Raw genomic sequence first — 115,343 nt, 5'->3', positions numbered from 1 at the left:
GAGATGTGGACGCTGTCCGGTGGCGAGCGCCAGCGGGTCCGGCTCGCCGGTGCGCTGGCCGACGCGCGGCCGCTGCTCCTCGACGAGCCGCTCGGCTACCTCGACGACCGGGCGGTCGCGGAGGCGCTGGCCGCCCTGCGCACGGCGGCGACGACCCGGGCGGTGCTGGTGGTCTGCAAGACCGACGCGCGGGCGGCTGCGGCCGCCGACCTCGTCGTCACGATGGCCGAGGGCCACCTGCTCGTGCCCTGACGCGCCCCTCGCGGACGTAGGCCACGGACAGCCCGACGAGCCACGCGGCGTTGAGGAGCGCGGACGCGGTCGCCCCCTTCTGCGCCCAGCCGATGACGATGAGCAGTGCACCGACCTGGGCGGTGGCGAACACCCACGGCTCGCGCCGCCGCCACAGCCTCAGGAACCCGGGCAGGAAGAGCGTGAACGGCACGGCCAGCACGTAGCCGAGGCCGAGCGCCGCGCCGGACACGCTCACCGGTGGCCTCCGGCGAGGGCGGCCACGTGCCACCCTGCCGCCTTGCTGCACTGCACGCTCCCCGCGTGCAGCTCACACGCCGTGGTCCCAGACCGCGAGCGTGTGCAGTGCACGCGCTGGGCGTGCACTGCAGCAAGGCGCGCGGTGAGGCGTGCCTGACCTCGAGTCAGGCGGTGGACGGGGACGGTGCAGCGGGTCATGCGAGGCCGGGCGCGCGCTCGGCGACGAGGGCGTGCAGCTCCTTGACGCGCTGCGCCTCGGCGGCCGGCATCACCAGCGTGGCCGTCGGGGTGTGGACGACGACGAGGCCCTCGCAGCCGACGAGCGCGACGAGGTGGTCGGGGTCGGAGGAGGCCACGACGCAGTCGGTCGAGCCGTGCACGACGGCGAGCGGTGCGGAGACGGCGTTGCCGGCGTCGTCGCGGCCGACGGCGTCGCCGTAGGCGGGCCAGGAGCCGACGTCGAGCCAGCGCGCGTCGAGCGGCAGGGCCGCGACGGTGAAGTCCGGCGACGTCGAGGCCGGCTCCATGACGCCGTAGTCGACCGACAGCTTCGGGATCTCCTCCCACGCCGAGGAGTCGCCCGCGACGACGCGCGCGACCAGCGCGGCGGTCGAGGGCGCGAAGGCCTCGACCGCGGCGAGCAGCGCCGAGGCCTGCCAGACGAACATCCCGGAGTTCCACAGGGCACCCGCCGCGACGAGCTCCTCGGCACGGGCTGCGTCGGGCTTCTCGGCGAAGCGCGCCACGACGCGAGCCTCGCCCGACAGCGGCGCCCCGAGCTCGAGGTAGCCGAAGCCGGTCGCCGGGTGGTCGGGCACGACGCCGAAGGTCACCAGCGCGTCGCCCCGCGCCTCCGCGAGCTCGAAGGCCCGCGCGAGCGTCTCGGCGAAGGAGTCGACCGGCTCGATGAGGTGGTCGGCGGTGAGGACCGCGACGACCGCGTCGGGGTCGGAGGCGGCGATCGTCGCCATGCCCAGTGCGACCGCCGGCAGGGTGTCGCGACCGGAGGGCTCGATGACCAGCCGGTCGGGACGCAGCCCGTCGACGGCGGAGACCGCCCCGCGCAGCTGCTCGCCGGCACCGAGCCAGACCCGGTCGGCGTGCACGACGGACGTCGCGCGCGCGACCGCGACGTCGAGCAGCGACCGGCCCGCCAGCAGCGGGACCAGCTGCTTGGGCAGGCCCGCGGTCGAGAACGGCCACAGGCGGGTGCCGGAGCCGCCGGCGAGGATGAGGGCGTGGCGCACGGGGTCTCCCGGGGTCGTCAGTCGAGCAGGTCGGCGGAGCGGGTGGGCGCAGCGCCCTCGCCGACCGCGCGGACGCGCGTCGACACGAGGTAGCGGACGGCCAGGCCCACGGCGAGCAGAGCACGCAACGGGGCGAGCGCGATCCCGTCGTACTGCCGTGAGAGGTAGCGGTAGAGCGAGCGGTGGTGCTCGGCGACCATCGCACGGCCGGCGCGCGCGGTCGCGTGACCGCCTGTGTGGGTGATGACGGCGGACGGGACGTAGACGTTCTGCCAGCTCGACAGGGCAAGGCGGTGGCAGAGGTCCATGTCCTCGCAGTACATGAAGTACGACGGGTCGAAGCCGGCCACCGACTCGAAGGCCCGCCGGCGCAGCAGCATGCATGAGCCGGACAGCCAGCCGGTGGTGCCCTCGACCGGGCGGCCGACCTCGGCGCGGTAGGAGCGGGTCCAGGGGTTGCGGGGCCAGAACGGACCGAGCACGGCGTGGCCGATGCCGCGGCCGAGCGAGGGAAAGGCGCGCGCGGAGGGGTAGAGCGCGCCGTCCGGGGTGCGGATCGCGGGCCCGAGGCAGCCGGCGGCGGGCCAGCGCCCGGCGGCGTCGATCAGCGCGTCGAGCGCACCCGGTTCCCAGACGACGTCGGGGTTGGCGACCACCAGCCACTCGCCCTCGAAGCCCGACGCCCCGAGGTTGGCGGCCTTGCCGTAGCCGAGGTTGCCGCCGGTCGGCAGCAGCGTGACGTGACCACCGGCACAGGCCTCCGGGACGCCGTCGGTCGAGCCGTTGTCGGCGAGGACGACCTCATAGGGCAGCGAGGTCGCGGCGGCGAGGGAGTCCAGGAACGCGGGCAGCGCGTCGCCGGGCGAGTAGGTCACGACGACGACCCGGACGGGCCGGGTCGTCATGCCGGAAGGGACCTCATCCGGACACCGCGCGGGTGTAGCTCGCGAGGTGGGCCTCGGCGCTGTGGGCCCAGGTGAACTCGAGCGAGCGCGCGTGGCCGGCCTCGCCGAGCGCGGCCCGGCGGGGGGCGTCGTCGAGCAGCGCGGTGAGCCCGGCGGCGATCGCGGCGGGGTCGGGCTCGGTGTAGGCGACCGCGTCACCGCCGACCTCGGGCAGCGACAACCGAGGCGTCGTGAGGACCGGGGCGCCGCAGGCCATCGCCTCGAGCACCGGCAGGCCGAAGCCCTCACCGTGGGAGGGGTAGGCGACCACGAGCGCGCCGCCGAGGTAGCCGGGCAGGTCGGTGTAGCGCAGGTAGCCCGGGCGCAGCACCCGCAGGTGCGGCGGGACCTCGGCGATGGCGCCGTCGATGGTCTCGTCCCAGCCGGCGCCGCCGGCGAGCACCAGCGCGGGCGGGTCGGGCCGGTCCCTGACGGCCTGGACCCAGCCGCGGATCAGACCGGGGACGTTCTTGCGCGGCTCGAGCGTCGACAAGAAGGCGACGTAGGGCTGCGCGCCCTGCTCGGTGCGCAGGCCGAGGCGCGCCTGCACGCGGGCCTTCTCGGCGTCGCTCGGGACGTGGAAGGTCGTCTGGTCGACACCGTGGTAGGCGACGTCGATCTTCGTGGCGTCGGCGTCGAGCACCCGGATGATCTCGTCGCGGGTGGCCTTGGACGGCACGACGACGCGGGCCGAGCGGCGCAGCGCGGTGCGGGTCGCGGAGCGGAAGAACGTGCCCTTGACCGAGGTGTGCATCTCGGGCTCGGTGAAGAAGGTGGCGTCGTGGACGGTGACGACGACGGGCCGGCCGGCACGCAGCGGCATCGTGTAGTGCGGCGAGTGGACGACCTGGGCGTCGACCTGCTGCGCGACCAACGGCAGGCCGGTCTGCTCCCAGGCGAGGCGGGCGGGGCGGTGCGCGATCGCGGCCGGACCGGCGACGACGCGCGCCTCAGGCGCGAGCCGGCCGTAGCGCTCGGCGTCGGCGCGCTGGCAGGCGACCGCGACGGGGGCGCCCGCGGCGGCGAGCGCCTGCAGCAACCCGTCGACGTAGCGCCCGACACCACCCCTGTCCGCGGGGACGGCCGTCGCGTCGATGAGGACGCGCGGGTCCGTGCTGGACAGCGGAGGCTCCTTCCGAGGTGCGATCTGTGCTCGTCAGCCTACGCCCGCAGCGAGCGGTAGGCCTCGACCAGCAGCCGCGCCGCGCCGTCCCAGGTGAAGGCCGCGGCCCGCGCGGGTCCGGCGAGGCGCAGCCGCGAGCGGACCGCGTCGTCCTCGACCACCTCCCGCAGGGCCAGGGGCAGGCCCGCCACGTCGACGTGCACGGCCGCTCCCCCGGCGACCTCGACGAGCGACGGGGCCCGGCTCGCGACGACCGGGGTCCCGACCGCCATCGCCTCGAGCAGCGGCAGCCCGAAGCCCTCCGCGCGGCTCGGGACCACCAGCGCGGTCGCGCGCCGAAGGAGCACCGCGAGGTCGGCGTCGGGGACCCGGCCGAGGGAACGGACCCGACCGGGGGGGAGGCCGACCTGCGCGGCCAGCTCCTCCGGCGAGGCAAGGTCGCCCCAGCCCGGCTGGCCGACGCACAGCAGCGGGACGTCCGGGGCCGCGCGGTCGGCCAGCGCCCGGACCAGGTCGGCCAGCCCCTTGCGCGGCTCGAGCGTCGCGACGGTCAGCAGGAACCGCTCCGGCAGGTCCATCGCGGCGGCCCGCGCGTCCGCGTCGGGCGGCAGGTCGAGCTCTCCGCTCACGCCCTCGCCGACGACCAGCAGCCGGTCGGGGGCGATCCGCACGTGGTGGCGCAGCTCGGCGGCCACGGCGTGGGTCGGCACCACCACGAGGTCGGCGTCGCGGGCGGCCCGCTCGACGACCCGTCGGTGCCAGCGGACGCCGCGCGGCGTGAGGGTCGACGGGTGCGTCCACGGCACCGCGTCGTGGACGGTGACGACCAGCGGGGTCCTGCGTCGCGGTGGGGCGAGCGGCGTCGGTGCGTGCACGACGTCGCAGGGCACACCCGGTCCGGTCCCGCGCTCCCAGGCCGCGACCAGCGGCCGGCGGGGCAGCCGCAGCCGGTGCGGACCACCCACGCCGTCGACCTCGGCGGCGGTGGTGTCGCGGTGCGCTGCGACCCAGCCGTCGACCTCGACTGCCCCGGTGCGCGCGAGCGCCGCGCCGATCTCGCGGCTGTAGCGACCGGTCCCGCCGGGCACCGGCGCGAGCAGCTGCTCGAGCAGCAGCCCGACCCGCACTCAGCCGACCCGGTAGGGCAGGGAGACCTTCAGCGCGGTCCCGGCGAAGCCCTCCCACAGCACGCCGAACTGCTCGGTGCGCGAGCCCGCGCTCCGGCCGTTGCCGGCGAGCACGAAGGAGAACCGCGCGACCTGGCCGGGGCTGACGTAGGTGCCGCCCGGCCGGCTGAGGTTGGCCGTCACCGGCGAGGGCCGGGTCGCCGTCAGCCAGGACGAGTGCCGCGACGGGGAACCGCTCGTCAGGGCGGTCGAGCGCACGACGCCCTTGACCGGCCAGGCGGTGTTGCCGGTGTTCTTCACGTCGAACCACACCGTCGCGGTGCCGGTGCGCGGCACGGTGACCCCGGACCGCACGGCGACGAGGCTGCCGCTCACGACAGCCTTGACGACCTTCGCGGTGGCGGTGACGACCGGGCCGTAGCGGGCGGTCGCACCGACCGCCTGCAGCCGCAGGACGTGGTCGCCGACCGGCTTCTTGTACGCCGACAACGGCACCTTCCACTCACCGACCTCGCCGGGGTGGACGGTCGTCACGCCGGGCCGGGTGACGTTGCGCGCGAGGGCCGGTGGCCGCGACGGCGACGGCCACGCCGCGGTGGCGAGCGGGTAGGCCTTGTCACTGGCGGTGCCGAGCGACTCGCTGCCGACCTGCCAGGGCGAGCTGCCGAGGTTGCGCAGCCGGATGGTGAGGGTGGCGGTCCCGTTGGGCGCTGCAGGCACCGTGAAACTCGCAGGGGGCAGCGTGTCGGCGCTCGCGAGGCGCGAGACGGTCGGGTCGGTGCGGACCACGGTGAGGGTGGTCGGCGCCCCGTCGACCCAGTGCTTTCCCTCCCACAGCGGCTCGAAGGACTCACTCGTCACCCCGGCGGCGAGGCCGTTGCCGACGAGCGGCAGGTCGAAGCTCGCGGTCGCGTCGGGCGCGACGTCGGCGGTGCCGGCCATCCGGGCGGCCCGCTTGGGGCTCAGCCAGGTCGGTCCGGCGCTCGCGCTCGCGCGGTCACGGGCGGCGCTGGTGCCCAGCAGGAGCGGGGTCGTCGGCCCGGCCGGCCAGGTCAGGTTGCCGGTGTTGCGCACCGCGAGGCGCACCGTGGTGTCGCCGGTGCGAGGGACGACGACGGTGCGGCCGTCGGCGAAGACCGGCGACGGCGCGTCGGGGGCGGTGGAGGTGGCCGTGCTGCCGGGGGCGGCAGCCGGCGCTGCGGCCGGGGTCCCGGCCCACAACGCCGCGTCGACGGGGATCCGCCAGCTGACGGTCGCGCCAAACAGCGGGCCCGTCCCGATCCGCAGCCGGTAGGCGCGGCCGTGCGTGCCGGGGGCGACCCCGGCGGCGTCGAGCGCGACCCGGAACTCCGCCCGCTCACCCGGCGCGATGCTGGTCGCCGAGCCCGTGTAGGCGCCGGGCGTCGTGCTGCCACCGGCCAGCGGGTCTGCCTCGCCGGGGGGGCTTGCCACCGCGAGGTGCAGCCCGTCGGTCGACCAGGACGTCGTGCCGGTGTTCTCGATGACGGCCGTCACCGCGCCGGTCGACGGACCAGGAGCCTTGACCAGCCGCGGCGCGGCGGACTGGCTGACGACCTTCGAGCCACTGGCCGGCACGAACCGCCACCACGACGAGCGCAGGCCGTCACCGTTGGCCGGCCACGAGCGCGCGTTGTAGATGCCGGCGCCGGTGGTCTTCACGGTCGTCGCCGCGCCGTCCTTGGTGCCGCGCAGGACGACCTGCTTGACCCGCCCGCCCCATTCGCCGTTGCCGTCGCGCTCGGTCACCTCCATCGAGACCAGCGACCCCAGTGCGGGGTAGCGCCGCTCGACGTCGGAGACCCGCAGCTGCGCCTTCCACTCGTGCACGCTGTTAGCGACGAGGCCGTCGTAGTCGTCGCGCTGGGCGACGAGGTAGGGCTGGCCGCCGGTGGTGGACCAGCCGCCGTTGCTCGAGGAGTACTCCGAGAAGATGGGGGTGCCGTCGTACGTCCTGACGACGCCCTTGGTGGCGCGGACCGCCTCGGTCGTCGAGGCCGGCTCGAGCGAGGTCCGCGTGCCGCTCGCGGTGTAGCTCGCGCTGCCGCCGAAGACCTGGCACTGGGTGGTGTCGCAGATGTCGTAGCGGGCGCTGCTCGGGACCCGCGAGCGCTTGTTGGCGGAGTAGGACCGGGCCGCGATCGCCTGCGACTGCAGGGCTGCCGCGGCCCAGGAGGCGCTGGACTCGCGCGGGACGACGCCGAGCAGGTAGTCCTCGAGGCCGAGGGTGTCGATGGTCTGCAGCGAGGTGGTCCCGGTCTTCACGGCCTGCACGTGACCGCGATAGTCGCGGCTGGTGCCGCCGGGGAAGACGACCCGCACGAAGGTCGTGCCGGAGAAGCGCAGCGGGCCGGCGACCGCGGCCTTGCCATCGAGCGGCACACCGGTCCAGGTCGAGCCGTCCCAGCTCTGCAGCGCGAGACCGGCGGAGGTCGCGAGCGCGCGCCAGCGCTTCGGGGTCGTCGACAGCGCGAGCGACGCGCCGGTCGCGACGTCGGTGGCCTCCAGGCCGTCGCTGGGGACCACCTGGGTGTCGACGCCCTCGTCGGCCTGCAGCAGCACCCGGATCGCGGCGTCGGCGAGGACCGTCTTCGCGGTGCCCGGGTAGTAGAAGCCGGTGATCTGGTCGGCGGTCAGGCCCTTGCTGGCCGCCCCCTGCGCGCCCCACTGCGACATCCCGCGGCCGTGGCCCCAGCCGTGGCCCTGGACCTCGAAGACGTCACCGGCGGGGCGGGCGTAGGTCTCGGCGGCCACGGCGGGCGTCGGGGTCGCGACGAGCCCGCCGACGACGCCGGTGACGGCGGCCAGGACGGCGGTGAGCGTGCGGGCGGGGCTGCGCATGAGGGGTCGTCTCCGAGTCAGGACTTCGAGGCGGGCGTACCAGTCAGACGTCGGCAGCCTTCCCCGACTGCTTGACGGAGCCCACAGTAACCCCGCGGGGCGGTCTGCCGAGCCAACCGAGCAGCCCCCACAGCGCGTCGCCGAGCGCCATGAGCACCCGGCTGATGACCGCGACCGCGGTCGCCCGCGGCGTGTCGAGCACGGGCAGCAGTGCGAGCACGATCACCGCCTCGCGCACGCCCGCGCCGGCGGGCGCGAGGACGAAGAACGGCCCGGCGGCCCACGCCAGCGCGAACGCGCCGAGCGCCAGCAGCGGCAGCCGGTGGCCGGGCTCGGGGTCCTGCGGCTCGACGAGCAGCACCAGGTGCACGGCGTAGAGCGCCCACATCAGCAGCGCCCAGCCGCTCGCCGCCCCGATGCCGGCCCAGGTGAGCGGCCGCTCGAGCGGCTCGCGGCCGGTGCGGCGCAGCAGCCAGCCGAGCCCGCGGTTGAGCACGGGAGGTGTCAGGCAGACGAGGCCGACGGGCAGCGCCAGCAGCACGAAGCCGTAGTCGTCGAGGACGTCGGGGTTGCCCAGCGGCAGGCCCGCGACACCGCACAGCAGCCCGGTCGCGACGAGCACCAGCATGAACAGCAGCCAGGACGCAGCGACCCGCGCACGGGGGACGGCGTACGCCTTGCCGACCTGCATCTGCGCCGCCATCGCGAACACCGTGCCCGGGACGTACTTGCCGAGCTGGCCGACGAAGAACACGTGGCCGGCCTGCCGCTGGGTGAGCGGGCTGCCGAGGTCGGCGAGCAGCCGGCGCCAGACCTGCAGGCTCGCGGCGAGACCGGCGAGCACCGCCGCGAACGCGCCAGCGACGGCGAGCGGGTCGGTGCGGCGCAGGGCGGCGCTCGCATCCTCGCCCTGGCTGCGCAGCGTGAGGACGAGCGCGAGCACCGCGAGCAGGAGCACGACGGGCCCGACGAACCTGCGGACCCGGGTCACGGACGAGAGGGTACGGCGGCCCGGCGGGCTAACCTGCTGTGCCATGACGCAGGCACCGGAGACGCCAGGTGTGGTGATCGGCAACCACACGAAGAAGTACACCGCGAAGAACCCCGCTATCAAGTGGCTGACCGAGCGGTTCGTCACCCGGCTCGACGGCCTGGTCAGCGACATCGCCGCCGACAGCCGGCCCGCGACCAACCCGCTCGAGGTCGGTGCCGGCGAGGGCGTCATCAGCCAGAAGATGCACCAGCGCTTCGGCACCGCCGTCGGCCTCGACCTGCCCGACGCCGGGCTGCGCGAGGAGTGGCGGTCGCGGCCCGGTCCGCACTACCTGCACGGCGACGCGGAGAACCTCCCCTTTCTCGACGAGCAGTTCGACCTGGTCGTCTGCGTCGAGGTGCTCGAGCACCTGCGCGACCCGGCCGCCGGGCTGCGCGAGCTGGCCCGCGTGACGTCACGGCACATGCTGCTGTCGGTGCCGCGCGAGCCGCTGTTCCGCGGCTCCAACCTCGTCACCGGCCGCTACGTCAAGGACCTGGGCAACACCCCCGGCCACCTCAACCACTGGTCGAAGGGCTCCTTCCAGAGCTTCGTCTCCCAGGTCGCCGACGTCCGCGCGGTCGCCTCGCCGTACCCCTGGACCATCGTCTGGGCCACCAAGCGCTGAACCTCGCTACGATCACTGCTGTGCACCTCGTCGTCCAGGTCCCCTGTCTGAACGAGGAGGAGACCCTCCCGGCCGTCCTCTCGACGATCCCCACGGAGATCCCGGGGATCGACAAGATCACCGTCCTCGTCATCGACGACGGGTCGACGGACCGGACCGTCGAGGTCGCAAGGGCGCACGGCGTCACGCACTTCGTGCGGCACGCCCGCAACCGCGGGCTCGGCCGATCCTTCCACGACGGCGTGCAGCGCGCGCTCGAGCTCGGCGCGGACATCGTCGTGAACACCGACGGCGACAACCAGTACCCGCAGGAGCGGATCACCGACCTCGTGCAGCCGATCATCGCGGGCCGGGCCGACATCGTCATCGCCGACCGGCAGGTCGACCTGGTCGAGCACTTCAGCGGGCCGAAGAAGTTCCTGCAGAAGCTCGGCAGCCGCACCGTCAACAAGGCGGCCGGGACCGAGCTGCCGGACGCGGCCAGCGGCTTTCGCGCCTACTCCCGTGAGTCGCTGATGCTGCTGAACACGGTCACGCGCTTCAGCTACTGCATGGAGACGATCATCCAGGCCGGCAACAAGAAGCTGGCCATCGAGAGCGTCAAGGTCGTCACGAACCCCAAGACCCGCGAGTCGCGGCTGTTCAACAGCACCTACGAGCACGTGCTGAAGTCGGCCGGCGCGATCGTGCGGGCCTACATCATGTACAAGCCGTACGTGATCTTCAGCGCCTTCGCGGCGCTGTTCGGCGTGCTGGGCCTGCTGCCGTTCGTCCGCTACGCGGCGCTCAAGGCGGTGGGCGACGACGGCAACCACATCCAGTCGCTCCTCGTCGGCACCGTCCTGCTCGTCATGTCCTTCCTGTCGGTGATCGTCGGGATCATCGGCGACCTGCTGCGCACGAACCGCGCCCTCATCGAGGACCAGCTCGAGCACACGAAGAAGATGCGCTTCGGCATCTACGACCGGACCCCGGCCGAGCTGCCCGACTTGCCTGTCCTCGCACGCCGGCAGTCGGCCGCGGCCGACGCCACCCCCCGCCGTCGCAGCCGGGCCGACGCTGCCGTCACGACCGCTGCCGCGGTCGAGGCTGCGCCGGCCCCGCGGCGGCGTCGCTAGCCTTCCCGCGTGGTCGCCGACGCACTGAGGGAGTACGCCGGGGTCGTGCACGCCCTGCACCGTGGCGGTGAGACGTCGTGGCGCGCCTTCCTCGGCGGGGTCGTCCGCCACCGCGTCCTCGGCCGCCGCAACCTCTGGGTGGGCAGCCGCACCGTCGTCGAGGGTGGCGACCGGATGCGCATCGACGGTGCGCTGCGGGTCGGCCTCGGGTCCTTCGGCATCACCAGCGCGGACGACACCTCGGTGATCCGCGTCCGCGAGGGCGCCCGCCTCGAGGTCGACGGTGTGGTGTCGCTGCAGCGCGGCGTGCGCGTCGTCGTCGACGGCGGCCTCCTGCGCATCGGCCACGGCACCAACGTCAACGGCCTCGGCACCCGCATCCTCGTCGCGGAGCGGGTGACGATCGGTGCCGGCTGCACCTTCTCCTGGGACGTGCAGGTCCTCGACAACGACTTCCACGCCCTCACCACCGACGGCGTCGAGCAGCCCTCCGCCGCACCGGTCACGATCGGCGACCGGGTCTGGGTCGGCACCCGCGCGGTCATCCTCAAGGGCGTGACGATCGGCGATGGTGCGGTCGTGGCCGCGGGCGCCGTCGTCACCAAGGACGTGCCCGCCGGCGCCGTGGTCGCGGGCATCCCCGCGAAGGTCGTCGGCCGCGCCGACTCCTGGAGCTAGCGCAAGCCGCGGGGCCGCAGCGGCCGGGTCGGCGGGACCGGCTCGGGCCAGCGCACGTCGTACCACGCGGCCACTCCCCCGACGACCTCGTCGGGCCCCCGCACCAGCAGCCGCTCGAGCCAGGCCCGCGCCTCGTCGGCCCCCGGCTCGTCGACCGCGACGAGGAACGTCGTGACACCGGCGCGCTCCATCTCCATCGAGATCAGCTCGCGCAGCGGCCCGGAGACGAAGGTCGGGAGCGACCGCCCGTTGGCGGCGGCGGCGAAGGCGTCCTCGACGCGGGTCCGCCCGCCGACGAAGGTCCCGTGGCCGTCACCGAGCGGTGTGATCGCGTAGCCGCCGACCATCCGGAAGCGGAAGCCCGCCTCGGCCTGCCACAGCATCGGCGCGGTGCCGGGGAAGCGCGGCACCGGGTAGGTCACCGCGACCGCCCCCTCGGGCACCCGCTCGACTGCCGAGGAGCTGAAGTACGACGGGGTGCGGGTCGGCTCGAAGGAGTAGGGCCAGGCCGGCACGAGCGGCGCGACGACGGCGACCGCGACCGCACCGACGAGCACCCGGCGGCCGGCCGGGACCCGGTCGCCGGTCAACGCGGGTCGCGCCCGGTCGATCCCGACGGCCAGCAGCACCGCGACACACAGGACGACGTGGAGCGAGAAGCGGACTGCGGCAAGGTTGTGTAGCACCGGCAGGGCGGTCACGGCGCGGAACGGGAGCGTCACGTCGTACGACGTGCCTGCGACGTGCAACGACTCGCCGAGCGAGAGCACCCAGGCGACGAGCCCGAGGCAGCCGAAGAAGCGCACCTCGGGCCGGCGGCGCAGCGCGACCGCGATGACCACGACGAGCAGGAGCAGCGGCGCGCCGAGGTAGGAGCCGTTCTCGCTGACGTTGCCGCCCCATGTGATCGTCGCGTCGGTCCCGAGGGCCTGGTTGACGGTGGGCACGACCGTGCCGAGCAGGTCCGCGGCGGCGTAGGAGGTGTCCTGCACCGGCTCGGTGACGACCCGCTCGCCGCCGAACTGCTCCGCCAGCGGCCAGACCGTCAGCTGGAAGAGCACCGCTGCCGCGACGACCAGGCCGGTGAGCGCGCGCTCGACGTGGGCCCAGCCGACCCGTCGGCGCTGCTGGACCACGAGCACGACGAGGCCGGCGACGCACATCACGAAGGTCGACGCGAGCACCTCCTCGGTGATGAGCAGCTGGGCCGCGGTGACGACACCGAGCAGCACGCCGAGGACGAGCGGTCGGCGGCGGCGGCGGACCAGCAGCTCGTCAAGCACGACGAGGACGAGCGGTGGGAGCAGCACCAGCGAGAGGTTGAGGTGCCCGCGGCCCTGGGCCACGAGGTACGGCGAGAAGCCGTAGAGCAGGCCGGCGGCGAAGCGGGCCGGCCACCAGGGGGCCCACCGCCACACGGCCCACCACATCGCGGTCGCCGACAGCGCGAAGGCCAGCACCGACAGCAGGTTGTGCGCGGCGACCGGACCGAAGGCCGCCGTGACCGGCCACAGCAGCAGGCCGGGCAGCGGCAGCAGGGTGTTCCACATCAGGTTGACGCCCTCGGGGGCGACGAGGTGGTCGGTGAACAGCGGGCTGCGTCCCTGGCTGATCGCCCACGGCGTCCAGGCGAGGAACCAGTCGGTCTGCGGGGCGTCCTCGCAGCGGCAGTGCGTCTGGGAGGACAGGCCGCGGAAGGCACCGAGGTGGCCGAGGCAGGCCAGCAGCAGGTAGACCAGCGGCGCGCCGGCCCGTCGGAGAGCCGCGGTCACGTCCCGGCGACGCGCCAGATCGCGATCTCGACCGGGATCTCGCGCGGCTTCGCGGGCCGCGCGGTGTCGCTCTCGTCCCACATCGGCAGCGTCGTCACGATGTTGGTGACCGGCGCGACCTTGTTGCCGTCGAGACCGGTGGGCAGGTCGGTGCCGTCGGCGACGACGAAGACCGGCTGGCCGGCGAACTGCCGCGCGTAGAGGTCGACGATCTCCTGCCGTCGCGCGGGGTCGTCGGGCAACCGGATCGACAGCTCGCCCTCGGTGAGCCACACCGGCGTCGCGAACAGCTGGGTCGGGCGGTTGCAGCAGGGCTGGCCCTCCCAGAGGTAGACGCCGGTCGCGTCACCGGAGAGGTCCGCGATCTGCGCGGCGATCTCGAAGCTGCCCTTCCATTCGTCGTGGCTGCGCAGCGGCACCGACTGGGCCAGGAAGGCCGTGACGAGCGCCCCGGTCGCGAGCACCGCCGGGACCCGCAGCACCAGCCGGCCGCGGTACCGCCACACGAAGGCGAAGGCGATCGCGAGGGCGATGAGCATGAGCAGGCCCGGCATGACGGTCGGGACGTAGCGGCGGGTCCACCACAGCATGCGGGTGGAGTTCTTCGCGGTGTAGCCGTAGACCGCGAACAGCGCGATGGTCGGCAGCACGATCGCCCAGGCCGCCGCCCGCCAGCGGCGCAGCGCGACAACGGCGATGCCGAGGCCGAACAGCGCGAAGCCCGGCAGCGTGAAGAACCACGACAGCCGGCGCATGATCTGCTCGTCGTAGGACGGGATCAGCCGGCCGTTGTAGTCGAAGAAGTCGGGGCCGAAGATCCGGGAACGCAGGAAGCCCAGCGCGAGCAGGCCGGCGCAGACCGCGCAGGTGAGCAGCCCGAGCACGACCTGCGCGCGGCGGCGCTGCACCAGCGCGAGGACCCCACGGCCGAGCGGCCGGACCGCACCCAGGACGAGGCCCCCGAGCAGGCAGGCCGCCAGAGCCGCGGTGAACAGCTTCCAGGACGGCACGCTGTTGGCGTTGGAGTAGTAGAGCGCCCGGTCGTAGGCCTGCCACCACGCGTGCGGTGCGGTGAGCAGCAGCCCGCCGGCGAACCACGTCGCGCGCGAGTCCCAGCGACGGGTGGCGAGCAGCGCACCACCGAGCGCCGCGACCATGCCGACGAGCAGGATGCCGTCGGCGCGGTTGAGCCAGCCGATCCCGACGAAGAGGCCCGCGAGGCCGGCGGCCGGGCGCCACCTGGTCTGCAGCGAGACGACGATGCCGAGCAGGCTGCCGAGGTAGAGCGCCTCGGCGAGCACCTCGGTGGACGGGAAGCGCGCCTGCCAGACCTGCAGCATGTTGGTGGCGAGCAGCAACCCACCCGTCGCGGCGGCGACCAGACCGGCGGTCCGGCCCATCAGCTGGTCGCCCACCCGGCGCACGACGGCGACCAGGCAGAGCACCGCGAGGACCCCCATGAGGGGCACCGTGAAGCGCAGTGCATCGAGCCCACCGACCTCCAGCGAGGTCGCCAGCAGGGCCGGCCACAGGTGGTAGAACTGCGGCACGATCAGGCCGTCCTCCTGCGCCCCCCGGATCCAGACGCCGCCGAAGCGGGCGCCCGGGCTGGTCAGCTGGACGGGCAGCGGCGAGCCGTCGGGCAGCCGCGCGGACAGCGCCGGGTCGACGAAGGCGTGGTCGCCGGTGCGCTCGATCATGTGGGCGTGCGCGACGTAGCCGCCGGGGTCCTTCTCGGCGACGCCGTAGGAGAAGCCGGGGAAGGTCAGCGCGGCGGCGACCGCCGCACAGCCGAGCGCCACCGCGACGCCGGGCAGGTCGGCGCGAAAGCCCGGACGGGCGGCCCGGCGGGCCACCAGCACGACGAGGCCCAGCGCGACGAGAGTGACGACCAGCACGGCGAGCAGCGAGTGGCGGCCGCCGTGGGCGAGCGCGAGCGAGGCCCAGCCGAGCAGGCCCACCAGCAGCAGCGCCGCACCAGCGAGCAGGTCGAGCCCGGTGAGCGAGCCGGTGACGTCGGGCTCGCTCTCGGGACGGGCCGCGGCCCGGCGGCGCGGCGCGGGCGCCGGTGGGAGCGGGGCCGGTGCAGCACCGGGGACCGTGGACGTCACCCGTGCAGCCTACGTGTGAGAGCTGTGCCGACTGCGTGTGCAGCGCGGTCCGGCGGGTCCGCCACGTCTATGCTCCAGACGTCCAGACGACCGGTCCGAGCCCGAGGGAGGGTGTCGCCCGTGGCCCTCGCGGCGCCCACCCCCGCCAGCACCGGTGACGCCCGGGCCCGCGCCCAGGGCTCGGTGCGCTGGGAGCTGCTCGTCCAGCTCGTCCGCAAGGACCTCAAGGTCAAGTACCAGGGCTCGGCGGTCGGCTTCCTGTGGTCGCTGGCCAACCCGCTGCTGCTCATGGGCATCTACTACCTGATCTTCAGCGTGGTGCTGTCCAACGGCGTCCCCGGCTTCCCGATCTACCTGATGTGCGGGCTGCTGGCCTGGACGGCCTTCTCCTCCGCGGTCACCTCCGCGAGCGGCACCGTCGTCGGCAACGCCGGCCTGGTGAAGAAGGTGCGCTTCCCGCTGCAGGTGCTCCCGCTGTCGGCGGTGGGCTACGCGGTCGTCCACTTCGCGTTGCAGCTCGTCCTGCTGCTCGTCGTCACCGCCGTCGCGCGGCCCGACCTCAGCCCGGCGTTCCTGCTCATCGTCCCGGCGCTCGCGCTGCTGCTGCTGTTCGCGACCGGCCTGAGCTACCTCGTCGCCGCGCTCAACGTGCGCTACCGCGACACCGCCCACCTCATCGAGATCGCGATGCTCGTGTGGTTCTGGGCCAACCCGATCCTCTACACCTCGAGCCTCGTGCGTGACGAGCTCGACGAGTGGTTCTGGCTCTACTTCCTGAACCCGATGGCCACGGTCGTGACAACCTTCCAGCGGGCGATCTTCGTGCAGGACGACTACGTCAACACCGAGACCGGCCGCGCCGAGCACGCGCTGGCCGACCCGGGCTACGTCTTCTACCTGCAGAACCTGGCGATCGGCTTCGCCATCGCCGGTGCGCTGTTCGTCTTCGCCCGCCGGGTCTACAGCCGGATGCAGGCCGACTTCGCCGAGGAGCTCTAGGTGGGCGACGCGGTCATCCGGGCGAGCGGGGTATCCAAGCGCTTCGTCACCCACTCGCGCCGCGCCTCGTCGCTCAAGGAGCGGCTGGTGCGCCGCACCGGTGGCGCGACCGGCGAGTTCTGGGCGCTGCGCGACGTCGACGTGACCGTCGGCCGCGGCGAGACCGTCGGCCTCATCGGACCCAACGGCGCCGGCAAGTCCACCCTGCTCAAGGTGCTGTCGGGGATCCTGCGCCCCACCTCCGGCGAGGTCGAGGTGCAGGGCCGCATCGCGTCGCTGCTCGAGCTCGGGGCCGGCTTCAACGGCGACCTGTCCGGCCGCGACAACGTCTACCTCAACGCCGCGCTGCTCGGCCTGACCCGCCGCGAGGTCGACGGGCTGTTCGACCGGATCGTGGACTTCTCCGAGCAGGGCCCGCGCATCGACGACCCGGTGCGCCACTACTCCTCCGGGGAGTACGTCAAGCTCGCCTTCGCGATCGCCGTCCACGTCGACCCCGACGTGCTGCTCGTTGACGAGGTGCTGGCGGTCGGCGACGAGGCCTTCCAGCGCAAGTGCCTGGCCACGATCGCGGAGTTCCAGGAGGCCGGCAAGACGATCCTGCTGGTCACCCACTCCCTCGACCAGGTCGAGGCACTGTGCACCCGCGGGATCGTCGTGGACCACGGACGAGTGCAGTACGACGGGGACGCGGCCTTCGCGGTCGGCACCCTGCGCCGCATCCTCGGCACCGACCGGCCTGTCGGCGAGCCCGAGGGGCCGCGCGAGATGGGCGGCATCCTGGTCCGCGGCGCGACCGTGTCGGCCGAGCGCGGCGGCCCACCTGCGGCGGCGCTGACCGCCGGCCAGCCCTTCCACCTGCGGGTCGAGGTCGAGGTCGAGCCGCGCAGCGACGGCGCCTACTCCGGCGAGGTCCACGCCGTCGTCATGGGCGCCGGCGACATCCCCGTGTGGTCGATGCGCACCCCCGCCGGCCAGGGCGTGCCCGCCGTGCCGGGGCGCTACCTGGTGGACTTCGACGTGCCCGCGACGCCGGCGCTCAACGGCGCCTACCGCATCGCAGTGCAGGTCGACGAGACGACGACCGGCAACCCCGTGACCGCCCGCAGCTTCGACGAGGTGTTCTGGATGACCAGCGGAGCCCTGCCCGGGATCCTCACCGTGCCGGCGACGAGCACCGTCACCAGCACCGTGACGGGCACGGTGGCGTCGTCGTGACCCGGCTCGAGAGCGACTACTACGCCTACATGGGCTACGACCCGGACAACACCCGGGAGGGCCTGCGGCACTACCTGCCGTGGCTGGAGCAGTCCCCGGTGCTGGAGCTCGCGCCCGGCCGGGGGGAGATGCTCGGGCTGCTGCGCGAGGCGGGCGTCACCGCCTACGGCGTCGACATCGACGAGGGCATGGTCGAGCAGGGCTGCGCCGAGGGCTTCGACGTGCGGCTCGCCGACGCGGTCGCCGGCCTGCGCGAGGCGGGCGAGGCAACGCTCGGCGGGGTCTTCAGCGCCCACTTCGTCGAGCACCTGCAGCCCGAGGTCGTGGCCGAGGTGGTCCGCGAGTCCGCCCGTGCGCTCGCGCCCGGTGGCCACTTCGTCGCCGCGACCCCCAACGCCGCCTGCCTCGCCGTGATGGGCCACGACTTCTGGCGCGACCCGACCCACGTGCGCTTCTACGAGCAGCGGCTGCTCGCCTTCTACTGCGCCGAGGCGGGCCTCGAGGTCGTCGAGACCGGCGGCAACCCGCGCAACCGGCCGGGTGCCCCGCCGGAGACGCTCGCCCCGACGACCCACGTCGACGCCGACCTGCGCCCCGACCTCGCGGTCGCTCTGCAGCGCATCACCGACCCGAAGAGCAAGGGCAAGACCGACCCCGATTCTCCCTGGTACGCCATGGGCCACTTCGTCGGCGTCCTCATGGAGCGGCTGCAGGCGACCCAGGAGGAGCTCGGCGCGCTGCGGCTGTCCTACGCCCACCTGCTCGACCAGCTCTATCCCTCCAACGAGATCTACGTCGTCGCCCGCAAGCCCGCCCGTGGCTGACCCGCGCGCGACCGTCGTCGTCGTCAACTGGAACGGCGCCCGGTTGCTCCCCTCCTGCCTCGACGCCCTCGCGGCCCAGCAGACCACCACGCCCTTCCACACCTGGGTCGTCGACAACGCGAGCAGCGACGGCTCACTCGAGCTGCTCGCCCGCGACTACCCCTGGGTGCGGGTGCTGCGCAACGACGACAACCGCGGCTTCGCGGGCGGCAACAACACCGCGCTGCGCGAGGTGACGACACCGTTCGCGGTGCTGCTCAACAACGACGCGACCCCCGAGCCCGACTGGCTCGAGCGGCTGCTCGAGCCCTTCGACGCACCGGGCGGGGAGCGGCTCGCGGCAGTCACCAGCAAGGTGGTCTTCCAGCCCCGCTTCGTGCGGCTGCACCTCGAGACCCCCGGCTTCACCCCCGGCGGCGCCGACCCGCGCGAGCTCGGCCTGCGCTTCCGGTCGGTCGTCGTCGACGGCACCGACGTCACCGAGCGGGTGCTGTGGGAGTCGCTGACCTGGGGGCCGGAGGGCGTCGGCGACGGCCGCTTCCGCTGGTCGCGCCCGAGCGGCGACCTGCTGCTCCCGCTGCCCGAGGGCGCGAGCGGCCCCCACACCGTGACGGTCTCCTGGGCCGCCGAGACCGACAAGCCCGCCGCGCTGTCGTGGACCGGCGGAGCGGCGTCGCTGGCGGTCACGGCGACCGGCGGCGAGTCGACGTTCGTCCTGCCCGAGGGCACCCCGTCGGTCGACGTCGTCAACAACGCCGGCTCGATCGTGCTCACCGCCGGCTACGGCGCGGACCGCGGCTACCAGGAGGTCGACGAGGGGCAGTACGACGAGCCCGCCGACGTCTTCGCGATGTGCGGGTGCGCCGTCGCGTTCCGCACCGCGGCCGGCCGTGAGGTCGACTGGTTCGACGACGACTTCTTCCTCTACTACGAGGACACCGACCTGTCGTGGCGGCTGCGCGCCGCGGGCTGGTCGATCCGCTACGAGCCCACGGCCGTGGTCCGCCACGTCCACTCCGCGAGCGCGGTGGAGTGGTCGCCGGTCTTCACCTTCCACACCACCCGCAACCGGCTGCTCATGCTGGCCAAGGACGCCACCTGGCCGCGCGCCCGCCACGAGCTCGTGGCCTTCGTCGCCGACACCCTGGCGATGGTGCTGACCGCCGTGAAGGCCGTCCTGCGCGGCCGCCGCCCGGCGGTGCGCCCTCTGCGGATGCGGCTGCGCGTCCTGCTGTCGCTGCTGCGGCTCGCGCCCCGGATGCTGCGCAAGCGGCGCGCGCTCGGCCGCAGCGCGCAGGTGCCGCGCGCCGAGCTCGAGGGCTGGCTGGTGACCTCGCGATGACGAAGCGGGCCGCGGTCTACAACCGCTTCTGGCACAGCCAGGGCGGCGGTGAGCGCCACTCCGGGATGATCGCCTCGGTGCTGTCGCACGACGGCGTCGAGGTCGACCTCGTCGGCCACACCGACGTCGACAAGGACGAGCTCGCCGACCACCTCGGGCTCGACCTGTCGAAGGTCGGCCTGCGCATCGTGCCGGACCGCGGCGACCTCGCGACGGCCGCGCTGTCGGAGGACTACGACCTGTTCGTGAACGGCTCCTACATGAGCCGGCTCGCGCCCCGCAGCGCCAAGGCGGCGTACCTCTGCTACTTCCCCACCCCCTTCGACGCCGACCTCGAGCCGTGGCGGCGCTTCCTCACCCGGCGGGTCGGCCACCTCGTCAGCGCCCACGCCGGCGGCTTGGACTTCGGCACCGGGTGGTACCCCCCGGAGGGCGGCCGTCGTCGGACGTGGATCTGGGCCTCGGGCGACGCGATCCTCGTGCTGCCGCCGAGCGAGCGCGACCGCGTCCTGCGCCTGGAGCTCGGTGGCCCCGGCCTGCCTCGCCCGGTCGACCTGCGCGTCGAGGACGAGCATGGCGCGGTCTGGTTCGAGACTCGGGTCACCGCCGACTTCGTGCTCCACAAGGTGCCCGTGCCCGCCTCGGTGCGCGGCACCGAGCTGCACTTCCGGGCCGAGACCTTCACCCCCGGCGGCAGCGACCCGCGCGACCTCGGCGTCGCGGTGTCGCGGATGCGCTTCGACGGCGGCCACTACGGCCCCCGGCAGACCCTCGCCCACCGCTACCCGTGGCTGCTGCGCAACCCGCGCGACCTGTCCTTCCTCGGCTCCTACGACGCGGTGATGGCCAACAGCGACTTCACCCGCGGCTGGATCGACCAGCTGTGGCAGACCGACGCCGACGTGCTCTTCCCGCCGATCCAGGTGCAGCGGCTCGACCCGTCGCCGCAGCGAGAGAAGGCCGTCATCACCGTCGGGCGCTTCTTCGCGCCGGGCCTCGGCCACTCCAAGCGCCAGCTCGAGATGGTCGAGACCTTCGTGCGCGCCTCGCGTGCCGGGCAGCTGCCGGGCTGGACCTTCTACGTCCTGGGGGGCATGGAGGAGTCGCAGAGGGGCTACGTCGAGCAGGTCCGGGCAGCGGGCGCCGGTGCACCGGTCGAGGTCCTCACCAACGTCGCGCGCGGCGAGGTCGAGCGGCTGCTGACGACGTCGTCGGTCTTCTGGTCCGCCACCGGGCTCGGGGCCTCGGAGGACAAGGAGCCGTGGGCCAGCGAGCACTTCGGCATGACGACCGTCGAGGCGATGGCGGCCGGCTGCGTGCCGGTGGTCATCGACCGCGCGGGGCAGAAGGAGATCGTGCGCGAAGCCGTCGACGGCTACCGCTGGCAGACCACCGAGCAGCTCGTCGAGCGCACCGTCGCGGTCGCCTCCGACGAGGCGCTGCGGACCCGGCTCGCCACCTCGGCGATCGAGCGGGCCCAGGTCTTCAGCGAGAACGCCTTCGCCGACCGGTGGCACGCGATCGTCGCGAAGCACTCGCTGCTCGGATGACCGCGTCCCAGGCCGCGCCGTGAGGGTCGGGCTCGACGCGACGCCGCTGCTCGGTACCCGCACCGGCATCGGCCGCTACACCGCCGCCCTGCTCGACGCGCTGCGCGACGGCCCGGACGACCTGGTCGCGACCGCCTTCACCCTTCGAGGTCGGGGGGCGCTCGGCGACGTCGTCCCGCGCGGCGTCGCGGTCGCCGCCCGCCCGGCGCCGGCCCGCGCCCTGCAGGAGCTGTGGGCCCGGGCGGAGTGGCCGCCGGTCGAGCTGCTGGCGGGCCGGGTCGACGTCTTCCACGCGACCAACTTCGTGCTGCCTCCGCTGCGCCGCGCGCGTGGTGTCGTCACCGTGCACGACCTGGCCTACCTGCGCCTCACCGAGACGGTCTCGACCGCGAGCGCCCGCTACCGCGACCTCGTGCCGCGCTCGCTGCGCCGCGCCGGCGCGGTCATCACCCCGAGCGAGGCCGTCGCCGAGCAGGTCCGCGAGGCCTACTCGCCTACGGTCCCCGTCGTCGCAGTCCCGCACGGGGTGGCCGACGCGTGGCGCACGGCGCAGTCGGTCGACGCACCGCTGCGGCGCGCTCTCGGACTGCCGTCGGCGTACCTGCTCTTCGTGGGCACGCTGGAGCCACGCAAGGCCCTCGCGACCCTGCTCGCCGCGGTCCGGCAGCTGCCCGACGCGCCGCCGCTGGTGCTCGTCGGGCCGCCCGGCTGGGGCGCCGAGCTCGACGTGAGCGGGTGCGTGACAACCGGCTACCTCGACGAGGACGTGCTGCGACCGGTGGTCGCGGGCGCGTCCGCCCTGGTGCTGCCGAGCCGCGACGAGGGCTTCGGACTGCCGGTGCTCGAGGCGCTCGCCGCTGGGACGCCTGTCGTCGCGAGCGACCTGCCGGTGCTGCGCGAGGTCGGGGGCGACGTCGTGCGCTACGCCGATGTCGGCGACGCCGAGTCCTTCGCCGCCGCGATCACCGCGGCGCTGGCCGACCCGGGCGAGGCGCAGGCCCGGCGCGACCACGCCGCGCCCTTCACCTGGGCGCTGTCCGCCGAGCGCACGCGGGCGGTCTACGAGCAGGTGCTGTCGTGAGGCTGCGGGCGGTCGTCGTCAACTACAACGGCGGGGCGGAGGTGCTCGGCGGCCTGCGGGCGCTGCTCGCGAGCGACTGGCCCGGCGAGCTCGAGGTCGTCGTCGTCGACAACGGCTCGACCGACGGCAGCGTCGAGCGGATCGAGGCCGAGCTGCCCGCGGTGCGGGTGCACCGCTCCCCCGGCAACCTCGGCTACCCCGCGGTCAACCGGGTCGTCACCGACCTCGACGGCGTCGACCTCGTCGCGGTCGTCAACCCCGACGCGGTCGTCGCCCCCGACTGCCTGCGGCTGCTCGCCGACGCGCTCGCCATCGACCCCGGGCTCGGGGCGGCCTGCCCGCTGATCCTGCTCGACGGCGACTACCGCGAGGTGGCGGTCGGACTGGATGGCACGGCTCGGGCGTCGCTCGACCTGCTCGCCGTCGAGGGCGCCGACCGCTGGCACCTCACCGGGCCGCGGGTCCGGCGGCGCTGGCAGCGCGGCGTCGCCTGGACGATCGGTGACGGCAGCGTCCTGCGCAGCACCGCAACCGACGGCACCGTCGTGGCGCTGCGGCTGCGGGCGCACGAGCCCAGCCGGGTCACGCTGCGCTCCGGCGGGCACGAGGTCGCCGTCGACGTCGACCGCCGGGCGACCACCGTGTCGGTGCCGCTCGGCGGGCCGGCGGTGCCCGTGGTGCAGAACGCCGGGTCGGTCATCGGTGTGCACGGGCTGGGGCTCAACCGCGGCTACCACCAGCCCGACGGGCCGACCTTCGCCCAGCCGACAGACGTGCCCGCCTGGTGCGGCGCCGCGGTGCTGCTGCGTGCCGGCTACCTGCGCGACGCCGGGCTGTTCGACCCGCGGTGGTTCCTCTACTACGAAGACACCGACCTGTCGTGGCGCGGCCTGTTGCGCGGCTGGCGCTACGCCTACGTCCCGGAGGCGCGGGTCCGCCACGCGCACTCGACCACCATCGGCCACGGCTCCGCGCTCTACGACGTACAGCACGAGAGCAACCGGCTGCTCACCGTCGCCAAGTGCGCGCCCGCCGGCGCGGCCCGCGCCGCCTGGCTCGAGTCGGTGCGCCTCGTCGGGCGGCAGCTGCGCGGCGACGTCGTCGCTCGCCTCCGTGACCGGCGCGCCCCCGAGCCGGTCCTCACCACCCGACGGCTGCGGGCGCTGGCCCGCGCGCTGCGGCTGCTGCCCGCGGTCCTCGCCGACCGGCGCGCGGTCCGCGGTGGCGCGTCGGTCGTCGACGCCGACTTGCCGGTGCTGGGACGCTGGCACGACCCCGCCCCGGGACCCGACGACGTGGAGCAGCCCTGATGCAGATCGTGTTCCTCAGCGCGCGACCCGCCGTGCTCGCCGGGACGATGCGCTTCGTCCGGGCCCACCTGCGCTTCGTCGACGAGGTGCTCGTCGTCGCGCCGGAGCGGCTGCGCGCCGAGATGACCGCGCTCGGCGTGGAGGTCGTCACCGACGAGGAACTGCTCGCGGGCTCCGGGCCGCGCGACCACCAGACCCGCAACTTCACCCTGCGCGCCGCCCTCGCCGACTGCGACGCGGTCCGGCCGGTCTTCCTCTCCAGCGACGACGACAGCCGGCCGCTGGTCGACCTGCCCGAGTCGACGTGGGTCCGCGACGGCCGCTACCGCCGCTACTCCTTCGGCTGGCTCGACGACTGGGAGACCCGCGCGACCTCGTTCGACGCCGGGCAGCTCGCGATGCGCCAGGTCCTCGCCCTGCACGGCATGCCGCGCCGGGCCTATGCCTCCCACATGCCGCAGGTCGTCGACCGCGCGCTGCTGCGTGAGGCGATGGAGCTGCTCGCGCCCGCCGCTGCCCGCCACCCGCTGTGCGAGTGGACGTCGTACCTCAATGTCGCCGGTGCCCTGCACCCCGACCGCTTCGAGGACCCCGAGCCCTACCTCACCCTCGGATGGCCCGACGACCCCTCCACCTGGCAGGCGACGCTCGACCCGGCGATGCTCGCCTTCGAGAACTGCTTCCTCGAGCACTACGCACCGGGTCAGGTCTTCGAGGGGATGGACCCCGACGACACGTCGTACGACGCTGCCGTCGACAAGGTCGTGCGGTGGAGGCGCTACGAGCTCGAGGTGCTCGCCGGTGAGCGGGCGCCCGCCCTCGCGCCCGACCACCGACCGGGTGCCGTCGGTCAGGCTCTGCGCCAGGCCCGCAGCCGCACCGTGGGTGACCCCACCTTGCGCGACCGCGCGCAGCGAGCCGCCCTCGCCGCCGCCTTGCGCGCCCAGCGCCGCCCCTGACCACTTGCTCGACTGACCCCGCGCGGCGCCTCCACGGACAGCCGCGCACGTCCGCGACGGGCATGGCGCCCGACCACCGACGTGATCAACGCGCGGAACCGCTCAACCGCCGAGGCGGTGCCGTTCTTCGCTTTCTGGCGACGGGAAGCGAAGGTGCTGAGACGTCCACCGGTCAGCCGGTCGCGGGCCACCTGCTGGTGAGAGCCGGGGGCGCCCACGCCGGCCAGGTCGGGGCGCCGATCGGCAGGCCGCCCGCGAACATCGCGGCGGGTCGAGGTCCGTCCAGGTGGCTGCCGTCGTAGACGGTCGCGCTGGTCGCGAGCAGGATCGCGTCCGCGACGAGCGGCCACAGCCGCGCGGAGCGTTCCCGGATCTTGTCCTCGGGGACGTCGTGGCCGCCGGCGGCGACCCGCCGGGCGACCCTGGCGACGGACAGGTCGGGGGGCACGAGCAGCGCGTGGACGTGCACGTCGTAGCCGGCGGCGATCGCGGTGCGCACCAGGTCGAGCTTGCTCGGGTGGGAGAAGACGGTCTCGGCAATCAGCGGCATGCCCGCCGTGATGAGCGCGTTGCGCGTGTCGGCCGCGATGCGGGCCGCGTCGTAGGAGTGCGCCTCCGGCGCGTGGGGCCAGCGCTGGCGCGCGATCTCGTCGGCGTTCACGAACACCGACCACGGGATCGTCGGGCTCAGGGTGTAGCGGACGAAGGTGGACTTGCCGGCGCCGTTCGGGCCGACGACGAGGTCGAGCCGGGTCACCGAGCCGGTGCCGGCAGCGGGTTGCTGGTGCCGTCCGGGTGGTGCTCGATCAGGTTGCCGCCCTCGTCGAGCGCGACGGTCGTGATGCCTTCGGCGGCGAGCCGCGCCCCGTAGTCGGTGGCGTGCAGGCGCTCCTGGATCGCGGCGTCGATCTCCGCGTTGACGACGAGGCGTTCGTCCGCGCTCAGCTCGGTGAGCGCGAGCGTTCCGTCGAGCGCGGCTTCGACGCGTCGCCTGGCAGCCGTGTGATGCATGCTCACGGACCGGCCGACGCGGGCCCAGTGGTCGAGTTGCTGCTTGGCGGATCGGCTCTGCCGGGCGCCTTCGACGGCCGCGCTGTCGATCAGGTCGCCCGCGAACCGGGTGACCCGGTCGTTGCTCTGGCTCATCAGACCGCTCGCTCTCGTGACGAAGTGCAACGAGCGTAGCACTCTGCAACACACCGGCTGCACTCCCGGGGGTGGTGCAGCCGACCTACGCGCCCCAGCGGCGGTCGTAGCCGGTCGCCCACCCACCACCTCATGATCATCAGGCGGCTTGCACGGAAACCGCCGGAGTGTCTCGTGCAGATCACCTGTTGATCTTGCAGGGGAACGGGGCTCGCGGCACGACCCCCGCTCAGCGACCCAGGGAGTCGACCACCTCGTCGAGCCTCCGACCAAACGCCTCCACCGAGAAGTCCCGCGCCCGCGCAGCCGCCGACACCGACAGGCCGGCCAGCCGGACCGGGTCCGCGGTGAGGTCACGCGTGCGGGCCACCAGCTCCGCGACGTCGCGCACGTGGAATCCGTCGACGCCGTCGCGGACCGTTTCGACCAGGCCACCGGCAGCGAGCACCACCGGCACCGCGCCGGCCGACATCGCCTCCACGGTCGAGATCCCGAAGTGCTCGAGCCGATCGGGATCCCGCTCCGGGTCCTCGCCGAGCCCGGCCAGGTGCCAGTAGACCGAGGCCCGTGACGTGAGCTCCTCGAGCTCGGTGCCGCTCGCGTTGACGTGCAGCACCACGGGGTAGCCCGACGCAGCGGCCTCGACCGAGGCGAGGTAGCCGCGGCCGCCGTCGGAGCAGCCGCCGACAAGGTGCAGCTCCCAGTCGCGCAGGCCATCGTCGACGAGCGCGCGGAAGGCCGCGACCATCTCCAGCTGCTTCTTGGAGTGGCCCTGCCCGGTCGGGAAGAAGCGGCCGACGCTGAGCACGACCCGCTCCTTGGGCGCCGGTGACCGCAGGCTGACCGGCGGGAAGAGCACCGCACTGTCGGCGCCCCAGCGACGGCGCACCCACTCCTGCGTGAAGGCCGAGTTGGAGACCACCGCGTCATAGCTGTCGAGCCAGCGCATCGACGTCGACGGCGCCAGCGCCCGGCCGGGGAGCAGCGCCAGCGGTGACCGCCCGACCGACACCGCAGCCAGGGGTACGCCGAGAGTCCGCCGGTCGTCGCCCCCGACGACGTCGGCCGGCACGAAGGACCCCGACTCGAGCACCACCTCGGCCGCGACGCCCGGTGCGGGGCTCGCCACGCGGACACGCAGGGCCCGGCCGGTGGCCCGCTCGAGCAGTTGGCGCGGGCGGTCGAGCACCGTCGTGGCGACAACCGCCCCGTCGACGACGACGCGGACCTCGGCCGGGCCGGCGGCCGCGGGCCGTTGGAAGCCGAGCAGCAGGGTGAGGTCGACGGGGCGACCCGGGTCGGTCGTGACGAGCAGCGACGCCCGCCCGTCGGTCCAGGTGACCCGCCCGTCGGGCTGGTGGAAGCCGGTGCCCCACTCGACGACCGCGCCGTCGGCCCGGGCGGGCTCGGCGGAGCCGAAGGCGGTCGGGAAGTGCACGACGTAGAGGCTGCGGGCTGCGGCAGAGGCGTCGCGGCTGCGGTGGCTGACGTTGACGAAGAGGTCCACGTCGCGGCTCGCGTCGGTGACGGCCGCGGAGGCGTGCGGGACCTCGCGCACGGTGCAGCCCGACAGGTCGAGCGAGAGCCGCTCGGCGAGGGCGTCGCGGTCGAAGGGCTCGTGGGTGAGCAGCTCCACGGGGCCTCGCCGGGACAGGTGCTCGGCCACCGCCCCGCCGTACTTCTCGGCCCCACCGCCGGTGGTCCAGTAGCGGTTGTAGACGGCGGCCCGGCCGGCCCGGCCAGCGGGTCCGGTCATGCCACGACCCTAGCGGGACACCGGCCGCCAGCGGGACGTGCCCGTGCCGGTCACCCGCACGCTCGTCGTCCAAGGCAGCGCCACGCTGCCGTCGGCGCCGGTGCCGGTGAGGCGCAGCGCGTAGGTCCCCGGCAGCGCCGGGTAGCCGCCGTCGAAGGTGAGGTCCCACTGCGGCACGAGCGCCCCGTCGGCGGTGCCGGTCAGGGTGCGCACGACCTGCCCACCGCGCGAGACCTCGAGCCGCCAGTCGGTGCGGTTGACGGTGCGGGTCGCGAGGGTGACCGGCTGCGTCGAGCCCTGCACCCGCTCGGCGCCGTCGACCAGCGACGGCGACACGAAGCCCGCACCCAGGTACGCCGTGACCCCCCGCCTGATCTCGCCCATCCGGGCGTAGGTCGCGGCCCCGGGGCAGGCGGTCGTGCCGGCGTCGCGATGACCGCTCACGACCGCGAAGGAGTTGGTCGTCCCTGCGGCGAAGCGCGACGTGCCGCCTCCCGCCGAGGTGAGGGTGGTGGTGCCCGCCGGGTTGCGGTAGGCGAGCCCGAGCTTCCACGCGAGCGTCTTCTGCAGCGCCGCCATCGTGCTCGCGCCCGGCGACGACGAGTCGTAGCTGCCGAGCAGCGACACCGCGAAGCTCGCGCTGTTGTGGCCGCCGGTGTGGGTGCCCAGCACCCAGCGGTCGACCCCACCGGCCCGCCCCTCGTAGACCCGGCCGAACCGGTCGACGAGCAGGTTGTAGCCGATGTCGGACCACCCACGGCTCTTCACATGGAAGGCGTAGACCGAGCGCACCATCGCCGCGGCCTGCGCCTGCGAGTAGCCGTTGGCGGTCGCGGTGTGGTGCACGAAGCCGACCTTCGCCGGGCTGGTGTAGGTCGGCTCGCCGCGCCGGATCGACTCGTCGGCGCCCCACTGCGCGCGGGTGACGATCTCCGGCCGCGGCTGGGCCGCGCGGGCCACCGAGCGCGGCAGCGACACGGGGGCGTCAGCGGGCGAGGAGCCCGGGTCGACCAGCTCGATGCGCACGTCGCGCGGGCGGGCGCCGCGGCGCTGGTCGACCCGCACCTGCACGCCGTCCGACGGCCCGACCCACAGCGGCGCGGTGCCGTCGCGGACCGTCGCGGTGTCCTCCACTGAGCCGGGGTCGGGGGCGTGGTCGGCGTCGACCTCGAGCGACCGCCAGCCCGACCAGCGACCAGCGCTGCGCCAGCGCAGCTGCACGGCGACCCCGCGCACCCGCTCGTCGTGGCGCCACGTGACGCCGACGGTCGTGAAGTCCCGGGTCACGCGCGGAGCAGACAGCAGCAGCGGCCGGCGCGACAGCGGCCCGGGCAGCCGGCGCACCGACGTCGCGTCGACCGAGGTCAGCGCGAGCCGCGCCACCGAGGGCTCCACCGGCGTCGGCCGGGCGGCGGAGGCAGCCGTCACGGGCAGGCCCACCACGATCCCGGAGGCGAGCAGGGTCAGGCCGGTGAGGACGGCGGCAGAGCTGTGGCGGCGCACGGTGGGGCTCCTGGGGTCGGGGCAGGGTGGCTCACCGGCTCCCCCGGGCCGGTCGGTCCACTGTCACCTGTCTCGGCGCCCGACACGCCGCACTCCACCCCCGAGTCAGGCAAGACTCACCCTCGCAATGCGTCGCCCTCTACGCGAAACGCCTCGGCGAGGGCCTCGCGCCAGCCCGGCAGGGGCGGCAGCCCGGCCCCGTCCCACGCCCGAGGCGAGAGCACGGAGTACGCCGGCCGGGTGGCCGCCGTGACGAACGACGCCGAGTCCGTGGGCTGGACCCGCTCCGGGTCGGCGCCGAGCTCCTCGAAGACGGCGCGGGCGAAGCCGTTCCAGGTCGTCGAGCCGCGGTTGGTGCCGTGGTAGCTGCCGGCCGGCGCGTCCGAGCGGGCCAGCGCCAGCAGCGCGGCCGCGAGGTCACCCGCCCACGTCGGCGACCCGACCTGGTCGTCGATCACGGTGAGCGTCTCGCGCTCGCGCTCCAGCCGCGCCATCGTCTTGACGAAGTTGGGCCCGCCCCGGCCGTAGAGCCAGGCGGTCCGCACGACGTAGGACGCGTCGGGGAGCAGGTCGCGCACGGCGAGCTCGCCCGCCAGCTTGGTGCGGCCGTAGGCGTTGGTCGGGCCCTTCGGGTCGTCGACCTCGTAGGGCTGGTTGGCGTCACCGGGGAAGACGTAGTCGGTCGACAGCTGCACCATCCGGGCACCCACGGACGCGCACGCGGTGGCGAGCAGGGCGGGTGCGGCCGCGTTCACGGCGTACGCCGTCTCCTCGTCCTCCTCGGCCTTGTCGACGGCGGTGTAGGCAGCGGGGTTGAGGACGACGAGCCGGTGGTTCGGCGAGTCGGAGCGCACGACGCGGGCCCACTCCTCGACGGTGTCACGGACCGCGAAGGGGTCGGTGAGGTCGACCTCGGGCAGGTCGATGCCGCGGGCGAAGGGGATGTCGGCCTCGCGGTGCGCCCGCCGGACGAGCTCGCTGCCGAGCTGGCCCTTGCAGCCGGTGATGAGCAGCGCCAGCGTCACGCTGTCGCCCCCCCGGTGACCGTCTCGCCGGCGGCGGCGTACTTCGACTCGGTCGCGCCCTTGGCCGGCCGCCACCAGGCCTCGTGGTCGCGGTACCACTGGACCGTCTGGCGCAGGCCCTCGTCGAAGTCGGCGTAGGCCGGGGCCCAGCCGAGCTCGGTGCGCAGCCGGCTGGAGTCGATCGCGTAGCGGCGGTCGTGGCCGGGCCGGTCACTCACGTGGTCGTAGTCGGCCGGGTCGCGGTCGAAGGCGCGCAGGATCGCCGCGACCACCTCGCGGTTGGTCTTCTCGCCGTCGGCACCGATGAGGTAGGTCTCGCCGCTCGTGCCCTTGTCGACGATGGTCCAGACCGCGCTGTTGTGGTCGTCGACGTGGATCCAGTCGCGGACGTTGAGGCCGTCGCCGTAGAGCCGCGGCCGCTGGCCGTCGATGACGTTGGTGATCTGGCGCGGGATGAACTTCTCGACGTGCTGGTAGGGCCCGTAGTTGTTGCTGCAGTTGCTGATGGTCGCGGTGATGCCGAAGGAGCGGACCCACGCGCGCACCAGGAGGTCCGAGCCGGCCTTGGTCGCGGAGTACGGCGAGGACGGGTTGTAGGGCGTCGTCTCGCTGAAGCGCTCCGGGTCGTCGAGCTCGAGGTCGCCGTAGACCTCGTCGGTGCTGACGTGGTGCAGCCGCACGCCGTGGCGGCGCACCGCCTCGAGGATCGAGAAGGTGCCGACGACGTTGGTCTGCACGAACGGCGACGGGTCCGACAGCGAGTTGTCGTTGTGGCTCTCCGCCGCGAAGTGCACGACGAGGTCGGACTGCGCGACCAGCCGGTCGACCAGCGCGGTGTCGGCGATGTCGCCCACGACCAGCTCCACGTCGCCGCGGACCGGCTCGAGGCTCGACCCGTCACTGGCGTAGGTGAGCTTGTCGAGCACGGTCAGCTCGACGTCGGGTCGGTGCTGACGGGTCCAGTGGACGAAGTTCGCGCCGATGAAACCGGCGCCTCCGGTGACGAGGGTGCGCATGGGGACGGAGTCTCCCAGACGCACCCCGTCACAGGGTCGGGCGGTCAGCCGCAGGGCTTGAAGAACGTCTCGGCGGGCGTGTCGTCGATCAACGGCACCGTGGCCACACCGGCGATGACGCGGGAGTGGGCGCCGATACCGCTCCAGTCGAAGCCGAGCTTCTCCCCGGTGGTCTTGATGACGCCCTTGCTGACGGTCCAGGTGACCTTGCTGCCCTCGACCTTGACGGGGACGTCGACGACCCCGCCCGCGAGCGGGTCGGCGCCGTCGGCCGAGTACTGCACCTGGCCGAGCGCTCCAGTGGCGTCGTTGGTGAACGTGAGCCACCACGTGCCGACGTTGACCGGTGCGGTGCCGGTCACGCGGTAGATCGCGCTCTGGAACGGCGCGGCACCCAGCTCGAGGGTCGCTGTGAAGCCGGTGCAGTCGAAGACGCTGACGACCTTCTTCCCCTGCTTGACCTTGCGGGTCGTGCCCGTGTTGGTCAGCGTCACGGACACGATGTCCATCGACGCCATGGACGCCGGCGCGGTCGCCATGTTGTTGGGGCCGCCGTCGACCAAGCCCTGGCCGTTGACGCCGTTGGCGTCACCGGCGACATCGGTGAGGACGACGGGACCCTGGGCGGCCTGGGCCGGTACGAGGCCGACGGCCAGAGCGGCGACAGCCGCGAGGGCGAGAGCGGGACGGGTGAGCTTCATGAGATCTCCTGCGAGGACGGGACGGGTGGCTGGGTGCACCCGCGTGCTGGGTGAGGTGTTCGACGCGAGGGGCCGCGGTCCTGCCCCAGGCGCTACTTGCCGGGCTTCACGCAGGACGGAGCACCGGCCTTGTAGGTCGTGCCGCCCTCGTTGACGTCGGCGAAGACGTTGACGGCGACGAGGTTGCGCGACGCGGTGATCGTCCCGATCGACAGCAGCGTGCCGGGCTTCACGCCGGTCCCCTGGGCGCTGAAGGCGGACACGGGGGCGCTGATGCGGACCTCGTTCTTGGCCAGGTCGAAGACACCCGAGGCGTCACCCAGGGAGGTCGCGGTGTTCGCGGTCGGGTCGCGGAATCCCACGCTGAACGCCTGCGTGCCATTGGTGATGGTGGCGCTGAGGTAGAGCGTGTTCTCACCGTCGTTGAGGAACTGCAGCTCGTAGCCCTGGCCGACGCCCGTGGCGATCGTGGTGGCGAGCTTCTTCACGCGGATGACTGCGGTGATGCGCTTGGTGTCGCTCGCGAGGTCGGCGCTCACGATGTCGAGGGCGTCCTCCTGCGGGCCGTAGACGCCCGGCACCTCTTGGTTGCGCAGCAGGAAGGTGTCACCGGCGTCGTCGACGACGAGGTTGCACACCGGCTTGACCGGAGCGGGCTTCTTCGGTGCGGCCGAGGCAGCCGCCGCCCCCGTCACGAGGGCCGCAGAGGCCGCGAGCAGGACGAGCGGGCGGGAAGGAGGGCGCACAGTGGGCTCCGGGATCGGCGGTCTGGGTGACAGGTGGATTCACCGTCGAGCCGCGACTTCCTGCCGCAGCGAGGCAGGTGCCGGGTCGCGTCGCGTCGAAATCCCCGGGCACCCAGCCACCCGGACCGAACCTCGGGGACCGCTCACGACTCTTCGTCGACGAGCACCCGCAGGTGCGAACCCCGGTCCACCACGCAGCCAGGAGCAGCCCCGTGCGCAGCCGCCTCGTCCGTCCCGCCCTCGTCGCCGCCACCGTCGCCGCGACAGCCCTCGCACTGACCCCGGCGGGTGCCGCTCCCGCGGCACCCCAGGTCACCGACCCCGCCGGCGACGCCAACTTCACCCCCACGGTGGTCGAGGGCGGCGAGCCCACGCCGGTCGGCAACCAGGCCTACGCCGATGTCCTGTCGGTCACCTGGGAGCCCACGACGGTGACCAAGGTCGTGAAGAAGAAGAAGGTCACCACCGTCACGGGCTTCACCGTGAAGACCGTCCTGTCTGCGGCACCCACGCCGCCCGCGGGCACCAGCCTCGTCTACCGCATGCTCGGCCGCCCGGGCGGCGACGAGGCGGCCTTCCTCGGGCCGGTCTACTACACCGCCAAGAGCAGTGACCCCTCCATCCCGCAGTCGGCGCTGCGTGACAACCTCACCGGCGTCACCCGCCTCACCTCCATCGACATGCCGAAGATCGACGGGGCGACCATCACCTGGACCGTGCCGATGTCGGCCCTGCCCAAGGAGTTCAAGCCCGGCTCGACGCTGACTGGCCTGTTCTTCGAGGTCAACGAGATCGAGGACTTCCAGGGTGCTCAGATCCCTGCCGGGGTCCCGACGTTCGGTGGCGCCTACGGCCTCGGTACCGGGCAGGTCGACGACGGCACGTCCGAGGCGACCTTCAAGGTCGGCTGACGCACGTCTGACCTACACGGCCAGGAGTACGTCGGGAGCTCGTCCGGCGTACTCCTGGCTGCGTGGTCCAGGGGCCAGCAGGTCACCGTGTCGCGCGTCACGACAGGCGTGCAGCAGGTCTCACGACGGTAACCTCAAGGTGACAACGACAGGCTCCGCGGCAGGCCCGCGGCACCTGTGGAACCTCCCTGCGCCCGCGAGCGTCCTCGGGAGTGAGCCACACCGACGAGAGGGACGACGTGAGCGACGGCAGGGACTGGGACGACCCGGGCGCACGCCCTGGGCGCCGCCCCTTGCCGCCCGAGCTCGACCCGCGCGGCGGGGGGGCCCCTGACCGGGCGGCCGAACGCGCCACCGCGGCCTACCGCGGCGTGGCCCGCAGCTCGCTGCCCCCGCGCCCCGCCACCCAGCGTGTCGTGCCGCCGCCGTCGCGCCGCCCGCCGACCAAGCGGCGCTGGGCGCGCGTCCTGTCGTGGGTCGCGGTGTCGATGTCGGTGGTCATCCTCGGCACGTCGACCGCGCTCTACGTCCTGGTCAACAAGTACGACGCCAACATCGCGCGCATCGACGTCTTCGGCGGCAGCCGGGCCGAGGCGCCGGCCGCCGCGCCGCGTGACGCGCAGAACATCCTCATCGTGGGGTCGGACTCGCGCGGCGACACCGATGCGGGCGGGGAGTTCCAGGGCAGCGGCGACACCTTCGTGACCGGCCAGCGCTCCGACACCGTGATCCTCGCGCACCTCTACGGCAGCAGCGACAAGGCCCAACTGGTGTCGTTCCCGCGCGACTCCTACGTGAGCATCCCGGCCTTCACCGACCCGAAGTCCGGCAAGACCACCTCCGCGCGCAAGGGCAAGCTCAACTCCGCCTTCTCCACCGGCGGTCCGCCGCTGCTCATCGCGACGATCGAGAACCTCACCCAGATCCGCGTCGACCACTACATGCAGATCGACTTCCAGGGCTTCCAGTCCATGGTCGACAAGCTCGGTGGCGTCGAGGTCTGCCTGTCGAAGCCGGCGAAGGACAGGTTCTCCGGCATCGACCTGCCCGCCGGTCGCCACAAGATCGGCGGACGCACCGCGCTCGCCTTCGTGCGCCAGCGCCACGGCCTCGCCGGCGGTGACATCGACCGCATCACCCGCCAGCAGCAGTTCCTGGGCTCGATGGTCCGCAAGGTGCTCTCGGCCGGCACGCTGGCCAACCCGCTCAAGCTGACCGGCTTCCTCGACGTCGCGACCTCGAGCCTGCAGGTCGACAACGACCTGACGGTCGGCGACCTCAAGGACCTCGCGATCCGCTTCAAGAGCTTCAATGCCGGCGGCGTGAGCTTCGCGACGATCCCGATCACCGACATCGCCGCCTACCGCAACCGCGAGTCGGTCGTGCTCATCGACGATGACAAGGCCACCGCGCTGTTCGACGCGCTGCGCCGCGACGAGGCCCCCGACAGCCCCAAGCCCAAGCCGACCGCCACGGCCAGCGGCGACCCGCTCATCGTCAAGCCGGGCAGCATCCGGGTGAAGGTCTACAACGGTGCCGGCGTCGCCGGTCTGGGTCGCAAGGCCGCCGCCGACCTCACCGAGATCGGATTCCAGATGTCGGGGATCCCGGAGAACCGCGGCAGCGGCGCCACCGGCACCACCGTGCTGCACGGCCCCGACAAGGCCGACTCCGCGCGCACCCTCGCGGCTGCGCTGCCCGGCGCGGTCGTCCAGGAGGACCCGTCGCTCGGCAACGTCCTCGAGGTCGTCGTGGGCTCGGCCTACTCCGGCGCCAAGGCTGTCACCGTGACGGGTAGCGCCTCCCCCACCAAGGCGCCCACCGCGTCGGCGACCCCCAAGGTCGTCACGGCGCAGGACGACCCCTGCACGGCCTGAGCGCCTGGACCGGCGGTCTGGTCGGTGACCGCGACCCCGCCCTGCCGCTCCTGACGCTGCACACCGGTGCCGGCGGCGCCCACGGGCAGGCCCGCGTCGAGCTGTCCGGCGCCACCACCGCCAACTGGGTGGCCAAGACCGCCAACCTGCTCGTCGACAGCCTCGGGAGCCCCGAGCGGGTCGGGCTGCTGCTGCCGCTGCACTGGCAGCCGGTCTGCCTGCTGCTCGCCGGGGTCGCCACTGGCGCGACGGTCGTCGTGGCCCGCACCCCCGACGACCTCGCGGGTTGCCAAGCGGTCTTCACGACCGTCGAGCACGCCGAGGCCGCCCTCGACGCCGGCGCCGACGACGTCCTCGCCCTGTCCTGCCACCCACTGGGCGCCCGGCTGCCCGCGGTCCCGGCCCTCGTCAGCGACTACGCCGTCGAGGTCCCCGGCCACGGTGACCACTGGGGCGGCGGGCGCGCCCCCGGGTCCGTCGAGCGCGACGGGGCCCCGGTCGCAGTGCCCGCCGCCGACCTGGGGCCCGCGGACCGACTGCTCTGCGGCGTACCCCTCCGCGAGGTGGGCTGGGTGCTCGCCGCGCTGCGCGCCGGGGCCGCGGTCGTGCTCGCGCCCGACGCCACCACCCTGGACCTGCCGTCGCTGTGCGCCTCCGAGCGGGTCACCGCCACGGCCGGCGTCGACGTCGACGGGCTGCGCCGGCTGGACGTCCCCTCGTCCCCCTGAAGCCCCCGCTCGGACCTGCCGATCCCCCAGGTGGGTGCGTGAGAGCATTCGCCCGGAACGACCGAGACTGGAGCACCGCTGACCGTGTCCTTGCCCCGACCCCCGCGCGCCCTCGTCGCCGCGCTCGCGGGGTGCGTCGCGCTGCTCGTCTCCGGGTGCGCGACCGCCGTCGGCAGCACCGACCGTGACACCGCGAGCCGCGACGTCAGCCTGCGCGTCGACGGACGCGAGCGCAGCTACCTGCTGCAGCCGGCGCTCGACCTCGGCGACCGCAAGAAGGCGGCCCTGGTCGTCGTGCTCCACCAGGAGGGCGGCACCCCCGAGGGCGTCGCGGAGGAGACCGAGCTGCAGGAGCTGCGGCGCAGCGGCGCGACGCTGGCCTACCCCGCCGGCATCGACAACAGCTGGGACGCCGGGGCCTGCTGCGGGCTCCCGCGCCGGCAGGGCGTCGACGACCTGGAGTTCCTCGACGAGGTCATCCGCGACGCGGCCCGCCGCACCCCGGTCGACCTCGAGCGCACCGCGCTCGTCGGCTACTCCAGCGGCGGCATGCTGACCTACCGCTACGTCTGCGCGCGCAACGGCAAGCTCGCCGCCGCGGTCGTCGTCAGCGGGTCGCTCGAGAGCAGCTGCGACAACGAGCTCACCGTCCCCGACGTGCTCGCGCTGCACGGCAAGAAGGACGGCACGATCGGGCTCACCAAGCCGGTCTTCGTCAAGGCGCTGCAGATCTCCCCGCGACCTGCGGCGAGCAGCCTGCAGATCGTCACCCGGCAGGCCGGCTGCTCCGCGCGGCCGACCAAGCGGACCCCGGCGCTCGAGGTGAAGACCTGGGACTGCCGGGGCGGTGTCATCGAGGCGCGGCTGGTGCCCGACGCCGGTCACGGCTGGGGGGCGCTCGGCGCCTCCGCCCGCACCCGCGACTTCCTGCGCGACCAGCTGCTGGAGCGGTAGTGGCGACCGCGAGGCCTGTGCCGACGACACCGACGCGTGGACGCTCGCTGTTCGTGGTGCTGTCGGTCCTCGCGGTCCTCGCCGTCGTGCTGCCCCTCGCCCTCACCACCCGCGCCGACCGACCGGCCGAGGCATCACCGGCCGCGGCCGTGGCCCCGGTCGTCGTCACCGGGCCGTCCAGCAAGCCCACCGTCGGCGGACCGGGCACCCCCGCGGGCGACGGCCGCTTCGTGCGGGTCCGAGCCGGTGGGCTCGACCGCGACTACCTGCTGCTGCCCGCCCTGGGGCTGCCTGCGGGCACCCCCGCGCCGCTGCTCGTCGTGCTCCACCAGGACATCGGCAGCCCCCGCGCCGTCGCCGAGAACCTCGGCCTCGACGCATTGCGCCGCGAGGGCATCACGCTGGCCTACCCCGAGGGGATCGGCGGGTCGTGGGCCGCGGGCGCGTGCTGCGGGGTCGCCAAGGACCGCGACGTCGACGACGTGGCCTTCGTCGACGAGGTGCTGCGCGACGCCGGCCGGCGCACGCCGGTCGCCGCCGACCGGGCCGCCGTCCTCGGCTACTCCGGCGGCGGGATGCTGCTCTACAAGTTCCTGTGCCGGCCGCACGCGCCGATCGTGGCCGCCGTGGAGGTCAACGGCAGCCTCGAGTCACACTGCCCCGACGGGACTCGGCTGCCCGACCTGCTGTCGCTGCACGGTGCCCGTGACGGCAGCGTGGGCATGCACAAGCCGGTCTTCGTCACCCACCTCGGGATGGCGCCCCGGCCAGTCACCTCAACGCTGGCCACTGTCACGCAGAAGGCCGGCTGCGCCGTGCGCACCGCGAAGGCAGGGCAGAACGTCGACCTGGTGCGCTGGACCGGCTGCCGCGGCGGCTCGGCCGTGGAGGCCGTCATCGTCAAGGCAGCGGGCCACCGCTGGGAGGACGTCGGCGGGGCGACCCGCACCCGGCAGTTCCTGTTGTCCCGGCTGCGCCCGACCGCGCCCGCACCTGCCCCGAGCTCGTCCGCTCAGCGCTCGGCGGCGTAGAGCGCGACGGAGTCGGGGCCCTCCGGCTCGAGCAGGTCCATGAGCAGGGTGAGCGGGATGCCGGCGGCGAGCAGCGCCTCGGTGCGGTGCACCAGGTCGTCGACGTCGAGCCGGGGGCTCGGGAAGACGGTGTCGGGGAGCTTCGGGGCCTGGGGGTCGGACACAAAGGCCTCCTCGGTGACGCGGGTGGGACATCGTGTGCATCGTCAACAGCGGACCCCGGCATGAGGGGCCGAACGGGTGCAACCCGGACAGGAACGACGGCTTTCCCCTTGTGGCACAAGGGGTTTCGTAGTCCCAGGTGCCGAACTCCTACCGCAGCACCTGACGTGCCATCACCATGCGCTGGACCTGGTTGGTGCCCTCGTAGATCTGGGTGATCTTCGCGTCGCGCATCATCCGCTCGACCGGGAAGTCGCGGGTGTAGCCGTAGCCGCCGAAGAGCTGGACGGCGTCGGTCGTGACGGCCATCGCGGTGTCGGAGGCGAAGCACTTCGCGGCGCTCGAGGCGAAGGTCATGTCGGGTGCGCCGCGCTCGGCCTTCGCGGCCGCGACGTAAACGAGCTGGCGCGCGGCCTCCACCGTCATCGCCATGTCGGCGACCATGAACTGCACGCCCTGGAACGCAGCGACTGCCTTGCCGAACTGCTTGCGCTCCTTGACGTAGGCCACGGCCGCGTCGAGGGCGCCCTGGGCGATGCCGACGGCCTGCGCCCCGATGCCGAGCCGGGTGTGGTCGAGGGTCTTGAGCGCGGTCGTGAAGCCGGTGCCCGCCTCGCCGATGATCCGGTCGGCCGGGATGCGGCAGTCCTCGAAGTAGATCTCGCAGGTCGGCGAGCCCTTGATGCCGAGCTTGCGCTCCTTGGTGCCGACGCTGAAGCCGGGGTCGTCGGCGTGCACGACGAAGGCGCTGATGCCCTTCGGCCCCTTCTCAGGGTCGGTGACGGCCATGACCGTGTAGTGGGTGTTGACGCCGGCGCCGGTGATCCAGCACTTGGTGCCGTTGAGGACCCAGCTGTCGCCGTCACGGACCGCGCGGGTCTTCATCGCGGCCGCGTCGGAGCCGGCCTCCCGCTCGGACAGCGCGTAGGAGAAGGTCGCCTCGCCGCGCGCGACCAGCGGCAGGTAGCGCTGCTTGAGGTCCTCCGAGCCGGACAGGATCAGGCCCGTCGTACCCAGCTTGTTGCCCATGGGGATGAGGCTGCTGGAGGCGCAGGCCCGGGCGATCTCCTCCACGACGATGCAGTGCGCGATCTTGTCGGCACCCGCCCCGCCGTACTGCTCCGGGACGTGGATCGCGAGCAGGTCCGCCCGCTTGATCGCCTCGTGGACGTCCCACGGGTACTCCGCGGTCTCGTCGATCTCCGCCGCACGCGGCGCGATCTTGTCGTCGGCGAGGTCGCGGACGGCCTTGCGGAGCAGCTCGTGCTCCTCGGTGAGGCTGTAGAGGGAGAACGCGGCATCCATGGCGTCGAGGTTAGTCCCGCCGCCGCCGACTAGCCTGTCGGCCCATGAGCGAGCGTCCCCGTCTGACCGTGATCGGCACCGGCTACCTCGGAGCGACCCATGCCGTGTGCATGGCCGAGCTGGGCTACGACGTGCTGGGCCTCGACGTCGTCGAGGACAAGGTCGCGAGCCTGCAGCGCGGCGAGGTCCCGTTCTTCGAGCCCGGGTTGCCGGAGCTGCTCGTGAAGAACCTCGAGTCGGGCCGGCTGCGCTTCACGACCTCCTTCGAGGAGGCCGGCGCCTTCGGCGACGTGCACTTCGTCTGCGTCGGCACCCCGCAGAAGAAGGGGGAGATGGCCGCCGACATGACCTACGTCGATGTCGCCTTCACCGCGCTGCTCCCCCACGTGAAGGCCGGTTCGCTGCTGGTCGGCAAGTCCACCGTCCCCGCCGGCACCGCCGAGCGGCTCGCCGAGCAGATCGCCGCGACCCGCCCCGACGTCGAGCTGGCGTGGAACCCGGAGTTCCTGCGCGAGGGCTTCGCCGTCGAGGACACCCTCACCCCCGACCGGCTCGTCTTCGGCGTCCGCTCGGAGCGGGCCGAGCAGCTGCTGCGCGACTCCTTCGCGCCCGTCATCGACCTGCCGACCCCGGTCGTCGTCACCGACTTCGCCACCGCCCAGCTGGTGAAGGTCGCGGCCAACGCCTTCCTCGCCACCAAGATCAGCTTCATCAACGCGATGGCGGAGGTGTGCGAGGTCACCGGCGGTGACGTCAAGCAGCTGTCGCTCGCCCTGTCGCACGACACCCGCATCGGCGGCCGCTTCCTGCACGCCGGCCTCGGCTTCGGCGGTGGCTGCCTGCCCAAGGACATCCGGGCCTTCATGGCCCGCGCCGGCGAGCTCGGCGTCGACCAGGCGCTGTCGTTCCTCAAGGAGGTCGACGCGATCAACCTGCGCCGGCGCGCGCGCATGGTCGACCTCGCCCGCGAGCTGACCGGCGGCACCTTCCAGGGCAAGCGGGTCGGGGTCCTCGGCGCGGCCTTCAAGCCCAACAGCGACGACATCCGCGACTCGCCCGCGCTCGACGTCGCGGCCACGATCCACCAGCAGGGCGGCACCGTCACGGTCTTCGACCCCGAGGCCATGACCAACGCCCGCCGCCAGCACCCCGAGCTCGGCTATGCCTCCTCCGCCGTCGAGGCGGCCACCGGCGCCCACGTGGTGCTGCACCTCACCGAGTGGGCGGAGTTCCGCCAGATGGACCCGTCGCACCTGGCCGACGTGGTCGCGGAGAAGAACATCGTCGACGGCCGCAACGCCCTCGACAAGGACCTGTGGCGCGGCGCCGGCTGGCACTACCGCGCCCTCGGCCGACCCTGACCCGAGTAGTTCTCCTCTCCCGCTGACGGACCCGCGCGGCGCACACTGCGGCCATGACCGGTCCCGCGGTGGTCCCCTGTCCCTCCTGCGGCGCTCCCCTCACGGGTGGGCCCGCCTGCCCCGCCTGCGCGCTGCCCCTCACCGGGCCTGCGGCGCAGCGGCTGTGGCAGGTCGACCAGGCGCTGCTCGCCGTCGACGCCGAGCGCGGCCGGCTGCTCGCCGAGCGCACGGTGCTGCTGACCACCCTGCGCACAGGAGCAGACCCGGGTACGACGGGATCGCTCGCGCCCGCGGGCCAGACCTGGGCACCGCCGCCGCCCCGTCCGATCGTCCACGTCGCGCCGCGCCCCGCGGAGTGGACGCCGCAGCGGGTGCAGAACCTCCTGCTCGGCCTCGGCGCGCTGCTGCTCGCGGTCGCGGCGACCGTCTTCGCGGCGGTCACCTACGACCGGCTCGGTGCCGGCGGCCGCGCCGCGGTCCTCGTCGCGCTCACCGGGGTGGCGCTCGGCGTCGTACCCGTCCTGCTCCGTCGCGGGCTGACCGCGAGCGCCGAGACAGCCACCGGCGTCGCCCTGGTCCTCGCTGCCCTCGACGCCTACGGCCTGCGCACCCTCGGCGTCGGCGACGACCTCGAGGCCACGACCTACGCCGCGATCGCCGCGGCACTGCTCGCGGCCGGCTCCGCCGGCTGGGCCGCCGCCTTCCCGCTGCGCCTGCCGCGCGTCGCCGCGGTCGTGGTCGCCCAGCTGCCCCCGCTGCTGCTGCTCGCGAGCGCCGAGGCCTCGGCCGCCACCACCGGGCTGGTCCTCGTCGGCCTCGCCGCCTGCGACGTCGCGGTGGCCCACGCGCTGCGTGGTCGCTCGCTCGGCGACGTCGTGGGCACCTCGGTCGGAGCGGCCGTCGCCGCCGCGAGCGGAGGCCTGCTCCTCTCGCTGGGCACCGCTGTCGCGGGTCAGGACCGGGGCGCGACCGGGCTCGTCGCGCTCGCCGCGCTGTGCGCCGTCGCGGCGCTGCTCGTCCGCGACACCGGGTCGCGGCTGCTGCTGTCAGGCGCCCCCGTGCCGCTGCTCGGTGTCGCCGCCTGGTCGTTGGCCCGCCCCGACCTGACCTCCGCGCAGGAGCCGCTCGTCGCGGCCGCCGTCGGCGTGCTCGCGGCGCAGGTGGCTGCCCTGCTTCCTCGCGCCTGGCGCACCGGTCCGGTCGTCGGTGCCCTCGTGGTCGCCGAGGTCGGGGTCGCGGTCGAGCTGCGCGCGGTGCTGGAGGCCGTCGGTGGGCCGGTCGGCTGGCTGGTCGAGCCGTGGACGGTCGCGGCGTCGGCGCAGGCCCGTGACGTCGTGTCCCCGGGGGCGGCCTGGAGCGGCTCGGTCGTCACTCTCGTCGTCCTGCTCGCCGCCGCGGTCACCACGGTGACAGCAGCCGCCGCGCTGCACCGGCTGGAGCAGGGTCTCGCGCCCGCAGCCCTGCTGGCCGTGGCCAGCGGCGTGCTCCTCCCGCTCGGCCTCGCGACCTCGCTGTCGACCGCGCTGGTGCTGCTGGTCGTCGTCGCCACGGCGCTCGCCGCCGGGGCCGTCGCTGTGGGCCGCACCGCCTCGCGCCCCGCTGTGGAGCTGGCGCTGCTCGGTGCGGCCGGCGCGACCGCCCTGCTCGCCGCGGCCTGGTCGACCGCCTCGGAGGGCGCGACCCTCGCGACCCTGCCGGTCCTGGTCGGGCTGCTCGTCGCGGTGTCTGTCGCGGTGTCCGCGACCAGCGCACCTGCAGCCCAGGTCTCCGCCGGCTGCGCTGGTCTGCTGGCCGGCGCGACGCTCGCCGCCTTCGGAGCCGCGCAGGAGCTGGCTGTCGAGCAGGTGGGCGGGCTGCTGCTGCTCGCCCCCACGGCGCTGCTGGGCCTGTCACTGGTCACCCGCCGGGTCGCCCTGGAGGTCGCGGCGGCGGTCCTCGCCGTCGTCACGTTGACGCTCGCGGCGGAGGACCCGGGCTGGCTGTCGTGGTGCCTCGCCGGCGCCGGGCTGCTCGCCCTCGCCCTGGCGTTGCGCCCGGACCGGCGCTGGGCCGCGGTCGCCGGGGCGCTGCTGCTCGCCGCCTCGTCGTGGGTGCGGCTCGCCGACGCGGGTGTCGAGGCCCCGGAGCCCTACGTCGTGCCGCTCGGCCTCGTCGCGCTCGGCCTCGGTCACCTGCGCCGGCGGGCCGTGCCCGCGACCGGGTCGCTGGCGGCGTACTCCTCCGGCCTGGGGCTGCTGCTCCTGCCGTCGCTGGTCTACGCCCTCGGCGACGAGGAGCTGCTGCGCTCGGTGCTGCTGCTGGGCGTGTCGGCCGTGGTCCTGCTGGCCGGGGTCGCGGGGCGGCTGCGCGCACCGCTGCTCTTCGGGGGCGGCGTGCTCGCCGTCGACGCCGTGCACCTGCTCGCGCCCTACGCCGCAGCGCTGCCGCGCTGGATGCCGCTGGCCGCGGTCGGGCTGGCGCTGGTGGTGCTGGGCGCGACCTACGAGCAGCGCCGTCGTGACCTCACCTCGCTGCGCGACCGGCTCGACGCCTTCGCGTAGTCAGCGCACGCCGGGGACCGCGTCGGCGAGGAAGGCCGCGATCCGGCCGGTCGGCTGCAGGTCCTCCCAGCGGTGACCGGCGTCGGCGACCTCGTCGAGCCGCACGGGGCAGTCGTCCGGGTCGGGGGCGCAGCCGGCGGCGGTGGACAGCCGCGACACCGCCTCGCGCACACTCAAGGGGACCACCCCGAGGACGGGCACGACCTCGTCGCTGGGGCCGAGCGGGACGGTGTCGTCGTCGCTGCCGTGCACCGCCAGCGTCGGCGGCACGTCACGCCGCTCGCGGCACGACGTCGCCAGCGAGCCAGCGACCTCGACGGCGGCACGAACGTCGAGGCTGCCCTCGCAGAGCAGCCGGTAGACCATGAAGCCGCCGGTGCTGTAGCCGAGCAGCGCGACCCGGTCCCGGTCGGCGCCGGCGCGCCGGGCGGCGTCGTCGGTGACGACCCGCAGCGCGGCGACGTCGTCGACCCCGTCCCGGGCCGCCTCACCGCAGCAGGTTCCGGCGTTCCACCCCTCCAGCGCGCTCGCGACGGCGACCGCGAGGCCGTGGTCGCGGAAGGCGTCGAGGCCGAGCTGGGAGTAGGTCTGCTGGACGGTGCGGTTGGCCGCGGGCAGCACGACGAGCAGCCCCGGGTCGCCGAGGCGGGGCACCCGCCGCGCGGGGGCGTAGAGGTAGGCCCGCTGGGCGCCGCCGACGGCCAGCCGGACGACCTGCGGCGGGTCGGCGTCGCCCGCGAGCAGGCCCGCTCCCGACAGCCCGGTGGCGTCGGTGAGACCGGGCAAACCGGGCCGGAGCAGCTGCGGGACGGCGGGCAGCACCGCCGCGACCACCACCAGCCCCGCCAGGGCGACGGCGGGGCGCAGGCGGGACACCGTGACAGGGTGCCTCACGGGAGGCCGCGAGGCGGCCGTCTGGGGCCGCCCGTTCTGGGAAGGTCGTCACCATGTCCACCGATCTCGCTCCCGATCTCGATGCCGTCACCCGCCTGCTCGCCCTGCGGACCTGGGCGGTCGTGGGCCTGTCCGACGACACCTCGCGCGCTGCGCACGGCGTCGCGGCCTTCCTGCAGGCGCACGGCACCCGCATCGTGCCGGTGCACCCGCGCGCCGTCACGGTGCACGGCGAGCAGGGCTACTCGCGCCTGGCCGACGTCCCGTTCCCCGTGGACGTCGTGAACTGCTTCGTGCGCTCCGAGCTCGTGGGCTCCGTCGTGGACGACGCCATCGCCGTGGGTGCATCCGGGATCTGGATGCAGTTGGGCGTGGTGGACGAGGGGGCGGCCTCGCGGGCCCGCGACGCCGGGCTGACCGTGGTCATGGACCGCTGCCCCAAGATCGACTGGGGTCGCTACGCCCCGGCGTGACCCGTGGCTGCGGACTGCCACGCGGGGTCGGCCCAGCGGTGCTCGAGGCCGTCTCCGGACTCCGGCTCACCGCAGTAGGAGCAGGCCACGACCGGGGTGAAGACCGCCCCGCAGGTGTGGGTCGACACCACCGGCGAGACGGCGCCGGCGAGGACGTGCTCGGCACCCCAAGCCCTGAGTAGCAAGAGGATCGGTCGCAGGGCGAGGCCGCTGTCGGTGAGGTGGTACTCGTGTCGCAAGGGTCGCTCGCTGTAGGGGACGCGACGCACCAGGCCAGCGCCGACCAGCGTCTTCAGCCGCGCCGAGAGCTGGTCGCGAGGAGCGCCCGTGGCCGCCTTCAGCGCGTCGAACCGGTGCGTGCCGTGCATGAGCTCGCGGACCACGAGCAGGGTCCACCGCTCGCCGACGACCTCCAGCGCGTAGGCCGCCGGGTCGGGCCGCGGGCCGGGGTGCGTCATCGCCTCAGGGTACGATAAGTCTGCTTCCTGGACTAGCACATCCAGGAACCGGATGCATATGTTCTCCACCCGCGCTCACCCGCACCCGCACCCGCACCCGCACCCGCACCCTCACGCTCCACCCCAGACCGCTTGTGCGCGACTGTCGGCGCTAGCGGGGGTCCGTAGCGCCGACAGCAGCGCACAAGCGGAGGGGTGACCCGGGGGGTGCGGGGGGGGTGACCGGGGGGTGGGTCAGGCCTGACGGGTCCGCTGCAGTGCCTCGTCCTTGGCGCGGGCCGTCGCGGCCAGGTCGTCCTGGAAGGCCGCCACCCGGGCGAGCAGAGCGGGGTCGGAGGCAGCCAGCACGCGTACGGCGAGCAGGCCGGCGTTGCGGGCGCCGCCGATCGACACGGTCGCGACCGGCACCCCGGCCGGCATCTGGACGATCGAGAGCAGGCTGTCCATGCCGTCGAGATAGGCCAGCGGCACGGGGACGCCGATAACGGGAAGCGGCGTCATCGAGGCGACCATGCCGGGCAGGTGCGCGGCACCGCCGGCCCCGGCGACGACGACCTGCAGGCCACGACCGGCCGCGGAGGCGGCGTAGTCGAGCATCTCCCGAGGCGTGCGGTGCGCCGAGACGACCCGAACCTCGTGGGCGATGTCGAACTCCTCGAGCGCGGTCGCGGCAGCCGACATGACCGGCCAGTCCGAGTCGCTGCCCATGATGATCCCGACGCGCACGCTCATGAGGGCCACTCCCCGGTCCGCAGGTAGGCCGCGCCCTCCTGGGCGCGGCGTCGGGTGTTGGCGAGGTCGCTGCCCAGGGCCGTCACGTGCCCGATCTTGCGCCCTGGCCGGACGTCCTTGCCGTAGAGGTGCACCTTCAGGGCCGGGTCGTGCGCCATCAGCAGGTGCATCCGGCGGTCGAGTTCGCCGACGTCGTCGGACAGCGCGCCGCCGAGGACGTTGCCCATGACGACCCAAGGGGCGGTGAGGCCGGTCGCGCCGAGCGGGTAGTCGAGGACCGCCCGCAGGTGCTGCTCGAACTGCGAGGTCCTGGCCCCCTCGATGGTCCAGTGCGCGCTGTTGTGCGGGCGCATCGCCAGCTCGTTGACCAGCAGCCCGCCCGCGGTCTCGAACAGCTCGACCGCGAGCACGCCGACGACCCCGAGCGCGTCGGCGAGGTGCAGCGCGAGGGCCTGGGCCTCGAGCGCGAGCACCTCGGGCAGGTGGGGGGCGGGGGCGACGACCTCGACGCAGATGCCGTCGGACTGCACGGTCTCGACGACCGGCCAGGCGGCGGCCTGGCCGTAGGGCGAGCGCGCGACCACAGCGGCCAGCTCGCGCTGCAGGGCGACGTGCTCCTCGGCGACGAGCCGGACCCCGCTCGCCAGCACAGGGGCGGCGTCCTCGACGGAGGCGACCACCCACACGCCCTTCCCGTCGTACCCCCCGGTGGCGGCCTTGAGGACCACGGGCCAGCCGTGGGCGGCACCGAAGGCCTCCAGCTCGTCCGCGGTCGTCACGGCCGCGAAGGCGGGCACCGGGACGCCGAGGGCCAGCAGCCGCTCGCGCATGACCTGCTTGTCCTGGGCATGCAGCAGGGCCGCGCTGCCGGGCAGCACCGTGTGACCGGCCTGCTCGAGGGCGGCGATCAGCTCGCCGGGGACGTGCTCGTGGTCGAAGGTCACGACCTCGCACTGCTCGGCGAAGGCCGTCAGGTCGGCCAGCGAGGTGTGCTCCCCGAGCGAGACGCCCTGCGCGACGAGGGCGGCGCTGTCGTGGGTGGCGTCGGCGAGCACGCGCAGCGACAGTCCCAGGGAGATGGCGGCCTGGTGCGTCATGCGGGACAGCTGCCCGCCGCCGACCATGCCGACCACAGGAAGGCCCATGGCCGCGCGGATCACCACTGCGCCGACGCTAGCCGACGAGCCGGTCGCGCAGCCGCTGCAGGGTCGCGTCGTCGAGCCCCACCGAGTGCGCGAGCCCCAGCGGGCCGCCGTAGCGCTCGTCGACCAGGTCGAGGAAGCGCTCCATCGAGCGCGCCACCGGCACCACGTCGTCCACGGTCGCCTCCGCGAGCGACGCGGCGTAGAGCGGGCTCGACCGCAGCCGTGCCAGCACGCCCTCGATCCGCTCGGCGGAGCGGACGTAGTCGGCGACGACCTCTTCGCGGGTCACGCCGGCGAGCAGCAGCGCCAGGGCGACCACCACCCCCGTGCGGTCCTTGCCTGCCGCGCAGTGCACGAGGACCGGGCCGTCGTCGGCGATCAGGCGCAGCGCCTCCGCGATGCCGTCGGGGGCGTCCTCGACGTAGCCGAGGTAGAAGCCCTCCATGTGGGTCGGGTGCTCGCCCGCGCGGTGCTCGCGCGACGGGACGGCGGCCTGCGCCGCCTCGCCGTCGGGCACCTGCGGGATGAGCGACACCTCGCGGTGGGTCACCCGGCCGGACAGCGGGGTCGGCCCGTGGGCCTCGACCTCGGCCGGGTGCCGCAGGTCGACGACGGTCCGCACGCCCCAGGCCTCGAGCGCGGCGACGTCGGCTGCGGTGAGGTCCTGCAGGTTGTCCGCGCGCAGCAGCGCACGCGGGCGGGTGGTGCGGCCGTCGGTGGTGGTCAGCCCACCCACGTCCCTGACGTTGACGGCACCCTCGAGCTCGAGCCACAGCATGCCGACAGTCTGCCGCCCTAGTCTTGACGCCATGACGGTGGTCCGGTGAGCGCGCTGCGCAGCCTCGAGCAGCGGCTGCGGACGGTGTTCTCGGAGCTCGCCAAGTTCGGGCTCGTCGGCCTGCTCAGCCTCGGCGTGGACCTGCTGGTCTTCAACGTCGTCCTGCACCTGACGGACAAGCCGCTGACGTCGAAGGTCGTGTCGACGGTCATCGCCGCGACCAACGCCTTCTTCCTCAACCGCCACTGGTCGTTCAAGCACCGCGAGCGCACGGGGCTGCGCCGCGAGTACACCCTGTTCGCCGTCCTCAACGCGATCGGGCTGGCCATCTCGCTGGTCTGCCTCGCCGTCTCCCACTACGTGCTGGGCTTCGAGAGCCGGCTCGCCGACAACATCGCCGCCAACGGCGTGGGCCTGGTGCTCGGGACCACCTTCCGCTTCTGGTCCTACCGGCGCTTCGTCTGGATGAAGCACGAGGCGGTCGAGGAGGCGGCGTACGACGGGGACGTCGTCGCCGCGGTCGTCCTCGACCTCGAGGAGCACCCCGCTCCCGCACCGTCCGATACCCACTAGACGGGCGCGGGACGGTGGCTCGGTGACCGTCGAGACCGCGACCCGGTGGCAGCGCCACGCCGGCGGTCTGCCCCGGTCGTTCTGGGTCCTGTGGTGGGGCACGCTGGTCAACCGGCTCGGCGGCTTCGTGCAGCCGCTGCTCGCGCTCTACCTCACCCAGGTGCGCGACGCCTCGGTCACCGAGACCGGCTACGTCCTCACGCTCTTCGGCCTGGGCTGCGCGGTGAGCCAGCCGGTGGGTGGCGCGCTGGCCGACCGGATCGGGCGACGGCGCACCATGGTGCTGGGCCTGCTGTCGAGCGCCGGGTCGCTGCTCGTGCTCGGTGCGGCCCGCTCGCTGCTCGCGATCGCCGTCACGGCCGCCGTCTACGGGCTGTGCCTCGACCTGTTCCGCCCGGCCTCGCGGGCGGCGGTCGTCGACCTCGTGGCACCGGCCGACCTGCCGCGGGCGATGGCGCTGAGCTTCTGGGCCATCAACCTCGGCTTCGCGGTGGCGACCCCGCTGGCGGGCCTGCTCGCCGTACGCGGTTACTGGCTGCTGTTCGTCCTCGACGCCGCGACCTGCGTGGCCTTCGCGCTGCTGCTGCTGCGCGGCGTGCCCGAGACCAAGCCGGCGACGACGGAGCGCAGCGGCAGCACCCGCGACGTCCTGCGCGACCCGCTCATGGTGACGATGTGCGTGGGGACGCTGCTTCAGGCGATCGTCTACCTGCAGGCCTTCCTCACGCTGCCGCTCGCCTTCACCGCCGACGGGCTGTCGACCGCGGCCTACGGCTCGGTGCTGGGGGTCAACGGGCTGCTCATCATCGTCCTGCAGCCGCTGCTGCTCGGCGTGCTCGCCGGGCGCGCGGACCGGCTGCTGCTGTGGGCCGGTGTCCTGCAGGGCATCGGCTTCGGGGCGACGGCGCTGGCCGACGACCTCGTCGGCCACCTCGCGGCCCTCACCGTCTGGACCATCGGCGAGGTCCTCGCCGCCGGCGTTCTCGGCGCGCTCGTCGGCCAGCTCGCACCGACCCACCTGCGCGGTCGATACATGGGCGTGCACGGGCTGTCGTACGGCGTTGCCGGCCTGGTCGCACCGCTGCTCGGCACCCAGGTCCTCGCGCGCGCCGGTGAGGGCTGGCTGTGGGGCGGTGCGCTCGTGCTGTGCGTCGCCTCAGGGGTGCTGCTGGCGCGGGTCAGCCGGGCCGTGGCGGAGCGCCTGCCTCAGGCCTGACCCAGCGCGTCGAGGGCACCGGCGATGGCCGGGTCGGCCGGGTCGACGAGCGGGCGGAACCGCGCGACGACCTCACCCGCCGGAGACAGCAGCCACTTCTCGAAGTTCCACTGCACGTCGCCGGCCGCGCCCTCGGTGTCGGGGAAGGCAGTGAGCTCGTCGAAGAGCGGGTGCCGCTCGTCGCCGTTGACGTCGACCTTGGCGAGCAAGGGGAAGGTCACGCCGTAGGTGGTCGAGCAGAACTCCTGGATCTCCTCGGCGCTGCCCGGCTCCTGGCCCTTGAACTGGTTGCACGGGACCCCGACGACCACGACGTCGGAGCGCTGCTCGTGCAGCGCCTCGAGGCCGGTGTACTGCGAGGTGAGGCCGCACTTGGAGGCGACGTTGACGACGAGCGCGGCCTTGCCGCCAGTCAGCTCCCCGAGGGTCGTCTTCTCGCCGGACAGCGTCTCGAGGGGCAGGTCGAACAGGGTCACGGTCGCTCCGGGGGGGTCAGGTGTCAGGTGTGCCGACGGACACGGTAGGGCGCAAGGGCGCGGTAGCCGCGCACCGGGCGCCGGTGCAGCCGCTGGAGCGCGTAGGCGGGCGAGCTCGCGAGCGCGTCGGCGACCTGGCCGTCGACGAGCACGGTGCCCGGGCGCGCCTCGTCGGTGAGGCGGCTCGCGAGGTTGACCGGCTCGCCGAAGACGTCGCCGAGGCGCTGCAGCAGCGGGCCGACAGCGACCCCTGCCCGCACCTCCGGCACGGTGTCGTCGTCGGCGCGCGCGTCGACGGCGAGCAGCGCCACCTCGACCGCCGACGCGACGTCGTCGCAGACGAAGAGCACCGCGTCTCCGAGGGTCTTCACGACCCGGCCGCCGTGCGCAGTCACCCGCACCGAGGTCTCGCTCTCGAAGCGCTCGAGCAGCTGCTCAAGCTCGCCAGTGCCGATCTGGCGCGAGGTGCGCGTGAAGCCGACGAGGTCGATGAAGCCGACGGCGAGCTCCGGGGCGCCGTCGGCCTGCAGCGACGCGAAGGCCCGCTCGGTCGCGGCGGCGAACTGCCGCCGCCAGACGTGCACGACCAGCGCCTCCAGCCGCGGCAGGACCTCGGTCGACGCGGCGACCACCGTGGCGCTGGCCTGCTCGGTCGTGAGGTCGACCGCCTGCTGGCGCAGCACCTGCACCTGCGCCTCCGCCAGCCGCGACAGGCCCTGGCCCATCGCACGGGCGAGCACGAGCAGCGTGCCCTCGGCCACGATGCCGCTGTCGCGCAGGGCCAGGGCGTGGCGTAGTGCGTCGGCGTCGCGGCGGGTGAAGGCCTTCTCCCCCGGCGGCACCTCAGCAAAGCCCATCGCCACCCAGAAGGCCCTGGCCTCCTGCTCGGGGATCCCGGCCAGGGCCGACACCTCGTCGCGGTCGAGCTCGACGGGTGCACCCAGCAGCGCGGCCTCGAGGTCCTCGGGTCCTTCCACAGTGCCGACCCTAGGCCCGCGGCGTACCGTCGGCGTCGTGACGCTCTCCGTGCGGCAGAAGGGCTACCTCGCCGTACGCGGGGGCGCCGCCACGGTCTTCGTGGGCGCCGCGGCGCTGGGCCCCCGGGGAGCCACGACGGGCATGGTCTGCCTGGGCGCGGGGCTCGTGGGGGCGCTCAGCTGCATCGGCACCAACGCCGGCGGCCCCGGCGAGCAGGCCGGCGCGTGGGCGGAGCAGCGGCGGGTCCAGCGCTTCCGGGCACCGCAGGGCGACTGGCCGCCCTACCCCCAGGACGAGCAACCCGGCTAGTGGTCGGGGTGGCCGCCGGACAGGCGGTCATCGGTCGACTCGACGAGCTCGTAGACAGTGCGCTGCACGTCCTCGACGTGCGGGACGTCGGACAGCGTCACCTGACCGCGCTCGCCGGCGGACTCGATGACCAGCGTGCCGCAGCGCAGCACCCGCTCGATGACGGTGTGGCTGAAGGTGATGTCGTTGATCCGCGAGAGCGGGACGTCGCGGCCCTGCCGGGCGAGGATCCCCGTGCGCACCAGGACCCGGCGGTCCGTGACGACGAAGTGGGTGGTGCGCCAGCGCAGGAACGGCACCAGCGCCCACAGCACGACCACGACCAGGGCGACGACGACGATGAAGCCGCGCGCCCACACGTCGTACTGGTAGTCGGGGGTCGCGGCGATCCCGAACCCCGCCCCTGCGCAGGTCGCGAGCAGCACGACGACGGGCGCGACGAGCGCCTTCCAGTGCGGGTGCAGGTCCAGCACGATCGACTCGTCCTCGGCCAGGCCCTTCGGTGAGTACGCCATGGGGCGATCCTGTCGCACGACCCTGTGAACCGTCAGCCCCTGCCGCGCGTCATGCTCGTGTCGTCGTCACGCCGAGGAGGCACCCATGACCGCCACCCGCACCCCCCTGACCGCGTTCGCCTTCGCCGCCGCCCTGCTGACGGGGCTGACCGGCTGCGGTGACGACGCGACCGTGGCCGGCCCGTCGCCGTCCCCCACGGTCTCCGAGAGCCCGGAGCCGACCGCGACGCCGACACTCGAGCCGACCGCGACCCCGACGTCGGAGCCGAGCACTCCCGCGCCGGCCACCCGGGCCGTCGCCGTCTACTACCTCTCGGAGTCCGAGGCTCGGCTCTACCGCGAGTTCCACCGCCGCCCGGTGACCGACGCCGTCGTGCGCGACGCCGTGACCGCGATGCTCACGACGCCGGCCCAGGACGGCAGCTACACCAGCCTCTGGCCCAAGGGCACCCGCGTGCTCGGTGTCCGCAAGGACGGCACGACGCTGGTCGTCGACCTGTCCGAGGAGGCGAAGACGATGTCGGCCGGCGCGGCCTTCGAGGGCGCGAGCCTGCAGCAGCTGGTGTGGACCGCGACCGCCGCCGACCCGACGGCCAAGGCCGTCCAGCTCCTCGTCGAGGGGCGCAAGGTCGAGAGCCTCGCCGGGCACGTCGACAGCTCCGAGCCGATGCCGCGCGGCGAGGCGGCCTACGAGCTCGGGCCGGTGTGGGTCCTCACCCCGACCGAGGGCGGCACCCTGCGCCGCGGCGCGACCTTCGGCGGCGAGGCCAGCGTCTTCGAGGCGACCGTCTCCTGGCAGCTCGTGCAGGCCGGCACCGTCGTCAAGGAGGGCTTCGCCACCGCCTCCACCGGCGCACCCGGTCGCGGCAGCTGGAGCGCGGTCGCCGACGTGCCCCCAGGCGACTACCTGCTGCGGGCCTTCGAGAGCTCGGCCGAGGACGGCCGCGAGACCTTCGTCGACGACAAGCGCATCACGGTCGTCTGACGTGCACGACGTCGCCGGCGCTGTGGGCGACGCCGGCGACGACGAGCCGCCCGAGGTCGTCCACCTGCTCGGCCACACCGGTGCCGCTGTCACCGTCGGGCCGCTCCACCCGCACCTCGGTCCCGAGCGTCGAGCACAGGGCGCGGTACGCCGAGAAGGCGGCCGCGCGGTCGTCGCGCAGCAGGGCGAGCACGTCGGTCAGCGAGCGCAGGACCGCCCGCAGCAGGGTGTCGCGGTCGAGCACCTCCGCCCCCTCGAGCTGCAGCGACGTGGCCTGCTCGTGCGGCAGCTCCTCGGCCCGGGTCGTGACGTTGAGGCCGATGCCGACCACGACGGCGCCCTCGACCGGCACCTCCGCGAGCAGGCCGCAGAGCTTGCGCCCGTCGACCAGCACGTCGTTGGGCCACTTGAGGACAGCGTCGACACCGGTGTGCTCCCGCAACGCCCGCGCGACCGCGACCCCGCTGAGCAGCGGCACCCAGGGGAGGTCGACCGGCGGCAGACCAGGCCGCAGCAGCGCCGAGAAGGTGAGGCCGGCGCGCGGCGGCGAGACCCACGTCCGGTCGAGGCGGCCGCGCCCGGCCGTCTGGGACTCGGCGACGACGACGAGGCCCTGCGGCGTACCCGCTCTGGCCCTGTCCCCCACCACCGCGTTGGTCGAGCCGGTCTCGGCGAGCACCTCCACCTGCCAGCCGTCGGGCTCCAGGGCGCGGGTGAGCACGGAGGCGGAGAGCGGGGGGCGGTCGAGGTCTCCGTACACCCCGTCATCCTCGCGCACGCGGCTCGGTAGCCTGCGCGTGTGACCGCTGAGCCGCTGGAGACGCCCGAGGGCGCTCCCGACGTCCACACGACCGCCGGCAAGCTGGCCGAGCTGCGCCGCCGCAACGACGCCGCGCTGCATGCCGGGAGCGAGGCCGCGCTCGAGAAGCGCCGCGCCGCCGGCAAGCGCACCGCGCGCGAGCGCATCGAGGCCTTCCTGGATCCCGACTCCTTCACCGAGACCGACGCGCTCGCGCGCCACCGCGCCCGCGACTTCGGGCTGGAGAAGAACCGCCCGACCGGCGACGGCGTCATCACCGGCTTCGGCACGGTCGACGGCCGGCCGGTCGCGGTCTTCAGCCAGGACGCGACCGTCTTCGGCGGGGCGCTGGGCGAGGTCTACGGCGAGAAGATCGTCAAGGTCATGGACCTCGCGCTGAAGACCGGCATCCCGGTTGTCGGCATCAACGAGGGGTCGGGTGCCCGGATCCAGGAGGGGATCATGGGCCTGGCGCTGTACGGCGACATCTTCTACCGCAACGTCATGGCCTCCGGTGTCGTCCCGCAGATCTCGCTGATCCTCGGCAACTGCGCAGGCGGCCACGTCTACAGCCCCGCCCTCACCGACTTCAACCTCATGGTCGACGGCTCGTCCGCGATGATGATCACCGGTCCCGACGTCATCAAGACGGTCACCGGCGAGGACATCACCATCGAGGACCTCGGCGGTGCGCGCGCCCACAACTCCAAGTCCGGCGTCGCGCACTTCATGAGCCACGACGAGGAGGAGGCGCTCGAGCTCGCGAAGGCGCTGCTGTCCTACCTACCGTCCAACAACCTGTCCGAGCCGCCGGTCTACAACGGGGTCGACGCGCTGGGGGAGGAGCTCGACCTCGAGCTCGACACCTTCATCCCGGACAGCAACAACGCGCCCTACGACATGCACCGCGTCATCGAGCACGTCCTCGACGACGGCGAGTTCCTCGAGGTGCAGGAGCTGTGGGCGCAGAGCATCACGGTCGGCTTCGGCCGCGTCGAGGGCCGCAGCGTCGGTGTCGTCGGCAACAACCCGATGCACTTCGCCGGCACCCTTGACATCGACGCCTCCGAGAAGGCCGCGCGCTTCGTGCGCACCTGCGACGCCTTCGGGATCCCGATCCTCACCTTCTGCGACGTGCCGGGCTTCCTCCCGGGCGTCGGCCAGGAGCACGCCGGCATCATCCGGCGCGGCGCCAAGCTGCTCTACGCCTACTCCGAGGCGACCGTCCCGAAGGTCACCGTCATCACCCGCAAGGCCTACGGCGGCGCCTACGTCGTCATGGGCTCCAAGCACCTCGGCGCCGACGTCAACCTCGCCTGGCCGACCGCGCAGGTCGCGGTCGTCGGCGCGCAGGGCGCGGTCAACATCATCCGCCGCAAGGAGATCGCGGCGTCGGAAGACCCCGACGCGACCCGCGCGGAGTTCATCCAGCAGTACGAGGACACCTTCGCGACGCCCTACATCGCGGCCGAACGCGGCTTCGTCGACGCCGTCATCGAGCCCTCACAGACCCGCCGCGAGGTCGCGAAGGCGCTGCGCGTGCTGCGCGGGAAGCGCCAGTCGCTGCCGCCGAAGAAGCACGGGAACATCCCGCTGTGACCGATCCCGTGCCCTCCCCCCTGCTGCGGGTCGTGCGCGGGGCTCCGTCCCCGGAGGAGCTCGCGGCGCTCATCGCGGTCGTGTCGTCACGCGGCGGCGCGGTCGAGGACGAGCCCGCGTCGACCTCGCGCTGGGCCTCCAGGGAGTCGCTGCTGCGCCACCCGCTGCCCCACGGCCCGGGCGCCTGGAGGGCGTCCGGTCTGCCGGGCTGAGTCAGACCTGCCGGGAGCAGGCGGGCTGGTCCGTTCTGCTCGACGACCTTCCGGGCGCTGAGGGGCGTTCGGTGCGTCCTGCTCTCGTGGTTTCTCAACCACCGGCGGGATCGGCCCGACCTCCGAGGTATGACTCGCGCCAGGACCGTCGCCGTCGCGTTCGCCGCCACCGCCCTCGCCGTGGGGGCCTGGGCCGTGCCGGCCTCGGCAGCCTCGGGCACGTTGTCCGGTACCGCCTTCCTCGACGCCGACCGCGACGCAGCGCTGGACGCCGGCGAGTCGCTGCGCTCGGGCGACAAGGTCTACCTCTACGCCACGGACGGGACCTACCTGCGCAACGCGGTCACCGACAGCGCCGGCCGCTACGTGTTCGCCGACCTGCCGGGTGGCAGCTATCGGGTCGCCTACGCACCTACCTCGTGGTGGGGGCTGCGCGCGGACCTGGTGAGCACCACGGCCGACCTGCGCGCCTCCCGGCAGGTCGTCGTGGACGGCCCCACCACCGCCGACTTCGGCTGGCGCCCCATCGTCCGGTCGACCACGGCGGGGTCGCCCATCAGCGCCTTCACCGGCCCCGAAGGCCTGCGGGTCGAGAGCTACGACGACGTCGTCACCGCCCGCGAGCTCTACGACGCGATCCTGCGCGGGTCTGCGGGCGCGGTGGGTGCCGAGGCCGCGACGACGGTGGTCCGCTTCGACCTCGCGTCGTCCAGCACGACGTCGACCTCGATCGGCTCCAGCGGCGGGCGCTACACGAGCTTCCGCGCCACGGTGGGCGTCACCTGGCTGTCGTGGCTCGACGGAGGGGACACGACGCTCTCGCACGAGTACGGCCACGCCTGGTCGCTCTACCGGGCCCATCTCGTGCAGCAGGACCCGACTCTCGCGGGCTACCTGGACGCGCGCGGCCTCACCGGCGACCCCCGTCTGGGCAGCGACGCGTGGAGCCCTCGAGAGCTCGTGGCCGAGGACTACCGCCAGCTGCTCGGATCCCCGACAGCCGCGGCGGCGCCCCAGTCCAACCGCGACCTGCCCCCGGCCGCGTCGGTCCCCGGGCTGCGGGACTACCTCGTGGGCGCGTTCAGCACGGGCACGGTGGCGGTGGAGCCCACCGCCTCCCCGTCAGCGACTCCCTCCCCCGCTCCGTCGACCAGCCCGTCGGCGAGTCCTTCCCCGACGGCCACTGCGTCGGTCACGTCGCCCACGCCGACGTCGGGCAAGAAGTGCCGCCGCTGCTGATCCCGCACGACGCGGCCCGGGGCGACCACTCGGACGCCCCGGGCCGGTCGACCCCTACTGGTGGCTCGGGATGTCGACGCTCACCGTCGGGTCGGACGTGTGTGACAGACCGCTGGTCCCAGGCAGGCCGCACAACTGCGCCCCGGTGACGCCGCTCGGCAGGTCGCCGGTCACGGCGGTGGTGACGTCGTCCGTGCTGCCGGGACCGGTGGACGCCGTCCCGGCGACGAGGGTCGCCGTGCCCTGGTGGCAGACCAACACGATCACCTTGTGGAGCTGGGTGTTGGTGAACTCCAGGTTGGTCGTCTGGCCGGCTGATGTCGTCCCCAGCCCGACTGTGACGCACCGCGGCGCTGCTACGGCGTAACCGCTCCGGCCCAAGGTCTCGACGACGCAGTAGGAGCCCAGCGGCACGCTCGCGAAGCTGGTCGTGCCGTCCGCACCCGTGAGTTGCTGGGCGATGCCGAGGGTCGTCTCTGTCGTCTCCCACGTGCCGCTCGTGTCGGCGTCGACGTAGAGCGTGAAGCCGATGCCGGCCATCGCGCCGCCGTCATCGTCGCTCTTCGAGACGTTGATCGTGCCGGGCGCGGGGTTGTCCGTGACCTCGAGGTTCTCCCCCCAGTCGACGGTGCCCTCACCGGCCGCCTCCTGGGCGTCGGCGATCCGGGTCGCGCAGTCGTCGCCAGCGGTCACCGTCGCGGTGCCGTCACTGGCGGTCGAGTAGCCGGCGGGTGGCGTGGTCTCGCTGATCGTGTAGCTGCCCGGGACCAGGTCGTCGACGCAGTGCACCCCGGCCACGCTCGTGGCCGCCACGGTCCCGGTCACGGTGGCGTCGTCGTCCGACGTGTAGCTGAACGCCGCCCCGCCGAGCAGCGCGCCCGCCGGGTCGACCTTCGTGACGAGCAGCGAGCCGAGCAGCCGCTCGTTGGCCACCGTCACGGCAGGTGGTGTCGTGGCGGTCACCGTGCTGCACGCACCGGCGTTGCTCGCCTCGGTCGGGGTGAACGACGGGATGGCGTCGTCGCCGTCGTAGCCGCCGGGCGTGGTCGACTCCGTGATCGAGTACGCCGTGCCGTAGAAGAGCTTGTCGATGCAGAAGCGACCTCCACCCAGGTCCGTCATCTGGGTCGTCCCGGCCTGGTTGGCCGGGGAGATCGTGAAGGCCGCGCCGTCCAGCGGGTCGGTGCCGTCGGTCTTCAGCAGCACCAGCCGGCCGCAGTTCGAGATGTCGACACCCGCAGGTCGCACGAAGTCCTTGACCGCCGAGGTGAAGGAGTCCGACGACCGGCTCTTGAGGTAGGCCGACCCGAGCGAGCTGCAGGACCCGGCCACGAAGATCTCCGAGAGGTCGATCGAGGCCTCGCCGAAGGTCCGCGCGCTGTAGGTCCGACCGGTCAGCGTCGAGGTCACGGCGTCCGAGTTGATGGACCCGAGGGCCTTGTCGGCGGCGAGCGAGTCCGCGACCCACTGCGAGCCGTCCCACTTCTTCAGCCCGATGGAGGCTGTGGTGCCGCCGCGAGCGAGGTCGTAGGTGATGAGGAGGTCGTTGGTGCTCCGCGTCGGCGTCACGCCGTTGGCCGAGCAGTCGTCGCGGTTCTTGCCGGATGCGACCGTCGGACAGGTCTTCGCGTTGAGCTCGAAGTCCATGTTCGTCGTCCCGCTCGGCTCCTGGACCCGCGACCAGAACAGGTGCAGGAACTGCCCGTCGGCGTTGCGCTCGACCCACGAGCCGAACTCGAGCAGGTCGCTCTTGTTGGGCGGGATGGAGCCCGCGACGACGGAGGGGACCGGGGTGTCCTCCTTCGTGCCGTTGCCGAAGCTGTCGTCGCCAGAGCCAGACGGCTGGTCGACCTGCACCAACGCCGTGGAGGCGTTGGCGGCCGTCCCCTGGAAGGTGTTCAGGCTGTTCCAGTCCTTCGTGCCCCAGGGCGTCGTGTTGGTCGGCGCCGGCCCCGTCGTCTCCACGACCGCGTTGCCGTCCTTGCTCTGGAACTGGCTGCCCGTGAGGCCCCACTCGTTGGCGACCGCGGCGCCCGAGGTGCCCACTGCGGCCCCGGCTAGCACCAGGCCCGCGAGTGCGGGTGGCAGTCCGACGCGGCTGCGCCACGACGCCCGGGCGCGGGACGGGTTCTGGCTCATGACGGCTCCTTCGCCGTAGCCGGGCAGTGACCGATGGCGCGGGAAAGGCTCGTCCCGAGGACTCGCAGCCGCCATGGCCCGACCGGGCTGTGTCGGTCGGTGACCCTCCGTGACAAGGGCCAGCGGGGCGTCCGGTTCCGCCGGAGCGAGGGCTTCTGGGGTGACCCGGAGTGACCAGCCCGTCAGCGCGCTCCACCTGCTCGCTAGGCTCGCGAGACCGGTACGACGAGGGAGTCACGTGCGCAAGGTCCTGATCGCCAACCGCGGCGAGATCGCCGTCCGTGTCGCGCGCGCCTGCAAGGACGCCGGCCTGACCTCGGTCGCCGTCTACGCCGAGCCCGATCTCGACGCGCTGCACGTGCGCGTCGCCGACGAGGCCTACGCCCTCGGCGGCACGACGCCGGGTGACTCCTACCTGCGCATCGACAAGGTGCTCAAGGCGCTGGCCGACTCCGGCGCCGACGCGGTGCACCCCGGCTACGGCTTCCTGTCGGAAAACGCCGAGTTCGCCCAGGCCGTCATCGACGCCGGCGCGACCTGGATCGGGCCGTCCCCCGCCGCGATCGCGGCGCTCGGCGACAAGACCACGGCGCGCCACATCGCGCTGAAGATCGGTGCGCCTCTCGTGCCCGGCACCGCCGACCCCGTCAAGGGCGTCGAGGAGGTGCTCGCCTTCGTGGAGGAGCACGGCCTGCCGGTCGCCATCAAGGCGGCCTTCGGTGGTGGCGGTCGCGGGCTGAAGATCGCCCGCACCAAGGAGGAGGTGCCGGAGCTCTACGAGTCGGCCGTGCGCGAGGCGGTCGCCGCCTTCGGTCGCGGCGAGTGCTTCGTGGAGCGCTACCTCGACAAGCCCCGCCACGTCGAGACCCAGGTGCTGGCCGACACCCACGGCAACGTCGTGGTCGTCAGCACGCGTGACTGCTCGCTGCAGCGCCGCTACCAGAAGGTCGTCGAGGAGGCCCCCGCGCCGTTCCTGTCCCAGGAGCAGGTCGACCAGCTCTACAAGGCGTCCAAGGACATCATCCGCGAGGCCGACTACGTCGGTGCCGGCACCTGCGAGTTCCTCGTCGGCGCCGACGGCCTGATCAGCTTCCTCGAGGTCAACACCCGCCTGCAGGTCGAGCACCCCGTCACCGAGGAGGTCACCGGGGTCGACCTGGTCCGGTGGCAGTTCCGCATCGCGCAGGGCGAGGCGCTCGACATCACCGACCCGGTCGCCCGCGGCCACTCCTTCGAGTTCCGCATCAACGGCGAGGACCCGGGTCGCGGCTTCCTGCCCGCCCCCGGCACCGTCACGACCTTCGTCGCGCCCTCGGGCCCCGGAGTCCGCGTCGACAGCGGCGTCGGCTCCGGCGACGTCATCGGTGGCGCCTTCGACTCGCTGCTCGCCAAGCTCATCGTCACCGGTGCGACCCGCGAGGAGGCGCTGCAGCGCTCCGCCCGGGCGCTCGACGAGCTCGTCGTCGACGGCATGGCCACCCTCATCCCGTTCCACCGCAAGGTGGTCCGGGACCCGGCCTTCACCTCCGAGCCCTTCACTGTCCACAACCGCTGGATCGAGACCGAGTTCGACAACGACCTCGAGCCCTTCGGCGCCGCCGCCGGCGCGGACGACGCCGCAGAGCCCCGCGAGACCGTCGTCGTCGAGGTCGGCGGCAAGCGCCTCGAGGTGTCCCTGCCGGCCGGTCTCGGTGCCTCAGCAGGCCCCGCCAAGAAGGGCCCCGCCAAGCGCGCCGCCGGTGGCCGCAAGGCCGGCGCCGCCGCGTCGGGCGACTCCCTCACCTCACCGATGCAGGGCACCATCGTCAAGGTCGCCGTCGAGGACGGCGCGACCGTCGAGGCCGGTGACCTCATCGTCGTGCTCGAGGCGATGAAGATGGAGCAGCCCCTCAACGCCCACAAGGCCGGCACCGTGACCGGCCTGTCCGCCGCCGTCGGCGAGGTCGTCACCGCCGGCTCAACCCTCTGCGACATCAAGGACTGAGATGATCACCATCGTTGGGCGATGGTGATCATCTCGCGACGACACGCCGCGACGTCTCGCGACACGATCAGACACCTCAGACGGGTACGACGCAGCGCGTCCGCCGGTCCGGGTCTCGCACGGACCCCCCGCCGCCGCCTGCCTGCTGGCGGCCGCGCGGTCGGCGTACCTCTCCTGCTCAGCGGTGGGTGATCGTCTCGCGACGACACGCCGTTGCCCCACGCGAGATGATCACCATCACGCAACGATGGTGATCATCTCGTGTCACCCCCCGTGCAGCATCAGCTGGCGCGCTGACTCCGTCAGTGACCCGGACAGGGACGGGTAGATCGAGAAGGTGTGGGCCACCTGGTCCACCGTCAGCCCGTTCTGCACGGCGAGCGCGATCGACAGGATCAGCTCGCTGGCGTGCGGCGCGACGACGACCCCGCCCAGCACCGATCCGGACCCGGGCCGGCAGAACAGCTTCACGAATCCGTCGGTGATGCCCTCCATCTTGGCGCGCGCGTTGGTCGCGAGCGGCAGCTTGAGGACGTGGGCGGTCAGCACCCCTGAGTCGACCTGCTGCTGGGTCACCCCGACCGAGGCGACCTCAGGGTCGGTGAAGACGTTGGACGACACCGACCACAGGGTGAGCGGTGCGACGGCCTCGCCGAGGGCGTGCCACATCGCGATGCGCCCCTGCATGGCGGCGACGGAGGCGAGCATGAGCACGCCGGTGCAGTCGCCCGCGGCGTAGACGCCCGGGGCGGTCGTGCGCGACACCCGGTCGACCTTGACGAAGCCGCCCTCGTCGAGGGTCACCCCGGCCTCCTCGAGCCCCATGCCGGCGGTGTTGGGCACCGAGCCGACGGTCATGAGGACGTGCGATCCCTCGACGACCGTGCCGTCGGTGAGCGTGACGACCACACCGTCACCGACCCGCGCGACGGATGCGGCCCGCCCTCGCTGGATGTGCATGCCCCGCCGGGTGAAGACCTGCTGGAGCAGCTCGGCGGCGTCAGCGTCCTCCGACGGCAGCACCCGCTCGCGCGAGGACACCAGCGTCACCTGGCACCCCATCGCGAGGTAGGCCGCCGCGAACTCCGCGCCGGTGACACCCGACCCGACGACGACCAGGTGCGACGGCAGCTCGGGCAGGTCGTAGAGCTGGCGCCAGTCGAGGATGCGCTCACCGTCGGGCTCGGCCCCGGGCAGCACCCGCGGGTGGGCCCCCACCGCCAGCAGGACCACGTCGGCCGCGACGACCTCGCCGTCGACCGACACCTGTCCCGGCCCGTCGAGCCGGGCCGCGCCGGACAGCACGCGGACGCCCTCGCGGACGAGGCGCGCGGAGATGTCGGCCGACTGCGCGAGCGCGAGCGCCTTGACCCGGGCGTGCACCTCGCCGACAGCCACCCCGACGGTGCCGGTCGCGTGGACCCCGACCCGGTCGGCCTGCGACAGCTCGGTCATGGCGTCGCTGGTGGCGATGAGGGTCTTGCTGGGGACGCAGTCGGCGAGCACGCACATGCCCCCGACGCCGTCGCGCTCGACGAGCGTCACCTCCGCCCCGAGCTGGACGGCGACGAGCGCCGCCTCGTAGCCGGCGGGGCCTCCTCCGATGATGGCGATGCGGGTCACACGCCCATCCTTGCCGATCGTCCCCGGCAGCACGCCCCCGCGTCGGTAGTCTCCGCTCCATGGCGCTCTACGCGGCGTACGGCAGCAACCTCGACCCGGACCAGATGCACGAGCGCTGCCCGCACTCCCCCGTCGTCGGCACCGGCTGGCTCGAGGGCTGGCGGCTGACCTTCGGCGCGGAGGACCTCGGCTGGGAGGGCTCGCTCGCGACCATCGTCGAGGCGCCGGGCCAGCACGTCTTCGTCGGCCTCTACGACGTCACCCGCGACGACGAGCGCGGCCTCGACTCGTGGGAGGGCGCGGACAGCGGCCTCTACCGCAAGATCCGGCTGCGGGTGCACACCCTCGACGGCGACAAGCTCGCCTGGGTCTACGTCCTCGACGGCTACGAGGGCGGCCTGCCCTCCGCGCGCTACCTCGGGGTGCTGGCCGCCGGCGCCGAGGCAGCAGGCGCTCCCGACGACTACGTCGCCGAGCTCCGGTCGCGGGCCTGCCGCTCCGTGGGTCTCTGAGGCGTACGACGCACAGCGCCCGTCAGCGGGCCGGCTCGACAGCGAGGACCGGCGCGTCCGCGGCCAGGGCGCGACGACGCCGGCCCTCCTCGGTGACGACGACCGCCACCGCGACGAGCGTGACCAGACCACCGAGCGCGGTCGTGCCGGTCACCTGCTCCCCCACGAACAGCGCGCCGAGGCCGACCGCGACGACCGGGTTGACGTAGGCGTAGGTCGCGACCTGGCTGACCGGGGCGTTGCCGAGCAGCCAGGTGTAGGCGCTGAAGGCGACGACCGAGCCGAAGACGACCAAATAGGCCAGGCCCCACCACGACTGCGCCTCGACCGCCCCGACGTCGAGGCGCTCCCCTGACAGCAGTCCGGCGACGCCGAGGGCGAGCGCGCCGCCGGCCATCTCGACCACGGTGGCGAGCAGCTGGTCCGGGGGAAGCCCGACGCGGGTGGCCGCGAAGGAGCCCACCGCCCACGACAGCGTCCCTCCGACGACGAGCAGCGCGGCCACGACGCTGACGCCGTCGGGGCGGTTGCCGGGGAGCAGCAGCAGGGCGACCCCCGCGAAGCCGATCCCGACCCCCACGAGGGTCAGCGGGGTCGGCCGGTCGCGGGCGAGCAGCCGCAGCACCACGACGAACAACGGCAGCGCCGCGACCAGCAGCGCCGCCAGGCCGGACGGCAGGCCGCGGTCCTCGGCGAGGGTCACGCCGCCGTTGCCGCCCGCGAGCAGCAGCACCCCGATGCCGGCCGCGGTGAGCAGCTGACGGCGGGTGGCCCGGAAGGCCTGCGGCCCGCGGCGGACCAGCAGGAAGACCGCGAGCAGCGGGGCGGCGAGCGCGAAGCGCATCGACGCGGCGAGCAGCGGCGGCATCGTCTCGACGACGTAGACGATCGCGAGGTAGGTCGATCCCCACACGACGTAGACGACCGCGAGCGCAGTCCAGACCCGGAGCGGGGACGCAGTCCCAGGAGGTGGCACACGTCCATCTGAGCAGGTGCGCCCAGTGCTTTGATCGGCGTATGGGGGACATGGCAGGAAAGACGTGCGTCGTGACCGGGGCGAGCGCGGGCATCGGCTCGGCGACCGCTCTCGGCCTGGCCCGGCGGGGCGCGTCCCTGGCGCTGGTCGGTCGCGACACCGCCCGGCTGGAGAAGGTCGCCCAGCAGTGCCGTGACGCCGGCGCGCCCGAGGTCCGGACCTACGTCGCCGACTTCGCCGAGCTCGCCCAGGTGCGCACCCTGGCCGCGTCGCTGCTCGCCGACCACCCGCGCCTCGACGTCCTGGTCAACAACGCCGCCCTCGTCCTGCAGCACCGGGAGGAGACGGTCGACGGCTACGAGAAGGTCTTCGCGGTCAACCACCTCGCGCCGTACCTCTTGACCCGGCTGCTGCAGGACCGGCTCGTCGCGAGCGCCCCGTCACGGGTGGTGGTCGTCGCCTCCGACGCGCACACCTTCGGCGCGCTCGAGCCCGACGACTACATGAGCACCCGCGCCTTCAAGCCGATGAAGGTCTACGGCCGCAGCAAGCTCGCCAACATCCTGTTCACCCGTGAGCTGGCCCGTCGGCTCGACGGCACCGGCGTGACCGTCAACTGCCTGCACCCCGGTTTCGTCTCGACCTCGCTCGCCCGCGACAACAAGATCGGCGTGCTGTTCCTGAAGCTCGCCAAGCCGTTCATCAAGTCCCCGGCCGACGGAGCGGAGACCACGCTTCAGCTGGCCTGCGACCCGGTGGAGGCCCACGGCGAGTACTTCGCCGACGGCAAGCCCCACCGGCTCAAGGACTACGCGAAGGACCCGGTGACGGCCGCGCGGCTGTGGGACGACAGCGCCGCACTGGTCGGCCGCCTGTGACGGACCGCCCGTGACCACGGTCGTCACCGGCTCCGCGAGCGGCATCGGCAGGGCCGTGCGCGCCCGCCTCGAGGCGGCCGGCGAGCAGGTCCTCGGTGTCGACCTGCACGACGCCGAGGTGGTCGCTGACCTGGCCGACCCTGCCGCCCGACGCGCGGCGGTGCTGCAGATCACCCGACTGGCCCCGGTGCTGCGCGGGGCCGTGACGTGCGCCGGGCTGGGACCGCTACCCGACCGCGACCCAGCGCTGCTCGTGTCGCTGAACCACTTCGGGACCGTGGACCTGCTGGCCGGCCTGCGCCCCCTGCTCGCGCCCGGCGCCGCCGTCGTCGCAGTGTCGTCGAACTCCACGACCTGCCAGCCGGGGGTGCCGCAGCGGCTCGTCGACGCGTGCCTTGCCGGCGACGAGGGCGCAGCGCGGGAGGTGGCCCGGGGCATCGCCACGATGGACGGCGTCTACCCGGCGACGAAGACGGCCGTCGCCCACTGGGTCCGCGCGCAGGCGCCTGCCTGGGTGGCCGACGGCGTGCGCCTCAACGCCGTGGCGCCCGGACTGGTCGAGACGGCGATGACGGCCGAGATGCGGGCCGACGGCACGGTCGCGCCCCTGTTGGCGGCGTTCCCGCTGCCCATGGGTCGGGGAGCCACCGCCGACGAGATCGCTGCCGTCGTCACCTGGCTGCTGAGCGACGAGTCCGCCGTGGTCGTGGGCGCCCTGCTGGTCTGCGACGGCGGCACCGACGCGCTGCTGCGCCCGCGGTCCGTGCCACCGCCTTGGGTCCTCTAGGCGGGCACCAGCGTGTCGTCGTCGGCCAGCAGGTCACCGAGGCGCACCAGGCTGCGGGTCGCGCCACCGAGGGAGAGCTCGAGGGACTTCGCCAGCAGGAAGTAGCGGTGCAGCGGGTAGTCGCGGTCGACGCCGACCCCGCCGTGCAGGTGCTGCGCGGTGTGCGCGACCCGCTGACCGCCCTCGGCGGCCCAGTGCTTCGCGACCGCGACCTGAGTGGCCGCGGGCATCGCGTTGTCGAGCCGCCAGGCGGCCTGCAGCATCGTCAGCCGGATCGCGTGGGAGTCGACGTAGCCCTGGCCGGCGCGCTGCGTCACTGCCTGGAACGACGCGATCGACCGCCCGAACTGCTGGCGGTCGGTGACGTAGGTGGCGGTGAGCCGCAGCGCCGCGTCCGAGACGCCGGACTGCACCGCGCACAGCGCCACCGTCGCGCGCTCGACCAGCCACGGCAGGACCTCACCGGGGGCGTCGGCGCCCAGCAGGTCGTCGGCGGTGACGGCCAGCCCGTCGAGCTCGATCAGCGCGAGCGGCGCCGTGGTCGTCGAGGTCTGCCGCTGCGGCGCGAGCCGGTCGCGACCGACCGCAAAGACCGCGGTGGTCCCGTCGGGCAGCGCGGCCGGCAGCAGCACCACGTCGGCGTAGGTGCCCGCGACCACGGCCGTCTTGACGCCGGACAGCACCCAGCCGCCGTCCGTGGCCGCGGCCGTGGTCGCGGGGGTGTAGGGGTCGCCGTGCGGCTCGGAGAGCGCGGCCGTGACGACCGCCTCGCCGGTGACGACCTGCCCCAGGACCTCCTGCTGCGCCGGCGTTCCGAAGCGGGCCAGCGGCAGCGCGCCGAGGGCGAGGGTCAGTGCGGGGACGTCAGCGGCGGTCCGGCCGACCTCCTCGAGCAGCAGGCACAGCTCCAGCAGCCCTAGACCCGCGCCGCCGTGCGCCTCCGGCACCGCGGTGCCGAGCAGCCCGGAGGACGCGAGCGAGGCCCACAGGGCCCGATCCACGCCATCGGGGTCGGCAGCGGAGCGCTCCCGGGTGGTGCGGTCCTCGCGTCCGGCGAGGACCTGCGCTGCGAGGTCGCGGATCGCGACCTGCTCGTCGGACAGCGTCATGTCCATGTGGGTCCCCTACCTCTTGGCCATCGGCATGCCGAGGCCGAACGTCGCGATCAGGTCGCGCTGCAGCTCGTTGGTGCCGCCGCCGAAGGTGAGGATCAGCAGGCTGCGGTAGAGCGCCTCGAGCCGCTGGCCCAGCACCGCGCCGGGCGAGCCCTCCTGCAGCGCGGCCCGCTCCCCGATGACCTCCATGCACAGGCGGAAGACCTCGAGGTAGTGCTCGGTGCCGAAGACCTTGATGGTGGAGGCGTCCGCGATCGGCAGGTCTTCTTCCGCGGCGGCCACCCGCCAGTTGGCGAGGCGCAGGAACTCGAAGCCCGACCACGCGCGCGCGAGGTTGACCCGCACCCACTCCTGGTCGATGACGCGCCGGCCGTCGGGCAGCCGCTCGGCCTTGGCCCAGGCGATCGTCTCGTGCAGGACGTTCTCGGCCATGCCGGGGCTGCACAGCGTGACCCGCTCGTGGTTGAGCTGGTTGGTGATGAGCTGCCAGCCCTTGTCCTGCGCGAGCACGAGGTTGGCCGCCGGGACCCGCACGTCGTCCCACGCGACGGTGCAGATGTTGTGGTCGGACAGCAGCGACATCGGCGTCGCGGTGATGCCTGGGGACTTCATGTCGGCGATGAGGATCGAGATGCCGCGGTGGCGGCTGTCCTCGGCTCCGGTGCGCACCGCGAGCCAGCAGTAGTCCGCGTCGCTCGCCAGGGAGGTCCACAGCTTCGACCCCTGTACGACGTAGTCGTCACCGTCCAAGTGGGCGCGCGTCTTCAGCGACGCGAGGTCGGTGCCGGCCTCCGGCTCGGAGTAGCCGATGCAGAAGTGCAGCTCGCCCCGCAGGATGGCGGGCAGGAAGCGCTCCTTCTGCTCGTCGCTGCCGAAGCTCATGATGGTCGGCGCGACCGAGTTGATGGTGAGCATCGGCACCGGCGCACCGGCCCGCATCGACTCGTCGAAGAAGATGAACTGGTCCACCGGACCGCGACCCTGGCCGCCGTACTCCGTGGGCCAGCCGATGCCGAGCCAGCCATCGGCCCCCATCTGCTTGACGACGGACCGCATCGCCGGGCCGATGCCGTGCGACTCCTTCAGCGCGGCGCGGGTGTCGTCGTCGAGCAGGTCGCGGTAGTAGGCGCGCAGCTCCTTGCGCAGCTGCTCCTGCTCGGCGGTGTAGGCGAGTCTCATCGGGTCCCCACGAGGTCGGCGAGCTGCTTCATGACGGCGGGATCGCTCACGCCGCCGAGGATGAGGGTCGTGACAGGGCTCTGCCGCCACAGCTCGAGGCGCTCGGCGATCCGCTCGATCGGGCCGCACAGCGCGATGCCGTCGCAGAGGTCGTCGGGCACCGCCTTGGCGGCCCCGTCGCGGTCGCCGGCGAGGAAGAGCTCCTGCACCCGCTTGGCCTCCTCCTCGAAGCCGAAGCGCGACACGACGTCGAGGTGGAAGTTCTTGTCCTTGGCGCCCATGCCGCCGATGTAGAACGACATCGTGAGCTTGACCCAGTCCAGCGCTTTCTGGGTGTCGTCGTCGACGACGACCGTGACCGGGCAGGCGATCTCGAAGCCGGGCTTGGCGGTGGCCAGCGCGTCGGCGTAGACCGCCGGGGCGTTCTCGACGTGGAAGAAGATGGGCAGCCAGCCGTCGGCGATCTCGCAGGCCAGCTCGACGTTCTTCGGTCCCTCGGCGCCGAGGTAGACCGGGATCTCCGGGCGCAGCGGACGCATGTTGGCCTTCAGCGGCTTGCCCAGGCCGGTGCCACCCGGGTAGGGCAGCGGGTAGTGCGGGCCGTCGTTGGTCACCGGTCCCTCACGGCGCCAGATGTCGCGGCAGATCTGGACGTACTCCCGGGTGCGGGCCAGCGGCTTCGGGAAGGGCTGGCCGTACCACCCCTCCACGACCTGCGGCCCGCTCACACCGAGACCGAGGTTCATGCGCCCGCCCGACAGCCGGTCGAGCGTCATGGCCGACATCGCGGTCGCCGCGGGGGTGCGGGCCGACAGCTGCACGAGCCCGGTGCAGAGCTGCACCCGCGAGGTGTGGGCGCCGATCCACGACAGCGGGGTGAAGGCATCGCTGCCCCACGACTCGGCCGTCCAGACGGAGTCGAAGCCGAGGTCCTCGGCCTGCTTGGCCGGCCCGATCATGTCCCCCGGCCCCTCACCGGACCAGTAGCCGAACTGGTAGCCGAGCTTCAGGTCCGCCATCAGGTCTCCCGGGGCAGGCCGAGGATGCGCTCCCCGACGACGTTGCGCAGGACCTCGCTGGTGCCGCCTGCGATCGTCAGGCAGCGGGTGTTGAGCATGGTGCGGGCGAGCTGCTTGGCGTCGCCCTCGGTCGTGACGCCCTCGGTGCCGATCAGCTCGAAGCGCAGCTCGGCGGCGTCCTGCTGGTGGCGCATGCCGACCAGCTTGCGGACGCTGGAGGCCGGGCCCGGCTCGGCACCGGACAGCTGCCGCAGCGTCGTGCGGAAGGCCAGCAGCGCCTGACCGTGGGCCTCGCAGACGAGGTGCCCGACCCGGTCCTTCAGCAGCGGGTCCACCGACGGCAGTCGGCCGACGTCGGCGAGCACGTCCTCGACGCCGCGACCGAAGGCCGAGCCGCTGCTCATCGCGACCCGCTCGTTGGCGAGCGTCGTGCGGGCGAGCGGCCAGCCGCGGTCGACCTCGCCCACGACGCAGTCGTCGGGGACGAGCACGTCGTCGAGGAAGACCTCGTTGAAGGCTGCCTCCCCGGTGAGCTCGCGCAGCGGCCGCACGTCGACGCCGGTCGTCTTCATGTCCAGCAGGAAGTAGGTGATGCCCTTGTGTCGCTCGGGGCCCTTGCCGGTGCCGCTGGTGCGGGCCAGCAGGATCGCCCAGTCGGCCTTGTCGGCCATCGAGGTCCAGACCTTCTGGCCGTTGATGCGCCAGCCGCCCTCGACCTTCTCGGCCTTGGTCGTCAGGCCGGCGAGGTCGGAGCCGGCGCCCGGCTCGGAGAACATCTGGCACCACACGACGTCGCCGTGCAGGGTCGGGCGCACGAAGCGCTCCTGCTGCTCCGGGGTGCCGTGGGCGACGATCGTCGGCGCGGCCCAGCCGCCGATGATGAGGTCGTGGCGGCGCACCTTCGCCGCTGCGAACTCCTCGTCGATGACGAGCTGCTCGACGGCGGAGGCATTGCGGCCCCAGGGCGCCGGCCAGTGCGGCACCAGCCAGCCGGCGTCGGCGATCGCGGCCTTGCGCTCGGGGCCGTCGGCGGGCAGCGAGGACAGGAAGCCCCGCAGCTCCTCGCGCAGCGCGGTCTGGTCGTCACCGAGGTCGAGGACGAGCGCGCGCCGGGTGCCGGCCAGCGCCAGGTCCGCCGCGCGGGCCCGCCAGACCGACGGGTCACCGAGCAGGGCCCGCAGCGACAGCGCCCGCTTGAGGACGACGTGGGCGTCGTGCTCCCAGGTGTAGCCGATACCACCGAGCACCTGCAGCGCGGTCTTGGCGTTGGTGACGCCCGCCTCGAGAGCGGTCGCCACCGCGATCGAGGCGGCCAGCGCCTGCTCCGGGCCGGCCTGCTCGTCGAGCGCCCGCGCGGCGTCCCACGTCGCGGCCCGTGCCTGCTCGGCGCGCACGAGCATGTCGGCGCACATGTGCTTGACCGCCTGGAAGGCGCCGATCGGCTTGCCGAACTGCTCGCGGGTGCGGGCGTAGGCGGTCGCCGTGTCGAGCGCCCAGCCGGCGAGGCCGGTCAGCTCGGCGGCGACGAGGACCCCGACGACGGTGCGGACCCGCTCGGTGCCGAGCCCGGCGAGGACCCGGTCGGCGGGGACGGCGACGGCCTCGAGCGAGACCTCGGCGGGTCGGCGGGTGCCGTCGAGCCCCGCGAGAGGGGTGACGGTGAGCGCTCCCGCGTCGACGACGAACCACGTCTCGCCGTCGGGGCCCTCTGCACCGAGGAGGAGCACGTCGGCGAGCGCCCCGCCGAGCACCGGGCGCACCGTGCCGGTGACCGTGACGCCCTCGGCGCTGCTGGTCGCGGTGAGGCTGCCCGTCGACAGCGCCACCGCCCCGGTCAGCGAGCCGTCGGCGAGCCCGGGCAGCAGCTCCTTGCCCGCGGTGCCGCCGACCTGGGCGAGCACGGTGCTGGCGAGGGCGGTCGGCAGCGACGGCCCGTGGGCGAGCTCGCGGGCGAGCTCCTCGATCACGACAGCCAGCTCGAGCACGCCGGCACCCGAGCCGCCGAGCTCCTCGGGCACGTGCAGGCCGAGCAGGCCCTGGTCGGCGAGGCCGGTCCACCACCCGGGCCGCTGCTCCGGTCCCTCGAGCGCGTCGCGCGCACTGTCGCGAAGCCCTGCCCGCTGGGCCCAGCCCCGCACGGCCGCAGCCAGCGCCTCGTGGTCCTCGCTCACACCGATCGCCATGCGCCCTTGCCTCCTGCCAGGTGGTGCGCGGATACTAGAACACGTTGCAGTTGTAGCACCAGCGCAACCTGCGCGGTGAGGGATGTCTCGGTCACCGAACGGGTAGAACCGGTGCTACTTTGCGCCACCTTCTGGAAGGATGTCGTCGTGGTCGGAGCAGTTGCCGGGGCGGGCGCACCCCTCGTCGAGAGCGAGACGTCGGCGCAGCGTGCCCGTCGCGCACGCATCATCCAGGCCACCCTCGCCCTCGCCAGCCGCGGTGGTTACGAAGCCGTGCAGATGCGCGAGGTGGCGGAGCGCAGCGAGGTCGCCCTCGGGACGCTGTACCGCTACTTCCCCTCCAAGGTGCACCTGCTCGTCTCCGCGATGGCCCACGAGCTCGACACGATGAGCAGTCGGATGCAGCGCCGCACCATCCCCGGCGAGACCCCGCGCGACCGCGTCGCCTACGTCCTCGAGCGCACCACCCGTTCGCTGCAGAAGGACCCCAACCTCACCGAGGCGATGATCCGGGCAATGATGGCCGCGGACTCCTCGGTCGCCGGCGAGGTCACCGGGATCCGCTCCAGCATGGGCGATCTCATCACCTCCGCCATGCACCCCGGCGGTGACGTGGCGGACGAGGACCTCGCGCGCAGCGGGATCCTCCAGGACGTCTGGTTCGCCCGTCAGATCGCCTGGCTGGGCGGGCGCATCGACGCCGACCAGGTGTGGGCCGACATCGAGCGGGCGATCGACATCGTGCTGAACTGACGCGGAGGGCCGCGACCCTGTGGGGAGAGCGGCCCTCCGTGCGTCGCGCTGCAGACCTCAGTTGACGGCCGGCTCACCTTGCTTGGTCTTGAGGTTGTAGACCTGGTCCTTGCAGCGCTGGGAGCCCTTGGCCGTCGGCTCGACGCGGACGAACTTGCCGCCCTGCACGCGCGTGATCTTCGTGCAGCTGCCGAGCTGGCGGCCGCCGACGTCCTGCGGGCCGAAGAGCCCGCCGCCGTCGTACCTCTTCACCTTGGCGATCTCGGCGAGCAGCAACTTGCGGGTCGGCTTGGGACCGATGTCCTTCATCTTCTCGACGAACAACCGTGCCGCCCCCCACGAGAACTGGCCGAGGCCGGTCGGGACCGCGCCGGGCTTCACCTGGTTGAGCCACTGCGCGTAGAGCTTCAGCTCCGGATTGATGTCGGTCTCCTCGTTGAGCGACCCTGTGACGGCGACGAACGTGCCCTCGGCCGCGTCACCCGCCTGCTTGATGAAGTCCGGGGTGTAGGCGGTCACCGTCGGCTGGTAGACAGCCGGCTTGTAGTTCTGCCGTTGGAACTCCGTCGCGAACGAGGCGGCCTGCTGGTAAGCGCCGGTGAAGGTGACGTACTCGGCGCCATCGCTCTTCAGCTGCTGGACCACCGGGCCGTAGTTGGTCTCGGTGATGCCCACGGCTGGCGTCGAAATGAAGTCGAACCCGAGCAGCGCCTCGGCGGCCTCGACGTCCTGCTGCACCTGCTGGCGCGTGACCTCGCCGTCGATGTAGATGTAGGCGGCCTTCTTGATCGCGTCCGGGAATCGCTCGGCAGCCCAGCCGAAGGTCCCGAGTGACCGCTTGCCACCGGTGCCGGCCGCGTTGATCGGGAAGGCGTTGGGGACCGCCTTCATCTGCTCCGTGGTGGCGATGCCGCGGATGTCGGCGAGTCCGCAGTCGCGGATGACCGGGGCGCCGCCCTGGTCGAAGGCTGAGATAGATCCCACGCCGGCGAAGGCCTCGTTGCATGCCTTGATGCTCTGCTCGCGGTTGCCGCCCGCATCGAGGCGGGAGTCGAGCGAGAGCAGCTTGATCTTGCGGCCGTAGATGGTCTTCTCGCGGGCGTTGAAATAGGCGAAGTAAGCCTTCACCGCGAGCTGGGCGTCCTCGAAGATGCCGGGGACTGCGCCGCTCACGTCGCTGATGTTCGCGATGGTGATGGTGTCGCCGGTGATGCCCTTGTCGGTGGCACCGCCGTTGCCACCCGGCGGCAGCGGCCGGGTGTCGGTGATGGCCCCGGAGCCCGTGGTCCCGCTGGTCCCACTGGTCCCACTGGTGCCGGAGGTGCCACTGGACCCGGTCGAGCCCGTCGCGCTCGACCCGGACGTGCCCGCACCGGTCGTCCCGGTGGTCCCCGTCGTGTCGGTGACACCCGTGGTGCCCGTGGTGTCTCCGCCGGAGGTGACCGCACCCGCGCCGCCGGACGTTCCTCCGGTCTGGGCCAGAGCCTGGGCGCGCTGGTCGTCGGTGAGGCGGGCTCCGCAGGCAGAGGTGAGCAGGCTCGAGACCGCGAGCACGACGACGAGCGCGCGCGACGGGCGGTGGTTCTGACGCATGATGGGTGTCTCCTGGATCAGCTGCTGGGGAGTGAGGCGGGGTCAGACGGAAGCTGCGCGCAGCGGGTCGCACAACCGGCAGGACGTCAGGCCGTCCGCTTCCTTGCTGGTGACGGCGTGGACGTCCTCACGCTGCAACACGATGACGCAGTCGGGCCGGTGGAGCATCGAGCCGTTCACCGTGGCCACGAGACCAGAGGCGTTGGCGCTGCCGTTGAGGCCGCGCTTGCGGGTCCCCCCGGCCTTCGACGCGCCGACCGGCATGGCGGGCAGGCCGGCGATCTCATCACGCACCGAGCGCACGGCCTCGAGCAGCTCCAGACTGAGCGCCTGCTGCTCCCGCGAGGTCCGGACGATCCACGAGCCGAAGAGCACGAACCCACCGGTGATCACCAGGCCGAGCCCGAGCAGACCTCCCGAGATGAGGTAGGGGAGCTGCTCGAACAGGTACGGCGTGCGCGCCGCTCCCCACCAGGACAGCATGACGAGGACCAGCCCGAGCGGCAGCAGCAGGGCGGCGGCGGCAGCCATGGCCTGGTCCGGGACGCGCAGCCGGTCACGCACCGACGTCCGCGGGGCCGCCGTCGCGAATGGGTCGCTGACGGTCACTGGCGTCGAGATCGACGAGGGTGCGGGCCGGGCGGGGGTCATCGGGGTTCCTCACTGGTGGTCGGTGGGGTGTCGCGCAGGTCCGGGAGGTCAGCAGGGGCGCCCAGCGCGCACCCGGGGCCGCCGATGACACCGCCGCCGAGAGCAGCGGCCTGCACGCCGAGCAGACCCCTTGCCCCGAAGCCGGCGAGCGCCAGTCCGGCGAGGACCACCATCGGTCCGACCCCCTTGAAGGGGTCAGGCACGTCGGTCGACGCGGCGAGGGTCGTCGGCACCTGACCCGGCCCGGCGACGGCAGGCGGGACACCAGGGGCGACGGGGGTCGTGACACCGGGGTCCACCGCTCCAGCGAGCGGCGGGGAGCCCGGCGTACCAGGGCTGCCGGGGGTGCCCGGGTCACCGGGGAACACGGGGAACGACGGGAACTCGGGGAAGTCGACCGTCAGCGGCAGGCTAGCGCTCGACGTGACGCGAGCATCACCGATGACGTAGGTGATCTTCGGTTGCGCGGACAGCGTGTAGAACAGCGGGCCCCGTGGCTGCACCGGTGCTCCTGGGAGGTCCGGCACGCTGCCGAAGACGGAGCCGAGGGCGTCGTTGAGCTGCGGGAACATCGACAGCGTCTGGCGGGCCAGCACCGTGTCGACGGTGACGGTCAGACCGCGGGCGGCCCGGGCACCCTGCACCCCGGCGTCGGTGTCGCTGATGACCGGCGGCTCGATGGTGAATCCGAGCATCTCCATCAGCGCCGTCGCGTCGCCGGGCAAGCCCGGGATGGGGGTGGCCGACCCGCCGCTGGGCTTGACGCCCTCGTTGTCGATGACGAGGCCCTGGCCCAGGAACGACAGGCCGCTCACCCTGGTGCCACCGCTCGAGCTGCCGACGAGGGCGTCGCTGCGTGCCTCCAGCGTGGTCACGACCGATTCGATCTTGAGCATCCCGAGGATGGTCACGTCGCTGACCGTGGAGACGACCTTCGCGACGCTGACGTCCTTGACGGCGTCCTTGCTCTTGGGATCCTTCACGATGGTCAGCGAGGAGGTCGACTCGGCGTTGCCCACCGAGAGCGCCACGGACGGCTCAGGGGCAAGGGTGGCCGCTCGGGCCGACACGTCGAGGCCCTGCGCCTGGCTCTTCATGGTGATGGCCTGCGCGTCGCTGTTATCGGCCTCGAACGGGCCACCTGGATAGGCCGCGGTGGCGGCCAGGGGGTAGCTCGCCTGCCCCTCGGTGAGGGCGCCCAGGCCGGTGCCCAACAGGTTGCCCGGCCACAACGTGCTGGCGAGAGCCCGACCGGTCGGACCGGTGTTGAAGCTGGACAGCGTGTAGGAGAGGTCGGCCTCGGCGATGGCGGCGCCGGGGCTGCGCGGGATCGGTATGGCCGGATCGTCGACCAGGACGCGAAGGGGCGCGCCCTCGGCCTCGGCGAAGAAGCCGCCGAGGTCGCTCTCGGTGCGCGGTTCGGCTGCGGTGACCGGCCCGGAGAGCACGGGCACCGAGGCCGCCACCGCGAGTCCGGTGACCATGGCGCCGAGCGACGCACGGCGCCGTGATGGCATGCGACGTGACATCATGCTGCTCCTCCTAGATAGGCGGCCGAGAGCTCTGCTTCGACGTCCTTGGGTTCGCCGACGGCCGTGATGCGGCCGCCGACCATGACAACCGCGTAGTCCGCGACCGCGAGCGCCCTGCGGGCGAACTGCTCGACGACCAGGACGCTCACGCCCGTCGCCGCGATCTCTCCGACGAGCTCGTAGAGCTGGCCGACGATCAGGGGGGCGAGGCCCATCGAGAGCTCGTCGAGCATGAGCAGTGCGGGGTCGGTCGACAGGGCGCGGGCCATGGCCAGCATCTGCTGCTCGCCGCCGGAGAGCCGACCGGCCAGCTGGGTGCGGCGCTCCCGCAACCGGGGGAACTGGTCGAAGGTCCGCTCGCGGACATCCTGCTCCGACGCGGTCGCGGTGTAGGCGAACAGCCGGATGTTCTCGTCGACGCTGAGGTTGGGGAAGATCCCGCGACCCTCGGGCACGGTGCACAGCCCGGCTCGGGCGAGCCGGTCGGGGTCGGCGCCGTTGAGGTGGTGACCGGAGAGGTGCACGTGACCGGCGGTGGCCTCCATCTGGCCGCTGGCGACCCTCAGCGTGGTGGTCTTGCCCGCGCCGTTCGGGCCGAGGAGGGCCACGACCGAGCCCCGCGGCACGACGAGGTCAACCCCGTGCAGGACCTCGATGCGGCCGTAGGCGGCCGTGACACCGATCAGCTCGAGTGCGTGCGGTGCCGTCGTGTCGGTCATGCCGGAACCTCCGCCAGCGCGCCTTCGACGACCGCGGCTGCCTCGTCGTCGGCACCGAGGTAGGCGTCCTGGACGCGCTTGTCGCTCGCGATGGCCTGCGGGGGGCCAGTGGCGATGATCTGCCCGAAGTCGAGCACGTGGATCGTCGAGCACAGCGCCATGACGAGCTCGACATCGTGCTCGACGATGAGCACGGAGCGGCCGTCGTCGACAGTGAGCGAGCGCACCAGGGCCTTGAAGTCCTCGGTCTCGTCGTCGGACAGTCCGGACGAGGGCTCGTCGAGCAGCAGCACGCGCGGGTCACAGGCAAGGGCACGGGCCAGCTCGGTGAGCCTCGCGATGCCGGTCGGGACGGAGTCCGCGGTGACGTCGGCGAAGGCGCGCAGGCCGACCCGCTCGAGCAGCTCGTCGCGGACCCGGGTGGGCTCCGCGATGCCCCGCATCTCCGCCGCCACCCGGATGTTGTCGCCGACCGACAGCGACCCGAAGACCTCCAGTCGCTGGAAGGTGCGGCCGATGCCGAGCTGCGCCCGCTTCCGCGGGGCGATGTCGGTGATGTCCTTGCCCTCGAAGCGGACCCGGCCGCTCGTCGGCGTCTGCAGCCCCGTGATGACGTTGAACAGCGTCGTCTTGCCGGCGCCGTTGGGACCCATCAGCCCGACGGCGCAGCCCTCCTCGACGCCGAAGCTGGCGTCGGCGACCGCGACGACGCCGCCGAAGCGGACCTGGACCGACTCGACCTCAAGAAGCACCGACAGCCACCTCCTCGCGGGCGGGCGCGGTGGTCGGCACCGGCGGGCTGGCAGGGGCGTTGCCGCTGACCGGCGCGGCAGGCCCGCGACCGAACAGCCTCCTGGGGAGGTTGAACAACACGTTGGCGACGCCGTTGGGGTTGCCCCCCAGGCTGAGGATGGCCGCGAACAGCAGCACGTAGGTCAGACCGATGATCGTGGGTGACTCACCGGCCACCGTGGGGATGACGAACTGGTAGGTCATGCCGCCGATGAAGACGCCGGTCACGCTGGTGACGCCTCCGACCACGGCGAACAGCAGCAGCGGCAGGCTGTTGAAGAACAGGAAGTCCGCGGTGCTCACCGAGACGTTCATGCCGGTGTAGAGCGCGCCCGCGACACCGGCGAGACCGGCGCTGAGGGCGAAGACCGCGACCCGGACCGCCCTGGTGTTGTAGCCGAGAGTCGCGCAGGCCGCCTCGCTGTCGCGCGCTGCGAGCAGGATGCGGCCGTACTTCGAGCGCCGAACGCCGAGGACCACGAGCGCGGTGAGCACGAAGGTGACCGCCACGGCCATCGTCATGGCGCGCTCGCCGGTGAGGTCGATCCCGAACAGGTCCACTTGCGTGCGCTCCAGGGTGAAGGAGCCACCGCCGGCGCCGAAGCCGAACTTGGTCTGGAAGAGCATGGAGTCGAGCGCGCTGGCCACGCCGAGGGTCGCCAGCCCGAGGTACAGACCGCGCAGCCGCAGTGCTGGCAGCGCCACGATCGCGCCGAGCAGCGCGGTCGCGAAGAAGGCGACGACGAGCGTCAGCAGCGACAGCTCGGCCTCGAGGAAGGGCAGCAGCCTGCCGCCGACGACGAGCGCACCGACGCCGACGAAGGACAGCTGGCACAGCGACACGTCACCGCCGTAGCCGACCAGCAGCACCAGGCTCAGCATGATCAGCGGGAAGCACAGCGCCTGGCCGTAGCGCGCCACGGTCGACTCCGCCATCAACCCGGTCACCAAGTAGGTGCCGACCAGGAAGACCACGGAGAAAGCCAGCGTCTTCGCCCAGGACGGCAGCGGCGGAAGCACCGTGCCCGACACGCGCCCGACCCGCAGCTTGTCCTGCGGCAGCAGCAGCATGACCGCGAGCAGGAAGATGGTCGGCAGCGCGATGCGCGTCCCCTGGATGAGGCCACCGAGCCTCTGGTCGAGGTCAGGGGGGATGTTGCCGACGATCCACTGGGCGTAGGACGTCATCAGGCCGAGCACCAGCGCCCCGACGAAGGTGCGCGGGAGGTTCTTCAACCTGCCGACCATCGCCGCGGCGTAGGCAGCGATGACGAGCAGCGTGAGGTTGAGGTAGTCCAGCCGCAAGGTCGGGACGAGCAGGATGCCGGCCAGCGCGGCCAACGAGCAGCCGATTGCCCAGGAGATGCCGCCGAGCAGGTTGGGGCGGGCACCGTGCAGCGCCAGCAGCTCGCGGTTGTCGACGACGGCGCGCATGGCCGTGCCGGTGCGCGTGCGGCTCAGCAGCAGGAACAGGCCGAGCGCCGTCAGCAGGCCGACCACGAAGGTGATGATGTCCTGCGCCGTGACGAAGTAGACCGACAGGTCCAGGCCGCTGCCGTTGAGGAAAGGGTCGACGCGGCGACCCTCCGGCGGCCAGACGACCTGCGCCACGCCGATGAGCATGACGAGCAGCCCGACCGTCATGACGAGCGCGATGACGGCCGGCGCCTCCGTGAGCTTGCGCATCATGAAGCGCTCGAGCACAAAGCCGAGCAGTGGCGCCGCAACGCCCACGACCAGGACCAGCCCAAGCAGGCTCGGCAGGCCTTGCGCGACGACGAGCTCCCAATACAGGAAGGCCATGATCATGCCGACCGCGCCGTGGGCGACGTTGAAGACGTTGGAGGTCGCGTAGGTCAGCACGAGCCCGGAGGCAGCGATCGCGTAGGCCGACCCGGCGATCAGCCCGATGATCGTGAAGGCCAGGAACTGCCTCACGGGCAACTCACGGGCGACAGCCCCCGGCTCGGGGTGGCGCTCGGGGGGGCGAGCGGCAGCACGGGCTCTCCTCGTTGCGGTCGTCCACTGGGTGCCCACCCCGGGTCAGGGAGGCGGGGCGGGCGGGTCGTGCGTCGTACGTCTCTGCGGGTGTGGGGGGACCCGCTGGTGTGACTCTTCGACATCAGGCGGGAAACTCCTGTGCACTGGGTCACATCGAACCTCATGCTCCGTCGGTTGCGGCTGTGTGTCGAGGGACGAAGCAGGGCGATCCCGGTCACCGAGACGCCCTCAGGACAGGCTGTAGAACGCGCCCCCGATGAAGGTCTGCTGTGGGTCGCGGTCGGCGAAGTAGCTGCCGAGCGCTCCGTCGAGGTCCTCACCGGTCCAGGCGGGGCCGCTCGCGTCGAAGCGCTTCTCGACCGCAGGCGCGCTCGCGAGCGCGATCATCGGGCCGTAGGCCACGAAGACCTGGCCGCTGATCGCCTCGCCGGCCGGGCTCGCGAGGTAGGCCACCAGCGGGGCGACCTTGTCGGCCGACAGCGCGTCGTCTCCCTCGGGGGCTGCCCCGAAGACGTCGGCGGTCATCGCGGTGCGGGCGCGCGGGCAGATGACGTTGGCCTTGACGCCGTAGCGGCCGCAGGCGTTGTGGATCGACAGGGTCAGCGCGGTGATGCCCGACTTGGCCGCGGCGTAGTTGGGCTGGCCGCCGGAGCCGTAGAGGAAGGCCTCGCTGGAGGTGTTGACGACCCGTGCGTAGACCGGCTCGCCGGCGGCCTTCGAGCGGTCGCGCCAGTGCGCGGTCGCGAAGCGCGAGGTCGCCGCGTGGCCCTTGAGGTGCACCGCGATGACGGTGTCCCACTCGGACTCGCTGATGTTGAAGATCGTGCGGTCGCGCAGGACGCCGGCGTTGTTGACGAGCACGTCGAGCTGGCCGAACTCGCTGACTGCCGTCTGCACGAGGCCCTCGGCGACCGACCAGTCCGAGACGTCGCCGACGCCGGCGACGGCCTGGCCGCCGGCCGCGGTGATCTCCTCGACCACGGCGTGGGCGGCGTCGGCCGAGAAGTCGTTGACCACGACGGCGGCACCCGTCGCGGCGAGGGCGAGGGCCTCGGCGCGGCCGAGACCGGCTCCGGCCCCGGTGACGAGGGCGGAGCGGCCGGTGAGGGAGAGGCGGTCGGACACGTGGTTCCTTCTCTAGAGGACGGGCTCGGCGGCGAGGGTCGCACCGATGCTGAGCAGCTGGGACTGGGCCGACCCGAGCGCGAACTCGAGGTGCTTGGACCAGCGGAAGTAGCGGGACAGGGGGTACTCCACGTCGACACCCATGCCGCCGTGGACGTGCTGGGTGGCGTGCGCGACCCGGTGACCGCCCTCGGCGGCCCACCACTTCGCGACCCGGGCCTCCTGACGGCCGGGCAGCTCGGCGTCGAGCAGCCAGGCGCCCTGCAGCGTCGTCAGGCGCATCCCCTCCACGTCGACGTAGGCGTCGGCCAGGCGGTGACCGACGGCCTGGAAGGTCGCGATGGGCCGGCCGAACTGCACGCGGCCGGTCGTGTAGGTCGCCGACATGGCCAGCGCCCGGCCGCTCACGCCGAGCGCGAGGGCGGCGAGGCCGACGTGGGCTCGGTCGAGCAGCCAGCCGAGCGCGTCGGCCCCGGTGTCCGGGCCGACGAGCAGCTCGGCGACCGCGTCGGCGAGCTCGAGCTCGCCCTGCGGCTGGCCGTTGGTCGAGGTCTGCGCGCGAGACGTGACGCCCGCGGCGGTCGGGTCGAGCAGGGCCAGGACGACGCGGCCGTCGACGAGCGACGCGGGCACCAGCACCCTGCGGGCCTGCAGGAGCAGGGGTACGCCGGACTTCGTGCCCGTCAGCCGCACCGTCTCGCCGTCGAGGACAGCCGTGGTCAGCGGGCGGGTGAGGTCGTCGCGGCCGGTCTCGTTGAGGGCCGCGGTGAGCACGGCCGTGCCGGCGGCGACGTCGGGCAGGTCGCGCTGCTGCTGCTCGGGCGTGCCCCAGCGCGCGATCGGCAGGGCCGCGGTGAGGACCGTCTCGAACAGCGGCACCTGGGCGACGTGGGCACCGACCTGCTCGAGCAGCAGGACGAGCTCGATGAGGCCGAGGCCCGAGCCGCCGTGCTCCTCCGGGAGGGCCGCGCCGACGACGCCGGCGTCGGCGAGGGTGCGCCACAGCTCGAGGTCGAGCCAGGTGCCGTCGTCCTCCAGCTGCTGCAGGCGCTTCGGGGTCGCGCGCTCGCCGAGGATCTGGGTGGCGAGCGCGACGAGCGCCCGCTGGTCGTCGGTCGTGGAAAAGTCCATGTGTCGCAGTCCTTTAGCGCGGTGCGCGGGGCATGCCGAGACCGACCATCGCGATGATGTCGCGCTGGATCTCGTTGGTGCCGCCGCCGAAGGTGAGGATGAGGGTGTTGCGCATCGCGCGCTCGAGGTCCGCGCCGAGGATCGCCCCGGCGGAGTCCTTGGTGAGGGTGCCGCCCTGGCCGAGCACCTCCATGAGGGTGCGGTAGGCCTCGATGTAGAGCTCGCTGCCGAGCACCTTCACGGCGCTCGCGTCGGCGGCGTTGAGGGTGCCGGTGGTCACCGACCAGGCGACCTTCCAGTTGAGCAGCTTGAGGAACTCCGTCTTGGCGTGGATGCGGGCCAGACCGGTCTGCACCCACTCCTGGTCGATGACGCGGCGGCCGTCGGAGAGCTTCGTGTCCTGGGCCCAGCGGCGTACCTCGTTGAGCTTGCGCTCGACGGTGCCCGCGCTCGACAGGCTGACCCGCTCGTGGTTGAGCTGGCTGGTGATGAGCTCCCAGCCGCGGTTCTCGCCGAGCACGACGTTGGTGACGGGGACGCGCACGTCGGAGTAGTAGGTCGCGCTGGTGTAGCCGCCACCTACGGTGTTGACGGGGGTCCAGCTGAAGCCCTCGGCATCGGTCGGGACAAGGATCATCGACAGGCCCTTGTGGCGCTTGGCGTCCGGGTCGGTGCGGCAGGCCAGCCAGATCCAGTCGGCATGCTGGATGAGCGACGTCCACATCTTCTGGCCGTTGATGACGTAGTGGTCACCGTCGCGGACCGCCGTCGTCGTGAGGCTCGCGAGGTCGGTGCCGGCACCGGGCTCGGAGTAGCCGATCGAGAAGTGCAGCTCCCCGGCGAGGATCTTCGGCAGGAAGTAGTCCTTCTGCTCGGGGGTGCCGAAGGCCATGATCGTCGGACCGACGGTGTTGGTCGTCAGGAACGGCACCGGCACGGCGGCGCGCTGCGCCTCGTCGAAGAAGATGTACTGGTCGAGTAGGTTGCGGCCCTGCCCGCCGTACTCCTTCGGCCAGGAGATGCCGAGCCAGCCGTCCTTGCCGAGCTGGCGCACGACCTGCTTGTAGGTCGGGCCGTCGAGCTCGCCGCGGGACAGGCCGGCGACCGTCTCCGGAGTCATGAGCTGCGCGAAGTAGGCGCGGAGCTCGTCCTTGAGCGCCTGCTGCTCGGGGGTGTAGGTGAGGTGCATGCCGTCCCTCTGTGGTCCACGTTGTTGTAACACGTTCTACGTGGTGCGGGTCACATCGTCAAGCACACCAGGGTTGCCGAACTGCAACGCGTTCTACTAGCCTCGGGTCGTCGACGAGAGAGGCTGCTGATGGGTCGCGCGTTCGTGGTGGGTGTCGGGATGACCGACTTCGTCAAGCCGGGGTCGCGGGACTGGACCTACCCCGACATGGTGCTCGAGGCCGGACAGCAGGCCCTCGGCGACGCCGGGATCTCCTACGACCAGGTCCAGCAGGCGGCCGTCGGCTGGTGCGCCGGTGACTCCACCGCCTCGCAGCGCGCCGTCTACGGGCTCGGCCTCACCGGCATCCCCGTCTACAACGTCAACAACAACTGCGCGACCGGCTCGACCGCGCTGTTCATGGCCGAGCAGTTCGTCCGCGGCGGCGTCTCCGACGTCGTCATGGCGATCGGCTTCGAAAAGATGCAGAAGGGCCCGATCGCCCACTCCGGCGGGTCGGTGCCGCACCCGATGGACCGCCACATCGACGCGCTGGTCGCGCAGCGCGGCTTCGCCGAGGCGCCCGTGACGGCGCAGTTCTTCGGCAACGCCGCCCGAGAGCACATGGACCGCTACGGCTCGACGCCGGAGATGTTCGCCGCCGTCGCGGAGAAGAACCACCGGCACTCCGTCGACAACCCCCGCGCGCAGTTCCGCGACCGCTACACCCTCGCGGAGATCATGGAGTCGCGGATGATCCACGACCCGCTCACCAAGCTGCAGTGCTCGCCGACCTCCGACGGTGCCGCGGCCGCGGTGGTCGTCTCGGAGCGCTTCGTCGAGGAGCACGGGCTGCGGGCCCAGGCCGTCGAGATCGCCGCGATGGCGATGGTCACCGACACCCCGCGCACCTTCGAGGGCTCCGACATCGAGCTGGTCGGCGCGGAGATGTCGCGCAGGGCCGGACGCGCCGTCTTCGAGGCCAGCGGTCTGGGGCCGGAGGACGTCGACGTCATCGAGCTGCACGACTGCTTCTCCGCCAACGAGGTCCTCACCTACGAGGCGCTCGGGCTGTGCGCGGAGGGCAAGGGCGGGGTGCTCGCGATGGACGGCGCGACGACCCACGGCGGCCAGTGGGTCGTCAACCCCTCCGGAGGCCTCATCTCCAAGGGCCACCCGCTGGGCGCCACCGGCGTGGCGCAGTGCGCCGAGCTGGTGTGGCAGCTGCGCGGGCAGGCCGACGCCCGCCAGGTCCCCGGCGCGACGGTCGGGCTGCAGCACAACATCGGCCTCGGCGGTGCCGTCGTCGTCGCCGCCTACCGCTCCCCCAGCGCCTGACCCCCGTCCCCGCCTGACCCCACCGCCCTTGCGTCCTCAGAAGTCAGGGGACGTCGCGCTCGCGCGTGAGGACGCAACGCGGGGGCGGGGCGGGGCGGGGCGGGGCGGGGCGGGGCGGGGCGGGGCGGGGCGGGTCTACAGGAGGGGGCGGCCGGCGTCGGTGAAGGCGGTCGCCAGCACCGCGCGGTCGGCGTCGCTCATCGGCCGGAGCTCCAGCGCGCGGCCGTCGCGAAGCCAGACGCCCTCGCCGTCCCACCGCTGCTGGGCGAGGACCCGGGTGAGTACCTTGCCGGTCGGTGTCCGCGGCACCTCTGACAAGACCCGCAGGAAGCGAGGCACCCACGGCGCAGCGCACCCCGGCTGGGCGGCCGCCCAGGAGGCGAAGCCGGCCGGGTCGAAGCCGTCACCGGGCACCACCGCGGCCATCACCTGGTCGCCGGCGGTCGGGTCCGGCACGGCGTAGACGACGACCTCGACGACGCTCGGGTGCTGGCCGAGCAGTCGTGCCACGGGAGCGGCCGGGAAGTTCTCGCCGCCGACCCGCAGCCGGTCCCCCGAGCGACCGGCGAACCACAGGAAGCCGTCCGCCGTGCGGTAGCCGAGGTCGCCGCTCCAGTAGCGCCCGTCGCGCAGCCGGTGCGCGTCGTCGGCGGGCGCGTCCCAGTAGCCCTCGAACATCCCGGCGCCGTCGCAGTTGACCAGCTCGCCGACGGCCTCGGGGTTGGTCAGCCGCCCGGCCTCGTCGAGCAACGCCTCCGGGCACGCCTTCCCGGTCGCGGGGTCGAGGACCCGCACGTCGCCGTTGGGTAGCCCGAGCGCGCCGGCCGGCGTCTCGGGGGTGCGGCTGATGCTGATGCCGCCCTCGCTCGAGCCGAAGCCATCGACGACCCGGCAGCCGAACCGCTCGGCGAAGCGGCCGAGGTCCGCGGGTGCGCCCTCGTTGCCGAAGACCAGCCGCAGCGGGTTGTCGGCGTCGTCCTCGTGCGCCGGCTGCGCGAGGACGTAGGACAGCGGCGTCCCGACGTAGTTGGCGTAGGTCGCGGCGTAGCGCCGCACGTCGGGAAGGAAGCCCGAGGCCGAGAAGCGCGGCCGCTCCGGCGGTGGCAGCGCAAGGGTCGCCCCGACGGCGAGCGCCGGCCCCCACCCCGCGATGACGGCGTTGGAGTGAAACAGCGGCATGGCGCAGTAGACGACGTCGTCCGCGGTCAGCTCGGTGCGCATCACCAGCCCCTGCGCCGACCACGCGATCTTGCCCTGCGAGCAGCGCACCGCCTTCGGGCTCCCGGTCGTCCCGCTGGTGAAGACCAGCACGTGCAGGTCGCCGGGCTCCGCGTCGTCGACAGGCAGACCACAGGGCGGGTACGACGCTGCCGCTGTGTCGACGACGCGCGCGGGACCGAGGTCGGCAACGTCGAGCAGCGCGGCCCCGGCCGCGTCGGTGACCACGAGGTCGCAGGCCGTCGCGCGCACGTCCTCGGTGAGGCCGTCGGCCCGCCGGGTCGCGTTGAGCCCGACGACGACGAAGCGCCCGAGCGCCGCGGCGGTCAGCCAGAGCGCGTAGTCGGGGGTGTTGTCGAGCAGCACGCCGACGTGGGGTGGGCCCGACGCACCGCGGCGCCCGCGGTCCTCGGCGTACCACCCTGCTCTGGCTGCGGCCTCAGCCACGACCTGCGACCACGACCAGCTCCGGTCGCCTGCGACCAGACCGGGACGCGGGTCGTCGGCGCGCCGTCGGACGAGCTCCGCGACGGTGCCTGCCCAGTCCACCTAGACGGCGGCGGGCGCGTCCGCGGCGGCCTCGGTCAGCACCGCGGTGGCCCACGTGTAGTCGGGCTTGCCCGACGGGGAGCGCTGCATGAGGTCGACGACCGTGATGAAGCGCGGCAGCTTGTAGCGGGCGATCTGCGAGGAGAGGTGCTCCTCGAGCTCCTCCTGCGTCGGCGCCTTGTGACCGTCCTTCACCTGCAGCACCGCGGCGACCTTCTGGCCCCACCGCTCGTCGGGGATGCCCGCGACGACGGCGTCCTGGAGGTCGGGGTGGGTCTTGATGGCGTTCTCGACCTCCTCCGGGTAGATCTTCTCGCCGCCGGAGTTGATGCAGATCGAGCCGCGACCGAGGAAGTGCATGGTGCCGTCCTCCTCGACGGTCGCCATGTCACCGGGGAAGACCCAGCGCACGCCGTCGATGTCCCGGAAGGTCTTGGCGGTCTTCTCGGGGTCGTTGTAGTAGCCGAGCGGGATGTGGCCCTTCTGGCCCACCAGCCCGACCTTGCCCGAGCCCGGCTCGATCGGCTTGTCGTCATCACCGAAGACGGTGGTGCGGGCGTTGATGGCGAACTTCAGCCCGTCCTTGGCGTTGGTGCCGGGCTTGGCCGACCCGTTGTAGCCGGTCTCGGTCGAGCCGAACGAGTCGTTGATGTAGAGGTTGGGGACCCGAGCGGCCAGCCGGTCGCGGGTGGTCTGGCTGAGCAGCGCGCCCGCGGAGCCGAGCACCAGCAGCGAGGACGTGTCGTAGTCCTTCTCCTCGAGTGCCTCGAGGATCGGCGTGGCCATGGCGTCGCCGACGACCATGAGCATGTTGGCCTTCTGCTCCTCGATGAGCTGCAGCGCCCCGTGGCCGGAGAACTTCCGGATGAGCACGATCTTGGCGCCGCTGAAGAACGAGATGAAGCTGCTCAGCTCAGCCGCGCCGTGCATGAGCGGCGCGGCGGGGAAGCTCACGAGCCCGCCCGCGAGCGCGTTGTCGGCGACCTCCTCCGGCGTCGCGAAGGGCTCCCCTGCGGGGCGGCCGCCGCCCATCCCGGCCATGAACATGTCCTCCTGGCGCCACATGACGCCCTTGGGCATGCCAGTCGTGCCGCCGGTGTAGATGATGAGCAGGTCGTCGGCGCTGCGCTCCGGGAAGCCGCTGCGGTCGTCCGCCTGGGCCGCGAGGACGTCGTCGTAGAGCAGCGTGCCTGCCGGCAGCTCGACGTCGCCGGCGGGTCCGACCGCGATGAGGTGCTGGACCTTCGGGGTCTGCGGCAGCACCGCCGCGACCCGGTCGGCGAACTCCGCGTCGAAGACCACGCCCACGAGGTCGGCGTCCTCGTAGAGGTAGCGCAGCTCCTCGTGCACGTAGCGGAAGTTCACGTTGATCGGCACCGCGCGGATCTTGAACAGCGCGAGCATCGTCTCGAGGTACTCGGTGCCGTTCATCATGTGGCAGCCGACGTGCTGGCCCGGCTGGATGCCGACCGACTGGAAGTGGTGGGCCAGCCGGTTGGCCCGCTCGTCGAGCTGGCGGTAGGTCAGTGTCCTGCCGTCGGCGTAGAGCGCCTCGCGGTCGGGCACCGTGTCGACGACGCGCTCGAACATGTCGGCCAGGTTGAACTGCACGTCGGTCTCCTAGTGCTTGAAGCCGCTGGTGGCCGTGGCGCCGCCGTCAACGGCGAGCTCGGCCCCGGTGATGTAGGACGCGTCGTCGCTCGCGAGGAAGAGCACCGTCTCGGCGACCTCCTCGGGCCGACCGGTCCGCTTCATCGGGACCTGGTTGCCGACCCACTGCAGCGACTTCTCGTCCGGCACGAAGTGGCGGACCATCGGGGTGTCGATGCCGCCGGGGTGCACGCTGTTGACACGGATGCCGTCGGCCGCGAGCTCGATCGCCGCCGCCTTCGTCATGCCCCGCACCGCGAACTTGCTGCCGGTGTAGGCGACCAGGAAGCGGTTGCCGCCGAGCCCCTCGACGCTGGAGAGGTTGACGATCGCGCCGCCGCCGGCCCGCGCGATGGCCGGCGCGGTCTCGCGCATGCCGAGGAAGCAGCCGAGCGCGTTGACGTCGTTGACCTTGCGGTAGGTCTCCGTCGTCGTCTTGCCGAGCTCGTCCATCAGCAGGATGCCGGCGTTGTTGACCAGCACGTCGATCTTGCCGAAGTGCCGCTCGCCCTCGGCGACGGCGTCACGCCACTGCTGCTCGTCGGTGACGTCGAGGGTCAGCGCGAGCGCCGCGTCGCCGAGCTCGAGGGCGACCTCCTTGACCTCGGGCAGCACGTCCCCCAGCACGACCTTGGCGCCCTCGCGGACGAACGCCCGCGCGGTCGCGGCGCCCATGCCGCGGGCGGCACCGGTGATGAGGGCGACCTTGCCCTCGAGCCGGCCGGTCACGGGGCCGGCTCCGCGCCGACGACCCAGATGGCGAAGAACTGCGAGCCGCCGCCGTAGGCGTGGCCCATCGCGGTGCGGGCGCCGTCGACCTGGTGGTCACCGGCGGTGCCACGCACCTGGTTGGCCGCTTCGAGGAAGCGCAGCATGCCGCTCGCCCCGATCGGGTTGGACGACAGCACGCCACCGCTCATGTTGATCGGCAGGTCGCCGCCCAGCGCCGTGGTGCCGTCGTGGACCATCTTCCAGCCGGTGCCCTCCTCGGCGAAGCCGAGGTTCTCGAGCCACATCGGCTCGAACCAGCTGAAGGGCACGTAGATCTCGGCACAGTCGATCTGGCGGAACGGGTCGGTGATCCCGGCCTCGGCGTAGCAGGCCTTCGCGGCCATCCGGCCGGCGTGCGGGTTGACCCGGTCGCGACCGGCACCCTGCGTCGGCTCCGACCGGACGGCGGTCCCGTTGATCCACGCCACGGGTCGGGTGGCCTTCTTCGCGGCGGCCTCCGACCCGATGACCATGGCGGCTGCGCCGTCGGAGGACGGGCAGGTCTCGGCGTAGCGGATCGGGTCCCACAGCAGCGGCGACTCGGCGATCTGCTCGTAGGTGATGTCGGGCTGCTGCAGGTGGGCGTAGGGGTTCTTCAGGGCGTTGAGGCGATCCTTGAGGACGACCTTGTAGCCGGTGTCGACCGGCGCGCCCGACCGGCGCATGTAGCCGCGGACGATCGGGGCGAAGTAGCCACCGGCGCCGGCGACGAGCGGCTGGCTGAAGGGGATGCGGATCGACAGCGCCCACATCGCGTTGCTCTCCGACTGCTTCTCGAAGGCGACGGTGAGGACCCGCTCGTGGATGCCCGCCTGGACGAGGTGGCTCGCGACGATCGCCGTCGAGCCGCCGACCGACCCCGCGGTGTGGACGCGCATCATCGGCTTGCCCACGGCACCGAGCGCGTCGGCGAGGTAGAGCTCCGGCATGACGACGCCCTCGAACATGTCGGGCGCCTTGCCGATGACGACGGCGTCGATGTCGGACCACTCGAGCTCGGCGTCGGCGAGGGCGCGCTCGGCGGCCTCGCGGACGAGACCGGCGATCGAGACGTCCTCGCGCTTGGCGACGTGGTGGGTCTGACCAGTGCCGAGGACAGCTGCGCGGTTGCCGCTCACGAGGAGACCTCCAGGACGGTGACGAGGTTCTGCTGCAGGCACGGACCGCTGGTCGCGTGGGCGACCGCCGTGCGGCCGTCACCCGCCGCGAGGCGCATCGCGGCCTCGCCGATGCGCGCCAGGCCGGCGACCATGACGGGGTTGGAGGCGAGCGCGCCTCCCGAGGGGTTGATCGAGGTCCGGCCCTCGTCGAGTCCCAGCTCCTGGGTGAGCAGGAGCTCCTGGGAGCTGTACGGCGCATGCAGCTCGGCGAGGTCCTCCGAGCCCGTGACCCCGGCCTTCTGGGCCGCGATCCGGGCGCTCGGCGCGGTGCGCAGGTCACGGCCGCCGACGTTCTGCAGGTCGATGCGGTGGTCGATGCCGCGAATCCACACGGGGTTGTCGGTCAGCTCGCGGGCGCGGTCACCGGCCGCGAGGACCATGACGGCCGCACCGTCGCTGATCGGCGGCAGGTCGTGCATGCGGAAGGGGTCGGCGTACATCGGCTCGTCGAGCAGTGCCGCCTCGTCGACCTCACCGGAGAGCTGGGCGTGGGGGTTGCCCACGGCGTTGCGCCGGCTGCGGGCGACGACCCGCGCCATGTCCTTCTCCGTGATGGCGCCGGACTCGAGCAGCTGGCGCGCCTGCAGCGCTGCGAGGCTCGTCGAGTCGGGGAACATCGGCGCGACGACGTAGGGGTCGAGCTGCAGCGCGAGCACCCGGCCGATGTCACCGGGCGAGCTCTTGCCGAAGCAGTAGACGAGGGCGGTGTCGATGTCGCCGTGCTGGAGCCGGACCCAGGCCTCGTAGAGCGCCCACGCACCGTCCATCTCGACGTGCGACTCCGAGATGGGCGGCCACGGTCCGACCGCGTCCAGCGCGGACACGAAGGCGAACGCCTGACCCGCGAGGTAGTCGCACGAGCCCGACACGGTGAAGCCCATGTCCTGCGTGGTCAGACCCGTCGGGGCCATGGCCTCGCGCACGACCGGAAGCAGGATCTCGACCTCGTTGCGGGTCTCCTCCCGGCGCGCGGCGTGCTGCGCGAACGAGACGATCGCGACGTCTCTCACTGGAGCTCCTTGTAGGTCTCGTAGTCGGCGTCGGGCTCGTCGATCGGCACGACGTGCTCGATGTTGCTCATGCTGTAGTCCCACTGCTCCTTCGGGAGCCAGACGGCCTTGACGCGCATGCCCTGCCGGACCTCGTCCACCGCGACACCGCGCAGCAGCACCGACGTCGAGATGTCAGCGCCGTCGAAGCAGACCTCGGCAGCGACGTAGGGGAGCTCGATCGCGCGGTTGGCGAAGTTGACGTTGACGACCGTGTAGGTGACCAGCGTGCCGGTGTCAGCGATGTCGACGGCCTCGGCGAACTCCACGCCACACATCGAGCACCCGCCGCGCGGCGGGAAGTAGACCTTGGTGCACTTCGGGCAGCGGCGACCCTGGAAGCGCCCCTCCTTCATGCCGCGCAGGAACTGCGACGGCGCGGTACCGGGGGTGTAGCGGTACTCCAGGCGGATGGGACTGACGATCCCCGTGACGGGCTCGCTCATGCCGTGCCTCCCACGGGCTCGAAGCAGGCGATGTCGGTGATGAAGCCGACGGTCTCGTCGGCCCAGCGGATGCGGACCCGCTGGCCGGTGGCCAGGGCGTCCGCGGGGGCGTCCACCGCGTGGAGCAGCGCGGTGTCGGCACCGTCGAGCGTGACCAGCGCCCAGGCGAAGGGCCGGTCGAAGGGGTTGCCGTCACGGGGCGTGGGGTTCCACGACCAGCTCTCGATGACGCCCTCCTGACCGACCTCGACCAGGGCGGCGGCGTCGATCGGCGCCGCGGTCGCCACGTCGTACTCGGGAGGGGGCACGACGACCCGGCCGGTGCTGTCCTTGGCGCCGAGGACCTTGCGGTCCCTCAGCCCCGTGAGGAAGGCACCGACGACCGGGCCGGTCGAGCGGGTGTAGGGGAACTCCATGACATGCGGAGCACTGAGCACGTCTTCCATGGGTGCGTTGCCTCTCAGACCAGCTGGGACGAGCGTCCGGCCCAGTACGGGTCGCGGAGCTTGCGCTTGTAGACCTTGCCGTTCGGGTCACGCGGGAAGTCGTCGAGGAAGTCGATCGACCGGGGCACCTTGAACTTCGCGAGGTTCTCGAAGCAGAAGTCGAGCAGCTCCTTCTCGAGGCCCTCGGTGCTGACGCCCTCGGCCGGCTGCACGACCGCCTTGATCGCCTCGCCGGTGTCGTCGTCGGGGATGCCGAAGACGCAGCAGTCGCCGACCTTCGGGTGCTGCAGCAGCACCGACTCCGTCTCCGCCGGGTAGATGTTCACGCCGCCGGCGATGATCATGTCGACCTTGCGGTCGCGCAGGAAGAGGTAGCCGTCGGCGTCCATCTCGCCGGCGTCGCCGACGGTGAAGAAGCCCCGCTCGTTCCAGGACTTCTTCGTCTTCTCGGCGTCGCCGTGGTACTCGAAGGTGCGGTCGCCCATCTTCATCCAGACGGTGCCGATCTGGCCGGGAGGCAGGTCGTTGCCCTCGTCGTCGAGGATGACGATCTCGCTGTTGGGCCAGGCCGTCCCGACCGTGCCGGGCTTCTTCAGCCACTGCTCGGGGCTCGCGGTCGTGCCGCCGCCCTCGGTCGCTGCGTAGTACTCCCAGATGACCGGGCCCCACCACTCGAGCATCTTGTGCTTGGTGGGCACCGGGCACGGCGCTGCCGAGTGGATCATCGTGCGCAGGCTGCTGACGTCGAAGCTGCTCCGGACGTCGTCCGGCAGCTGCAGCAGGCGGTGGAACATGGTCGGCACCATGTGGCTCGTCGTGACCTTGTAGCGCTGGATCAGCTCGAGGGTGCCCTCGGGCGTCCACCGGTCCATCAGCACGACGCCGTGCCCGGAGTGCATGGCGTTGAACGTGAACTGGCCGACAGCCGTGTGGTAGAGCGGCGCGACCGTAAGGTGCACGTTGCCGTCCTTGGCCGGGATGCCGAACAGCATGTGCAGGAAGGTGCCCATCTCCGCCATGTCGTCCGGGCTGATCGGCGGGAGCGGCCGCTTGACGCCCTTGGGCTTTCCCGTGGTGCCGCTGGTGTAGTTCATCAGCTGACCGGTCGCCCGGTCCTCGGGCAGCGTGGTCGGTTGTCCGGCCTTGAGCTCGCTGTAGGGCCGGAAGCCCTCGACGGTGCCGATCGAGTAGCGGTGCTCGGCAGGGACGCTGATCTCGGCCGCCGCGCGCAGGGCCTCGGTGGCGAAGCGCTCGTGGACGATGAAGGCCTTCGACTCGGAGTCGTTGACGATGTAGGCGATCTCGGGACCGACCAGGTGGTAGTTGATCGGCACGAGGTACCAGCCGGCCTGCTGGACGGCGAGCATCACCTCGGCGAAGACCACGCAGTTCGGGACGAGCATCGAGACGACGTCACCCGGCTGCAGGCCTGCAGCCCGCAGTCCGTGGACCACCTGGTTGGTCGCCGCGAGCAGCTCGCCAGCCGTGTGCTCGGTGCCGTCGGGCTCCACGAGCGCCACCCGGTCCGGGTCCTGTGCCGCGATGTTCCAGAAGCCCAGATCACCCATCGGTCACTCCTCCTCGTCGCGCTGTGGCGGCGACACTAGAACGCGTTCTTGTTTCAGACAAGGCTCGTACGACGGAGCAGGACCGCGTGAGCGAGCGGCTCCGGGCAGGCTCCCGCCCGCGCCCGCCCACCTGGGCGGGCGCGACCGCGAGTGGGGGTCAGCCGGTGTAGCTGACCGGGATCTCCTTGATGCCGTTGATGAACATCGACCGCAGCGTGCGCGGCGGACCCAGCGGCTTGATGTCGGGCATCCGGTCGGCGATGACGTCGAACATGATGCGGACCTCGGCGCGGGCGAGGTTGGCACCCAGGCAGAAGTGCGGCCCGCCGCCACCGAACGCGACGTGCTCGTTGTCCGCACGGGTGATGTCGAAGCTGTCCGGCGCGTCGATGGCCGTCTCGTCACGGTTGGCCGCCGAGTAGTAGATGGCCACGCGGTCGCCGGTCTTGATCTGCTGACCGCCGAGCTCGTAGTCGGACAGCGCGGTGCGCTGGAACTGGATGACCGGCGTGCCCCAGCGGATGATCTCCTCGACCGCGGACTCGAGCGGGCGCTCCTTCTTGAACAGCTCCCACTGGTCGGGGTTGTCGAAGAACGCCTGCATGCCGTGGCTGATCGCGTTGCGGGTCGTCTCGTTGCCGGCGACCGACAGCAGCAGGAAGAAGACGTCGAACTGCTCCTGGGTGAGAGCCGTCCCGTCCACGTCGGCCTGCAGCAGCTTGGTCGCGATGTCGTCCATCGGGCACTCGCGGCGGGACGCGGCGATGCCGTCGGCGTACATGTACATCTCCGCCGAGGCGATCTGCGCGTCCTCCGGGGAGTTGCGGAACTCCGGGTCGTCGAAGCCGATGAGGCGGTTCGACAGGTCGAAGATCGTCGTGCGGTCCTCCGCCGGGATGCCGATGAGCTCGCAGATCGCCAGCAGCGGGAGCTCGGCGGCGACGTCCTTGACGAAGTCGCCGCTGCCCTTCGCGATGGCCCGGTCGACGATCTCGTGGGCGAACTCCACGAGGCGGTCCTCGAGGGCGCGGATGGTGCGGGGCGTGAACGCCCGCTGCACGATGTTGCGGTAGTGCGAGTGCTCCGGCGGGTCCATGTTGAGCATGAGCATCCGCGTCATCTGCAGCGCGGTCTCCTCGTCCTCCGCCGGGCCGGTGTGCAGCAGCGCCCCGCGCTCCCACGAGGAGAAGACCTCGGGCAGCCGCGACACCTCCTGCACGTCTGCGTGGCGGGTGACGACCCAGAAGCCGTCACCCCAGCTGCCGACCTGCTCGTGCCAGAAGACCGGCGCCTGCTCGCGCATGGTCGCGAACTGCTCGAGCGGCAGGCCGTCGGCGAAGGTGTCGGGGTCGATGAGGTCGATGTCGACCGGGCAGCGGGGCTTGCCGTCCACGGGGGCGGTCATGGTCTCTCCTGGTTGTCAGACGGTCAGCGGGTCAGACGCGGGCGGGGCTGAGCCGGGGCAGGGCGGCGACGGAGGTCTCGTAGTCGGCGAGCACCGACGCGATGACCTCGGCCACCGTCCGCACCTCCTTGAAGGAGCCGACGAGCTGGCCGATCGGCGTGCCCATGAGCTCCTCCTTGCCGGCCCGGCGGATGCGGTCCTGCGCCTCGGCGCACAGCATGAACTGCAGCGGCATGCCGAGCGGCGCGGGGGTGGTCGGGTCGTCCCACGCGTCGGTCCACTCGGTCCGCAGCTGGCGCGCGGGCTTGCCGGTGTAGGCGCGCGAGCGTACGGCGTCCTGCGAGCCGGCGGCGTGGAACTTGCGGTACATCGCCTCGGGCTGGCCGCACTCGACGGTGTTGAGCCACATCGAGCCGGTCCAGACGCCCTGCGCACCGAGGGCCATCGCCGCGGCGACCTGACGGCCACTGCCGATGCCGCCGGCCGCGAGCACCGGGCGGCCGGCGACTGCCTCGACGACCTCGGGCACGAGCACCATCGTCGCGATCTCGCCGCTGTGGCCACCGGCCTCGGTGCCCTGCGCGACGATGATGTCCACGTCGTTGGCGACCTGCTTGAGGGCGTGGTCCTTGCGGCCGGTCAGCGCCGCGACGCGGACACCGGCCTGGTGGGCCTGCTCGACGACGTCCTTGGGGGGCGGGCCGAGCGCGTTGACGATGAGCTTGACGTCGGGCCGCTCCAGGGAGATCGCCACCTGCTCGCGGGCCTCGGTGTCGTTCCACGACAGCAGGTCGCGGCCCGCCGACTCACCCTCGGGCAGCTTGGGCACCTCGAACTTGTCGAGCACGGACTCCACGAAGTCCTTGTGCTCCTGGGGGATCATCCCCTCGAGCAGCGTGTGCATGGACTCGACGTCGGCGCCCGCCTTGAACTCGGTCTTGGCCGGCATGACGACGTCGACGCCGTAGGGCCGACCGCCGATGTTGGCCTCGATGTAGGTCAGGGCCTCCCGCAGCTCCGCGGGGGTGAAGCGGACCGCGCCGAGCACGCCCAGGCCACCGGCCTTGCAGACCTCGATGACGACGTCTGGCTGGTAGTTGAAGGCGAACATCGCGAAGTCGATGCCGAACGAGTCGGACAGGTCGGTGCGCACGTGGCTCTCTCTTCCTTGTTACCGGTCGACGGAGACGACGCAGCCGCTGGTCGGCACGCCCGTCCCTGCTGTGACGAGGACGTTCTCGACGTCCGGGACCTGGTTGACGGCGGTGCCGCGGACCTGCCGGACCGCCTCGGCGATGCCGTTCATGCCGTGCAGGTAGGCCTCGCCGAGCTGGCCACCGTGGGTGTTGACCGGCAGTCGCCCGCCGAGCTCGATGGCCCCGCCGGCGATGAAGTCCTTGGCCTCCCCGCGCTTGCAGAAGCCGAACTCCTCGAGCTGCTGGAGCACGAAGGGCGTGAAGTGGTCGTAGACGACGGCGGTCTGGATGTCGTCGGGGCCGATGCCGGACTGCGCCCACAGCTGCTGCGCCACGAGGCCCATCTCGGGGAGGCCGGCGATGTCGTCGCGGTAGTAGCTGACCATCGACTGCTGGCCCTGGGCCGAGCCCTGCGCCGCACCGGCGATGACGGCCGGAGCCTGAGGCAGGTCACGCGCGCGCTCGAGGGTCGTGACGACGAGGGCCTGACCGCCGTCGGTCTCCTGGCAGCAGTCGAGCAGGTGCAGCGGGTCGACGATCCAGCGGCTGGCCTGGTGCTCCTCGATCGTGATCGGCTTGCCGTAGAACCACGCCTTGGGGTTGGTCGCCGCGTGCTTGCGGTCCGCGACGGCCACGGCGCCGAAGTCCGCCGACGTCGCGCCGTACTCGTGCATGTAGCGCTGGGCGAACATCGCGACCCAGCTCGCGGGGGTCATCAGCCCGAAGCTCGACACCCAGCCCATCGCGATGCCCTCGGCGGTCGGCTCGCTGCGCGCCGCGCCGCTGCCGAAGCGATGGCCGCTGCGCTCGTTGAAGGCGCGGTAGCAGACGACGGTGTCCGCGACGCCGGTCGCGACCGCGATCGCCGCCTGCTGGACGGTGGCACAGGCCGCGCCGCCGCCGTAGCCGATCTTGGAGAAGAAGGTGAGGTCACCGAGCCCGGCGGTCTTCGCGACCTCGATCTCGGAGTTGGTCTCCATCGTGAAGGTCGTCAGCCCGTCGACGTCGCGCGGGGACAGGCCCGCGTCGGCCACCGCCGCGAGCACGGCCTCACCGGCGAGCTGCAGCTCGGAGCGCCCGCTGTCCTTGGAGAACTCCGTGGCGCCGATGCCGACGATGGCGGTCTGTCGGGCGAAGGAGCGGCTCACTGGGCGACCTCTGCGGTGACGCTGGCGATCACGTGGTCACCGAGGGAGTTGGACCCGACGACCTTCACGGTGACGAGTGGCCCGTCGACCGCGGCCACCTCGCCGCGCATCGTCATCGTGTCGCCAGCGTAGTTGGGCACGCCGAGCCGGAGCTTTGAGGTCTTGATGACCGTCTGCGGACCGAAGAAATCGGTGACGTAGCGCAGGACGTAGCCGTTGCTGGTCAGGATGTTGGTGAAGATCGTCTTGCTGCCCTTGGCCTGCGCCGTCGCGACGTCGTGGTGCACGTCCTGGTAGTCGCGGGTCGCGATGGCGGTCGCGACGATGTTGCGGACGCTCGCCTCGAGGACGAGCTCGGGCAGCTGCGTGCCGACGGCGACTCCGGTGGTGGTCATGAGGCCGGCCGGAAGGTCGGGCGGAGCGCGCCGCCGGGGACGGGGGTGAAGGCCACCTGCACGGGCTGTCCGACGTAGGTGGTCTCGGGCTGCGATCCAGCCGCCCACTCGCTGACGAGGCGGACGCCCTCCTCGAGCTCGACCAGCAGCACGGTGTGGGGCCGCTCGACGCCGGGCAGCGGTGGATAGTGGTGGGTGACGTGGCTGTAGACGACACCCTTGCCGCTCGACACGGTGAAGCTCATGTCGGTCGAGCCGCAGGACCGGCAGATCGGCTGCGGCGGGTGGTGCAGGGTTGAGCAGGCGCGGCAGGTGCCGATGCGCAGCTCGCCGGCCTCGACGCCCTCCCAGAAGAACGCGTTGTCGCGCCCGATCGCAGGGGCTGGGCGGACCCCGACCTCGGGCGCCTTGGCCGGAGGCTTGAACTTCAGCAGGCGCATGCGGCCGATGCCGACGACCTCGTCGCCGACGAGGTACTCGTGCTTGACGGTGGTGAAGACACCGAGCCCCAACGCGGTCTTCTTCTCCTCCGACAGGTCCTCGGGGGTCGAGCGGACGCTGACCAGCTCGCCGTGGAGCAGCTCGCGGTGGTACTCGTGCTCGTAGTTGACGGCGACCACGCTGGTGTAGCCGGCCTCGTCGAGCAGCCGCATGACGACGTCGTTGGCGGCGCTGCCCTCGGGGTCGCGCGGCGCGTCCATCGTCCAGGTCTGCAGCATCCCGGGGGGCGCGACCAGGTGCCCGCGGGTGTCCGCGGCGTAGGCCTCGTCGAGGTAGGCGGCGTTGTCGTCTCCGAGCGCCTGGCACCAGTGGTGGACCATCGGCAGGTTGACCGGGTCACGGCCGACGCGCAGCGGACCCGGCTCGCCGCCGAGGTGGCGACGGGCCTGCTCCAGCAGGGCGGCCGTGTCAGGACCGGAGTCGAGCACCGTCATGCGGCAGGGACCTCCAGCAGGTGGCACGACCGTTGCGGCCGTGTGCTGGAGACCACACCAGTCCATCGGGTCGCTGTCAAGAACCTGTTCTAGTTTTGCGCCCGCCAAGGCCTTGTGCCCTGACTAGAACACGTACTACTTTTGGGTCGCGGGCAGGCGACGGCGCCGGCCCCCCGAGAAGGAGAACCGCATGCCCGAGCCGGTCATCGTCGAAGCGACCCGCACCCCCATCGGCAAGCGCAACGGCCAGCTCGCCGGGCTGCACGCCACCAAGATCCTCGGCGCGGCGCAGACCGAGGTCATCAAGCGCGCGGGCATCGACGCGGCCGAGGTCGAGCAGGCCATCGGCGGGTGCGTGACCCAGGCGGGCGAGCAGGGCTCCTCCGTCACCCGCAACGCCTGGCTCGGCGCCGGCCTCCCGTGGTCCACCGGCACGACGACCGTCGACTGCCAGTGCGGCTCGGCCATGCAGGCCAACCACATGATCGAGGGCCTCATCCTCTCCGGCGCGATCGACACCGGCATCGCGTGCGGCGTCGAGGCCATGAGCCGCGTGCCGCTCGGCGCCAACGTCTTCAACGGCCCCGGGAAGTCGCACGACGACGACTGGGACCTCGACATGCCCAACCAGTTCGAGGCCGCCGAGCGGATCGCCAAGAAGCGCGGCATCTCGCGCACCGACATCGAGGAGCTCGGCGTCCGGTCGCAGGCCCTCGCCAAGCAGGCCTGGGACGAGGGCCGCTTCGCCCGCGAGGTCTTCGCGATGGAGGCGCCGGTCTTCGACGCCGACGGCAACAAGGTCGGCACGCAGATCGTCGACCGCGACGGTGGCCTGCGCGACACCACCATGGAGGGCCTGGCCAAGCTCAAGCCCGTCCTGCCCGACGGCATCCACACCGCCGGCACCTCCTCGCAGCTCTCCGACGGCGCCGCCGCCATCCTCTGGATGGACCGGGCCAAGGCCGAGGCGCAGGGCCTCAAGGCGCGCGCCCGCATCGTCGCCCGCGTCAACGTCGGCAGCGACCCCTACTTCCACCTCGACGGCCCGGTCGACGCCACCGCCGCCGTGCTGAAGAAGGCGGGCATGTCGATCTCCGACATCGACCTGTTCGAGTGCAACGAGGCCTTCGCATCGGTCGTCCTGTCGTGGCAGCGCGTCCACGACATCCCGATGGACAAGATCAACGTCAACGGGGGCGCGCTGGCGATCGGCCACCCCGTCGGCTCCACCGGCACGCGACTCATCGTCACCGCGCTGCACGAGCTCGAGCGCACCGGCAAGCAGTTCGCCCTCGTGACGATGTGCGCGGGCGGCTCGCTCGCCCCGGCCACGATCATCGAGCGGCTCTAGCCGACCAGACCGCGACGGCGCCGGCTCCGAGGGGGAGCCGGCGCCGTCGTGCGACGTGCCGGCGGACCTGCGTGCACCTCGGTCCTCGCCGGGGTGGGAGCGCGCTGCCGCGACGGGGTGCGCTGTCGAGGTGCACGCAGTCCTGCCGACAGCCAGGGGTACGCCGGGGCTGCGGGTCGGTCAGGCCGCGACGGTGGCGAGGCGAACGGTCGACGGCAGGCCGGCGACCACCTCGACGACGCCCAGGCGCTCGAGGTGCCGCACGTGGGCCATCGTCTCGGCCAGTGCGGCCCGCAGCATCATCCGGGGCAGCTCGTCCCAGGGGCGGTTCCACGTCATCGCCCGGCACAGCACCCAGGGCGTGACCGGGCCGTCGGCGAGGGCCGCACGGATCTCCTCGAGCCGCTCCGCGTGGTGGCCGAGCAGCTCGGCGACCCGCGCGTCGACTCCGGTGAAGCGACCCCTGTGGGCCGGGAGGACCTCGACCGGCTCGTCGCCGGTGAGCAGCGTGAGCGAGGCGAAGAAGTCGCCCAGCGGGTCGCGGTCGGAGGCCTCGAAGCCGTAGAGCCCGACGTGGGAGCTGATGGTCTTGAGCAGGTGGTCCCCGGTCAGCAGCCGGCCGTCGATGCGCATGCACAGGTGACCGGGGGTGTGCCCGGGGGTGTGCAGCAGCTCGACCCGCCGCCCACCGAGGTCGAGCACCCCGGAGTCGAGCGGCCGGTCCGGCAGGACGGGGACGGGCATCCGCAGCGCTTTCGCCGTAGCCATCATCTCGTCGATGTCGCAGGGCCCCGCGTCGGCGGCCCGCAGCAGCTCGACGGTCTCGGCGTACATCACCTCGGGGTCGTCGAGCAGGTAGGCGCGGTGGCGGGCGACCAGGTCGGTGTCGGCGTCGTGCATGCCGACCCAGCAGCCACTCGCCTCGCGGACCCGGCCGATCAGCCCGAGGTGGTCCGGGTGGTGGTGGGTGACGAGCACGCCAGCCACCTCGGAGGCGCTCGTGCCGCAGGCCTCGAGGCCCGCGGTCAGGTCGGCCCAGGAGCGGTCGTCGTTCCAGCCGGTGTCGACGAGGTAGGGGCCGTCGTCGGACTCGAGCACGTAGGCCTGCGTCCAGCCGATCGGGTTGTCGGGCACGACGGTCGGCACGCACCACACCCCCGGCGCGACCAGCTCCGGCGGCGGCTGGACCTTGTCGGGCCGGGCGTCAGGCCGGGCGTCAGGCCGGGCGTCGGGCCGGGCGTCGGACCGGGTGTCAGGTCGCAACGTCGTCCCACGCCGTGAAGTACTGCGGGTGCGGGCCCATCGTCATGACCTCGAGCAGGCCCCAGCCCTCGCCGTCGCCCTCGTTGGTCGTGTAGCGACCGAGGTGGTCGACGATCGCGCCGGGGATCGGGACCATCGCCGGGTCGTCGAGGGAGAAGTCCACGCGCTGCACGACGAGCTCCTCGCCGTGGTACATCCCGTGCTTCCAGTCGGCGTCGAAGCCGTAGCCCGTGCCGCGCGCGAGGTGCACCGGGCGCACCGCCTCGCCCTCGAGCACCAGCCCGCCGCGGAAGCGCACCGTGGCGCCGGTGACCATCCGGGTGCCAGGCGCGAAGCGCAGCTCGTGCTCCGGGCGACCGAGGTGCTCGACCCGACCGTCGGCGAACAGCCGGATGCCCTCCTCGATCGTGCGCCGGCCGAGCCCGTCTTCCTGGCACATGTAGACCAGCGAGCTCTTCTCGAAGCGCACGACGAAGTAGTTCCAGTAGAAGCCGTTGGGCGCCATCGTCGGCTTGCCGCCCTCGGGCTCGCCGACCGGACGCACCCCCCACGACCGGTCGCGCGAGCCCCAGAAGCGGTCCGGGGTCACGGCGACCTCGCGGCCGTCGAGCAGCAGGGTCCCCGTCCAGGACCCGGTCTGCAGGAAGCGCATCGTGTCCATGGTGCGGCGACCGAAGGAGGAGTCGAGCGTCATCCGCGGTTCCTCGTACGCCGGAACGGCCCCCTCCCAGACGGCGTCGACCGCGAAGCCGTCGGTCTCCTCGCACACGAAGCGCACCTTCTTCAGGCCCTCGATCACCTCGACGCGCAAGGGGCCGACCTTCGTGTCGAGCCGGTCGAGCCCGAGCGGCCGCGAGGACCGCACGACGGTCTGCGTCGAGCCGTAGGACGCGGCGATGAAGGCGTCGGTGACGTCGAGGTTGGGGTACTGCCCGAGCCCCATCGCCATGAAGAAGTCGTCGCTCGAGCCGTGCATCGAGAAGTAGCAGCGGTCGTAGAAGTTGCGGTCGGAGGTGCCGACCGTCGCCATCGTCTCGGCGACCTGGTGGATGGGCAGCTCGTCCAGTGGCGAGAGCATCAGGCAGCGCCCTTCTCGTCGAGCATCCTCGTGGTGAGGACGACGGGGGCGTTGCTCTGGCCCATGTCGTGGTCGGCGGGGATGAGCCCCCAGTCCTTGAAGATCACCGCGAGCCTCCCCATGATCACGCAGAACCGGAACCCGGCGAACAGCTCGTAGTAGTCGAACGCCTTGGCGCTGCGACCCGACCGCGACTCGAAGCGCGCGATCATCGCCTCCTTCGACGGGAAGCCCGGCAGCCGCGGCTCGTTCATCCCCTCGGAGTGGTGGCGGTCGAGGAACCACGCCCAGGCCAGGTCCTGCGAGGGCGATCCGAGGACGGCCATCTCCCAGTCGACGACCGCGAGCCGCTCCCCCGAGGGCGTGAACATCACGTTGCCGATCCGCGAGTCGCCCCAGCAGAAGACCGTGCCGTCGTCCTCGGGCTTGTTGCCCTTCAGCCAGGCGAGCGCGCGGCGCGCGACGGTGAGGTCCTCGGTCTGGGCGACCGACTCGAGGAACCGCTCGTAGTAGTCGAGCTGCGCGTCGAGCCCGGTGAGCAGCGGCGGCAGGTCCAGCGTCGACGGGTCCAGTGCGGAGATCTCGGCGATGGTGTCCACCGCCCCCCAGAAGACCCGCTCCTGCACCTCGGGCGAGGACTCCTTGAGCCAGCCGCCCATCGTGTAGGGCGGGTTGTCCTCGGGGATCACCCCGTCGACGAAGGCCATCACGAAGAAGGGCGCGCCGAGCACCGTCGGGTCGGTCTCGAACCACCGCACCGCCGGCACCGGCACCGCGGTCTGCGTCGCGAGGGTGACCAGGATCTGGTGCTGGGCGTCGAAGGCCGCATCGGGGAACAGCGTGTAGCCGGTCGGAGCGACCCGCACCACGAGGCGGTCGACCTTCCCGCCGTACGTCGCGTCGACGATGATCGTCTCGTTGGAGAAGCCGGTGGCTCCGGGGCCGGCGAAGTCGCCGAGCTCGACGTCGGCCCCGACCTTCTCGGCGAGCCAGGCAGCCAGCGCCTTCCTCGACTGCTCGACGTCACGCTGGGCGGGGATCGGCACGGTCGACTCCTTCGTCGGTGTGGAGCGGAACCTAGAACCTGTTCTCGTCAGGCCGCAAGGGCCGTCAGCTCCGCGAGCGTGCCGAGTGTCGGCATCGCCGGCAGCGACAGGGCCACCCGGTCGCACCCGCCGAAGCGCCGCCGCAGTCCCGCCGCGACCTCCGCGGGAGTCCCCACGAGCGCGATCGCGTCGACCACCTCCTGCGGCACCGCACCGGGCAGCTCGGCCCAGCGCCCGGCGCGGGTCAGGTCGCGCAGCTCCACCTGCAGGTCGCCCCAGCCGTGGACGTCGAGCACCTGGCGGTAGGCGGGGGTCGAGGCGTAGAAGGCCACCAACCCGCGTACGCCGGCTGTCGCCGCCTCGTGCTCCAGCTCGTCACGCGCGACGCCCACGATCGCCTGGCCCACCACCTGGAAGCCGGCCGGCGCGGCGGAGGTCTGGGGCAGGGTCAGCTCCGCGACGGAGCGGTCCGTGCAGAACGGGTGGACCAGCAGCCCGTCGGCGACCTCGACCGCCATGGCCGTCATGCGTGGCCCCATCGCGCCCACCAGCACAGGCGCAGGCGGCCCGTCGAGAGCGGGCGGGACGAAGACCGGCGGGCAGTAGGTGTGACGGGTCCAGCGGCCCTCGAAGGCGAGTGGCTCTCCCGTCGCCCACGAGCGCTGGATGGCCTTGACCGCGAGCACGCACTCGCGCAGCTGCTCGACCGGCGACTCCCACACCGAGCCGTAGCGGTCCTCGACGTGGCGCTTCACCTGCGACCCGAGGCCGAGGGCGAAGCGCCCGCCGGTGGTCCGCTGCAGGTCGTGGGCGAGGTGCGCGAGGTGCATCGGCGAGCGGGGCAGCGCGATGGCCACGTTGCTGTAGAGGTCGAGCGGGACCCCTGTCGCGGCGGCGACGCCGAGCGGCAGGAACACGTCGCCCGGGCCCTCGTAGGTGAAGACGCCGGCGAGGCCGGCGTCGGCGAGCTGTCGCACCGCGCCGGGCACGGCGGTGAGGTCGGCGTCGAGCCGGGTGTCGAGTCGCACGGTGGCCTCCCGGGGACACAATAACGAGAACAGGTTCTAGCAGAATCGGCTCAGCGCTGTTACGGTCCCGGCGCACCCGGAGACGACCACAGGCACGGCGAGAGGACGCGAACCATGGCACGGCAGCTCGAGGTCACGGTCGAGTCGACCTGCATCAGCTCCGGCTACTGCCGCAACCACGCGCCGGACGTCTTCGGCAGCGGACCGGCACGCAAGTCGGTCGTTCTGAAGAACCCGGTCGAGGAGACCGGTGCGGTGCGCGAGGCCATGGAGAGCTGCCCGGTCGAGGCCATCTCCGCGGTCGACGCCGAGACCGGCGAGGACGTCTTCCCGTAACGAGAGAAGGGCACCACCTGTGAGCGAGGAGCACCTGCTCGTCGAGAAGTCCGGACACGTCCTGACACTCACCTTCAACAACCCCGCGGCGAAGAACTCCTTCACCCCCAACATGCTGTCCCGCATGGCGGACGCCTGGGTCCAGGCCGATGAGGACGACGACATCCGCGTCGTCATCCTCACCGGGTCGACGGAGGTCTTCTGCGCGGGCGCAGACCTCAAGGCGATGGGCCGCGACCCCGCACCCGACGACGAGCACGGCAAGCGCTTCAAGTCCGACGCCGGCATGGCCTGGCGCGCCCTGCTGCGCCACTACCGCCTCACCAAGCCGCTCATCGCCGCGGTCGAGGGCCCCGCGATCGCCGGGGGCACCGAGATCCTGCAGGCCACCGACATCCGCGTGGCGGGCGAGTCGGCGACCTTCGGCGTCGCCGAGGTCCGCCGCGGTCTCTTCCCGCTCGGCGGCTCCACGGTGCGGCTGCGTCGCCAGATCTCCTACACCAACGCCGCCGAGCTGCTGCTCACGGGCAGGACCATCTCGGCCCAGGAGGCCAAGGACATGGGCCTCATCGGCCACGTCGTGCCCGACGGCCAGGCGCTCGCCAAGGCCCACGAGATCGCCCAGGCGATCTGCGCCAACGGCCCGCTCGCGGTGAAGGCGGTCAAGCGGTCGCTGCAGGAGACCGAGGGTCTGCCGGAGGAGGATGCGCTCAAGGTCGAGCTCGAGATCGGTATGCGCGTCTTCATGACCGAGGACGCCAAGGAGGGCCCGCGGGCCTTCGCCGAGAAGCGCACGCCGAACTTCACCGGTCGCTAGGCGCGCGCGGTGAGCACCCCCGAGCCGACCGTCCTCACCGACTCCGCCGACGTCCTCGCCGACGCCGTGCGCGGCCTGCTCGAGGTCGCGGTCCGCACCCAGGTAGGTCGCGACGACGTGCTCGCGGCGGCCGACGCCGTCGAGGGCGTCACCGCGCTGCTCAGCCGCGACCTGCGCCACGGACCGTGGACGCCGGACCGCACCGACCCGCGACCCTCGCCCTACAACGCCGTCATCGGCACGGGCAACCCGCTGGCCGCCCCGGTCGTCCTGACGGCCCGCGAGCCGGCCGGCGTCCACGGCCACGTCCGCTTCGGAACGGCGTACGAGGGTGCCCCTGGTCTGGTCCACGGCGGCGTGCTGTCGATGGTCATGGACCAGGTCTTCGGCGAGGCGGCGATCGCGGCCGGCGTCGGCGGGATGACCGTCGGCCTCGAGGTCCGCTACGTCGCGCCGACACCTCTCGACTGCGTGCTCGAGGTCGACGGGCGGGTCGTCGACGCTGGCGAACGCAAGGTGCGGCTCGAGGGCTCGATCCGGGTCGGCGGCACGACCACCGTGACCGCCACCGCGACCTTCTTCCGCATCACCGCCGAGCACGCCCAGCGGTTGTTCCCCCACCTGGTCCGCGAGTGACCCTCGAGGCCGAGACAGCGACAGGCGAAGGGGCCGCCCCGAAGGGCAAGTGGGGTCCCTACGGCCGCCGCCCGCTGGTGGTGCTCTGCCTCATCGGCCTCGTCGACGCGGTCGACCGGGGTGTCCTGCCCGGCGTCATCGAGCTGGTCAAGGACGACCTGGGCCTCTCGGACTTCCAGGCCGGCCTGCTGTCCAGCGCGATCGTCGTTGCGACCCTCCTGGTGGCCGTCCCCGGCGGCTTGCTCGCCGACCGCCGCGACCGGCGCACCCTCATGGCGATCGTGCTGTGCCTGTGGTCCGCGGCCACCGCGCTGTCGGCAGGAGTGCGGTCCTTCCCGCAGCTGTTCGCCGTGCGGTCGCTGCTCGGTGTCGGCGACGCCATCAACGACCCCGCAGCCCAGTCCCTGGTCGCCGACTACTACCCGCCCGCGGTACGCGGTCGCGCCTACGGCTGGCAGCGCGTCGTCCCGACGGCCGGTGTCGCCGTGGGCGCGGTGGTCGGCGGCGTGCTGGGCGAGGCGTTCGGCTGGCGCGTCGCGGTGCTCGCCGTCGCCCTGCCCGGTCTGGTCGTGGCCGTCATGGTGCGCCGGCTCCCGCTGCCCGAGCGCGGCGCCTCCGACCTGCCGAGCGTCACCGCGACCGGTGCGCCGCCGACGCTGCTGCCCTCGCAGGCCTCCCCCGTGCTCGCTCCGCTGTCGACCCGGCAGTCCCTGATGGCGTGCCTGCGCGTCCCCTCCCTGCGGGCCCTGCTGTTCGCGACGTCCATCACGACCGCGTCCCTGGCCGCGCTGGGCTTCTGGGGCATCGCCTACCACCAGCGGGCTTCCGGGCTCTCCGCCTCGAAGGCGGCCGCCGTGGCAGGCGGCGCGATCCTGGTCGGTGCCATCATCGGCGGCTTCGGCGGTGGGGTGCTGGCGGACAGGTTGAGGGGCCGGGTCAAAGGCGCTGCCCTCCTGCTGGGCGCCTGCACCACCGCCGCCGGGACGGTCCTGCTGCTGCTGTCGTTCAACGACGGCATCCCCGTCTACGGCGTGCGACTGCCCCTGCAGGTCCTGGCCGTCGCCCTCATCGTGGCCGCCCTGCCCGCTCTGACCGCGATGACGACCGAGGTGGTGCGGCCGCACCTGCGCGGCACCGCCTTCGGCCTGCTGAAGCTGTTCGCGAACCTCTTCGCCGCGCTGACGCCGCCCCTCATCGGCTTCATCGCGGACACCCGGCAGATCACCGTGGACGGCGAGGAGACCGGTGACCTGGGCTTCGCGTTCAGGTGGACCGTCTGGGCCGTGCTGCTGGGCAGCGCCCTGCTGCTCTACGGCCGGCGCCACGTCGAGGAAGACGTGCGGGCTGCTTCGGCTTGACCGCCCGCCGCACCACTGCTCTACTCAGATGTAGAACACGTTCTAGTCGCTCTGGAGAGCCCCGTGTACCTCGACTACACCCCCGCCCAGCACGAGCTGCGCGATCAGCTGCGGACCTACTTCGCCAGCCTGCTCACCCCCGCCGTCAGGGAGGCCATCGCCTCCGAGGGCAGCAACGCCGGCGGCGAGACGGTCCGTGAGATCCGTCAGAAGATGGGCGCCGACGGCTGGCTCGGCATCGGCTGGCCCACGGAGTACGGCGGCCAGGGGCGCTCCGTGCTCGAGCAGTTCGTGTTCTTCGACGAAGCGACCCGCGCCGGTGCCCCGGTCCCGATGATCGCGCTCAACACCGTCGGGCCGACGCTGATGCGCAACGGCTCCCAGGAGCAGAAGGACTACTTCCTGCCGCGGATCCTGGCCGGCTCGCTCGACGTGGCGATCGGCTACACCGAGCCCGGCTCCGGCACCGACCTCGCGTCGCTGCGCACCCGCGCGGAGCGCCAGGGCGACGAGTTCGTCGTCAACGGCAACAAGGTCTACACGACCGGTGGTGCGACGGCCGACTTCATCTGGCTGGCCGCCCGCACCAACCCCGACGCCGCCAAGCACAAGGGCATCTCGATCCTGCTGGTCGACACGACCGACCCCGGCTTCACCGCCACACCGATCGTGACGATCGGCGGCGAGGTCACGACCGCGACCTACTACGAGGACATCCACGTCCCGGCGTCGATGGTCGTCGGCGAGGTCGACGAGGGCTGGCGCCTCATCACCTCCCAGCTCAACCACGAGCGGGTCGCGCTCGCTGCCATGGGCGGCCGGTCGCTCGAGCTGTTCGAGTCGGTGCGGGCCTGGGCCTCCCACGAGACCAACGCAGACGGCACCCGGCTCATCGACGTCCCCTGGGTCCGCTCCGCGCTCGCCCGCGTCTACGCCCGCCTCGAGGCGCTGAAGCTCCTCAACTGGCGGATGGCCTGGAAGACCGAGGTCGGCACCCTCACCCCGGCCGACGCCAGCAGCGGCAAGGTCTACGGCTCGGAGACCGACATCGAGTCCTACCGCAGCCTGCTCGAGATCATCGGCCGCGCCGGCTTCCTGCAGAAGGGCTCCGCGGGCGCCGAGCTCGCGGGCGTCCTCGAGAAGGCCTACCGCAGTGCCCCCGTCCGGACCTTCGGCGGCGGTTCCAACGAGGTGCAGCGCGAGATCCTCGCGCAGACCGCCCTCGGCCTGCCCCGCAGCAAGCGCTAGGAGAGCGACCCATGGACTTCACCCCCACCGAGGAGCAGGACGACGTCCGCGGCCTCGCCACCCAGCTGTTCGCGACAGCGACGCACCCCGAGCTCGCGCAGACCGGCTTCGACCAGCAGCTGTGGGCCAAGCTCGCCGAGGCGGGCCTGCTGGCGCTGCCGGTGTCGGAGGAGCTCGGCGGCGCCGGCCTCCCGCTGTCGGTCGCGGCCGTGCTCGCCGAGGAGTGCGGCCGGGCCGCGGGCCGCGTCCCGCTCGTCCCCGTCCTCGCCGCGCTGCCGCTGCTCACCGCCGCGCAGGGCGACCTCATCGGCCGCGTCCTGTCCGGTGACGCGATCGTCGTACCCGCCCTGCAGGCCGACGGCTGGGGCGCCGGCCTCACTGCGTCCGGTGAGGGCGACGCCCTCACCGTCTCCGGCACCCAGCTGGCCATCGCGTGGGCCCGCGAGGCCTCCCACGCCGTCGTCGCCGCAGGCGACGTCCTCGCCCTGGTCGACCTCGGCGGCCCCGGGGTCGACCGCGTCGACGAGCGGGTGAGCTCGCAGGAGCCGCACGCCACCCTCGTCCTCACCGGCGCCCCCGCCGTGACGCTGACCACCGGTGCCGAGGCCGTGACCGCAGCGGTCTCCCGGCTCGCCCTGCTGCAGGCCGCCCTCGCTGTCGGCATCGCGGAGGAGTCGCTGAAGATCGCGGCGGCCCACGTCTCCACCCGCGAGCAGTTCGGCAAGCCGCTCGCGACCTTCCAGGCCATCACCTACCAGGTGGCGGACTGCTGGATCGACGTCGAGGCGATGCGCCTCACCGCGCAGCAGGCGACGTGGCGCGTCGACCAGGGCCTGCCGGCCGCGGAGCAGACCGCGATCGCGGCGTTCTGGGCTGCCGAGGGCGTGCAGCGCGTGGTGTCCAAGGCGGTGCACCTGCACGGCGGTCTGGGCGTCGACGTCAGCTACCCGCTGCACCGCTGGTTCCTCATGGGCAAGGTCGTCGAGCTCTCGCTCGGCGGTGCGCAGCGCCAGCTCGAGGACCTCGGCGCACTGCTCGCGGCACGGTGACGTTCGACGCCGCAGCAGCCGAGGTCGGCCGGGCCTGGTTCCCGGTCGACCCCGAGCCGTCCCCCCGACGGCTACGCAAGCACGCCCTCGCCGACGAGCTGCGCGGGCTGGTGAGCGACCTGCTCTACCTCGACGTCGAGGCCGCCGACGAGGCCGCACTGACCGACGTCGAGCAGCGGCTGCAGGCGGCCCGCGAGGCCCTCGCCGCCCTGCCCGACCTGCGCGGCCAGAACCTCCACATCACCGACCACGACGCGTCGCTGTTCGAGCGCTCGCCGCTGTCCGGCCGTTCCAACGCACTGGCCGCGCCGCTGGTGCTGGAGTTCGACGGGCCCCTCACCTTCGGCCACGCGACCTACGGCGAGCAGTACGAAGGACCGCCCGACACCGTCCACGGCGGCTACGTCATCTCCGCCTTCGACGACCTGCTGGGAGTGGCCCAGGCGGCGTCAGGGATCGCCGGCCTGACCGGGACGCTGACGGTGAAGCTGCTGCGTCGTACCCCTCTGAACACCCGCATCGACTACGAGGCCGGCGTGCGCTCCCACGAGGGTCGCAAGATCCTCGCCTGGGGGCGCAGCCTGCTCGACGGCGAGGTCCTCGCCGAGGCGGAGGGCGTCTTCATCGAGCCGCGCGGCGGCCACCCCGGCCAAGTCATGCGCGAGGCCCTCAGCAGCAGTTGAGTTCGGCAGCAAGGTGTGGTCCGGGTTGACTCACGCAGGGCGGCTAACGGCACTTCTCAGCGGTCGCCGATCACCGGCATATGTGGACCTACCCGTTCCAGGGTGCTGGGCGGCCGCTTATTTTGCAAACGTCTCGGAGCCGGACAGACTGGTGCCAGGGGCGGACGGCTGCCCGTAGCGGCGGGGGGCATTGCAGTGGACGACCGCTTGCCGGCGTTGATCGATGTGGCCCGCGCCATCACTGGCGCCACCACGTTCGACGCCGTCGAGGCGGCCGTGTGCGAGTCGGTGGTTTCCCTGCTCCGGACGGACCGCGGTCGGCTCATCTCCTGGGCGGACCTGGGATCCCACGGGTTCGGCAGCTTCTTGGACCGTGCAGTCGCGGAGGAGCGTCCGGTCGTCGCCGAGCCGGGTGACGAGCAGGACCACCTGAGGCGGTTGGGGTTCTGCGCCGGGCTGGCGGCTCCGATCCCGGTGCACGGAGGTCCGACGTGGTGCTTGCTTGTTACGCAGGGCCAGCCCGACAAGGCCTTCGGTGAGGAGGAGCTGCAGCTGGTCGGCTTCATCACGGCGCTGGGCGGCGCGGCCTTGGAGCACCTTGCCAAGAGCGAGGCACGCTTCCGCTCGCTCGCGCAGAACAGCAGTGATGTCATCACCCTCGTCGACACGGATGGACTGGTCACCTACCAGAGCGCCGCGGCGGCACGCGTCTTCGACAACTCCGAGTCGGTGGTCGGCCGGGCAGTGCGCGACTGGGCGCACCCCGACGACCTGCCGGCGTTCGAGCAGGCCCTGGCCGACGCGCAGAATCGTCAGCACGTTCGCATCGAGTGCCGCTTGATGCATGCCAAGGGGACCTACATCCACGTGGAGACGACGATCTCCAACCTCCTCGACGAGCCGACCGTTGCAGCTCTGGTGCTCAACACCCGCGACGTCAGTGAGCGGCGCCGCCTCGAAGACGAGCTCCGCGAGCGAGCTCTGCACGACGCCCTGACCGGCTTGCCGAACCGGACCCTGTTCCATGACCGCGCCCGGCACGCGCTCGAGCGCGGGCTACGCGAGCGGGTGCCGATCTGCGTCGCCTTCATGGACCTCGACGACTTCAAGGCTGTCAACGACACGTTCGGCCATGCCGTCGGCGACGAGCTGCTGTGCGCGATCGCCGATCGGCTTGCCTCCTGCATGCGCCCCACGGACACCGTGACACGACTCGGTGGCGACGAGTTCGCCTTCTTGCTCGAGGACACGGAGCTGGAAACCGCGGTCGCGATCGTCGAGCGGATCCTCGCCGCGGTGAGCCAGCCGGTCGCTCTGGCGGGCACCGAGATGGTGATCAGGGCGAGCGTCGGACTGACGTGCACCGAGGGGCTCTACACCGACGCGGATCAGCTGCTGGCTCATGCCGACGCGGCCATGTACGCCGCGAAGGCGAAGGGCACTCACGGCTTCGAGTTGTTCGCACCCGAGATGCAGGCGGCGACCGAGGCCCGCCTGGCCCTGCGCCGCGAGATCGACCGAGCGCTCCGTAGTGACGAGTTCCGGCTGCACTACCAGCCGATCATTGACACGTGCACGCAGCAGACCGTCGGCATGGAGGCACTGATCCGCTGGGAGCACCCGAAGCGCGGGCTGCTGACGCCAGGGCAGTTCATCGACGTCGCGGAGAACAGCGGGCAGATCGTCGAGATGGGCCAGTGGGTGCTCCTCACCGCCTGCGCGGACGCGGCCCGCCTACCTCCGCAGACCTATATCAGCGTCAACCTGTCGGCACGGCAGCTTCAGGATCCTCGGCTAGTCGAGCACGTCACCGACGCCCTGGAGCGCAGTGGCATCGGAGCGGACCGGCTGATCCTCGAGATCACCGAGACGGCGGCGATGGCCGACACCGAGGGCACGATCAGCAAGCTGCACGAGCTCAAGGCCGTTGGGGTCAAGCTCGCCCTCGACGACTTCGGCACCGGCTACTCCCCGCTGAGCTACCTGCGCCGGTTCCCCGTTGACCTGATCAAGATCGACCGATCTTTTGTCTTCGAGATCGAGCGGAGCTCAGCAGACCTCGCCATCGTGCGGGGCGTCATCGACATGGCGCACGCGCTCGGCCTGCGCGCTGTCGCGGAGGGCGTGGAGACCGAGGCGCAATACGCGGTTCTGACCGAGCTGGGCTGTGACCTCGGGCAGGGATACCTGTGGATGCGTCCAGCACCCCTCGACGAGGTTGTCGCCGTCGTCTAGGGCACCTGCCTCGGTCCTGCCAAAGGCTCGCACCCGTCGGCAAGCGGAGCATCGCTTCCTAGGCGCAGCCGACGGGCTTGTTGGCCTTCGGCCACAACTCCACGTTGCCGTTGTCCCGCACGAGGTACACGAGGCGGTCCCATGCCTTCGGCGAGTACCAGAGGGCGTAGCCGCTGTTCCGGTAGCCGGTGTCGACCGCGTCTGCCGGCAGGGTGGTCTTCGCCTCTTAGCCCTCCCGCAAATCAGGCGCGAAGTCGAGCACGCCATTCGGGTCCTTCACGTAGGTGCGCTTGCGCCTCGGGTCGTCGTACGTCCGTCCCTGCGGCCAGGACAGGCCGAGGAAGTGGGCCTTCTGCCAGTTGCAGTTCTCTGGACCGGCGTTGGATTCGACCTGGTCGCGGCTGACGGGGTCACCCTTGAGCGTCCACGCGCCCGAGGGCTCGACCACGCCGTCCGCCTCGCCGCACGCCGCGAGCACGATGATGGCGACCAGCACTAGGCCGAGACGAAACTGCACAGCGGTGTGACGCATCGCGAGAGCCTCTGGTTCCCCTGGCGCAGCCTCGCGGGCCGCTAGACGCAGCCGGCTATCACTCCTGTGGACAACCTGTTTCCGCGGAAACACCGACCCGCGAAGAAGGCCCGGATACCCGTCCGGCAGACCTCGCTGCCGAACCGAGCAGCAGCTGAGCTACAAGCGCCAGGTCGAGGGGCGTACGACGAGGACCCCGCAGGTGATCACCACGATGGCCGCACCCGACAGCGCGATCACGGGTCCGACGCCGAGCGACTCGGCGATCGCGCCGCCCGCGAGGGTGCCGACGACCGAGCCGCCCCAGGTGAGCATCAGCGTGCCCATGACCCGACCGTGGAAGGCGGGGTCGACGAGGCGCAGCAGCAGGGTGCGCAGCAGCACCTGCTGCAGGCCGTTGCCCGCACCGCAGACGGCCAGTGCGACAGCGGCGACGACGGGCGAGCCGGTGAGGCCCCACACCACGACGGCGAGGCCCCATGCGAGGGTGGCGAGGTAGAACAGCCGGCCCTCGCGCCGCGGGCCACCGGAGCGGACGGCGAGCAGGACCGACGGGGGCACCGAGCCGAGACCCACCATCGTCGACAGCACGCCGAGCATCAGCGGGCCGCCACCGAGCTCGTCGGTGACCATCAGCGGCATCAGCGCGAGGAAGACCCACCCGACGACCCCGGTGAGCAGGCCGACGGCGGTGATGGCGAGCGCATCGGGGCTGCGCCGGAGGTAGCGGATCCCCTCGACCAGCTCAGACACGGGCCGGCCGGCTGCCCGCGGTGGCTTACCGGAGGTGCGGATGCGCAGGAAGACGACGACGCAGGCGGCGTTCGCCACGGCGAAGAGCAGGTAGCCCGCGGTCTCTCCGGACTGCGAGATGAGCGCGCCCGCGGCGAGGGGCCCGACGACGCGGGCGATGCCGCCCTGCACCGACCCCAGCGCGGTGGCGCCCACGACCTGGTCGGGCCGCACGATCTGCGCGACGTAGGCCTGTCGAGCCGCGACCTCGCTGACGACGGTCGCACCGGTCAGCGCCGACAGCGCGACGAGCGCGGGGTAGCCGAGGGCGTCGGTCGCCGTGAGGCCCGCGAGACCGAGCGCCCCGAGGGCGCAGACCGCGCGCGACACGATGACGGTGAGCCGGCGGTCGACGGCGTCGGCGAGGACGCCCGACGGCAGCGCCCCGATGAACATCGGCAGGAAGTAGGCGACCGAGACGAGCGAGACCGCCAGCGGCGAGTCGGTGAGCAGCCGGGCGCTGTAGCCCATCGACAGGATGAAGCCCCAGATGCCGAAGGCGAAGGCCGTCGACCCCAGCCAGTAGTTGCGGTAGTCCGGGTCCGACAGCAGCTCTACGGCGAGCATCCGCTCGCGCGGGGGCGCGGTGACCGGCGGTGCGGCCATGCCCACCTCCCGAGATCGGACCGGCGTGACCCTAGCGCAATTACTAGAACGTGTTCCATACTGCCGGGACAACCAGGCGAAGGAGTCACGGCGTGCAGAACCGCGAGCACATCTGGATCGACGGTCACTTCCAGGCCCCCAGCGGCACCGGGACCATCGACGTCATCAGCCCCCACACCGAGCAGGTCATCGCGACCGTGCCCGACGGCACCACTGCCGACATCGACAAGGCCGTCGACGCGGCCCGCCGCGCGTTCGACGGCGAGTGGTCCGGGACGACGCCGAAGGAGCGCGGCGCCTACCTGTCCGCGATCTCGGCGGCGATCCTCGGCCGGATGAACGAGTTCGCGAAGACGATCGCCGAGGAGATGGGTTCGCCGTACTCCTGGGGTCAGCTCGGCCAGGTCCTGTCGAGCACCATGGTCTTCGACTACTACGCCGGGCTCGCCGAGACCTTCCACTTCGAGGAGGTCCGCAACGGCGTCATGGGACCGGCGCTGGTCCGCCGCGAGCCGGTCGGCGTCGCCGCCGCGATCGTCCCGTGGAACGTCCCGCTGTTCACCACCGCGCTCAAGCTCGCGCCCGCGATCCTCGCCGGCTGCACCGTCGTGCTCAAGCCCGCGCCGGAGACGCCGCTCGACGCCTACCTGCTCGCCGAGGTCCTCGAGGAGGTCGGCCTGCCCAAGGGCGTCGTCAACATCGTGGTCGCCGGTCGCGAGGTCGGCGAGCACCTCGTCCGCCACCCCGGCATCGACAAGATCGGCTTCACCGGCTCGACGGCCGCGGGCCGCGCAATCGGCGCCATCGCCGGTGAGCAGCTCAAGCGGGTCACGCTCGAGCTCGGCGGCAAGAGCGCCGCGATCGTCATGGACGACGCCGACCTGTCGACCGCGGTGCCCGCGATCCTGGGGTCGGGCTTCATGAACAACGGCCAGGCCTGCGTCGCGCAGACCCGGGTGCTCGCCCCGCGCGACCGCTACTCCGAGGTCGTCGAGGCGCTCGTCGAGCACACCCGCAACGAGGTCGTCGGCGACCCGCTCGACCCGACCACGACGATCGGCCCGCTCGTGACCGCGCGCCAGCGCGACCGCGTCGAGGGCTACATCGCCACCGCGCAGAAGCAGGGCGGCAAGGTCGCTGTCGGCGGCGGCCGCCCGGGCGAGCAGGGCACCGGCTGGTACGTCGAGCCGACGATCGTCGTCGACGTCGAGCCCGGCCACACCATCGCGCAGGAGGAGGTCTTCGGTCCGGTCGTCAGCGTCATCGCCTACGACACCCCGGCCGACGCGCTGCGGATCGCCAACGACAGCGAGTACGGCCTGTCCGGCACGGTCTTCACCGCTGACGTCGCGGCCGGCATCGACGTCGCCCGCAAGGTCCGCACCGGGACCTACACCGTCAACTCCTTCTCGCTGGAGTTCGCGGCGCCCTTCGGCGGCTACAAGTCCTCCGGCATCGGCCGCGAGCTCGGCCCGGAGGGCCTGTCGGCCTACCTCGAGTCGAAGTCGATCTCGCTGCCGCACGGCACCGAGGTCCCCGGCGTGCCGGTCGTCTGACCCACGCTCCACCGTCGGGGGGGGGCGGGGGCCCCCC

Annotated in this window: 104 protein-coding genes and 1 pseudogene (1 of these 105 running past the window's edge); 43 read left to right on the top strand and 62 right to left on the bottom strand. The window is 72.6% G+C overall.

The window, feature by feature from the left end; translation table 11 throughout:
- A protein-coding gene (locus Q8R60_01390; GenBank protein MDP3711122.1) for a hypothetical protein crosses the window boundary here: on the top strand, positions 1–252 show its 3' portion. It extends 228 nt beyond the left edge of the window; only the last 252 of its 480 coding nucleotides appear in the window; the start codon falls outside the window, past its left edge; its stop codon occupies positions 250–252.
- Here Q8R60_01390 and Q8R60_01385 read toward each other — a convergent pair.
- From Q8R60_01385 to Q8R60_01355, 7 genes are all read right to left on the bottom strand, one after another.
- Positions 218–490 carry a hypothetical protein gene (locus tag Q8R60_01385; GenBank protein ID MDP3711121.1) on the bottom strand — a complete coding sequence of 91 codons (273 nt, stop codon included), beginning with the start codon at positions 488–490 and terminating at the stop codon, positions 218–220. The two genes, Q8R60_01390 and Q8R60_01385, sit on opposite strands and share 35 nt — an antisense overlap.
- Positions 491–686: 196 nt before the next feature.
- A complete protein-coding gene (locus Q8R60_01380; protein MDP3711120.1) occupies positions 687–1,739 on the bottom strand; it encodes a mannose-1-phosphate guanylyltransferase in 1,053 nt (350 codons plus the stop codon).
- 17 nt (positions 1,740–1,756) lie between these two features.
- Positions 1,757–2,644: a glycosyltransferase family 2 protein gene (locus tag Q8R60_01375; protein ID MDP3711119.1), complete on the bottom strand. Its 888-nt coding sequence runs from the start codon at positions 2,642–2,644 to the stop codon at positions 1,757–1,759.
- Positions 2,645–2,657: 13 nt separating this feature from the next.
- Positions 2,658–3,779, bottom strand: a complete 1,122-nt coding sequence (locus Q8R60_01370) for a glycosyltransferase family 1 protein (GenBank protein MDP3711118.1) — start codon at positions 3,777–3,779, stop codon at positions 2,658–2,660.
- Positions 3,780–3,844: 65 nt separating this feature from the next.
- Positions 3,845–4,933 carry a glycosyltransferase family 1 protein gene (locus Q8R60_01365; protein ID MDP3711117.1) on the bottom strand — a complete coding sequence of 363 codons (1,089 nt, stop codon included), beginning with the start codon at positions 4,931–4,933 and terminating at the stop codon, positions 3,845–3,847.
- Positions 4,934–7,792, bottom strand: coding sequence for a SpoIID/LytB domain-containing protein (locus tag Q8R60_01360; GenBank protein MDP3711116.1), 2,859 nt, complete (start codon positions 7,790–7,792; stop codon positions 4,934–4,936).
- Between the two features lie 43 nt (positions 7,793–7,835).
- A complete protein-coding gene (locus Q8R60_01355; protein MDP3711115.1) occupies positions 7,836–8,783 on the bottom strand; it encodes a lysylphosphatidylglycerol synthase domain-containing protein in 948 nt (315 codons plus the stop codon).
- Positions 8,784–8,826: 43 nt separating this feature from the next.
- On the opposite strand from Q8R60_01355, the gene Q8R60_01350 reads away from it, so the two are divergent.
- Genes Q8R60_01350 through Q8R60_01340 form a run of 3 tightly spaced genes read left to right on the top strand, consistent with a single transcriptional unit; the run spans position 8,827 to position 11,249 of the window.
- A complete protein-coding gene (locus Q8R60_01350) occupies positions 8,827–9,453 on the top strand; it encodes a class I SAM-dependent methyltransferase (protein MDP3711114.1) in 627 nt (208 codons plus the stop codon).
- A gap of 20 nt (positions 9,454–9,473) precedes the next feature.
- Positions 9,474–10,571, top strand: coding sequence for a glycosyltransferase family 2 protein (locus Q8R60_01345; protein MDP3711113.1), 1,098 nt, complete (start codon positions 9,474–9,476; stop codon positions 10,569–10,571).
- 9 nt (positions 10,572–10,580) lie between these two features.
- Positions 10,581–11,249, top strand: a complete 669-nt coding sequence (locus tag Q8R60_01340; protein ID MDP3711112.1) for an acyltransferase — start codon at positions 10,581–10,583, stop codon at positions 11,247–11,249.
- Here Q8R60_01340 and Q8R60_01335 read toward each other — a convergent pair.
- Both Q8R60_01335 and Q8R60_01330 read right to left on the bottom strand, forming a co-directional pair.
- Positions 11,246–13,021 carry a hypothetical protein gene (locus Q8R60_01335; protein MDP3711111.1) on the bottom strand — a complete coding sequence of 592 codons (1,776 nt, stop codon included), beginning with the start codon at positions 13,019–13,021 and terminating at the stop codon, positions 11,246–11,248. The two genes, Q8R60_01340 and Q8R60_01335, sit on opposite strands and share 4 nt — an antisense overlap.
- Positions 13,018–15,132, bottom strand: a complete 2,115-nt coding sequence (locus tag Q8R60_01330; GenBank protein MDP3711110.1) for a hypothetical protein — start codon at positions 15,130–15,132, stop codon at positions 13,018–13,020. Before Q8R60_01330 ends, Q8R60_01335 begins: the two co-directional genes overlap by 4 nt.
- A 120-nt stretch (positions 15,133–15,252) precedes the next feature.
- Here Q8R60_01330 and Q8R60_01325 point away from each other — a divergent pair, with 120 nt between their 5' ends.
- From Q8R60_01325 to Q8R60_01290, 8 genes are read left to right on the top strand one after another with little or no spacing between them, the layout of a single operon-like run.
- On the top strand, positions 15,253–16,131 hold the full coding sequence (locus tag Q8R60_01325; protein ID MDP3711109.1) for an ABC transporter permease: 879 nt from the start codon (positions 15,253–15,255) through the stop codon (positions 16,129–16,131).
- Complete coding sequence (locus tag Q8R60_01320; GenBank protein MDP3711108.1) at positions 16,132–17,349, top strand: ABC transporter ATP-binding protein; 1,218 nt, start codon at positions 16,132–16,134, stop codon at positions 17,347–17,349.
- On the top strand, positions 17,346–18,173 hold the full coding sequence (locus Q8R60_01315; GenBank protein ID MDP3711107.1) for a class I SAM-dependent methyltransferase: 828 nt from the start codon (positions 17,346–17,348) through the stop codon (positions 18,171–18,173). Before Q8R60_01320 ends, Q8R60_01315 begins: the two co-directional genes overlap by 4 nt.
- A complete protein-coding gene (locus Q8R60_01310; protein ID MDP3711106.1) occupies positions 18,166–19,515 on the top strand; it encodes a glycosyltransferase family 2 protein in 1,350 nt (449 codons plus the stop codon). Before Q8R60_01315 ends, Q8R60_01310 begins: the two co-directional genes overlap by 8 nt.
- On the top strand, positions 19,512–21,065 hold the full coding sequence (locus Q8R60_01305; protein ID MDP3711105.1) for a glycosyltransferase: 1,554 nt from the start codon (positions 19,512–19,514) through the stop codon (positions 21,063–21,065). The genes Q8R60_01310 and Q8R60_01305 overlap by 4 nt, the downstream gene beginning before the upstream one ends.
- A gap of 19 nt (positions 21,066–21,084) precedes the next feature.
- Positions 21,085–22,146, top strand: coding sequence for a glycosyltransferase family 1 protein (locus Q8R60_01300; protein ID MDP3711104.1), 1,062 nt, complete (start codon positions 21,085–21,087; stop codon positions 22,144–22,146).
- The gene (locus Q8R60_01295) at positions 22,143–23,456 is read left to right on the top strand and encodes a glycosyltransferase (protein MDP3711103.1); all 1,314 of its coding nucleotides are present in this window, start codon (positions 22,143–22,145) and stop codon (positions 23,454–23,456) included. Before Q8R60_01300 ends, Q8R60_01295 begins: the two co-directional genes overlap by 4 nt.
- A complete protein-coding gene (locus tag Q8R60_01290) occupies positions 23,456–24,415 on the top strand; it encodes a hypothetical protein (protein MDP3711102.1) in 960 nt (319 codons plus the stop codon). Before Q8R60_01295 ends, Q8R60_01290 begins: the two co-directional genes overlap by 1 nt.
- A gap of 172 nt (positions 24,416–24,587) precedes the next feature.
- Here the strand turns inward: Q8R60_01290 and Q8R60_01285 are convergent, their stop codons facing one another.
- The 8 genes from Q8R60_01285 to Q8R60_01250 all read right to left on the bottom strand — a co-directional run bounded on the left by Q8R60_01285 (position 24,588) and on the right by Q8R60_01250 (position 32,308).
- Positions 24,588–25,172, bottom strand: coding sequence for a zeta toxin family protein (locus tag Q8R60_01285; GenBank protein MDP3711101.1), 585 nt, complete (start codon positions 25,170–25,172; stop codon positions 24,588–24,590).
- Positions 25,169–25,561 (bottom strand): hypothetical protein, encoded by a 393-nt coding sequence (locus Q8R60_01280; protein ID MDP3711100.1) that lies wholly within the window; start codon positions 25,559–25,561, stop codon positions 25,169–25,171. The genes Q8R60_01285 and Q8R60_01280 overlap by 4 nt, the downstream gene beginning before the upstream one ends.
- A 229-nt stretch (positions 25,562–25,790) precedes the next feature.
- A complete protein-coding gene (locus Q8R60_01275) occupies positions 25,791–27,317 on the bottom strand; it encodes a glycosyltransferase (GenBank protein MDP3711099.1) in 1,527 nt (508 codons plus the stop codon).
- Positions 27,318–27,326: 9 nt separating this feature from the next.
- Positions 27,327–28,820, bottom strand: a complete 1,494-nt coding sequence (locus Q8R60_01270) for an N-acetylmuramoyl-L-alanine amidase (GenBank protein MDP3711098.1) — start codon at positions 28,818–28,820, stop codon at positions 27,327–27,329.
- 116 nt (positions 28,821–28,936) lie between these two features.
- On the bottom strand, positions 28,937–29,845 hold the full coding sequence (gene rfbD, locus Q8R60_01265) for a dTDP-4-dehydrorhamnose reductase (protein ID MDP3711097.1): 909 nt from the start codon (positions 29,843–29,845) through the stop codon (positions 28,937–28,939).
- Positions 29,842–30,861 carry a dTDP-glucose 4,6-dehydratase gene (gene rfbB / locus Q8R60_01260; protein ID MDP3711096.1) on the bottom strand — a complete coding sequence of 340 codons (1,020 nt, stop codon included), beginning with the start codon at positions 30,859–30,861 and terminating at the stop codon, positions 29,842–29,844. Before rfbB ends, rfbD begins: the two co-directional genes overlap by 4 nt.
- A 44-nt stretch (positions 30,862–30,905) precedes the next feature.
- A complete protein-coding gene (locus Q8R60_01255; GenBank protein MDP3711095.1) occupies positions 30,906–31,562 on the bottom strand; it encodes a hypothetical protein in 657 nt (218 codons plus the stop codon).
- Positions 31,563–31,654: 92 nt separating this feature from the next.
- Positions 31,655–32,308, bottom strand: a complete 654-nt coding sequence (locus Q8R60_01250; GenBank protein MDP3711094.1) for a hypothetical protein — start codon at positions 32,306–32,308, stop codon at positions 31,655–31,657.
- Between the two features lie 212 nt (positions 32,309–32,520).
- On the opposite strand from Q8R60_01250, the gene Q8R60_01245 reads away from it, so the two are divergent.
- The 5 genes from Q8R60_01245 to Q8R60_01225 all read left to right on the top strand — a co-directional run bounded on the left by Q8R60_01245 (position 32,521) and on the right by Q8R60_01225 (position 37,809).
- Complete coding sequence (locus Q8R60_01245) at positions 32,521–33,219, top strand: hypothetical protein (GenBank protein MDP3711093.1); 699 nt, start codon at positions 32,521–32,523, stop codon at positions 33,217–33,219.
- A gap of 212 nt (positions 33,220–33,431) precedes the next feature.
- Positions 33,432–35,096, top strand: a complete 1,665-nt coding sequence (locus tag Q8R60_01240) for an LCP family protein (protein ID MDP3711092.1) — start codon at positions 33,432–33,434, stop codon at positions 35,094–35,096.
- Positions 35,097–35,113: 17 nt separating this feature from the next.
- Positions 35,114–35,824: a TIGR03089 family protein gene (locus Q8R60_01235; GenBank protein ID MDP3711091.1), complete on the top strand. Its 711-nt coding sequence runs from the start codon at positions 35,114–35,116 to the stop codon at positions 35,822–35,824.
- Between the two features lie 90 nt (positions 35,825–35,914).
- A complete protein-coding gene (locus Q8R60_01230; protein ID MDP3711090.1) occupies positions 35,915–36,778 on the top strand; it encodes a hypothetical protein in 864 nt (287 codons plus the stop codon).
- A complete protein-coding gene (locus Q8R60_01225) occupies positions 36,778–37,809 on the top strand; it encodes a hypothetical protein (GenBank protein MDP3711089.1) in 1,032 nt (343 codons plus the stop codon). The genes Q8R60_01230 and Q8R60_01225 overlap by 1 nt, the downstream gene beginning before the upstream one ends.
- Here Q8R60_01225 and Q8R60_01220 read toward each other — a convergent pair.
- Together Q8R60_01220 and Q8R60_01215 are read right to left on the bottom strand one after the other, a co-directional pair.
- Positions 37,791–37,973 (bottom strand): hypothetical protein, encoded by a 183-nt coding sequence (locus Q8R60_01220; protein ID MDP3711088.1) that lies wholly within the window; start codon positions 37,971–37,973, stop codon positions 37,791–37,793. The two genes, Q8R60_01225 and Q8R60_01220, sit on opposite strands and share 19 nt — an antisense overlap.
- 148 nt (positions 37,974–38,121) lie before the next feature.
- Positions 38,122–39,276 (bottom strand): acyl-CoA dehydrogenase, encoded by a 1,155-nt coding sequence (locus Q8R60_01215; GenBank protein ID MDP3711087.1) that lies wholly within the window; start codon positions 39,274–39,276, stop codon positions 38,122–38,124.
- A 44-nt stretch (positions 39,277–39,320) separates the two neighbouring features.
- On the opposite strand from Q8R60_01215, the gene Q8R60_01210 reads away from it, so the two are divergent.
- Together Q8R60_01210 and Q8R60_01205 are read left to right on the top strand one after the other, a co-directional pair.
- On the top strand, positions 39,321–40,637 hold the full coding sequence (locus tag Q8R60_01210) for a UDP-glucose/GDP-mannose dehydrogenase family protein (GenBank protein ID MDP3711086.1): 1,317 nt from the start codon (positions 39,321–39,323) through the stop codon (positions 40,635–40,637).
- 53 nt (positions 40,638–40,690) lie between these two features.
- A complete protein-coding gene (locus Q8R60_01205) occupies positions 40,691–43,177 on the top strand; it encodes a hypothetical protein (protein MDP3711085.1) in 2,487 nt (828 codons plus the stop codon).
- Here the strand turns inward: Q8R60_01205 and Q8R60_01200 are convergent, their stop codons facing one another.
- Positions 43,178–44,053 (bottom strand): hypothetical protein, encoded by an 876-nt coding sequence (locus Q8R60_01200; protein ID MDP3711084.1) that lies wholly within the window; start codon positions 44,051–44,053, stop codon positions 43,178–43,180. It lies immediately after the preceding gene.
- Between the two features lie 71 nt (positions 44,054–44,124).
- On the opposite strand from Q8R60_01200, the gene Q8R60_01195 reads away from it, so the two are divergent.
- Positions 44,125–44,544, top strand: a complete 420-nt coding sequence (locus Q8R60_01195) for a CoA-binding protein (GenBank protein MDP3711083.1) — start codon at positions 44,125–44,127, stop codon at positions 44,542–44,544.
- On the opposite strand, the gene Q8R60_01190 is transcribed toward Q8R60_01195, so the two are convergent.
- The 4 genes from Q8R60_01190 to Q8R60_01175 all read right to left on the bottom strand — a co-directional run bounded on the left by Q8R60_01190 (position 44,529) and on the right by Q8R60_01175 (position 47,657).
- Complete coding sequence (locus tag Q8R60_01190; GenBank protein MDP3711082.1) at positions 44,529–45,002, bottom strand: helix-turn-helix domain-containing protein; 474 nt, start codon at positions 45,000–45,002, stop codon at positions 44,529–44,531. The genes Q8R60_01195 and Q8R60_01190 overlap by 16 nt on opposite strands.
- A gap of 234 nt (positions 45,003–45,236) precedes the next feature.
- Entirely contained in the window at positions 45,237–45,734 is a 498-nt protein-coding gene (gene purE / locus Q8R60_01185; protein MDP3711081.1) for a 5-(carboxyamino)imidazole ribonucleotide mutase, read from the bottom strand.
- A complete protein-coding gene (locus Q8R60_01180; protein ID MDP3711080.1) occupies positions 45,731–46,879 on the bottom strand; it encodes a 5-(carboxyamino)imidazole ribonucleotide synthase in 1,149 nt (382 codons plus the stop codon). The genes purE and Q8R60_01180 overlap by 4 nt, the downstream gene beginning before the upstream one ends.
- A gap of 28 nt (positions 46,880–46,907) precedes the next feature.
- Positions 46,908–47,657 carry a tyrosine-protein phosphatase gene (locus Q8R60_01175; GenBank protein ID MDP3711079.1) on the bottom strand — a complete coding sequence of 250 codons (750 nt, stop codon included), beginning with the start codon at positions 47,655–47,657 and terminating at the stop codon, positions 46,908–46,910.
- A 45-nt stretch (positions 47,658–47,702) separates the two neighbouring features.
- Here Q8R60_01175 and Q8R60_01170 point away from each other — a divergent pair, with 45 nt between their 5' ends.
- The gene (locus tag Q8R60_01170; protein MDP3711078.1) at positions 47,703–48,230 is read left to right on the top strand and encodes a GtrA family protein; all 528 of its coding nucleotides are present in this window, start codon (positions 47,703–47,705) and stop codon (positions 48,228–48,230) included.
- Positions 48,231–48,252: 22 nt separating this feature from the next.
- Complete coding sequence (locus Q8R60_01165; protein ID MDP3711077.1) at positions 48,253–49,446, top strand: MFS transporter; 1,194 nt, start codon at positions 48,253–48,255, stop codon at positions 49,444–49,446.
- On the opposite strand, the gene Q8R60_01160 is transcribed toward Q8R60_01165, so the two are convergent.
- Together Q8R60_01160 and Q8R60_01155 are read right to left on the bottom strand one after the other, a co-directional pair.
- Positions 49,437–49,922: a glutathione peroxidase gene (locus Q8R60_01160; GenBank protein ID MDP3711076.1), complete on the bottom strand. Its 486-nt coding sequence runs from the start codon at positions 49,920–49,922 to the stop codon at positions 49,437–49,439. The genes Q8R60_01165 and Q8R60_01160 overlap by 10 nt on opposite strands.
- Before the next feature lie 23 nt (positions 49,923–49,945).
- Entirely contained in the window at positions 49,946–50,899 is a 954-nt protein-coding gene (locus tag Q8R60_01155) for an adenylate/guanylate cyclase domain-containing protein (protein MDP3711075.1), read from the bottom strand.
- A 37-nt stretch (positions 50,900–50,936) separates the two neighbouring features.
- On the opposite strand from Q8R60_01155, the gene Q8R60_01150 reads away from it, so the two are divergent.
- Positions 50,937–51,209, top strand: coding sequence for a hypothetical protein (locus Q8R60_01150; protein ID MDP3711074.1), 273 nt, complete (start codon positions 50,937–50,939; stop codon positions 51,207–51,209).
- On the opposite strand, the gene Q8R60_01145 is transcribed toward Q8R60_01150, so the two are convergent.
- A complete protein-coding gene (locus tag Q8R60_01145; GenBank protein MDP3711073.1) occupies positions 51,206–51,724 on the bottom strand; it encodes a PH domain-containing protein in 519 nt (172 codons plus the stop codon). The genes Q8R60_01150 and Q8R60_01145 overlap by 4 nt on opposite strands.
- Positions 51,725–51,809: 85 nt before the next feature.
- Here Q8R60_01145 and Q8R60_01140 point away from each other — a divergent pair, with 85 nt between their 5' ends.
- Positions 51,810–52,709, top strand: a complete 900-nt coding sequence (locus Q8R60_01140; GenBank protein ID MDP3711072.1) for a GerMN domain-containing protein — start codon at positions 51,810–51,812, stop codon at positions 52,707–52,709.
- On the opposite strand, the gene Q8R60_01135 is transcribed toward Q8R60_01140, so the two are convergent.
- Positions 52,696–53,487 carry a biotin--[acetyl-CoA-carboxylase] ligase gene (locus Q8R60_01135; protein ID MDP3711071.1) on the bottom strand — a complete coding sequence of 264 codons (792 nt, stop codon included), beginning with the start codon at positions 53,485–53,487 and terminating at the stop codon, positions 52,696–52,698. The two genes, Q8R60_01140 and Q8R60_01135, sit on opposite strands and share 14 nt — an antisense overlap.
- A gap of 21 nt (positions 53,488–53,508) precedes the next feature.
- On the opposite strand from Q8R60_01135, the gene Q8R60_01130 reads away from it, so the two are divergent.
- The 3 genes from Q8R60_01130 to Q8R60_01120 all read left to right on the top strand — a co-directional run bounded on the left by Q8R60_01130 (position 53,509) and on the right by Q8R60_01120 (position 56,558).
- A complete protein-coding gene (locus tag Q8R60_01130; GenBank protein ID MDP3711070.1) occupies positions 53,509–55,107 on the top strand; it encodes an acyl-CoA carboxylase subunit beta in 1,599 nt (532 codons plus the stop codon).
- Positions 55,104–55,319 (top strand): acyl-CoA carboxylase subunit epsilon, encoded by a 216-nt coding sequence (locus Q8R60_01125; protein ID MDP3711069.1) that lies wholly within the window; start codon positions 55,104–55,106, stop codon positions 55,317–55,319. Before Q8R60_01130 ends, Q8R60_01125 begins: the two co-directional genes overlap by 4 nt.
- 129 nt (positions 55,320–55,448) lie before the next feature.
- Positions 55,449–56,558, top strand: coding sequence for an SdrD B-like domain-containing protein (locus Q8R60_01120; GenBank protein MDP3711068.1), 1,110 nt, complete (start codon positions 55,449–55,451; stop codon positions 56,556–56,558).
- Positions 56,559–56,612: 54 nt separating this feature from the next.
- Here Q8R60_01120 and Q8R60_01115 read toward each other — a convergent pair whose 3' ends face one another.
- The gene (locus Q8R60_01115; protein ID MDP3711067.1) at positions 56,613–58,697 is read right to left on the bottom strand and encodes a SpaA isopeptide-forming pilin-related protein; all 2,085 of its coding nucleotides are present in this window, start codon (positions 58,695–58,697) and stop codon (positions 56,613–56,615) included.
- 238 nt (positions 58,698–58,935) lie between these two features.
- Between Q8R60_01115 and Q8R60_01110 the strand changes: the two genes are divergently transcribed.
- Complete coding sequence (locus Q8R60_01110) at positions 58,936–60,681, top strand: biotin carboxylase N-terminal domain-containing protein (protein MDP3711066.1); 1,746 nt, start codon at positions 58,936–58,938, stop codon at positions 60,679–60,681.
- Between the two features lie 264 nt (positions 60,682–60,945).
- Here Q8R60_01110 and Q8R60_01105 read toward each other — a convergent pair whose 3' ends face one another.
- Entirely contained in the window at positions 60,946–62,304 is a 1,359-nt protein-coding gene (locus tag Q8R60_01105) for an NAD(P)H-quinone dehydrogenase (protein ID MDP3711065.1), read from the bottom strand.
- Between the two features lie 59 nt (positions 62,305–62,363).
- Here Q8R60_01105 and Q8R60_01100 point away from each other — a divergent pair, with 59 nt between their 5' ends.
- On the top strand, positions 62,364–62,816 hold the full coding sequence (locus Q8R60_01100) for a gamma-glutamylcyclotransferase family protein (GenBank protein ID MDP3711064.1): 453 nt from the start codon (positions 62,364–62,366) through the stop codon (positions 62,814–62,816).
- Between the two features lie 22 nt (positions 62,817–62,838).
- Here the strand turns inward: Q8R60_01100 and Q8R60_01095 are convergent, their stop codons facing one another.
- Positions 62,839–63,792, bottom strand: a complete 954-nt coding sequence (locus tag Q8R60_01095; protein MDP3711063.1) for an EamA family transporter — start codon at positions 63,790–63,792, stop codon at positions 62,839–62,841.
- A 71-nt stretch (positions 63,793–63,863) separates the two neighbouring features.
- Here Q8R60_01095 and Q8R60_01090 point away from each other — a divergent pair, with 71 nt between their 5' ends.
- Entirely contained in the window at positions 63,864–64,670 is an 807-nt protein-coding gene (locus tag Q8R60_01090; protein MDP3711062.1) for an SDR family oxidoreductase, read from the top strand.
- A gap of 10 nt (positions 64,671–64,680) precedes the next feature.
- On the top strand, positions 64,681–65,457 hold the full coding sequence (locus Q8R60_01085; GenBank protein MDP3711061.1) for an SDR family oxidoreductase: 777 nt from the start codon (positions 64,681–64,683) through the stop codon (positions 65,455–65,457).
- Here the strand turns inward: Q8R60_01085 and Q8R60_01080 are convergent.
- Genes Q8R60_01080 through Q8R60_01065 form a run of 4 tightly spaced genes read right to left on the bottom strand, consistent with a single transcriptional unit; the run spans position 65,454 to position 70,953 of the window.
- Positions 65,454–66,566, bottom strand: a complete 1,113-nt coding sequence (locus tag Q8R60_01080; protein MDP3711060.1) for an acyl-CoA dehydrogenase family protein — start codon at positions 66,564–66,566, stop codon at positions 65,454–65,456. The two genes, Q8R60_01085 and Q8R60_01080, sit on opposite strands and share 4 nt — an antisense overlap.
- A 15-nt stretch (positions 66,567–66,581) precedes the next feature.
- A complete protein-coding gene (locus Q8R60_01075; protein MDP3711059.1) occupies positions 66,582–67,751 on the bottom strand; it encodes an acyl-CoA dehydrogenase family protein in 1,170 nt (389 codons plus the stop codon).
- Positions 67,748–68,761 carry an LLM class F420-dependent oxidoreductase gene (locus tag Q8R60_01070; GenBank protein ID MDP3711058.1) on the bottom strand — a complete coding sequence of 338 codons (1,014 nt, stop codon included), beginning with the start codon at positions 68,759–68,761 and terminating at the stop codon, positions 67,748–67,750. Before Q8R60_01070 ends, Q8R60_01075 begins: the two co-directional genes overlap by 4 nt.
- Positions 68,762–68,769: 8 nt before the next feature.
- Positions 68,770–70,953, bottom strand: a complete 2,184-nt coding sequence (locus Q8R60_01065; protein MDP3711057.1) for an acyl-CoA dehydrogenase — start codon at positions 70,951–70,953, stop codon at positions 68,770–68,772.
- Positions 70,954–71,100: 147 nt separating this feature from the next.
- Here Q8R60_01065 and Q8R60_01060 point away from each other — a divergent pair, with 147 nt between their 5' ends.
- Positions 71,101–71,706: a TetR family transcriptional regulator gene (locus tag Q8R60_01060; protein MDP3711056.1), complete on the top strand. Its 606-nt coding sequence runs from the start codon at positions 71,101–71,103 to the stop codon at positions 71,704–71,706.
- A 57-nt stretch (positions 71,707–71,763) separates the two neighbouring features.
- Here Q8R60_01060 and Q8R60_01055 read toward each other — a convergent pair whose 3' ends face one another.
- The 9 genes from Q8R60_01055 to Q8R60_01015 all read right to left on the bottom strand — a co-directional run bounded on the left by Q8R60_01055 (position 71,764) and on the right by Q8R60_01015 (position 82,439).
- The gene (locus Q8R60_01055; GenBank protein ID MDP3711055.1) at positions 71,764–73,299 is read right to left on the bottom strand and encodes an ABC transporter substrate-binding protein; all 1,536 of its coding nucleotides are present in this window, start codon (positions 73,297–73,299) and stop codon (positions 71,764–71,766) included.
- 42 nt (positions 73,300–73,341) lie between these two features.
- On the bottom strand, positions 73,342–73,950 hold the full coding sequence (locus tag Q8R60_01050) for a hypothetical protein (GenBank protein MDP3711054.1): 609 nt from the start codon (positions 73,948–73,950) through the stop codon (positions 73,342–73,344).
- On the bottom strand, positions 73,947–75,434 hold the full coding sequence (locus tag Q8R60_01045) for a hypothetical protein (protein MDP3711053.1): 1,488 nt from the start codon (positions 75,432–75,434) through the stop codon (positions 73,947–73,949). The genes Q8R60_01050 and Q8R60_01045 overlap by 4 nt, the downstream gene beginning before the upstream one ends.
- A 44-nt stretch (positions 75,435–75,478) precedes the next feature.
- Entirely contained in the window at positions 75,479–76,201 is a 723-nt protein-coding gene (locus Q8R60_01040; GenBank protein ID MDP3711052.1) for an ABC transporter ATP-binding protein, read from the bottom strand.
- On the bottom strand, positions 76,198–76,959 hold the full coding sequence (locus Q8R60_01035) for an ABC transporter ATP-binding protein (protein ID MDP3711051.1): 762 nt from the start codon (positions 76,957–76,959) through the stop codon (positions 76,198–76,200). The genes Q8R60_01040 and Q8R60_01035 overlap by 4 nt, the downstream gene beginning before the upstream one ends.
- Positions 76,943–78,931 (bottom strand): ABC transporter permease, encoded by a 1,989-nt coding sequence (locus Q8R60_01030; protein MDP3711050.1) that lies wholly within the window; start codon positions 78,929–78,931, stop codon positions 76,943–76,945. The genes Q8R60_01035 and Q8R60_01030 overlap by 17 nt, the downstream gene beginning before the upstream one ends.
- A 291-nt stretch (positions 78,932–79,222) precedes the next feature.
- A complete protein-coding gene (locus Q8R60_01025; GenBank protein ID MDP3711049.1) occupies positions 79,223–80,119 on the bottom strand; it encodes a 3-oxoacyl-ACP reductase in 897 nt (298 codons plus the stop codon).
- A 12-nt stretch (positions 80,120–80,131) separates the two neighbouring features.
- On the bottom strand, positions 80,132–81,250 hold the full coding sequence (locus tag Q8R60_01020; GenBank protein MDP3711048.1) for an acyl-CoA dehydrogenase family protein: 1,119 nt from the start codon (positions 81,248–81,250) through the stop codon (positions 80,132–80,134).
- Between the two features lie 13 nt (positions 81,251–81,263).
- Positions 81,264–82,439, bottom strand: a complete 1,176-nt coding sequence (locus Q8R60_01015; protein ID MDP3711047.1) for an acyl-CoA dehydrogenase family protein — start codon at positions 82,437–82,439, stop codon at positions 81,264–81,266.
- A gap of 129 nt (positions 82,440–82,568) precedes the next feature.
- On the opposite strand from Q8R60_01015, the gene Q8R60_01010 reads away from it, so the two are divergent.
- The gene (locus tag Q8R60_01010; protein MDP3711046.1) at positions 82,569–83,756 is read left to right on the top strand and encodes a lipid-transfer protein; all 1,188 of its coding nucleotides are present in this window, start codon (positions 82,569–82,571) and stop codon (positions 83,754–83,756) included.
- 135 nt (positions 83,757–83,891) lie between these two features.
- Here Q8R60_01010 and Q8R60_01005 read toward each other — a convergent pair whose 3' ends face one another.
- From Q8R60_01005 to Q8R60_00950, 12 genes and pseudogenes are all read right to left on the bottom strand, one after another.
- Positions 83,892–85,523 carry an AMP-binding protein gene (locus Q8R60_01005; protein ID MDP3711045.1) on the bottom strand — a complete coding sequence of 544 codons (1,632 nt, stop codon included), beginning with the start codon at positions 85,521–85,523 and terminating at the stop codon, positions 83,892–83,894.
- The gene (locus Q8R60_01000) at positions 85,524–87,134 is read right to left on the bottom strand and encodes an acyl-CoA synthetase (GenBank protein ID MDP3711044.1); all 1,611 of its coding nucleotides are present in this window, start codon (positions 87,132–87,134) and stop codon (positions 85,524–85,526) included.
- Positions 87,135–87,143: 9 nt separating this feature from the next.
- On the bottom strand, positions 87,144–87,902 hold the full coding sequence (locus Q8R60_00995; protein MDP3711043.1) for a glucose 1-dehydrogenase: 759 nt from the start codon (positions 87,900–87,902) through the stop codon (positions 87,144–87,146).
- Entirely contained in the window at positions 87,899–89,062 is a 1,164-nt protein-coding gene (locus tag Q8R60_00990; protein MDP3711042.1) for a thiolase domain-containing protein, read from the bottom strand. The genes Q8R60_00995 and Q8R60_00990 overlap by 4 nt, the downstream gene beginning before the upstream one ends.
- Positions 89,059–90,114: a thiolase domain-containing protein gene (locus tag Q8R60_00985; GenBank protein MDP3711041.1), complete on the bottom strand. Its 1,056-nt coding sequence runs from the start codon at positions 90,112–90,114 to the stop codon at positions 89,059–89,061. The genes Q8R60_00990 and Q8R60_00985 overlap by 4 nt, the downstream gene beginning before the upstream one ends.
- Positions 90,111–91,045: pseudogene (locus tag Q8R60_00980) on the bottom strand (OB-fold domain-containing protein). The gene Q8R60_00985 and the pseudogene Q8R60_00980 overlap by 4 nt, the downstream one beginning before the upstream one ends.
- 14 nt (positions 91,046–91,059) lie before the next feature.
- Positions 91,060–92,613 (bottom strand): acyl-CoA synthetase, encoded by a 1,554-nt coding sequence (locus Q8R60_00975; GenBank protein MDP3711040.1) that lies wholly within the window; start codon positions 92,611–92,613, stop codon positions 91,060–91,062.
- Positions 92,614–92,770: 157 nt separating this feature from the next.
- Positions 92,771–94,018, bottom strand: a complete 1,248-nt coding sequence (locus Q8R60_00970) for a cytochrome P450 (GenBank protein MDP3711039.1) — start codon at positions 94,016–94,018, stop codon at positions 92,771–92,773.
- A 31-nt stretch (positions 94,019–94,049) separates the two neighbouring features.
- Positions 94,050–95,171 (bottom strand): nitronate monooxygenase family protein, encoded by a 1,122-nt coding sequence (locus Q8R60_00965; protein MDP3711038.1) that lies wholly within the window; start codon positions 95,169–95,171, stop codon positions 94,050–94,052.
- A gap of 18 nt (positions 95,172–95,189) precedes the next feature.
- Positions 95,190–96,362 carry a lipid-transfer protein gene (locus Q8R60_00960; GenBank protein ID MDP3711037.1) on the bottom strand — a complete coding sequence of 391 codons (1,173 nt, stop codon included), beginning with the start codon at positions 96,360–96,362 and terminating at the stop codon, positions 95,190–95,192.
- Positions 96,359–96,757 (bottom strand): beta-hydroxyacyl-ACP dehydratase, encoded by a 399-nt coding sequence (locus Q8R60_00955; protein MDP3711036.1) that lies wholly within the window; start codon positions 96,755–96,757, stop codon positions 96,359–96,361. The genes Q8R60_00960 and Q8R60_00955 overlap by 4 nt, the downstream gene beginning before the upstream one ends.
- Positions 96,754–97,692 carry a MaoC family dehydratase N-terminal domain-containing protein gene (locus tag Q8R60_00950; protein MDP3711035.1) on the bottom strand — a complete coding sequence of 313 codons (939 nt, stop codon included), beginning with the start codon at positions 97,690–97,692 and terminating at the stop codon, positions 96,754–96,756. Before Q8R60_00950 ends, Q8R60_00955 begins: the two co-directional genes overlap by 4 nt.
- Before the next feature lie 190 nt (positions 97,693–97,882).
- Here Q8R60_00950 and Q8R60_00945 point away from each other — a divergent pair, with 190 nt between their 5' ends.
- Entirely contained in the window at positions 97,883–99,043 is a 1,161-nt protein-coding gene (locus Q8R60_00945; GenBank protein ID MDP3711034.1) for a steroid 3-ketoacyl-CoA thiolase, read from the top strand.
- A gap of 180 nt (positions 99,044–99,223) precedes the next feature.
- Here Q8R60_00945 and Q8R60_00940 read toward each other — a convergent pair whose 3' ends face one another.
- The 4 genes from Q8R60_00940 to Q8R60_00925 all read right to left on the bottom strand — a co-directional run bounded on the left by Q8R60_00940 (position 99,224) and on the right by Q8R60_00925 (position 103,458).
- Positions 99,224–100,189, bottom strand: a complete 966-nt coding sequence (locus tag Q8R60_00940; GenBank protein MDP3711033.1) for an MBL fold metallo-hydrolase — start codon at positions 100,187–100,189, stop codon at positions 99,224–99,226.
- Between the two features lie 106 nt (positions 100,190–100,295).
- The gene (locus tag Q8R60_00935; protein MDP3711032.1) at positions 100,296–101,384 is read right to left on the bottom strand and encodes a hypothetical protein; all 1,089 of its coding nucleotides are present in this window, start codon (positions 101,382–101,384) and stop codon (positions 100,296–100,298) included.
- Complete coding sequence (locus Q8R60_00930) at positions 101,384–102,430, bottom strand: phosphotransferase family protein (GenBank protein ID MDP3711031.1); 1,047 nt, start codon at positions 102,428–102,430, stop codon at positions 101,384–101,386. The genes Q8R60_00935 and Q8R60_00930 overlap by 1 nt, the downstream gene beginning before the upstream one ends.
- Before the next feature lie 47 nt (positions 102,431–102,477).
- Positions 102,478–103,458 carry a TIGR03617 family F420-dependent LLM class oxidoreductase gene (locus Q8R60_00925; protein MDP3711030.1) on the bottom strand — a complete coding sequence of 327 codons (981 nt, stop codon included), beginning with the start codon at positions 103,456–103,458 and terminating at the stop codon, positions 102,478–102,480.
- Positions 103,459–103,572: 114 nt separating this feature from the next.
- On the opposite strand from Q8R60_00925, the gene Q8R60_00920 reads away from it, so the two are divergent.
- From Q8R60_00920 to Q8R60_00885, 8 genes are all read left to right on the top strand, one after another.
- Entirely contained in the window at positions 103,573–103,794 is a 222-nt protein-coding gene (locus tag Q8R60_00920; GenBank protein MDP3711029.1) for a ferredoxin, read from the top strand.
- A gap of 19 nt (positions 103,795–103,813) precedes the next feature.
- A complete protein-coding gene (locus tag Q8R60_00915) occupies positions 103,814–104,611 on the top strand; it encodes a crotonase/enoyl-CoA hydratase family protein (GenBank protein MDP3711028.1) in 798 nt (265 codons plus the stop codon).
- A 9-nt stretch (positions 104,612–104,620) separates the two neighbouring features.
- The gene (locus Q8R60_00910) at positions 104,621–105,247 is read left to right on the top strand and encodes a PaaI family thioesterase (protein ID MDP3711027.1); all 627 of its coding nucleotides are present in this window, start codon (positions 104,621–104,623) and stop codon (positions 105,245–105,247) included.
- Positions 105,244–106,605: an MFS transporter gene (locus Q8R60_00905; protein ID MDP3711026.1), complete on the top strand. Its 1,362-nt coding sequence runs from the start codon at positions 105,244–105,246 to the stop codon at positions 106,603–106,605. The genes Q8R60_00910 and Q8R60_00905 overlap by 4 nt, the downstream gene beginning before the upstream one ends.
- A gap of 63 nt (positions 106,606–106,668) precedes the next feature.
- Entirely contained in the window at positions 106,669–107,853 is a 1,185-nt protein-coding gene (locus tag Q8R60_00900) for an acyl-CoA dehydrogenase family protein (GenBank protein ID MDP3711025.1), read from the top strand.
- An 11-nt stretch (positions 107,854–107,864) separates the two neighbouring features.
- The gene (locus Q8R60_00895) at positions 107,865–108,902 is read left to right on the top strand and encodes an acyl-CoA dehydrogenase family protein (protein MDP3711024.1); all 1,038 of its coding nucleotides are present in this window, start codon (positions 107,865–107,867) and stop codon (positions 108,900–108,902) included.
- On the top strand, positions 108,899–109,585 hold the full coding sequence (locus Q8R60_00890; protein MDP3711023.1) for a hypothetical protein: 687 nt from the start codon (positions 108,899–108,901) through the stop codon (positions 109,583–109,585). The genes Q8R60_00895 and Q8R60_00890 overlap by 4 nt, the downstream gene beginning before the upstream one ends.
- A 102-nt stretch (positions 109,586–109,687) precedes the next feature.
- On the top strand, positions 109,688–111,820 hold the full coding sequence (locus Q8R60_00885) for an EAL domain-containing protein (protein MDP3711022.1): 2,133 nt from the start codon (positions 109,688–109,690) through the stop codon (positions 111,818–111,820).
- 226 nt (positions 111,821–112,046) lie between these two features.
- On the opposite strand, the gene Q8R60_00880 is transcribed toward Q8R60_00885, so the two are convergent.
- Positions 112,047–112,316 carry a hypothetical protein gene (locus Q8R60_00880; GenBank protein ID MDP3711021.1) on the bottom strand — a complete coding sequence of 90 codons (270 nt, stop codon included), beginning with the start codon at positions 112,314–112,316 and terminating at the stop codon, positions 112,047–112,049.
- A 195-nt stretch (positions 112,317–112,511) separates the two neighbouring features.
- Positions 112,512–113,750 (bottom strand): MFS transporter, encoded by a 1,239-nt coding sequence (locus Q8R60_00875; protein ID MDP3711020.1) that lies wholly within the window; start codon positions 113,748–113,750, stop codon positions 112,512–112,514.
- Between the two features lie 92 nt (positions 113,751–113,842).
- Here Q8R60_00875 and Q8R60_00870 point away from each other — a divergent pair, with 92 nt between their 5' ends.
- Positions 113,843–115,306 carry an aldehyde dehydrogenase gene (locus tag Q8R60_00870; protein MDP3711019.1) on the top strand — a complete coding sequence of 488 codons (1,464 nt, stop codon included), beginning with the start codon at positions 113,843–113,845 and terminating at the stop codon, positions 115,304–115,306.
- The last annotated feature ends 37 nt before the right edge of the window (positions 115,307–115,343 follow it).

The organism is Mycobacteriales bacterium (genome assembly GCA_030697205.1).
Classification (GTDB): Bacteria; Actinomycetota; Actinomycetes; order Mycobacteriales; family SCTD01; genus JAUYQP01.
The sequence above is the reverse complement of the archived record's forward strand: the minus strand, read 5'-3'. Positions and strand labels throughout refer to the sequence as shown.

Coding starts and splice junctions, on each gene's coding strand:
- Q8R60_01375 (MDP3711119.1), bottom strand. CDS start 2,644: ATGACGACCCGGCCCGTCCGGGTCGTCGTCGTGACCTACTCGCCCGGC.
- Q8R60_01360 (MDP3711116.1), bottom strand. CDS start 7,792: ATGCGCAGCCCCGCCCGCACGCTCACCGCCGTCCTGGCCGCCGTCACC.
- Q8R60_01350 (MDP3711114.1), top strand. CDS start 8,827: ATGACGCAGGCACCGGAGACGCCAGGTGTGGTGATCGGCAACCACACG.
- Q8R60_01305 (MDP3711105.1), top strand. CDS start 19,512: ATGACGAAGCGGGCCGCGGTCTACAACCGCTTCTGGCACAGCCAGGGC.
- Q8R60_01290 (MDP3711102.1), top strand. CDS start 23,456: ATGCAGATCGTGTTCCTCAGCGCGCGACCCGCCGTGCTCGCCGGGACG.
- Q8R60_01280 (MDP3711100.1), bottom strand. CDS start 25,561: ATGAGCCAGAGCAACGACCGGGTCACCCGGTTCGCGGGCGACCTGATC.
- Q8R60_01275 (MDP3711099.1), bottom strand. CDS start 27,317: ATGACCGGACCCGCTGGCCGGGCCGGCCGGGCCGCCGTCTACAACCGC.
- rfbB (MDP3711096.1), bottom strand. CDS start 30,861: ATGCGCACCCTCGTCACCGGAGGCGCCGGTTTCATCGGCGCGAACTTC.
- Q8R60_01255 (MDP3711095.1), bottom strand. CDS start 31,562: ATGAAGCTCACCCGTCCCGCTCTCGCCCTCGCGGCTGTCGCCGCTCTG.
- Q8R60_01215 (MDP3711087.1), bottom strand. CDS start 39,276: ATGGATGCCGCGTTCTCCCTCTACAGCCTCACCGAGGAGCACGAGCTG.
- Q8R60_01210 (MDP3711086.1), top strand. CDS start 39,321: ATGAGCGAGCGTCCCCGTCTGACCGTGATCGGCACCGGCTACCTCGGA.
- Q8R60_01205 (MDP3711085.1), top strand. CDS start 40,691: ATGACCGGTCCCGCGGTGGTCCCCTGTCCCTCCTGCGGCGCTCCCCTC.
- Q8R60_01195 (MDP3711083.1), top strand. CDS start 44,125: ATGTCCACCGATCTCGCTCCCGATCTCGATGCCGTCACCCGCCTGCTC.
- Q8R60_01190 (MDP3711082.1), bottom strand. CDS start 45,002: ATGACGCACCCCGGCCCGCGGCCCGACCCGGCGGCCTACGCGCTGGAG.
- purE (MDP3711081.1), bottom strand. CDS start 45,734: ATGAGCGTGCGCGTCGGGATCATCATGGGCAGCGACTCGGACTGGCCG.
- Q8R60_01180 (MDP3711080.1), bottom strand. CDS start 46,879: ATGGGCCTTCCTGTGGTCGGCATGGTCGGCGGCGGGCAGCTGTCCCGC.
- Q8R60_01175 (MDP3711079.1), bottom strand. CDS start 47,657: ATGCTGTGGCTCGAGCTCGAGGGTGCCGTCAACGTCAGGGACGTGGGT.
- Q8R60_01145 (MDP3711073.1), bottom strand. CDS start 51,724: ATGGCGTACTCACCGAAGGGCCTGGCCGAGGACGAGTCGATCGTGCTG.
- Q8R60_01140 (MDP3711072.1), top strand. CDS start 51,810: ATGACCGCCACCCGCACCCCCCTGACCGCGTTCGCCTTCGCCGCCGCC.
- Q8R60_01120 (MDP3711068.1), top strand. CDS start 55,449: ATGACTCGCGCCAGGACCGTCGCCGTCGCGTTCGCCGCCACCGCCCTC.
- Q8R60_01115 (MDP3711067.1), bottom strand. CDS start 58,697: ATGAGCCAGAACCCGTCCCGCGCCCGGGCGTCGTGGCGCAGCCGCGTC.
- Q8R60_01100 (MDP3711064.1), top strand. CDS start 62,364: ATGGCGCTCTACGCGGCGTACGGCAGCAACCTCGACCCGGACCAGATG.
- Q8R60_01080 (MDP3711060.1), bottom strand. CDS start 66,566: ATGACGCTGTCCGACGAGCAGGTCGCGATCCGCGACCTCGCAGCGCAG.
- Q8R60_01075 (MDP3711059.1), bottom strand. CDS start 67,751: ATGAGACTCGCCTACACCGCCGAGCAGGAGCAGCTGCGCAAGGAGCTG.
- Q8R60_01065 (MDP3711057.1), bottom strand. CDS start 70,953: ATGGCGATCGGTGTGAGCGAGGACCACGAGGCGCTGGCTGCGGCCGTG.
- Q8R60_01055 (MDP3711055.1), bottom strand. CDS start 73,299: ATGCGTCAGAACCACCGCCCGTCGCGCGCGCTCGTCGTCGTGCTCGCG.
- Q8R60_01050 (MDP3711054.1), bottom strand. CDS start 73,950: ATGACCCCCGCCCGGCCCGCACCCTCGTCGATCTCGACGCCAGTGACC.
- Q8R60_01045 (MDP3711053.1), bottom strand. CDS start 75,434: ATGGTCACCGGACTCGCGGTGGCGGCCTCGGTGCCCGTGCTCTCCGGG.
- Q8R60_01040 (MDP3711052.1), bottom strand. CDS start 76,201: ATGACCGACACGACGGCACCGCACGCACTCGAGCTGATCGGTGTCACG.
- Q8R60_01020 (MDP3711048.1), bottom strand. CDS start 81,250: ATGGACTTTTCCACGACCGACGACCAGCGGGCGCTCGTCGCGCTCGCC.
- Q8R60_01015 (MDP3711047.1), bottom strand. CDS start 82,439: ATGCACCTCACCTACACCCCCGAGCAGCAGGCGCTCAAGGACGAGCTC.
- Q8R60_01010 (MDP3711046.1), top strand. CDS start 82,569: ATGGGTCGCGCGTTCGTGGTGGGTGTCGGGATGACCGACTTCGTCAAG.
- Q8R60_00975 (MDP3711040.1), bottom strand. CDS start 92,613: ATGGGTGATCTGGGCTTCTGGAACATCGCGGCACAGGACCCGGACCGG.
- Q8R60_00970 (MDP3711039.1), bottom strand. CDS start 94,018: ATGACCGCCCCCGTGGACGGCAAGCCCCGCTGCCCGGTCGACATCGAC.
- Q8R60_00955 (MDP3711036.1), bottom strand. CDS start 96,757: ATGACCACCACCGGAGTCGCCGTCGGCACGCAGCTGCCCGAGCTCGTC.
- Q8R60_00950 (MDP3711035.1), bottom strand. CDS start 97,692: ATGACGGTGCTCGACTCCGGTCCTGACACGGCCGCCCTGCTGGAGCAG.
- Q8R60_00945 (MDP3711034.1), top strand. CDS start 97,883: ATGCCCGAGCCGGTCATCGTCGAAGCGACCCGCACCCCCATCGGCAAG.
- Q8R60_00935 (MDP3711032.1), bottom strand. CDS start 101,384: ATGCTCTCGCCACTGGACGAGCTGCCCATCCACCAGGTCGCCGAGACG.
- Q8R60_00920 (MDP3711029.1), top strand. CDS start 103,573: ATGGCACGGCAGCTCGAGGTCACGGTCGAGTCGACCTGCATCAGCTCC.
- Q8R60_00895 (MDP3711024.1), top strand. CDS start 107,865: ATGGACTTCACCCCCACCGAGGAGCAGGACGACGTCCGCGGCCTCGCC.
- Q8R60_00875 (MDP3711020.1), bottom strand. CDS start 113,750: ATGGCCGCACCGCCGGTCACCGCGCCCCCGCGCGAGCGGATGCTCGCC.